The 112,760-nt window shown below is 59.0% G+C and carries 120 protein-coding genes, 5 tRNA genes, 1 pseudogene and 1 riboswitch (2 of these 127 only partly in view); of the genes and pseudogenes, 40 read left to right on the top strand and 86 right to left on the bottom strand.

Annotated elements, in window-relative coordinates:
- The 4 genes from ACP3TE_RS13355 to ACP3TE_RS13340 all read left to right on the top strand — a co-directional run.
- A protein-coding gene (locus tag ACP3TE_RS13355; RefSeq protein WP_332487194.1) for an MFS transporter crosses the window boundary here: on the top strand, positions 1–124 show its 3' end. It extends 1,175 nt beyond the left edge of the window; only the last 124 of its 1,299 coding nucleotides appear in the window; the start codon falls outside the window, past its left edge; it ends in the stop codon at positions 122–124.
- A 234-nt stretch (positions 125–358) separates the two neighbouring features.
- Positions 359–1,531, top strand: a complete 1,173-nt coding sequence (locus ACP3TE_RS13350; protein ID WP_133833643.1) for a metallophosphoesterase family protein — start codon at positions 359–361, stop codon at positions 1,529–1,531.
- A gap of 200 nt (positions 1,532–1,731) precedes the next feature.
- Entirely contained in the window at positions 1,732–2,136 is a 405-nt protein-coding gene (locus ACP3TE_RS13345) for a hypothetical protein (RefSeq protein ID WP_133833642.1), read from the top strand.
- A gap of 28 nt (positions 2,137–2,164) precedes the next feature.
- Positions 2,165–2,359 carry a hypothetical protein gene (locus ACP3TE_RS13340; protein ID WP_133833641.1) on the top strand — a complete coding sequence of 65 codons (195 nt, stop codon included), beginning with the start codon at positions 2,165–2,167 and terminating at the stop codon, positions 2,357–2,359.
- A gap of 397 nt (positions 2,360–2,756) precedes the next feature.
- On the opposite strand, the gene tsaD is transcribed toward ACP3TE_RS13340, so the two are convergent.
- From tsaD to coaA, 7 genes are all read right to left on the bottom strand, one after another.
- Positions 2,757–3,836: a tRNA (adenosine(37)-N6)-threonylcarbamoyltransferase complex transferase subunit TsaD gene (gene tsaD / locus ACP3TE_RS13335; RefSeq protein ID WP_133833640.1), complete on the bottom strand. Its 1,080-nt coding sequence runs from the start codon at positions 3,834–3,836 to the stop codon at positions 2,757–2,759.
- On the bottom strand, positions 3,833–4,324 hold the full coding sequence (gene rimI, locus ACP3TE_RS13330; protein ID WP_133833639.1) for a ribosomal protein S18-alanine N-acetyltransferase: 492 nt from the start codon (positions 4,322–4,324) through the stop codon (positions 3,833–3,835). The genes tsaD and rimI overlap by 4 nt, the downstream gene beginning before the upstream one ends.
- On the bottom strand, positions 4,321–4,998 hold the full coding sequence (tsaB, locus tag ACP3TE_RS13325) for a tRNA (adenosine(37)-N6)-threonylcarbamoyltransferase complex dimerization subunit type 1 TsaB (protein WP_133833638.1): 678 nt from the start codon (positions 4,996–4,998) through the stop codon (positions 4,321–4,323). The genes rimI and tsaB overlap by 4 nt, the downstream gene beginning before the upstream one ends.
- Positions 4,991–5,569, bottom strand: coding sequence for a tRNA (adenosine(37)-N6)-threonylcarbamoyltransferase complex ATPase subunit type 1 TsaE (gene tsaE / locus ACP3TE_RS13320; protein WP_105657687.1), 579 nt, complete (start codon positions 5,567–5,569; stop codon positions 4,991–4,993). Before tsaE ends, tsaB begins: the two co-directional genes overlap by 8 nt.
- Entirely contained in the window at positions 5,562–6,761 is a 1,200-nt protein-coding gene (gene alr, locus ACP3TE_RS13315) for an alanine racemase (protein ID WP_105657634.1), read from the bottom strand. Before alr ends, tsaE begins: the two co-directional genes overlap by 8 nt.
- Before the next feature lie 144 nt (positions 6,762–6,905).
- On the bottom strand, positions 6,906–7,304 hold the full coding sequence (gene mscL, locus ACP3TE_RS13310) for a large conductance mechanosensitive channel protein MscL (RefSeq protein ID WP_105657635.1): 399 nt from the start codon (positions 7,302–7,304) through the stop codon (positions 6,906–6,908).
- A gap of 110 nt (positions 7,305–7,414) precedes the next feature.
- Positions 7,415–8,374 (bottom strand): type I pantothenate kinase, encoded by a 960-nt coding sequence (gene coaA, locus ACP3TE_RS13305; protein WP_105657688.1) that lies wholly within the window; start codon positions 8,372–8,374, stop codon positions 7,415–7,417.
- Positions 8,375–8,541: 167 nt separating this feature from the next.
- On the opposite strand from coaA, the gene glmS reads away from it, so the two are divergent.
- The 3 genes from glmS to ACP3TE_RS13290 all read left to right on the top strand — a co-directional run bounded on the left by glmS (position 8,542) and on the right by ACP3TE_RS13290 (position 12,461).
- Positions 8,542–10,413: a glutamine--fructose-6-phosphate transaminase (isomerizing) gene (gene glmS / locus ACP3TE_RS13300; protein ID WP_332487181.1), complete on the top strand. Its 1,872-nt coding sequence runs from the start codon at positions 8,542–8,544 to the stop codon at positions 10,411–10,413.
- 87 nt (positions 10,414–10,500) lie between these two features.
- Positions 10,501–10,851: a holo-ACP synthase gene (locus ACP3TE_RS13295; protein WP_105657637.1), complete on the top strand. Its 351-nt coding sequence runs from the start codon at positions 10,501–10,503 to the stop codon at positions 10,849–10,851.
- Between the two features lie 161 nt (positions 10,852–11,012).
- Positions 11,013–12,461: an NAD(P)H-hydrate dehydratase gene (locus ACP3TE_RS13290; RefSeq protein WP_166650718.1), complete on the top strand. Its 1,449-nt coding sequence runs from the start codon at positions 11,013–11,015 to the stop codon at positions 12,459–12,461.
- Positions 12,462–12,474: 13 nt separating this feature from the next.
- Here the strand turns inward: ACP3TE_RS13290 and ACP3TE_RS13285 are convergent, their stop codons facing one another.
- The 6 genes from ACP3TE_RS13285 to truA form a co-directional block, all read right to left on the bottom strand.
- Positions 12,475–13,182 (bottom strand): SDR family NAD(P)-dependent oxidoreductase, encoded by a 708-nt coding sequence (locus tag ACP3TE_RS13285; RefSeq protein WP_426733855.1) that lies wholly within the window; start codon positions 13,180–13,182, stop codon positions 12,475–12,477.
- 58 nt (positions 13,183–13,240) lie between these two features.
- Entirely contained in the window at positions 13,241–14,614 is a 1,374-nt protein-coding gene (locus ACP3TE_RS13280; RefSeq protein ID WP_400342068.1) for a UDP-glucose dehydrogenase family protein, read from the bottom strand.
- A 148-nt stretch (positions 14,615–14,762) separates the two neighbouring features.
- Complete coding sequence (glmM, locus tag ACP3TE_RS13275) at positions 14,763–16,109, bottom strand: phosphoglucosamine mutase (RefSeq protein ID WP_105657641.1); 1,347 nt, start codon at positions 16,107–16,109, stop codon at positions 14,763–14,765.
- A gap of 169 nt (positions 16,110–16,278) precedes the next feature.
- Positions 16,279–16,779, bottom strand: coding sequence for a 30S ribosomal protein S9 (rpsI, locus tag ACP3TE_RS13270; protein WP_060702200.1), 501 nt, complete (start codon positions 16,777–16,779; stop codon positions 16,279–16,281).
- Positions 16,780–16,817: 38 nt separating this feature from the next.
- Positions 16,818–17,261 carry a 50S ribosomal protein L13 gene (rplM, locus tag ACP3TE_RS13265; protein ID WP_105657642.1) on the bottom strand — a complete coding sequence of 148 codons (444 nt, stop codon included), beginning with the start codon at positions 17,259–17,261 and terminating at the stop codon, positions 16,818–16,820.
- 325 nt (positions 17,262–17,586) lie between these two features.
- Positions 17,587–18,522, bottom strand: coding sequence for a tRNA pseudouridine(38-40) synthase TruA (truA, locus tag ACP3TE_RS13260; protein ID WP_426733851.1), 936 nt, complete (start codon positions 18,520–18,522; stop codon positions 17,587–17,589).
- Positions 18,523–18,690: 168 nt separating this feature from the next.
- On the opposite strand from truA, the gene ACP3TE_RS13255 reads away from it, so the two are divergent.
- The gene (locus ACP3TE_RS13255; RefSeq protein ID WP_388022714.1) at positions 18,691–19,143 is read left to right on the top strand and encodes a hypothetical protein; all 453 of its coding nucleotides are present in this window, start codon (positions 18,691–18,693) and stop codon (positions 19,141–19,143) included.
- Between the two features lie 127 nt (positions 19,144–19,270).
- Entirely contained in the window at positions 19,271–19,711 is a 441-nt protein-coding gene (locus ACP3TE_RS13250; protein WP_133833631.1) for a hypothetical protein, read from the top strand.
- A gap of 165 nt (positions 19,712–19,876) precedes the next feature.
- Here ACP3TE_RS13250 and rplQ read toward each other — a convergent pair.
- From rplQ to ACP3TE_RS13150, 20 genes and pseudogenes are all read right to left on the bottom strand, one after another.
- Positions 19,877–20,317, bottom strand: a pseudogene (gene rplQ / locus ACP3TE_RS13245) (50S ribosomal protein L17); the annotation flags it as partial.
- A gap of 82 nt (positions 20,318–20,399) precedes the next feature.
- Positions 20,400–21,401 carry a DNA-directed RNA polymerase subunit alpha gene (locus ACP3TE_RS13240; protein WP_105657647.1) on the bottom strand — a complete coding sequence of 334 codons (1,002 nt, stop codon included), beginning with the start codon at positions 21,399–21,401 and terminating at the stop codon, positions 20,400–20,402.
- Positions 21,402–21,571: 170 nt separating this feature from the next.
- Entirely contained in the window at positions 21,572–21,973 is a 402-nt protein-coding gene (rpsK, locus tag ACP3TE_RS13235) for a 30S ribosomal protein S11 (protein WP_038992179.1), read from the bottom strand.
- 43 nt (positions 21,974–22,016) lie between these two features.
- Positions 22,017–22,391: a 30S ribosomal protein S13 gene (gene rpsM, locus ACP3TE_RS13230; protein WP_105657648.1), complete on the bottom strand. Its 375-nt coding sequence runs from the start codon at positions 22,389–22,391 to the stop codon at positions 22,017–22,019.
- Positions 22,392–22,539: 148 nt separating this feature from the next.
- Positions 22,540–22,653 carry a 50S ribosomal protein L36 gene (gene rpmJ / locus ACP3TE_RS13225; protein ID WP_013349661.1) on the bottom strand — a complete coding sequence of 38 codons (114 nt, stop codon included), beginning with the start codon at positions 22,651–22,653 and terminating at the stop codon, positions 22,540–22,542.
- A gap of 125 nt (positions 22,654–22,778) precedes the next feature.
- Complete coding sequence (gene infA / locus ACP3TE_RS13220; RefSeq protein WP_013349662.1) at positions 22,779–23,000, bottom strand: translation initiation factor IF-1; 222 nt, start codon at positions 22,998–23,000, stop codon at positions 22,779–22,781.
- Between the two features lie 230 nt (positions 23,001–23,230).
- Positions 23,231–24,064 (bottom strand): type I methionyl aminopeptidase, encoded by an 834-nt coding sequence (map, locus tag ACP3TE_RS13215; protein WP_133833629.1) that lies wholly within the window; start codon positions 24,062–24,064, stop codon positions 23,231–23,233.
- A 145-nt stretch (positions 24,065–24,209) separates the two neighbouring features.
- Entirely contained in the window at positions 24,210–24,782 is a 573-nt protein-coding gene (locus tag ACP3TE_RS13210; RefSeq protein WP_105657650.1) for an adenylate kinase, read from the bottom strand.
- Positions 24,779–26,083 (bottom strand): preprotein translocase subunit SecY, encoded by a 1,305-nt coding sequence (gene secY, locus ACP3TE_RS13205; protein WP_105657651.1) that lies wholly within the window; start codon positions 26,081–26,083, stop codon positions 24,779–24,781. Before secY ends, ACP3TE_RS13210 begins: the two co-directional genes overlap by 4 nt.
- Positions 26,084–26,339: 256 nt before the next feature.
- Positions 26,340–26,792: a 50S ribosomal protein L15 gene (gene rplO / locus ACP3TE_RS13200; RefSeq protein WP_105657652.1), complete on the bottom strand. Its 453-nt coding sequence runs from the start codon at positions 26,790–26,792 to the stop codon at positions 26,340–26,342.
- 2 nt (positions 26,793–26,794) lie between these two features.
- Positions 26,795–27,001: a 50S ribosomal protein L30 gene (gene rpmD, locus ACP3TE_RS13195; RefSeq protein ID WP_073705901.1), complete on the bottom strand. Its 207-nt coding sequence runs from the start codon at positions 26,999–27,001 to the stop codon at positions 26,795–26,797.
- 3 nt (positions 27,002–27,004) lie between these two features.
- Positions 27,005–27,682, bottom strand: coding sequence for a 30S ribosomal protein S5 (gene rpsE, locus ACP3TE_RS13190; RefSeq protein ID WP_181148849.1), 678 nt, complete (start codon positions 27,680–27,682; stop codon positions 27,005–27,007).
- A gap of 29 nt (positions 27,683–27,711) precedes the next feature.
- A complete protein-coding gene (gene rplR / locus ACP3TE_RS13185; RefSeq protein ID WP_105657654.1) occupies positions 27,712–28,083 on the bottom strand; it encodes a 50S ribosomal protein L18 in 372 nt (123 codons plus the stop codon).
- A 2-nt stretch (positions 28,084–28,085) separates the two neighbouring features.
- On the bottom strand, positions 28,086–28,622 hold the full coding sequence (gene rplF / locus ACP3TE_RS13180; RefSeq protein WP_105657655.1) for a 50S ribosomal protein L6: 537 nt from the start codon (positions 28,620–28,622) through the stop codon (positions 28,086–28,088).
- A gap of 20 nt (positions 28,623–28,642) precedes the next feature.
- Positions 28,643–29,041: a 30S ribosomal protein S8 gene (gene rpsH / locus ACP3TE_RS13175; RefSeq protein ID WP_013349671.1), complete on the bottom strand. Its 399-nt coding sequence runs from the start codon at positions 29,039–29,041 to the stop codon at positions 28,643–28,645.
- A gap of 57 nt (positions 29,042–29,098) precedes the next feature.
- A complete protein-coding gene (gene rplE / locus ACP3TE_RS13170; protein ID WP_038992189.1) occupies positions 29,099–29,668 on the bottom strand; it encodes a 50S ribosomal protein L5 in 570 nt (189 codons plus the stop codon).
- Positions 29,668–30,012 (bottom strand): 50S ribosomal protein L24, encoded by a 345-nt coding sequence (rplX, locus tag ACP3TE_RS13165; protein WP_426733842.1) that lies wholly within the window; start codon positions 30,010–30,012, stop codon positions 29,668–29,670. Before rplX ends, rplE begins: the two co-directional genes overlap by 1 nt.
- A gap of 2 nt (positions 30,013–30,014) precedes the next feature.
- Positions 30,015–30,386: a 50S ribosomal protein L14 gene (gene rplN / locus ACP3TE_RS13160; RefSeq protein ID WP_013349674.1), complete on the bottom strand. Its 372-nt coding sequence runs from the start codon at positions 30,384–30,386 to the stop codon at positions 30,015–30,017.
- Positions 30,387–30,898: 512 nt separating this feature from the next.
- Positions 30,899–31,816 (bottom strand): endonuclease/exonuclease/phosphatase family protein, encoded by a 918-nt coding sequence (locus ACP3TE_RS13155; protein ID WP_166650717.1) that lies wholly within the window; start codon positions 31,814–31,816, stop codon positions 30,899–30,901.
- A 145-nt stretch (positions 31,817–31,961) separates the two neighbouring features.
- Complete coding sequence (locus tag ACP3TE_RS13150) at positions 31,962–32,465, bottom strand: VOC family protein (protein WP_133833627.1); 504 nt, start codon at positions 32,463–32,465, stop codon at positions 31,962–31,964.
- 72 nt (positions 32,466–32,537) lie between these two features.
- On the opposite strand from ACP3TE_RS13150, the gene ACP3TE_RS13145 reads away from it, so the two are divergent.
- Positions 32,538–33,326, top strand: coding sequence for a helix-turn-helix domain-containing protein (locus ACP3TE_RS13145; RefSeq protein WP_133833626.1), 789 nt, complete (start codon positions 32,538–32,540; stop codon positions 33,324–33,326).
- On the opposite strand, the gene ACP3TE_RS13140 is transcribed toward ACP3TE_RS13145, so the two are convergent.
- The 19 genes from ACP3TE_RS13140 to ACP3TE_RS13050 form a co-directional block, all read right to left on the bottom strand.
- Positions 33,323–33,742, bottom strand: a complete 420-nt coding sequence (locus ACP3TE_RS13140; protein ID WP_402695896.1) for a RidA family protein — start codon at positions 33,740–33,742, stop codon at positions 33,323–33,325. The genes ACP3TE_RS13145 and ACP3TE_RS13140 overlap by 4 nt on opposite strands.
- 99 nt (positions 33,743–33,841) lie before the next feature.
- Positions 33,842–34,129, bottom strand: coding sequence for a 30S ribosomal protein S17 (gene rpsQ / locus ACP3TE_RS13135; RefSeq protein WP_105657660.1), 288 nt, complete (start codon positions 34,127–34,129; stop codon positions 33,842–33,844).
- Entirely contained in the window at positions 34,129–34,392 is a 264-nt protein-coding gene (gene rpmC / locus ACP3TE_RS13130; RefSeq protein WP_105657661.1) for a 50S ribosomal protein L29, read from the bottom strand. Before rpmC ends, rpsQ begins: the two co-directional genes overlap by 1 nt.
- Positions 34,393–34,394: 2 nt before the next feature.
- Complete coding sequence (rplP, locus tag ACP3TE_RS13125) at positions 34,395–34,811, bottom strand: 50S ribosomal protein L16 (RefSeq protein WP_105657662.1); 417 nt, start codon at positions 34,809–34,811, stop codon at positions 34,395–34,397.
- Positions 34,812–35,594 carry a 30S ribosomal protein S3 gene (gene rpsC / locus ACP3TE_RS13120; protein WP_013349682.1) on the bottom strand — a complete coding sequence of 261 codons (783 nt, stop codon included), beginning with the start codon at positions 35,592–35,594 and terminating at the stop codon, positions 34,812–34,814.
- The gene (rplV, locus tag ACP3TE_RS13115) at positions 35,595–35,960 is read right to left on the bottom strand and encodes a 50S ribosomal protein L22 (protein WP_013349683.1); all 366 of its coding nucleotides are present in this window, start codon (positions 35,958–35,960) and stop codon (positions 35,595–35,597) included.
- A gap of 59 nt (positions 35,961–36,019) precedes the next feature.
- A complete protein-coding gene (rpsS, locus tag ACP3TE_RS13110) occupies positions 36,020–36,301 on the bottom strand; it encodes a 30S ribosomal protein S19 (RefSeq protein WP_013349684.1) in 282 nt (93 codons plus the stop codon).
- 12 nt (positions 36,302–36,313) lie between these two features.
- Positions 36,314–37,153, bottom strand: coding sequence for a 50S ribosomal protein L2 (gene rplB / locus ACP3TE_RS13105; protein WP_105657663.1), 840 nt, complete (start codon positions 37,151–37,153; stop codon positions 36,314–36,316).
- 31 nt (positions 37,154–37,184) lie between these two features.
- A complete protein-coding gene (gene rplW / locus ACP3TE_RS13100) occupies positions 37,185–37,487 on the bottom strand; it encodes a 50S ribosomal protein L23 (protein ID WP_013349686.1) in 303 nt (100 codons plus the stop codon).
- A complete protein-coding gene (gene rplD / locus ACP3TE_RS13095; RefSeq protein ID WP_105657664.1) occupies positions 37,484–38,086 on the bottom strand; it encodes a 50S ribosomal protein L4 in 603 nt (200 codons plus the stop codon). Before rplD ends, rplW begins: the two co-directional genes overlap by 4 nt.
- Positions 38,087–38,090: 4 nt before the next feature.
- A complete protein-coding gene (gene rplC, locus ACP3TE_RS13090) occupies positions 38,091–38,741 on the bottom strand; it encodes a 50S ribosomal protein L3 (protein ID WP_013349688.1) in 651 nt (216 codons plus the stop codon).
- Between the two features lie 20 nt (positions 38,742–38,761).
- Complete coding sequence (gene rpsJ / locus ACP3TE_RS13085; RefSeq protein WP_013349689.1) at positions 38,762–39,070, bottom strand: 30S ribosomal protein S10; 309 nt, start codon at positions 39,068–39,070, stop codon at positions 38,762–38,764.
- A gap of 398 nt (positions 39,071–39,468) precedes the next feature.
- The gene (locus ACP3TE_RS13080) at positions 39,469–43,215 is read right to left on the bottom strand and encodes a hypothetical protein (protein ID WP_133833625.1); all 3,747 of its coding nucleotides are present in this window, start codon (positions 43,213–43,215) and stop codon (positions 39,469–39,471) included.
- Positions 43,216–43,368: 153 nt separating this feature from the next.
- Complete coding sequence (gene tuf / locus ACP3TE_RS13075; RefSeq protein ID WP_105657666.1) at positions 43,369–44,559, bottom strand: elongation factor Tu; 1,191 nt, start codon at positions 44,557–44,559, stop codon at positions 43,369–43,371.
- A gap of 242 nt (positions 44,560–44,801) precedes the next feature.
- The gene (fusA, locus tag ACP3TE_RS13070; protein WP_133833624.1) at positions 44,802–46,916 is read right to left on the bottom strand and encodes an elongation factor G; all 2,115 of its coding nucleotides are present in this window, start codon (positions 46,914–46,916) and stop codon (positions 44,802–44,804) included.
- A gap of 69 nt (positions 46,917–46,985) precedes the next feature.
- Positions 46,986–47,456 (bottom strand): 30S ribosomal protein S7, encoded by a 471-nt coding sequence (rpsG, locus tag ACP3TE_RS13065; protein ID WP_096256908.1) that lies wholly within the window; start codon positions 47,454–47,456, stop codon positions 46,986–46,988.
- Complete coding sequence (gene rpsL / locus ACP3TE_RS13060) at positions 47,456–47,830, bottom strand: 30S ribosomal protein S12 (protein ID WP_013349694.1); 375 nt, start codon at positions 47,828–47,830, stop codon at positions 47,456–47,458. Before rpsL ends, rpsG begins: the two co-directional genes overlap by 1 nt.
- A 592-nt stretch (positions 47,831–48,422) precedes the next feature.
- Positions 48,423–52,313, bottom strand: a complete 3,891-nt coding sequence (locus ACP3TE_RS13055; protein WP_105657668.1) for a DNA-directed RNA polymerase subunit beta' — start codon at positions 52,311–52,313, stop codon at positions 48,423–48,425.
- Positions 52,314–52,410: 97 nt separating this feature from the next.
- The gene (locus tag ACP3TE_RS13050) at positions 52,411–55,917 is read right to left on the bottom strand and encodes a DNA-directed RNA polymerase subunit beta (protein WP_105657689.1); all 3,507 of its coding nucleotides are present in this window, start codon (positions 55,915–55,917) and stop codon (positions 52,411–52,413) included.
- Between the two features lie 614 nt (positions 55,918–56,531).
- Between ACP3TE_RS13050 and ACP3TE_RS13045 the strand changes: the two genes are divergently transcribed.
- Positions 56,532–57,029: an aminoacyl-tRNA deacylase gene (locus ACP3TE_RS13045; protein WP_105657669.1), complete on the top strand. Its 498-nt coding sequence runs from the start codon at positions 56,532–56,534 to the stop codon at positions 57,027–57,029.
- Here the strand turns inward: ACP3TE_RS13045 and ACP3TE_RS13040 are convergent.
- The 8 genes from ACP3TE_RS13040 to ACP3TE_RS13005 form a co-directional block, all read right to left on the bottom strand.
- The gene (locus tag ACP3TE_RS13040; protein ID WP_426733833.1) at positions 56,983–58,152 is read right to left on the bottom strand and encodes an acyltransferase family protein; all 1,170 of its coding nucleotides are present in this window, start codon (positions 58,150–58,152) and stop codon (positions 56,983–56,985) included. The two genes, ACP3TE_RS13045 and ACP3TE_RS13040, sit on opposite strands and share 47 nt — an antisense overlap.
- Positions 58,153–58,299: 147 nt before the next feature.
- The gene (gene rplL / locus ACP3TE_RS13035) at positions 58,300–58,674 is read right to left on the bottom strand and encodes a 50S ribosomal protein L7/L12 (RefSeq protein WP_133833621.1); all 375 of its coding nucleotides are present in this window, start codon (positions 58,672–58,674) and stop codon (positions 58,300–58,302) included.
- 73 nt (positions 58,675–58,747) lie between these two features.
- Positions 58,748–59,269 (bottom strand): 50S ribosomal protein L10, encoded by a 522-nt coding sequence (gene rplJ / locus ACP3TE_RS13030; RefSeq protein WP_105657672.1) that lies wholly within the window; start codon positions 59,267–59,269, stop codon positions 58,748–58,750.
- 557 nt (positions 59,270–59,826) lie between these two features.
- Complete coding sequence (gene rplA, locus ACP3TE_RS13025; protein ID WP_105661540.1) at positions 59,827–60,531, bottom strand: 50S ribosomal protein L1; 705 nt, start codon at positions 60,529–60,531, stop codon at positions 59,827–59,829.
- A gap of 135 nt (positions 60,532–60,666) precedes the next feature.
- Positions 60,667–61,098 carry a 50S ribosomal protein L11 gene (rplK, locus tag ACP3TE_RS13020; protein WP_105657674.1) on the bottom strand — a complete coding sequence of 144 codons (432 nt, stop codon included), beginning with the start codon at positions 61,096–61,098 and terminating at the stop codon, positions 60,667–60,669.
- Between the two features lie 130 nt (positions 61,099–61,228).
- A complete protein-coding gene (gene nusG / locus ACP3TE_RS13015; protein WP_181148851.1) occupies positions 61,229–62,056 on the bottom strand; it encodes a transcription termination/antitermination protein NusG in 828 nt (275 codons plus the stop codon).
- A 72-nt stretch (positions 62,057–62,128) separates the two neighbouring features.
- Positions 62,129–62,377 (bottom strand): preprotein translocase subunit SecE, encoded by a 249-nt coding sequence (secE, locus tag ACP3TE_RS13010; RefSeq protein ID WP_038992215.1) that lies wholly within the window; start codon positions 62,375–62,377, stop codon positions 62,129–62,131.
- 114 nt (positions 62,378–62,491) lie between these two features.
- A tRNA-Trp gene (locus ACP3TE_RS13005) sits at positions 62,492–62,564 on the bottom strand.
- Between the two features lie 268 nt (positions 62,565–62,832).
- Here ACP3TE_RS13005 and ACP3TE_RS13000 point away from each other — a divergent pair.
- The gene (locus tag ACP3TE_RS13000; RefSeq protein WP_105661541.1) at positions 62,833–64,032 is read left to right on the top strand and encodes a pyridoxal phosphate-dependent aminotransferase; all 1,200 of its coding nucleotides are present in this window, start codon (positions 62,833–62,835) and stop codon (positions 64,030–64,032) included.
- Between the two features lie 75 nt (positions 64,033–64,107).
- Here ACP3TE_RS13000 and ACP3TE_RS12995 read toward each other — a convergent pair whose 3' ends face one another.
- Positions 64,108–64,764 (bottom strand): LuxR C-terminal-related transcriptional regulator, encoded by a 657-nt coding sequence (locus ACP3TE_RS12995; protein WP_426733830.1) that lies wholly within the window; start codon positions 64,762–64,764, stop codon positions 64,108–64,110.
- Between the two features lie 4 nt (positions 64,765–64,768).
- A complete protein-coding gene (locus ACP3TE_RS12990; protein WP_332727209.1) occupies positions 64,769–66,022 on the bottom strand; it encodes an ATP-binding protein in 1,254 nt (417 codons plus the stop codon).
- 126 nt (positions 66,023–66,148) lie between these two features.
- On the opposite strand from ACP3TE_RS12990, the gene ACP3TE_RS12985 reads away from it, so the two are divergent.
- The 4 genes from ACP3TE_RS12985 (at position 66,149) to ACP3TE_RS12970 (ending at position 69,293) form a co-directional block, all read left to right on the top strand.
- Complete coding sequence (locus tag ACP3TE_RS12985; RefSeq protein ID WP_400342045.1) at positions 66,149–67,471, top strand: PspC domain-containing protein; 1,323 nt, start codon at positions 66,149–66,151, stop codon at positions 67,469–67,471.
- 12 nt (positions 67,472–67,483) lie between these two features.
- Positions 67,484–67,732, top strand: coding sequence for a hypothetical protein (locus ACP3TE_RS12980; RefSeq protein ID WP_400342044.1), 249 nt, complete (start codon positions 67,484–67,486; stop codon positions 67,730–67,732).
- Positions 67,733–67,767: 35 nt separating this feature from the next.
- A complete protein-coding gene (locus tag ACP3TE_RS12975) occupies positions 67,768–68,010 on the top strand; it encodes a PspC domain-containing protein (protein WP_105656871.1) in 243 nt (80 codons plus the stop codon).
- Positions 68,011–68,264: 254 nt separating this feature from the next.
- On the top strand, positions 68,265–69,293 hold the full coding sequence (locus tag ACP3TE_RS12970) for a 6-phosphofructokinase (RefSeq protein ID WP_105656872.1): 1,029 nt from the start codon (positions 68,265–68,267) through the stop codon (positions 69,291–69,293).
- A gap of 74 nt (positions 69,294–69,367) precedes the next feature.
- Here ACP3TE_RS12970 and ACP3TE_RS12965 read toward each other — a convergent pair whose 3' ends face one another.
- The 3 genes from ACP3TE_RS12965 to ACP3TE_RS12955 form a co-directional block, all read right to left on the bottom strand.
- Positions 69,368–70,450 (bottom strand): YgfZ/GcvT domain-containing protein, encoded by a 1,083-nt coding sequence (locus ACP3TE_RS12965; RefSeq protein ID WP_133833615.1) that lies wholly within the window; start codon positions 70,448–70,450, stop codon positions 69,368–69,370.
- Between the two features lie 2 nt (positions 70,451–70,452).
- A complete protein-coding gene (locus ACP3TE_RS12960) occupies positions 70,453–71,067 on the bottom strand; it encodes an FABP family protein (protein ID WP_133833614.1) in 615 nt (204 codons plus the stop codon).
- Positions 71,068–71,333: 266 nt separating this feature from the next.
- Positions 71,334–72,002 (bottom strand): hypothetical protein, encoded by a 669-nt coding sequence (locus ACP3TE_RS12955; protein WP_105661542.1) that lies wholly within the window; start codon positions 72,000–72,002, stop codon positions 71,334–71,336.
- Positions 72,003–72,200: 198 nt separating this feature from the next.
- Here ACP3TE_RS12955 and ACP3TE_RS12950 point away from each other — a divergent pair, with 198 nt between their 5' ends.
- The 9 genes from ACP3TE_RS12950 (at position 72,201) to asd (ending at position 80,612) form a co-directional block, all read left to right on the top strand.
- Positions 72,201–72,869 (top strand): winged helix-turn-helix domain-containing protein, encoded by a 669-nt coding sequence (locus tag ACP3TE_RS12950; RefSeq protein WP_105656876.1) that lies wholly within the window; start codon positions 72,201–72,203, stop codon positions 72,867–72,869.
- A gap of 52 nt (positions 72,870–72,921) precedes the next feature.
- The gene (mshD, locus tag ACP3TE_RS12945; protein WP_133833613.1) at positions 72,922–73,878 is read left to right on the top strand and encodes a mycothiol synthase; all 957 of its coding nucleotides are present in this window, start codon (positions 72,922–72,924) and stop codon (positions 73,876–73,878) included.
- A gap of 84 nt (positions 73,879–73,962) precedes the next feature.
- Positions 73,963–76,179, top strand: a complete 2,217-nt coding sequence (locus ACP3TE_RS12940; RefSeq protein WP_105656878.1) for an RNA degradosome polyphosphate kinase — start codon at positions 73,963–73,965, stop codon at positions 76,177–76,179.
- Positions 76,179–77,186 (top strand): NUDIX hydrolase, encoded by a 1,008-nt coding sequence (locus tag ACP3TE_RS12935; RefSeq protein WP_105656879.1) that lies wholly within the window; start codon positions 76,179–76,181, stop codon positions 77,184–77,186. The genes ACP3TE_RS12940 and ACP3TE_RS12935 overlap by 1 nt, the downstream gene beginning before the upstream one ends.
- Positions 77,187–77,325: 139 nt before the next feature.
- Complete coding sequence (locus ACP3TE_RS12930; RefSeq protein WP_105656880.1) at positions 77,326–77,655, top strand: GNAT family N-acetyltransferase; 330 nt, start codon at positions 77,326–77,328, stop codon at positions 77,653–77,655.
- Between the two features lie 109 nt (positions 77,656–77,764).
- Positions 77,765–78,574: a thymidylate synthase gene (locus ACP3TE_RS12925; protein WP_105657074.1), complete on the top strand. Its 810-nt coding sequence runs from the start codon at positions 77,765–77,767 to the stop codon at positions 78,572–78,574.
- Positions 78,571–79,146, top strand: a complete 576-nt coding sequence (locus ACP3TE_RS12920) for a dihydrofolate reductase (protein WP_332728392.1) — start codon at positions 78,571–78,573, stop codon at positions 79,144–79,146. Before ACP3TE_RS12925 ends, ACP3TE_RS12920 begins: the two co-directional genes overlap by 4 nt.
- A 7-nt stretch (positions 79,147–79,153) precedes the next feature.
- Positions 79,154–79,381 carry an NF038396 family protein gene (locus tag ACP3TE_RS12915; RefSeq protein ID WP_105656882.1) on the top strand — a complete coding sequence of 76 codons (228 nt, stop codon included), beginning with the start codon at positions 79,154–79,156 and terminating at the stop codon, positions 79,379–79,381.
- A 112-nt stretch (positions 79,382–79,493) separates the two neighbouring features.
- Complete coding sequence (gene asd, locus ACP3TE_RS12910) at positions 79,494–80,612, top strand: aspartate-semialdehyde dehydrogenase (protein WP_332487072.1); 1,119 nt, start codon at positions 79,494–79,496, stop codon at positions 80,610–80,612.
- An 80-nt stretch (positions 80,613–80,692) separates the two neighbouring features.
- Here asd and ACP3TE_RS12905 read toward each other — a convergent pair whose 3' ends face one another.
- The 7 genes from ACP3TE_RS12905 to ACP3TE_RS12875 all read right to left on the bottom strand — a co-directional run bounded on the left by ACP3TE_RS12905 (position 80,693) and on the right by ACP3TE_RS12875 (position 85,872).
- On the bottom strand, positions 80,693–81,208 hold the full coding sequence (locus tag ACP3TE_RS12905) for a GNAT family N-acetyltransferase (RefSeq protein ID WP_286172136.1): 516 nt from the start codon (positions 81,206–81,208) through the stop codon (positions 80,693–80,695).
- 52 nt (positions 81,209–81,260) lie between these two features.
- Positions 81,261–82,322, bottom strand: coding sequence for a UDP-N-acetylmuramate dehydrogenase (locus ACP3TE_RS12900; protein WP_426733825.1), 1,062 nt, complete (start codon positions 82,320–82,322; stop codon positions 81,261–81,263).
- 52 nt (positions 82,323–82,374) lie between these two features.
- Positions 82,375–83,574, bottom strand: coding sequence for an MFS transporter (locus ACP3TE_RS12895; protein WP_105656886.1), 1,200 nt, complete (start codon positions 83,572–83,574; stop codon positions 82,375–82,377).
- Between the two features lie 2 nt (positions 83,575–83,576).
- Positions 83,577–84,017 carry a MaoC family dehydratase gene (locus ACP3TE_RS12890; protein ID WP_133833607.1) on the bottom strand — a complete coding sequence of 147 codons (441 nt, stop codon included), beginning with the start codon at positions 84,015–84,017 and terminating at the stop codon, positions 83,577–83,579.
- Between the two features lie 2 nt (positions 84,018–84,019).
- Entirely contained in the window at positions 84,020–84,466 is a 447-nt protein-coding gene (locus tag ACP3TE_RS12885) for a MaoC family dehydratase N-terminal domain-containing protein (protein ID WP_105656888.1), read from the bottom strand.
- A 101-nt stretch (positions 84,467–84,567) separates the two neighbouring features.
- A complete protein-coding gene (locus tag ACP3TE_RS12880) occupies positions 84,568–84,843 on the bottom strand; it encodes a hypothetical protein (RefSeq protein ID WP_332487064.1) in 276 nt (91 codons plus the stop codon).
- Positions 84,844–84,930: 87 nt separating this feature from the next.
- Positions 84,931–85,872 (bottom strand): DUF2797 domain-containing protein, encoded by a 942-nt coding sequence (locus ACP3TE_RS12875; protein WP_426733821.1) that lies wholly within the window; start codon positions 85,870–85,872, stop codon positions 84,931–84,933.
- A 241-nt stretch (positions 85,873–86,113) separates the two neighbouring features.
- Here ACP3TE_RS12875 and ACP3TE_RS12870 point away from each other — a divergent pair, with 241 nt between their 5' ends.
- Positions 86,114–86,890: a GTP pyrophosphokinase gene (locus tag ACP3TE_RS12870; protein WP_286134123.1), complete on the top strand. Its 777-nt coding sequence runs from the start codon at positions 86,114–86,116 to the stop codon at positions 86,888–86,890.
- An 82-nt stretch (positions 86,891–86,972) separates the two neighbouring features.
- Here ACP3TE_RS12870 and ACP3TE_RS12865 read toward each other — a convergent pair.
- A tRNA-Met gene (locus tag ACP3TE_RS12865) sits at positions 86,973–87,049 on the bottom strand.
- Between the two features lie 47 nt (positions 87,050–87,096).
- A tRNA-Thr gene (locus tag ACP3TE_RS12860) sits at positions 87,097–87,168 on the bottom strand.
- A gap of 533 nt (positions 87,169–87,701) precedes the next feature.
- On the opposite strand from ACP3TE_RS12860, the gene ACP3TE_RS12855 reads away from it, so the two are divergent.
- Positions 87,702–87,773, top strand: a tRNA-Thr gene (locus ACP3TE_RS12855).
- A 273-nt stretch (positions 87,774–88,046) separates the two neighbouring features.
- A riboswitch (TPP riboswitch) is annotated at positions 88,047–88,154 on the top strand.
- Complete coding sequence (thiC, locus tag ACP3TE_RS12850) at positions 88,151–89,893, top strand: phosphomethylpyrimidine synthase ThiC (RefSeq protein WP_133833605.1); 1,743 nt, start codon at positions 88,151–88,153, stop codon at positions 89,891–89,893. (Overlaps the previous riboswitch by 4 nt.)
- A 92-nt stretch (positions 89,894–89,985) precedes the next feature.
- Here thiC and ACP3TE_RS12845 read toward each other — a convergent pair whose 3' ends face one another.
- The gene (locus ACP3TE_RS12845) at positions 89,986–91,905 is read right to left on the bottom strand and encodes a DEAD/DEAH box helicase (protein WP_105662540.1); all 1,920 of its coding nucleotides are present in this window, start codon (positions 91,903–91,905) and stop codon (positions 89,986–89,988) included.
- 308 nt (positions 91,906–92,213) lie between these two features.
- Between ACP3TE_RS12845 and ACP3TE_RS12840 the strand changes: the two genes are divergently transcribed.
- A complete protein-coding gene (locus tag ACP3TE_RS12840) occupies positions 92,214–92,630 on the top strand; it encodes a hypothetical protein (RefSeq protein WP_133833604.1) in 417 nt (138 codons plus the stop codon).
- Between the two features lie 88 nt (positions 92,631–92,718).
- On the opposite strand, the gene ACP3TE_RS12835 is transcribed toward ACP3TE_RS12840, so the two are convergent.
- Together ACP3TE_RS12835 and ACP3TE_RS12830 are read right to left on the bottom strand one after the other, a co-directional pair.
- Positions 92,719–93,876, bottom strand: coding sequence for a cystathionine gamma-synthase (locus ACP3TE_RS12835; RefSeq protein ID WP_426733817.1), 1,158 nt, complete (start codon positions 93,874–93,876; stop codon positions 92,719–92,721).
- A gap of 27 nt (positions 93,877–93,903) precedes the next feature.
- The gene (locus ACP3TE_RS12830; protein WP_426733815.1) at positions 93,904–95,268 is read right to left on the bottom strand and encodes a pyridoxal-phosphate dependent enzyme; all 1,365 of its coding nucleotides are present in this window, start codon (positions 95,266–95,268) and stop codon (positions 93,904–93,906) included.
- A gap of 139 nt (positions 95,269–95,407) precedes the next feature.
- On the opposite strand from ACP3TE_RS12830, the gene ACP3TE_RS12825 reads away from it, so the two are divergent.
- Positions 95,408–96,370, top strand: a complete 963-nt coding sequence (locus ACP3TE_RS12825; protein WP_426733812.1) for a DNA-3-methyladenine glycosylase family protein — start codon at positions 95,408–95,410, stop codon at positions 96,368–96,370.
- Between the two features lie 25 nt (positions 96,371–96,395).
- Here the strand turns inward: ACP3TE_RS12825 and trxA are convergent, their stop codons facing one another.
- Together trxA and ACP3TE_RS12815 are read right to left on the bottom strand one after the other, a co-directional pair.
- A complete protein-coding gene (gene trxA, locus ACP3TE_RS12820) occupies positions 96,396–96,770 on the bottom strand; it encodes a thioredoxin (protein WP_105656896.1) in 375 nt (124 codons plus the stop codon).
- Between the two features lie 141 nt (positions 96,771–96,911).
- A tRNA-Tyr gene (locus ACP3TE_RS12815) sits at positions 96,912–96,993 on the bottom strand.
- 182 nt (positions 96,994–97,175) lie between these two features.
- On the opposite strand from ACP3TE_RS12815, the gene ACP3TE_RS12810 reads away from it, so the two are divergent.
- The gene (locus ACP3TE_RS12810) at positions 97,176–97,664 is read left to right on the top strand and encodes a YajQ family cyclic di-GMP-binding protein (RefSeq protein WP_105656897.1); all 489 of its coding nucleotides are present in this window, start codon (positions 97,176–97,178) and stop codon (positions 97,662–97,664) included.
- A 115-nt stretch (positions 97,665–97,779) separates the two neighbouring features.
- Here ACP3TE_RS12810 and ACP3TE_RS12805 read toward each other — a convergent pair whose 3' ends face one another.
- Together ACP3TE_RS12805 and htpX are read right to left on the bottom strand one after the other, a co-directional pair.
- Complete coding sequence (locus tag ACP3TE_RS12805) at positions 97,780–98,376, bottom strand: hypothetical protein (protein ID WP_426733810.1); 597 nt, start codon at positions 98,374–98,376, stop codon at positions 97,780–97,782.
- A gap of 229 nt (positions 98,377–98,605) precedes the next feature.
- Complete coding sequence (gene htpX, locus ACP3TE_RS12800; protein WP_105656899.1) at positions 98,606–99,484, bottom strand: zinc metalloprotease HtpX; 879 nt, start codon at positions 99,482–99,484, stop codon at positions 98,606–98,608.
- Between the two features lie 238 nt (positions 99,485–99,722).
- Here htpX and rarD point away from each other — a divergent pair, with 238 nt between their 5' ends.
- Positions 99,723–100,661, top strand: coding sequence for an EamA family transporter RarD (rarD, locus tag ACP3TE_RS12795; RefSeq protein ID WP_426733808.1), 939 nt, complete (start codon positions 99,723–99,725; stop codon positions 100,659–100,661).
- A 94-nt stretch (positions 100,662–100,755) separates the two neighbouring features.
- Here rarD and gabT read toward each other — a convergent pair whose 3' ends face one another.
- The 3 genes from gabT to ACP3TE_RS12780 form a co-directional block, all read right to left on the bottom strand.
- Entirely contained in the window at positions 100,756–102,099 is a 1,344-nt protein-coding gene (gene gabT / locus ACP3TE_RS12790; protein ID WP_426733806.1) for a 4-aminobutyrate--2-oxoglutarate transaminase, read from the bottom strand.
- 203 nt (positions 102,100–102,302) lie between these two features.
- On the bottom strand, positions 102,303–102,446 hold the full coding sequence (locus tag ACP3TE_RS12785; protein ID WP_332487043.1) for a methionine/alanine import family NSS transporter small subunit: 144 nt from the start codon (positions 102,444–102,446) through the stop codon (positions 102,303–102,305).
- A gap of 2 nt (positions 102,447–102,448) precedes the next feature.
- The gene (locus tag ACP3TE_RS12780; RefSeq protein ID WP_426733804.1) at positions 102,449–104,056 is read right to left on the bottom strand and encodes a sodium-dependent transporter; all 1,608 of its coding nucleotides are present in this window, start codon (positions 104,054–104,056) and stop codon (positions 102,449–102,451) included.
- 114 nt (positions 104,057–104,170) lie between these two features.
- On the opposite strand from ACP3TE_RS12780, the gene ACP3TE_RS12775 reads away from it, so the two are divergent.
- The 4 genes from ACP3TE_RS12775 to ACP3TE_RS12760 all read left to right on the top strand — a co-directional run bounded on the left by ACP3TE_RS12775 (position 104,171) and on the right by ACP3TE_RS12760 (position 106,893).
- Positions 104,171–105,574, top strand: a complete 1,404-nt coding sequence (locus ACP3TE_RS12775; protein ID WP_426733802.1) for a PucR family transcriptional regulator — start codon at positions 104,171–104,173, stop codon at positions 105,572–105,574.
- Positions 105,575–105,592: 18 nt separating this feature from the next.
- Positions 105,593–106,027: a hypothetical protein gene (locus ACP3TE_RS12770; protein ID WP_105656905.1), complete on the top strand. Its 435-nt coding sequence runs from the start codon at positions 105,593–105,595 to the stop codon at positions 106,025–106,027.
- A complete protein-coding gene (locus tag ACP3TE_RS12765) occupies positions 106,027–106,539 on the top strand; it encodes an HIT family protein (protein WP_388022801.1) in 513 nt (170 codons plus the stop codon). The genes ACP3TE_RS12770 and ACP3TE_RS12765 overlap by 1 nt, the downstream gene beginning before the upstream one ends.
- 183 nt (positions 106,540–106,722) lie before the next feature.
- On the top strand, positions 106,723–106,893 hold the full coding sequence (locus tag ACP3TE_RS12760) for a hypothetical protein (protein ID WP_426733800.1): 171 nt from the start codon (positions 106,723–106,725) through the stop codon (positions 106,891–106,893).
- 83 nt (positions 106,894–106,976) lie between these two features.
- Here the strand turns inward: ACP3TE_RS12760 and ACP3TE_RS12755 are convergent, their stop codons facing one another.
- A complete protein-coding gene (locus ACP3TE_RS12755) occupies positions 106,977–108,074 on the bottom strand; it encodes a polyprenyl synthetase family protein (protein WP_332489060.1) in 1,098 nt (365 codons plus the stop codon).
- Between the two features lie 290 nt (positions 108,075–108,364).
- Here ACP3TE_RS12755 and ACP3TE_RS12750 point away from each other — a divergent pair, with 290 nt between their 5' ends.
- From ACP3TE_RS12750 to ACP3TE_RS12735, 4 genes are all read left to right on the top strand, one after another.
- Positions 108,365–109,702, top strand: coding sequence for an isochorismate synthase (locus ACP3TE_RS12750; RefSeq protein ID WP_426733798.1), 1,338 nt, complete (start codon positions 108,365–108,367; stop codon positions 109,700–109,702).
- A 166-nt stretch (positions 109,703–109,868) separates the two neighbouring features.
- Entirely contained in the window at positions 109,869–110,657 is a 789-nt protein-coding gene (locus ACP3TE_RS12745) for an ABC transporter substrate-binding protein (RefSeq protein WP_133833594.1), read from the top strand.
- 98 nt (positions 110,658–110,755) lie between these two features.
- The gene (locus ACP3TE_RS12740) at positions 110,756–111,547 is read left to right on the top strand and encodes an amino acid ABC transporter permease (RefSeq protein ID WP_105656910.1); all 792 of its coding nucleotides are present in this window, start codon (positions 110,756–110,758) and stop codon (positions 111,545–111,547) included.
- A 13-nt stretch (positions 111,548–111,560) separates the two neighbouring features.
- Complete coding sequence (locus ACP3TE_RS12735) at positions 111,561–112,343, top strand: amino acid ABC transporter ATP-binding protein (protein ID WP_133833593.1); 783 nt, start codon at positions 111,561–111,563, stop codon at positions 112,341–112,343.
- A gap of 70 nt (positions 112,344–112,413) precedes the next feature.
- Here ACP3TE_RS12735 and menD read toward each other — a convergent pair whose 3' ends face one another.
- On the bottom strand, positions 112,414–112,760 hold the end of the coding sequence (gene menD / locus ACP3TE_RS12730; protein ID WP_426736231.1) for a 2-succinyl-5-enolpyruvyl-6-hydroxy-3-cyclohexene-1-carboxylic-acid synthase. Its footprint extends 1,345 nt past the window's final position; only the last 347 of its 1,692 coding nucleotides appear in the window; its start codon lies off the right edge, out of view; its stop codon occupies positions 112,414–112,416.

Here is a 112,760-nt window from a genome sequence, read left to right as displayed (position 1 = left end):
CATCGTGATTTCTCTAGTTGTGCTATTAGCTGGGATCTACGGATTCTTCGCTCTCAAAAAAGATGATCAGCAGGTAGATGGTGACCCGTTCATGCGTCATTCAAAAGCTGCCATGAACTCATAGCTGACTATTAGGCGAAGCGGGGTGGGATGTTGTCGAATTCGACGACATCCCACCCCGCTCTCGTTTGAGTAAGGAATGTCAAAAATGCGCAACTTCTGCATTGGGTTTATTTATGTTGCACACCTATTGTCGATGACTTAATTTCATCATTTCGTCACTCTGGATTCCTACGATCTAAACATTGTCGCCACGATAATTACACGGCGAATCACAGAATCATTTTGAAAGGTCTCCATGAAAACATCGTCTTCTGTTCCACGTCGCGGGATATTGGTTGCCGGCACCGCAGCCGCTATCACCGGACTCTTCGCCGCCAACAGCGCCACTGCATCCCCAGCACCGGCTGAGAATCCGGGAACGGCTCCCAGGCCAAAACTGAAATTCGCGGCAGATGGCAAGTTCAAGATCGTTCAGTTCAATGACACCCAGGATGGACCGCGCACCGATCGTCGCACCATTGAGCTGATGGAGAAGGTTCTGGATGCCGAGAAGCCCGGCTTCGCCCTGATCAACGGCGATGTAATCAATGGCTCCTCTCAAACAGTTACCGAAGTCAAGCAGGCTATCAACAACGTCGTGCAGCCGATGGAGTCCCGCGGTATCCCTTGGGCACTTACCTTCGGCAATCACGATGAAGATTCAATGCCCAATGGCACAGGCATGGACGAGGCAAAGATCCTGAACTTCATCCGAGGCTATGAGTTCAATGCCAACTCGAAGAATGACAAGATTGTTGGCGAATCGAATTCCCAGTTGCTGATCGCTTCCTCGAAGAGCGCCAAACCTGTCTTTGGCATCTGGCTGCTTGATTCGAACCGCTACGCTCCAAAGACTGTTGGCGGCCAGGACTTCGAGGGCCTCATGTCCTACGACTGGATCCGTCCCGAGCAGATCGCTTGGTATCGCGAGGCTTCCATAGCCACCGAAAACCGCTACGGCAAGGTTCAGTCGCTAATGTTCTTCCACATACCACTGTGGGAGCACAACCACATGTGGTACGGCGCCCAGTTCACCTCGAACGACGCTGACCACGAGAAGGCCATCAAGAAGCACTCTATCGTCGGAGTGAAGAACGAGGGCGTCTACACCGGCGCATTCAATTCCGGCATGTTCGCCGCGCTGCAGGAACGCGGAGATGTCCGGGGCGTGTACTGCGGCCACGACCACATCAACACCTACATGGGTGACTACTACGGCATCGAGCTCGGCTACGGTCCAGGTACCGGTTTCGGCACCTACGGCCTCGGTGGGACCGAGAACCATCACCTACGCGGCGCCCGGGTCTTCGAACTCGACGAGAACAAGAACAGCGTTTACGCCGGAACCCGCACCGTGTTCGCCAAGGATCTGGGTATCGACATGGGTACTCAGGGACAACCGATCGAAGGGCCACTGCCGCTTCCATAGCCAAGACAAGTTCTGAGCAAGACGAAACCGACCGACGAATGAGCGATTTCGTCTTGCCCAGACTTTTTTACCGCAGCGAAACTGGTAACGGCAAATTATCGAACAGCTGGAAACCATGGCTGGCGTATTTGTAAAGCGTTCCAGACCTTCTACGAAGACGCCTCCATCCACGAGGAATCCAACCCGGCATCATCTTCGACATGATCATGAAACCGGACTCGATGGGGAGCTACAGCGACAAGGACGTGGACCAGGTCGCCATGAAGTGGGTAGCCCAACACAACCACAAGGGCTCGGACTCACACCTGCAACCTCCCATCGACGTATTCCACGACCGCCGCAGGAATGCCACGCAGGATAACAACACTCTGGAACCGGAACAACCAGTCGAATTCCGCAAAACCGCGGGCGCCTTCAACAAGTCCTACGACTTCTTCTCGCAGGTCATCGACTACGGCAGCACCCGAATCGAGAAATTCGCGATCTACCTGAAGCTACTGGCCAAGGCACTGCAGACCACAGCCACCGGCAACAGCTTGGACCTTTCCGATGCGGCGCTCACCCACTATGCCCTGAGGTGCAAGAAGCACAGGACCTGGAGCTAGTGGGTGGGCAAGGCAAGGGAATCGAGAGGTGACTGCAGCCGATTCGGGCGTTGTGCGGGAGACGACCCTACGCACTTTCGACGGACAGATTAAGCAGATCAACGAGCTATTCGAAGACACCGGAATCAGCGACGACGACCAAATCAATGCCGTCGAATCGATCATGTGCACGCCGAACCACACGAGCAGTTACAACGTGAAGCGATTGCAAATGGACCGATAGATTTCAGTTCATCGCCAAGTCTTCCCGAGACTATTGACAAGATCACCTACACCTCGGGAGAAGGACGCAAAAGGCAATCAATGCCTAGCTAGAGGTGGATGCCCCGGACGAGATAGTTCATTTTCTTCTTGCGACTGGTTTGCAAGATCGGGCTAGGAAGCCTTCGCAACGTGATGCTATGACGAATCATTACCCTGAGACACATAGACGTACATAGGTGCAAGAGGTCTTGCTGTTCGCTTTTCCACTCAGTGGCTCATGACCCCGTTAGGAGTTTTGTTTAGTCTTGGACCGACAGATCTTGACTACGAATGCCGATTAGGATGGACAACCCTAGAAATTAGTTTGGGGTCCACCGCCTGTACGTGGTGGCCTCAAACTGAGGTTGCCCAGGTGTCTAGCTTCGAGAATTCAAAACGATGTTCGTTACCGGCTGCGAAGAGTCGGTTGCGAATTCCAGCCCAGACGGAGAAACGCCATCAGCAACCAGCTGCGCGCCGAGAGCTGCAACCATTCCGCCGTTGTCCGTGCACAAGCTAAACGGAGGAACCACCAAGGCTATGCCCGCAGAAGCACATCGGGCCGCCAGAAGTTCACGCAGTCGAGTATTCGCCGCCACTCCCCCGCCCAGAAGCAGAGTCTTCAGTCCCTGTTCCTGCATCGCCCGGACTGCCTTCGACGTGATCACGTCAACGACTGCTTCCTGGAATGACGCAGCAATATCAGCGACAGGAATTTCTTCTCCGTTGGCCTCGAAGTGCTCGACGCAGCGGGCTACAGCAGTCTTCAGTCCTGAGAACGAGAAGTTGTTGCGGTGCTTGCCAGGATTCTCGGCACTGCCCACGAACTTCGGCAGCGACAAGCCGCGAGGGAATCGGAATGCCTTTCGGTCTCCATCCTTAGCCGCCTTGTCGATAGCCGGACCACCTGGATACCCGAGACCCAGCAAACGAGCAGTCTTGTCATAGGCTTCACCGGCTGCATCATCAATCGTGGAGCCCAACAGCTGCACGTCGTTAGTCAGCGAAGTGACCTTCAAGATTTCGGTGTGCCCCCCTGAGACCAGCAGTGCCCCGAAAGTTGGCGGCAATACGGTTCCTTCGAGAACGCCAACACCTACGTGAGCAACCAAGTGGTTGATCCCGTACAACGGCTTCCCTGTAGCCAACGCCAGAGCCTTGGCTGCCGAAACTCCAACCATCAGAGCACCGGCCAGGCCTGGACCGCTGGTCACGGCAATGGCGTCAATGTCATCAAGAGTCAGTTCCGCGGTGTCCAGAGCTGACTGCAGGGTGGGCACAAAGGCTTCCAGGTGTGCACGCGCTGCGATCTCTGGAATCACTCCTCCAAAGCGTACGTGCTCATCCATGGAACTGGAGACAGCGTTAGCAAGCAGCCTATTGCCGCGCACGATGCCCACGCCGGTTTCATCGCAGGAAGACTCGATGCCCAGTACTACGGGTTCTGTGTTGCTCATGCGTTGCGTTCTTCCTCTTGTCCTTGCTGGACATCCAGCGGCAGTCTCATAATAAGCGCGTCTACCCCGCCCTTGTAGTAGCCCTTGCGACGGTGAATGGTAGTGAATCCCATGGATTCATACAGACCAATGGCACCGGGGTTATCAAAGCGAACTTCGAGCATCACATCCAATGCATTCTTCTCGCCTGCGGTCTGGATGAGCAATGCCAAAAGCTTGCGTCCCAAGCCTCGCCCTTGGTAGTCCGGGTGCATGGCAATAGTTTGCACATCGGCAATCGGCAAGACCACGCAGAGGCCGGCATAGCCGACAACTCGACCAGCGTCCGCATAGACCCAGTAGGTGCGGGTATCACTCTGAGCTAGCTCGGATTCAAAACCTGCCAGCGGCCACGCGTCTTCTGGAAACAGCTGCTGTTCCAGCTCGTGGACAGCCGGCAGATCTTCTGCGGCCATGCGGCGCAAAGTGATCTGATTTGCTTCACTCATGATTTGGTCTGCTTCATGAATGCCGGAACCTGCGCGTCGGATTCACGCAGGTACTGTGGCGAAGTATCAGAAAGATCCTTGCCCGCTGCCAGTTCATTCATGCCACGGCGGGCAAGATGGCCGGCGTTTGCAATCCATTCAAAGGACTCAGGCATTGGCTGGGAGCCTGCCTCTTCAAGTTGTTCAGCGTAGATCCCGGCACCAACGCCGTAGACCGGCAATGCCGGAAGCGCTGAAGCTGCGGAAACGTGCGGGCCATCCACCATGGTGCCGTCTTGGTCATATCGAGCCCAGTACACTTCCTTGCGACGTGCATCGGAAGCCACAACGAATTCAGCCGGAACCTGACTTGAGTCAAGCGCCTGTTCGGCGAGCGCGTGCAATGACATCACACCGTACACGGGGATTTGCCATACGAAGCCGAAGGTTCGTGCGGCAACCAGTCCCACGCGCAGGCCAGTGAATGGGCCTGGGCCTACGCCGACAATAATGCCGGCGAGGTCTTGGCCTTTCTGTCCATGAGCGTCCAAGAGTTCCTTGACGTATGCCGACAGGGTTTCGGTCTGGTCGTTCCCCTTGGATGAAACCCGCTGGTCGACAACTGAACAGGTGGCTTTGTCAACCAGTGCCACCGATGCGTTGGCGGAGGTGTCGATAGCTAAGTAGTTAGGCATGCTTCTCTTCCGTGTGCTGCGCAGTTACTGCAGACAGCAAAGTGTCTTTCAACTGGGCAAAGGTGTCCTCGTCCCAGCGCGGGCCGATCCCCTTCAGGCTAAACAACCGCGGCTCGTCCAGCTCTTCCTCCGATTCTTCCCACGGGTTGGCACTCGGTGCGGCCAGGGCTTCGCGGTCCAGCTGGATTTCCAGACGCGAGTCCGTGAGATGTTCCACCTTGCCCAGCCCCCACTCCACAACGGTGACTGAATCAGCCAGCGTTGATTCGAGATCCAGGGTGTCCACGTCGTCGTGGCCCTTCAAGCGGTAGGCATCCACGTGGATCAGTCCGGGGCCATCGCCTAGCGCCGGGTGCTGGCGGGCCAAAACGAATGTAGGGGAGATGATTCCCTCGCGTACATTCAGTCCCACGCCCAGTGACTGAGTCAGGGTCGTCTTACCAGCGCCCAAGGCCCCGGTAAGAATCACCAAGTCTCCGGCTTTGAGCTGGGCACCAAGAGCTTCCCCCAGCGCTTCGGTAACAGTGAGGTCATCTAGTTGGCAGGAGAATTCCCGCACCGGGTTACTCACCGGCTTCACCCCAGCTGCCTTCGATGTAGTAGCGGGGCACGCGCGGAGAAATGCGGGTTACCACTTCGTAGTTGATGGTGTTCGCCGCATAGGCCCAAGTGTTCACCGACTGCCCGCCTTTACCGAAGATAATCGCCTCGGCGCCGAGGAAGTCCTCAGGCTTGATGTCCGCGCCCAGATCAATGACGCACTGGTCCATGGCGATGCGTCCGCGTACCGGGTAGGTGCGTCCGTTAACTGTTACCGGCGCACCTGTTGCGATGCGCGGCAAACCGTCTGCATAGCCCATGGGGATCAGCCCGAGGTAGGTCTCCGCTTCAGTCTTGTAATTCAGGCCGTAGGACACGCCCTGCCCCGGATGGACCTTCTTGACGTTAGCCACGCGGGTCTTCACTGTCATGGCTGGACGCAGGCCGAAACTTTCTGGCGAGTCGGTTTCAAAGGGGCTCAGGCCATACAAGCCCAACCCCAAGCGCACCATGTCGTGGTGCGAATCAGGTCGCGAAAGGATACCCGGCGTATTGGCGATATGGCGCACTTCAAGATCGAAGCCGGCTGCTTCTACCAGTTCTATGGCCTTGTTGAAGATTTCCAGCTGCTCGTCCGTTTCGGGCCGCTCTGGCTCATCTGCGACCGCGAGGTGGGAGAAGATGCCAACTACGCGCAGCAGTCCTTCTTCTTGGAAGTCGCTGGCGCGGTTCAACAGATCAGGCAGGGCATCCATAGTGGAGCCATTGCGGCCAAGTCCTGTGTCCACCTTGATGTGGATACGTGCCGGTGTCTGCACGGCACGTGCTGCGGCGGCAACGTATTCAAGTTCCCAGCCTGAGACTCCCAGATCAAGACCGGCATCAATGGCGGCCTCGAATGGGGTGTCCTCGGTGTGCAGCCAGGCCATCATGGGAGCATCGATGCCCGCTTCACGCAGGGCGAGAGCTTCCGTCGCATGGGCACACCCGATCCAGCGGGCGCCACCCTCCAAGGCGGCCTTGGCTACGGGGATAGCTCCATGGCCGTAGGCGTCTGCTTTGACGACGGCCATAACTGCAGCTGGGGCTACAACATCAGAAATCTGCTTGACGTTGTTGCGGATGGCCGACAAGTCAATGACTGCACGACGTTCAAATCCGATAGCCTGTGCACCGCTGGTGCTCTTTGTCAGGTTGCTTTCTTCAAGCGCTTCAGAGTTCACCTATTCATCTTCGCACTTTTCGGTTCCGCTTGCCTTGTTCACCCGTGCGCAGTTCGGCACATAGTGCGAGTTAAAGTCGGAAGGGGCGGACCCAAGCAACTGTGTTGCTGGGTCCGCCCCTTGGAGACGGATGTTTGTCAGGGCTTAGCGCAGAGTCTTCAGCTCGTCGCGGATCTGGGCGAGCAGCTCCAGCTGTGGATCTACTTCTTCCTCTGGCTCTTCTGCACCGGCAGCACGGCGTGCAGCCAGTCGCTCGTTGAGCTTGGTCATTGGCAGAACCAGCGCGAAGTAGACAGCTGCAGCAATCAGCAGGAAGTTGACCAGTGCAGTCAGGAAGACACCGAACTTGATGTCAACGCCGTCAATGGTTAGCAACAAGAAGCTGTCGAAGTTTGGAGATCCAACCAGGGCGGCGATCAATGGCATCAGCACATTATCGACCAAGGCGGTGACTACGGCGCCGAAGGCAGCGCCGATAACAACAGCAACGGCCAGATCGACAACGTTGCCCTTCATAATAAAATCGCGGAAACCTTTTAGCATGGTTAGAGCATACACAGGAAAATCACAGCACGACTACGAATTTGGGCTCCGATCTGTAATAGTTCGGCAAACTCACAGAAATCGTTTGCTTAAATATCAGCTGAAGAAGCCTAGATTTTCCTCAATAGCATCCTGCGCACCGAGTGATCCGCCGCCTTGCGCAGTACTAATTGCGCCCGCCCACGCGTAGGCAAGACGTTTTCCCTGAGGTTCGGCTCGTTAATGCGCTTCCAGATACCGTGAGCAGTTTCCCGTGCCTCGACATCAGTGAGCTGGGCATAGCGGTGGAAGTAGCTGGCAGGGTCGGAGAAGGCACCGGAGCGCAGACGCATGAACCGCTTGATGTACCACTCTTCGATATCCGCGGTACGCGCATCCACGTAGACGGAGAAGTCGAAGAAGTCGCTCAGGGCCAGGCCCACGGTCCCATCGGAACGGGTTCGAGCAGGCTGCAATACGTTCAGTCCCTCGACAATCAATACCTGCGGTGAGCGGATTACGTTGCGCTCCCCCGGGATGATGTCGTAGGTCAGGTGCGAGTAGACCGGAGCGCTTACTTCTGGGGCACCAGACTTTACCGCCGAGACAAAGCGCAGCAGCGCCCGCCGGTCATAGGATTCGGGGAACCCTTTGCGGTGCATGATCCCGCGGCGCTCAAGCTCGGCATTCGGGTACAAGAAGCCATCAGTGGTTATGAGCTGGACATCAGGCGTATGCGGCCAGCGGCGCAGCATTTCCTGCAGAACACGGGCAGTTGTGGACTTTCCCACGGCAACCGAGCCGGCGACGCCGATGACAAAAGGCGTGCGGCTGGTCTGCTCGCCCAAGAAGGTAGTGGTTGCCTGATGCGTCGCGCCGGCACCCTCGACATAAAGCGACAGCAGGCGGCTCAGTGGCAGGTAGACGTCCCGGACCTCTTGCAAGTCCAGCTGGTCGCCGAGGCCGCGTAGCCGCTCAATGTCCGAATAATTCAGCGGCTGTTCCATTTGATTGGACAGGCGCGCCCATGTCTCGCGCTCCAGTTCAACGAAAGGCGAGATAGGCGTTTCAAGTGTTCCGTGTGGTTCCACGAGGGTAAATTCTGCCAAGAATATGCTCCACATCCCAATTAACAACATCAACAAGGCGTTTGGATTAGTCAAAAAACGGCCGACTGGTGATCTAAGACATAGGTAATTTTGAGTGCTCCGACACGATTATTCCCATCGATGGGCATTGAACCGGTAGGATTTTTCCCATGTGCGGAATTGTTGGATATGCAGGAACCTCGAGCCAGGTCGCCGATCATGGCGCCCTCGACGTTCTAATTGAAGGTTTGCGTCGGTTGGAATACCGCGGCTACGACTCGGCTGGTGTCGCTGTTGTTGCCGATGGCGCCATTCATTCTCGTAAGAAGGCCGGCAAGCTGGTCAATCTGGAAAATGAAATTGCCGAGTCCCCATTGCCTAAGTCGATGACCGGCATTGGGCATACTCGTTGGGCAACCCACGGTGGTCCGAGCGATCAGAACGCTCACCCACACCTGGCCGATGGTGGCAAACTTGCCATGATCCACAACGGAATTATTGAAAACTTCGCCGGCATCAAGGCCGGCTTGGCAGCCGAGGGCGTTGAATTCCTTTCGGATACCGATACCGAGGTTGCCGCAGCTCTGCTGGGCAAGCTCTACAGCTCCGAGGCCGAAGGCGATTTGACCCGCGCCATGCAGCTTGCTGTTCAGCAGCTCGAAGGTGCTTTCACCCTCTTGGCAGTTCACCAGGACCACCCAGGTGTTGTCGTTGCGGCTCGCCGCAACTCCCCTCTGGTTCTCGGTCTGGGCGATGGCGAAAACTTCCTGGGTTCGGATGTCTCCGGCTTCATCGACTTCACCCGTCGCGCCGTAGAACTGGGCCAGGACCAGATCGTAACCATCACCCCGGATAACCATTCCATCACCGACTTCGACGGCAACCCGGCCGAAGGCAAGGAATTCACCGTTGACTGGGATGCAGCCAGCGCTGAAAAGGGCGGCTTCCCATCCTTCATGGAGAAGGAAATCTTCGACCAGCCTGCAGCTGTTGCCGACACCCTGCTGGGCCGCTCGGACGCTGATGGCCGACTGACCCTGGACGAACTGCGTATCGCTCCAGAGGAACTGGCCGAAATCTCCAAGATTGTTGTTCTTGCTTGCGGCACCTCGGCATATGCCGGCTCCGTGGCCAAGTACGCTATCGAGTCGTGGTGCCGTATCCCGGTAGAAGTTGAGCTCTCCCACGAGTTCCGCTACCGCGAGCCAATCGTGGACGAAAAGACCCTGATCGTTTCGATCTCCCAGTCCGGCGAAACCATGGACACCTTGATGGCTGTGCGTTACGCCAAGGAGCAGGGCGCCAAGACCATGTCGATCTGCAACACCAACGGATCGACCATCCCACGCGAATCGGATGCGGTGCTGTACACCCACGCTGGTCCGGAAATTGCTGTGGCTTCCACCAAGGCATTCCTGGCACAGATCACCGCAACCTACCTGCTGGGCCTGTACCTGGCGCAGCTGCGCGGCAACCTGTTCCAGGGCCAGATCAAGGACATCCTTGCCGACCTGGGCAAGATCCCTTCCAAGATCCAGGACGTCCTGGACCGCGCGGAAGAGATCAAGGATCTGGCACGCAACATGTCAGATGCCAACTCCGTGCTGTTCCTGGGCCGCCACGTAGGCTACCCGGTAGCAATGGAAGGCGCCTTGAAGCTCAAGGAAATCGCCTACATCCATGCTGAAGGCTTCGCCGCTGGCGAGCTGAAGCACGGCCCTATCGCCCTGATCGACGATGGCCAGCCAGTGTTCGTCGTAGTTCCTTCCCCTCGTGGTCGCGACTCGCTGCACTCCAAGGTTGTCTCCAATATCCAGGAAGTGCGCGCCCGTGGCGCTAAGACCCTGGTTATTGCCGAAGATGGCGATGCTGCGGTCAAGGACTTCTCCGAGTGGGTCTTCTACGTGCCAGAAACCCCAACCCTGCTGATGCCTCTGCTGGCCACCGTGCCACTGCAGATCTTCGCTTGCGAACTGGCATCCGCCAAGGGCTTCGATGTCGACCAGCCACGCAACTTGGCCAAGTCGGTGACCGTGGAGTAATCCACCGAGCACCAGAATTGCGGGCATTCCCTTTCCGGGAATGCCCGCAATTTTTATGCCCTGCAAGCACTGGATAAACTGATAGGCATGATTGCAGGAATTGGAGTGGACATCGTTGATGTGCCGCGTTTTGGCCGCCAGCTCGAGAAGACTCCACGCTTGCGTGAACGGCTCTTCACCGAAGAAGAGCGGGGCCTGCCCCTGCGATCCCTGGCGGCCCGCTTCGCGGCCAAGGAAGCCATCGCCAAGGCGCTGGGAGCTCCTGCGGGCATGAACTGGCAGGACTGCACTATCCGCAAAGATGAAGCCGGTGATCCCCAGGTTCACAACACTGGTTCAGTGGCCGCTGCCAGCGAGCTGCGTGGCATCAAATCATGGCATCTGACCATGTCCCACGATGGAGATATGGCTATCGCAATGGTGGTTGCAGAACGCTAGGCACCAACGCCACGACGAAAGAATAACGACACGCATCTCATTAAATAGGGCATCGCACAGGTGCCTTGAGTATTGTTTGTCTTATGATTCCTGTCTACAGTGTTGCGCAAATTCGTGCGGTTGAAGCCCAGGAGAACTCCAAGCGGGGCGAGACCAGCTTAATGAAGCAAGCAGCCGCCCATTTGGCTTCAACGGCAGTCGCCATGCTGACCGAAAATTCCAGCGCCGATCCGGCTTTCGTGGTGGCGCTTATCGGCCCGGGCAACAACGGTGGAGATGGCTTGTATGCACTGGCAGAGCTCCAACTGCAGAAGATTTCCACTCTGGCCCTGCAGTGCCACGAACAGATCCATGCCGAAGGTGCTGCAGCATATCAAGCTGCCGGCGGTACCGTGCTGGACCTCTCCGACGGTCAAGGCGAATTAGCTAATGCCTCGCTCATTATTGACGCCATCTACGGCCTTGGATACCGTGCCGGCTCTGATTTGCCGAAGCTTCCTGCTGGCGCACGGGTGTTGGCCTGCGATATTCCTTCAGGCCTGGATCCTGAAACGGGCGTTGCGCAGGACTCTGTTCTTCGCGCAGAACGCACGGTAACTTTCGGTGCCATGAAATCCGGTCTTCTGTCTGTAGACGGACCGCTGGTTACCGGTGACATTACCGTGGCAGATCTCGAATTCGACTTTTCTTCCGTCCAAGCTGGAACGCAGCTTGTGGACGAGGTGGCCACTCGCGAGCTGCTGGACCAGCACCGCTCTTGGCGGGATGCCGGACGGCACAAGTACCAGCGTGGAGTCCTGGGACTCATCGCCGGTTCCGGCCTTTATCCCGGAGCTGCTCAGCTGACCGCCAAGGCCGCTGTAGCCTGCGGCGTCGGATTGCTTCGCACCCACGTGCCAGAATCCATTCAGCCGCTCATGGCCGTCGCCGTGCCGGAGTCCGTGCCACTGGATGATGAGCAGATCAAGGAAGCGCTGTCTTCCTCCCGCCGTCAGATTCACGGCAAGGGCGCCAAGATCAAGGCTTGGGCCATTGGCCCGGGCTTGGATGGACGCACTCCCCCGACTGGCGCCATCGCTGATGTCTTTGCCAGCCCGCAGCCGGCCGTCATTGACGCGTCCGGATTGGAAGTCGTTCCTGCCGGCCCAAGCGAGCAGCCTCGCGTGCTGACGCCTCATGCCAAGGAACTGCGCATGCTGCTCAGCCGCGCTGGAGTGAAGATCACTCCCGATGAGATTTCCCAGGACCCGATTCGCTGGACCCGGTGGGCCGCCCTGGCATACAACGCCGTGGTCCTGCTCAAGGGACCAACCAGCTACATTGTGGCCCCCAATGGCGACAGCCTGATGGTGAGCCACTCGGCACCAGAATTGGCCACTGCAGGCAGCGGCGATGTCCTGACCGGCATCCTGGGCTACATGCTCTCCGACAGCTCGCTCACGGGCACCGAAGGCCTGCGAACCGTGCCTAACCGCCGCATGATGGAACTGACCGCGTGTGCCGCTTACATTCATGGCCACCTGGGCCGGGTGACCGCTTCAGAGGGAACTGTCAATGCTTCGCGCCTGATCGAGAACCTGCCTAAGGTCATGAAGCAGTTCGGCTTCTAGGCTCTGGGTCCCTCTAGAGGCCGCCAGAAACTTTGAGAACGCTGCCGGTGGTGTAGGCGGCTTCGCTAGACAATAGCCAAGCCACCGCACCGGCTACTTCTTTCGGCTTGCCTGCGCGCCCCATCGGGATCGTCTCGGCGATTTGCGCAGGGCGCTGTGGATCCTCATGGAATTCAGTCCAAAGCGTTCCCGGGCTAACCGCATTCACTCGGATGCCGTCCTTAGCCAGTTCCTTGGACAGTCCCACTGTCAAGGCTTCTACTCCGGCCTTGGCAGCAGCGTAATGCACGTACGTAAAGGGGCTTCCGGATTCAGCCGCCACCGATGAAATGTTCACGATTGCACCACCGCCATGTGACCGGAGCAGGGGCAGCGCATATTTAATGCAGGTAATTGGGCCCAGAAGGTTTACGTTCAGATCCGCGGCGATATCGGTCAACTCGTTGTCTGCCAGATTTCCGATGGCCGTCGCTGATCCCGCGTTGTTTACCAGTCCTTCAAGTTCACCAATGTCCTTCACTCGGGCGAAGAACCTTGCCACTGATTCTTCATTGGCGCAGTCGATCTGCAGGACATGGCAAATAGCGCCGAGCTCACGGACTTTATCTGCCACTGCCTGCGCCGATTTCTCATCCTGCCTGTAGCCGATGATCAAGTTGCGGTCGGTGGCTAGACGCACCGCAATCGCGGCTCCTAAGCCACGACCACCGCCGGTGACCACAGTGTATGCCATGCGGCTCCCCCTCTCTTGCAGTTGCGGTCGCGTACCGCAGCTAGCTTCAGGAAGCCTGTACCGGAATCGAGGTAGTTGCCGGAGCCATGTTGCCCAGCTCGAAGTATTCACCCGGACCGGTAACAGTCCAGCCCTGATTCCGCCATTCAGGGCGGTCCAGGACGTTGCGCCCGTCAATCAGCTGCTTGTTGGCCACTACGTCTTCCAGATCCGACGGATTCAGTTCGCGGAATTCATTCCATTCGGTCAGCACCAAGGTCAGGTCCGCATCCTTCGCCGCTTCCTTGAAGGAATCAACGTAGTTCAAGCGCGGGAAGCGGCCGGCAGCGTTGGCGTTGCCTTCTGGGTCGTAGACCGAGACTTCAGCGCCCTCGTTGTACAGGCGGACGGCGATATCCAGTGCTGGCGAGTCCCGCACATCATCGCTGTTCGGCTTGAAGGTCACGCCAAGTACGCAAACATGCTTGCCTGCCAGCTCATTGCCCAGCATGTGCGAGGCCAGCGAGACCACGCGGTCACGGCGGCGCAAATTGATCTGGTCGACTTCAGCCAAGAAGCCCATGGTCTGGCTCAGGCCAAGTTCGCTGACGCGTGCTTGGAGGGCTCGAATGTCCTTGGGCAGGCAACCGCCGCCGAAGCCCACTCCAGCGTTCAGGAAGCGGCGTCCAATGCGCTTATCGTGGCCAATGGCGTCGGCAAGGACCTTGATGTCGCCGCCTACGGTTTCAGTCACCTCGGCAAAGGCGTTGATGAAAGAAATCTTGGTAGCCAGGAAGGCGTTGGCTGCAACCTTGACCAGTTCTGCAGTCTCCAGGTCCGTGGCGATCTCCGGAGTATCCAAGGCAAGGATCGGTGCATAGACTTTGCGCAGCAGTTCCAGTCCGCGTTCATGCTCCAGGCCGTAGACCAGGCGATCGGGGCGCAGGGTATCCTGGACGGCGAAGCCTTCTCGAAGGAACTCCGGATTCCATGCCAGCGCGATGCTGCTTCCGTTCTTGGCGTCTTGGGCAATTTTCTCGCTCAGCCGGCGTGCGGTGCCTACCGGCACGGTGGACTTGCCGACAATCAGCGCTTCGCCGGTGATGTGCTCCAGCAGCGAATCCACGGCACCGTCTACGTAGGACATGTCTGCGGATTGCGAGTCGGCGCGCTGCGGGGTGCCCACGGTGATGAAGTGGATATCCGCGCCGGCAGCGACTTCTGCGTAGCTGTCGGTGAAGCGCAGGCGTCCGGAGGCCACATGCTTGCGCAGCAGTTCTGGCAGGCCTGGCTCGTGGAAGGGCAGAACGCCAGCGGCCAGTGCTTCCAGCTTGGCTTTGTCTACGTCCAGTCCAATGACTTCATAGCCCAGTTCAGCCATGCAGGCGGCATGGGTTGCACCGAGGTAGCCGGTGCCGATCACGCTGATGCGTAAAGTCACGAAAGTCCTTCTCTCCGAGAACGCGAACCGATATCAGTTTCTATTAGTTAGCATGCCACACCCCCGCAGCGTGTTCCGGCGTGGAACGCGCTGCGGGGGTGTGAGTTTTCTTGATATTTACGTGTTGGTTGCTGGGAAGCCACTGGGCCTAGAGGGCCAGATGCTCCTTGACCGATCCTGCCAGGGCTTCGGCTTCGGCCTGGGCCTGCTCGTGGGTAGCTGCCTCGACCATGACGCGAACTACTGGCTCGGTCCCCGATGGACGCAGCAGCACACGGCCGGTGGTGCCCAAGCGTGCCTCAGCAGCGGCAATTGCCCGCTGCAGCGGTTCGCATTCTGGAACGCTGGCCTTGTCTACGCCGCGTACGTTGATCAGGACCTGTGGCAGGACGGTCAGCACGGCAGCAAGTTCCTTCAGGGTCTTGCCGGTAGCCTTCACGCGGGCCGCAATCATCAGGCCGGTCAGCACGCCGTCGCCGGTGGTGGCGTGCTTGGAGAAGATCACGTGGCCGGATTGCTCGCCACCCAGGGAGTAATCGCCTTCGCGCATGCCTTCGAGCACGTAGCGGTCACCCACGCCGGTCTGCTTAACAGTGATGCCTGCTGCTTCCATGGCCAGGGTCAGGCCGAGGTTGCTCATCACGGTGGCAACCAGGGTGTTGTCCTTGAGTTCGCCGCGGTCCTTCATGTCCAGTGCCATGACGGCCATGATCTGGTCACCGTCGACGACGGTGCCTTCATGGTCTACTGCAAGACAGCGGTCAGCGTCGCCGTCGTGCGCGATGCCCAGGTCCGCGCCGTGCTCCAGCACAGCGGCCTGCAGCTTCTCCAGGTGGGTGGAGCCGTAGCCGTCATTGATGTTGATGCCGTCTGGATCTGCGCCAATCACGACGATCTCGGCGCCGGCAGCCTTGAACACCTCTGGGGAGCAGCCCGAAGCAGCGCCGTGGGCGCAGTCCAGAACTACCTTCATGCCATCCAGCCGGTTGGGCAGGGCCTGCAGCAGGTGCATGATGTAGCGGTCCTCAGCGTCGGCGAAACGCGAGACTCGACCTACCTCACCGCCGGTTGGGCGTGGCTTTGGCATCTTCAAGCAGGCTTCGATGGCATCTTCCAGCGCATCGTCCAGCTTCTTGCCGCCACGGGCTAAGAACTTAATACCGTTATCCGGAGCCGCGTTGTGCGAGGCGGAGATCATGACACCGAAATCGGCGTTCAGGTCCCCTACCAGGAATGCCGCCGCAGGAGTCGGCAGCGTGCCGGCATCCATGACGTCTACGCCGGAGGCGGCCAGGCCGGCCTCAATTGCGGCAGACAGGAAGTCACCACTGATGCGCGGGTCCTTGGCAACCACAGCGACCGGCTTGTAGCCGTCCTCTGGCTGGCTCAAGCCCAGCACCACCGATGCCGCCTGCGCCAGTTCCAGCGCGAGCTCGGGAGTTAACAGTTCGTTTGCTTTTCCTCGGACCCCATCGGTCCCAAATAACCTTGCCATCGCCTTCAATCATATGCCCTCTGCATTGATTTATACGGCTTAAAGTCCCGCATTGGCAGTGAGATGAGAAAAGATTACTGGGATCTTGCAGTCTTCGGCGTTAAAAGGCCAAAGGCCCCGGCGTCCTTTGCAGGATGCCAGGGCCTTTGGAAAGACCTTGAAGCAAGGTTTAGCGCTTCGAGAACTGCGAAGCCTTACGTGCCTTCTTCAGACCAGCCTTCTTGCGCTCGATGACGCGTGCGTCACGAGTCAAGTAGCCAGCCTTCTTCAGGGTGGCGCGGTTTGCATCGCGATCGATCTCGTTCAGCGAGCGAGCGATACCCAAACGCAGTGCACCGGCCTGGCCGGAAATGCCGCCACCGTTGATACGAGCGATAACGTCGTAAGCACCCTCAAGACCAAGGATCTTGAAAGGCTCGTTGACGTCCTGCTGGTGCAGCTTGTTAGGGAAGAAGTTCTCCAGGGTGCGACCGTTAACGGTCCACTTGCCGGTGCCTGGTACCAGGCGAACGCGGGCGATAGCCTGCTTGCGACGGCCAACTGCTGCACCTGGAACGGTAAGCGGAGCGCGCTCGGTTTCGGCAACTACAGCCGAAGCAGAGGTCTCGGTGGTGTAAGTCGAAGGGGTCTCGCCTTCGAATTCAGTGGTTTCTTCAGCGTTCTGAGCCACGATAATCTCCTATTAAGTATTTCTTCTCGGGGCCAGGACTACTGAGCGACCTGGGTGATTTCCAGTGCCTTTGGCGACTGAGCAGCGTGTGGGTGCTCGGCGCCGCGGTAGACCTTCAGCTTCGACAGCTGGGCATCGGAAAGCTTGTTCTTAGGCAGCATGCCCTTGATGGCCTTCTCAACAGCCAGTACTGGGTTCTTTTCCAGCAGGTCTGCGTAGTTGATGCTCTTCAGGCCACCTGGGAAACCGGAGTGGCGGTAAGCGCGCTTGTTCAGCAGCTTCTTACCGGTCAGTGCAACCTTGTCTGCATTGATGATGATGACATGGTCGCCCATGTCCATGTGTGCAGCATAGGTTGGCTTGTGCTTGCCGCGCAGCAGGGTTGCGGCCTGGACGGCGAGACGGCCGAGTACTACGTCGGTGGCGTCAATGACAAACCACTGACGAGTCTGGTCAGCCGGCTTTGGGGTGTACGTACGCACAGTAATTGCCTTACGTTGATTCGTTTCTGGTCAAACAGTCGCTTGGCTGAAGGCGGTGAGATCCCCCAGTGACAGGCACTGTCGTGTTGTTCTTGTGTTTAGACCAGTACGCCAGGTGAGGACTGATGATAACCGGCCGTCCATATATTGTTCGCACACCCAGCAGACCAGCGACTATGCAACTAAGCCGTCACGCTTGGGCGTGTAGTGTCGAACGTGGACATACACAACTCATAAAAGTTTAGCGGATTAAAGTGTTTCCGGCCAAAAAAGCATGTACGTCGTGAGCAACAACACCCTTAAGATCCCGGGGATTATCGGCTAATCAGCTTTCCATGCAGGCTTCGTCAACTTCGGCTTCGGTTCGCCGTGCGCGGGTCAGGAGTGCTCGTTCCGCCAGTTCTTCAACCTCTGGGTAGTAGACCTCTTCGAGGACCAGGGCCCGCGGGTGCGAAAGCTTGGTCTTGGAGTCGCGGACCATCTGTTCCAGCCGCTGGGCCAGGAACCCCGGTTGCTCACGCCCGTCCCCCACCATCATCGCGGCACCGATTAGCGCACGGACCATGTTGTGGCAGAAGGCATCGGCCTTCAAATGGGCCAGTACCAAGCCGTCGGCTCCACGGGTGAAGGTGAATTCCTGCAGGGTACGAATGGTCGTGGCATGCGGACGGGGCTTGCAGTAGGTCAAGAAGTCGTGGCGGCCCAGCACGCTTTGCGCCTCGCGATTCATCGCCTCGACATCCAGCTCTTCACGGTGCCACGTGGTCAGGTGCCGGGTCAGTGGATCCCAGCGCTGCTGCCCATCGGCAATCCGGTAGGAGTAGCGGCGGGCCAGCGCGGAGAAGCGGGCATCGAAGCCTTTTGGTGCGCGTTCGGCTTCATGCACCCAAACGGCACCATCTTGACGGCCAAGGATGCCGTTGATGCGGCGTACGAGCGCAGGACCGGGAGCCAAGGGCGCCTTGCGTGGCAGTCCCGCGTATTCTTCCTCGGTCAAATCGAAGTGCACCACCTGGTGGCGGGCATGCACACCTGCATCGGTGCGTCCGGCAACAACCACGCGCACGCGGCGCCGGATCATCATTTCCAGGGCCTCTTCAACCAGCTGCTGCACGCCCAAGACATTGGGCTGGCGAGCCCAACCGCTATAGGCGGCACCGTCGTATCCGAGCACCATGCGCATGCGGATCCATGCTGGTGCTGCAGTGGCCCCCAATGCGGTGGTGCCCATTGGATCGATGCTTTCTGGCTGAGTACTCATGTATTCAATTATGCGTAAGCAGACGTGCAACCGTCGAATCAAGTGCCCGCCTTCACGCCGTTATCCACAGGCGCCAAAACGAGAGCTGCTGCCGGGAGTAGCCTATGTGCATTCCACGGACCTGCCGCGCAGGCGGCTGGTTCACTAGCAACGTTCTAAGGTCTCGCCATGTTCAGGAATGCAGTTAGCTTTATCGCGATATCCGCTGCTGTCCCGCTCTGCTTAAGTGGTTGCAGTTCGGGACAGCTGAGCACAAAGCAATCATGCGCCCTCATTAATGAACTGGCCGTAGAGCATTTCATCGAGGAAAAGTGGGCGCTGGCATATATGGGAATTCTTGCGCAGAATTCACAACCTGCGATTGAGGCTTTGGAAACAGCCATCGGCATCTACCGGGAAGTCTCCGAGCAAACTGGCAATAGGCACTTGCGCACTGCATTGCGGTCCGAAATCGAAAACTACCAAGACTTCATTGACCTCATTGCCAATCGCTCCTTTGACGATCCAACGCTCGCGTCAGACGTTGAGGCAGCCGAGGGCGGACTGCAAGATCGATACACCGACTATGTGCGTGAAACGTGCCCAGCTTCCGCTTCTGAACCTGATCCGTCCGCTTCTTAGGAAACCGCTGCTTGCCGATCCGCTCATGTCATACACTGCCTGCAATAACTCCTGATTATAGAATAAACAGGTACTTATCGGTGCCTCACGTGCTGGGCCATCGGATCATCATCGTCTAAGGATCTCCATGTTGAAAAAGTTCGCGGCATCTGCCGCTGCGCTCACCCTTGCATCTGTCATGCTCACTGGTTGCAGTGCAGGCAAACTGTCCACCGAGGAAACCTGCGTTTACATCAACGACCAGGTGGCTGAACGCGGACTGCAGAAGAAGGCGGAGGACTCCAGCGCTGAGCTCTTGGCTGGCGATACATCGGCTTATGCCGAGATCATGAACGAGTTTGATTCCATCCTGGGCGAAGCCGCTGAGAACACGAAGGACAACAAGCTTGCCACGTCCTTGAATGCGGCATCGGAGCAGACCAAGAAAATGGCTGGCCTGATGGCTGAGGGCAACAGCAGCAACATGATGGAAATTTCGCAGAAGATCGCCGAACTGGATACGGCTGAGGCTTCCGAGGCTACCGAATACCTGAATACGGCTTGCCCGGACATGGATTCGTTCAGCTAGGCAATTCCAAGATGCGGATGCCCCTGCCCTCCAACTGACGGGCAAGATCACCCGCGTCTTCACGCAAACAGGCATAAAAAAAGATTCCCGTTGGTTCCTTGCGGATCCAACGGGAATCTTTTTCGCCTTTGCAGGCAGAGAGCATTAGCTCGAAGGGGCTTAGGCCTCTTCGGTCTCAGCAGCCTTCTCGGTAGCCTTGGTGGCTTCCTTGACGACAGCCTGCTTTGGCGAAACTGGCTCCATCACGAGCTCGATAACAGCCATAGGAGCGTTGTCGCCCTTGCGGTTACCGATCTTGGTGATGCGGGTGTAGCCACCCTCGCGGTTTGCCATTGCTGGTGCGATGTTCTCGAACAGTTCGTGAACGATCGACTTGTTGGTGCGCGAACGCGAAGCGATGACGGCCTGGACGCGGCGACGCGAAGCCAGGTCTCCGCGCTTAGCGAAGGTGATCAGGCGCTCTGCGTGTGGACGCAGACGCTTGGCACGGGTCAGGGTGGTGGTGATCTTCTTGTTCTCGAAGAGCTGTGCCGACATGTTAGCGAAAATCAATCGCTCATGTGCTGCACTGCCGCCGAGACGCGGACCCTTGGTAGGGGTAGGCATTGTGGTTCTCCTAGATGAATAACCCGTACTGGACGAATATTTCGTTCAGTCGGATGAAGTAGTGTGTCGCTAGACGCGGGTCTTACAGACCTTCGTCGTATTCGTCGCCATCGTCGATGGCGCTACGAGCGGCCAGATCGAAGCCTGGAGGGGAATCCTTCAGGGCCAGACCCAGTTCAACCAGCTTGGCCTTGACTTCGTCAATGGACTTCGCACCGAAGTTGCGGATGTCCATCAAGTCGGCCTCGGAGCGGGTTACGAGTTCACCCACAGAGTGGATGCCCTCACGCTTCAAGCAGTTGTACGAACGAACGGTGAGTTCCAGATCCTCGATCGGCAGCGCCATGTCAGCAGCCATAGCTGCATCGGTTGGCGATGGACCGATTTCGATACCTTCAGCCTGAGTGTTCAGTTCGCGGAACAAACCGAACAGCTCAACCAGGGTGGTACCTGCGGATGCAACTGCATCGCGCGGGGTGATCGATTCCTTGGTCTCCACGTCAACGATCAAACGATCGAAGTCGGTGCGCTGCTCGACACGGGTTGCTTCCACGCGGAAGGTCACCTTCAACACTGGGGAGTAGATCGAATCAACTGGGATTCGACCGATCTCGCCATCAATGTTCTTGTTCTGAGCGGCAGACACATAGCCACGGCCGCGCTCAATGGTCAGTTCCATGTCGAACTTGCCATTGGCGTTGAGGGTGGCGATGTGCAGATCAGGGTTGTGGAACTCCACACCTGCTGGAGGGGTGATGTCCGCTGCAGTAACGATGCCCGGGCCCTGCTTGCGCAGGTAGGCAACGACTGGCTCGTCGTGCTCGGAAGATACTGACAGGTTCTTGATGTTCAAGACCAGTTCGGTGACATCTTCCTTGACACCGGCTACGGTGGTGAACTCATGCAGTACACCGTCAATTCGAACACTGGTGACAGAAGCACCAGGAATCGAAGAGAGCAGGGTACGGCGGAGCGAGTTACCAAGGGTGTAGCCAAAGCCTGGCTCCAGTGGTTCGATAACGAACCGGGAGCGGTTTTCGGCAACTACTTCTTCGGTCAGGGTTGGGCGCTGCGTAATGAGCACTTACATTTCCTTTCAGCGAGCGTCCGCTATATGACGCCTCACGGGGGTGGAAACGACGGTAGCCTGAGGTGGCCGTTCGTCTTTTTGCAGGCTAATAAGTCCAAGACAGTCACCGGAGCACCCACGAGTGAATGCTTCGGTGACTTCTTAGGCTAAGCCTAGCGAATCAATTAGACGCGGCGACGCTTCGATGGGCGGCAACCGTTGTGAGCGCTTGGGGAAACATCCTGGATGGATCCAACCTCAAGGCCAGCAGCCTGCAGCGAACGGATCGCGGTTTCGCGTCCCGAGCCTGGGCCCTTGACGAAAACGTCAACCTTGCGCATGCCGTGCTCCTGAGCGCGCTTTGCAGCGGACTCAGCAGCCATCTGGGCAGCGTATGGGGTCGACTTGCGCGAACCCTTCATGCCTACCTCGCCGGCCGAAGCCCACGAGATAACAGCGCCAGTCGGATCGGTGATCGATACGATGGTGTTGTTGAAGGTGCTCTTGATATGCGCCTGTCCCTGCGCAATATTCTTTTTGTCCTTGCGACGCGGCTTACGTACCGCTCCACGAGTCTTTGGGGGCATTTCTTCTCCTACGAAAAAAGTATTTGAACTAGATCGCTAAGATTTAGCGAGTCTTCTTCTTACCTGCGACGGTACGCTTCGGGCCCTTACGGGTACGTGCGTTGGTCTTGGTGCGCTGACCGCGGACCGGCAGGCCCTTACGGTGACGAATACCTTCGTAGGATCCGATCTCAACCTTGCGGCGAATGTCAGCCTGAACCTCACGGCGCAGGTCACCTTCAACCTTGTAGGTGCCTTCGACGAAGTCGCGCAGCTGCACGAGCTGGTCATCGGTGAGATCCTTGACGCGAGTGTCCGGGCTGATGCCGGTCGCTGCGATGGTCTCTTCTGCACGGGTCTTGCCCACGCCGTAGATGTAAGTCAGCGCGATAATTACGCGCTTCTCGCGTGGAATGTCCACGCCTGCTAAACGAGCCAAGTGGCTACCTTTCAACGAACGGAGGTCTGGAGCAGTACCTTCCGTGATTGCTCACGGCCCCGGCCTCCGAATCCGGGGGTACACCAGGACTTTCGTCCTAGCTGATACTGCCTAATTGACTACGCGTGGGAATCCCGTAAAAACGGAATTAGCCCTGACGCTGCTTGTGGCGTGGGTTCTCGCAGATCACCATGACCACGCCGTTACGACGGATCACCTTGCACTTGTCGCAGATCGGCTTCACGCTAGGGTTAACCTTCAAGGCTTTGTCCTTTTGCGGTTGCAGTTAAATGTGGAGCAGTAAAAAGCTTTGCCCAAGAACATCATTCAGCGGCCGTAGCACAAGATTGCGCTGCGCACGCTGGGAAAGTCTTGGATTCTGCAGATTTACTTGTAGCGGTAAACGATGCGACCTCGGTTGAGGTCGTATGGGCTCATTTCAACCTGCACTCGGTCCTCTGGGAGGATTCGAATGTAGTGCTGACGCATCTTACCCGAGATAGTGGCGAGCACTACGTGTCCATTCGGCAGCTCCACGCGGAACATCGCGTTCGGCAGTGCTTCCGAGACGGTGCCCTCTACCTGGATGACGCCTTCCTTCTTGCCCATTTTCCCCGCTAACTTTTTTTGTTGGCAATTTCCACCAACAAGTAATTGGTTCTGGTCCTTGATCCCTGTACCGAAAACCCGAGGGTTTTAGGCGCAATTAAATCAGGAACCAACAAACAACGATACGGCATTAGTCCACACAGTGCCAATCGTTCATTGACATTTAAAATGTTAGATCCAGCACGCCACAGCCATGTGGCGTACTGGATCCGATGATTTCCAGGCTGGTGCTAGCCCTGGATCGGCGATGGGGTCACGCCGAATGGGGCCAGTCCGGCCGCTCCCCCATCGTGCGCGGTCAATACCCAGATGCCGCCCATGTGGAATGCCACGGTGTGCTCCCACTGCGAGGCGTTGGACTTGTCGTTGGTGACAACAGTCCAGTCGTCTTCCAGCACGGAGGTTTCGATGCCACCGCGAACCAGCATTGGCTCGATGGCCAAGCACATGCCCGGCTTGATGCGTGGGCCGCGGTGCCCCGAGTTGTAGTTCAGCACATCCGGTGCCATGTGCATCTGCGAACCGATGCCATGGCCGCAGTAATCCTCGAGGATGCCCAGCTCGTCGCCTGGCTGGCTGGTGACGAAGTCATCGATGGCCTGGCCGATCTGGCCGATGAAGCGTGCGTTGGCCGCCGCGGCGATGCCGGCCCACATGGCCTGCTCGGTGATGTCGCTCAGGCGCTGGTCAGCTGGGTCGATGTTCTCGCCCACCAGCACGGTGCGTGCCGAGTCGGAGTGCCAGCCGTCGATGATGGCGCCGCCATCGATCTTCAGCACGTCGCCGTCCCTCAGCTCGTAGTCCGATGGGAAGCCGTGGACTACCTCGTGATTGACCGAAGCGCAGATGTTCGCTGGGAAGCCATGGTAGCCAAGGAAGTTGCTGGTCGCGTTGTGGCGTTCGAGCACCTTGCCAAAGGCCTGGTTGATCTCTTCGGTCCGCACCCCGGGCCGAGCCATCGCAACGGCTTCGTCCAGCGCTTCAGCCAGCACCAATCCGGCCTGGCGCATCTTCAGGATCTCGGAGTTGGATTTGTACTCGATTTTCGGCTGTCCTAAAGCCAATGTGATTCCCCTGCCTCAAAGTGTGATGTCCTTGCCGTGTGCCGCTGCCGGCAACCGCAAGGTCCATCAATGCAAAAAGTGCGCAGGGACCGGGCTGCAACATCCATTGTTGCTGCACGGTCCCTGCGCGTTGTAACGCTTGTGTCTAGGCGTTGACGTTCAACGCTGCAAGAACACGCTCGGTGACTTCGTCGATAGCGCCCAGGCCGTCGACCTTGCGCACGATGCCGCGTTCCTCGTAGCGCTCCACAACGACGCGGGTCTCGTCGTTGTACAGGCCCAGGCGGTGGCGGATGACCTCTTCGGTGTCATCGGCGCGGCCTTCGATCTGCGCACGCTTCAGCAGACGGGCTACCAGCTCGTCGTCATCAGCGGTCAGCTGCAGCACTGCGTCCAGGGCGATGCCCTTGTTGGCCAGCATCGCATCCAGCGCGTCCACCTGCGCACTGGTGCGCGGGTAGCCATCGAGCAGGAAGCCCTTGGCGACGTCGTCCTGGTTCAGGCGGTCTTCAACCATGTTGTTGGTGACCGAATCAGGGACAAAGTCTCCGTTGTCAATGTACTTGCTGGCTTCGAGACCCAGCGGGGTTCCGCCCTTGACGTTGGCACGGAAGATGTCGCCGGTCGAGATGGCGACAATGTCCAAGCGCTCGGAGATCTTTACGGCCTGGGTGCCTTTGCCGGCACCGGGTGGTCCAATAATAAGCAGTCGACTCATCGCAGAAGCCCTTCATAGTTCCGTTGCTGCATTTGAGCATTGATTTGCTTGACGGTTTCCAAACCCACACCAACCATAATCAGGATCGATGTACCGCCAAATGGGAAGCTTTGGTCAGCGTTGAACAGCACGAAGGCAATCAGCGGGATCAACGCAACGAACGCAAGGTACAACGCGCCCGGGAAGGTAATACGGGAAATCACGTACTGCAGGTAATCGGCGGTCGGACGACCAGCACGAATGCCCGGAATGAATCCGCCGTACTTCTTCATGTTGTCGGCGACCTCTTCAGGGTTGAAGGTAATCGCAACATAGAAGTAGGTGAAGCCGATGATCATCAAGGTGTACACCAGCATGTACCACGGCGATGAAGTTGCCGAGTGCTCCTGCAGCCACATCGCCCACTGGGGCAAGGTGCCGTCATCGTTCTGGTTGAACTGAACGATCATCTGCGGCAAAGCCAGGATGGAGCTGGCGAAGATCACTGGGATCACGTTCGCCATATTCAGCTTCAATGGAATATAGGTGGAGGTGCCGCCCACGGTGCGGCGTCCCACGGTGCGCTTGGCGTACTGCACCGGAACACGTCGCTGGGACTGCTCGACGAAGACCACCAGGGCTACAATCAACAAGCCCACCAGCAGCACGCCAATGAAGGTCATGATGCCCTGCGCCTGGAAGATGGCGCCCATCGAGGATGGGAAGCCCGAAGCGATGGAGATGAAGATCAGGATGGACATGCCGTTGCCGATGCCGCGCTCGGTGATCAACTCGCCCATCCACATGATCAGGCCGGTGCCTGCGGTAAGGGTGATGATCATCAGCAGGATGACAATCAACGAGTCATCCGGGACCAGCGGAAGGGTGCAGCTTGGGAACAGGCTGCCGGTACGGGCCAGGGTGACCAAGGTGGTTCCCTGAAGCAGTGCCAAGGCGATGGTCAGGTAACGCGTGTATTGCGTCATCTTGGCCTGGCCGGCCTGGCCTTCCTTGTGCAGGGCCTCGAAGTGCGGGATCACCACACGCAGCAACTGGACGATAATTGCCGCAGTAATGTACGGCATGATTCCCATTGCGAAAACCGAGACCTGCAACAGGGCGCCGCCGCTGAACAGGTTCACGAATGAATAAAGTCCACCGGTGGTTTCACCCATTGCCAGACACTGCTGAACGTTGCTGTAATCAATGCCCGGAGCGGGAATGAATACACCGACACGATAGATCGCAATGATCCCAAGCGTGAACAGCAACTTGTTGCGCAGATCAGGCGTCCGAAAAACTCGGGCTATGGCGCTGAACAAGCGTCCTCCTGAAGTAAGTGCTTGAGCCTGAGGAAGAGATTCTTCCCAGACCTAACGATTCTAGCGGTCTGTTAGGCAATCCTGCCAAATGCGCCACACGAAATGCACACAAATGTTTGCAGGAATGATCCTAAACCGACTAATCAGCCAAGCAATTATAAGAAATCTTAGAATGTTTCGCCGAGAGAAAAAGAAAGTCCCGGTTCACGTTGATTGCTCAACGCGAACCGGGACCATTCAAAGGCTTGACCCTGTATTAGAGGGTGTTTGCCGAGCCGCCAGCAGCAGCGATCTTCTCGGAAGCGGAAGTCGAGAAGGCGTTAACCTTCACGTCAACCTTAACCGTGATGTCGCCGGTGCCCAGCACCTTGACAGGCTGGTTCTTGCGAACGGCGCCCTTGGCAACCAGTGCCTCGACGGTGACTTCGCCACCTTCTGGGAACAGTTCCGAGATCTTGTCCAGGTTTACAACCTGGAACTCGACGCGGAATGGGTTCTTGAAGCCGCGCAGCTTTGGCAGACGCATGTGCAGCGGAAGCTGACCACCTGCGAAGCCTGCCTTCACCTGGTAACGAGCCTTGGTACCCTTGGTACCGCGACCTGCGGTCTTACCCTTGGAGCCCTCACCGCGACCCACGCGGGTCTTAGCGGTCTTGGCACCCTCAGCTGGGCGCAGGTGGTGAACCTTAAGTGCTTTTTCTTCAGCCATCTCTACTTCGCCTCCTCGACCTTCAGCAGGTGTGGGACCTTGTTGACCATGCCAACAGTCACAGGATCGGCGGTGCGAACAACGGTGTGACCGATGCGCTTCAGACCCAGCGAGCGAACAACGTCGCGCTGGCTCTGGTTTCCACCAATGATGGACTTGACCTGGGTGATTGCCAGCTTGGCATCGCTTGGAACAATGTTCTTAGCCATTGATTAAGCACCTGCCTTCTGGGCCTGGATGTGACGCAGCATTGCTGCTGGTGCAACCTCGTCCAGCGGAAGACCGCGGCGAGCTGCAACAGCTTCAGGCTCTTCCAGAGCCTTCAGTGCAGCAATGGTGCCCTGAACGATGTTGATCTGGTTCTGCGAACCCATCGACTTCGACAGGATGTCGTGGATGCCTGCGCACTCCAACACGGCGCGCACTGGGCCACCGGCGATAACACCGGTACCAGGAGCTGCTGGACGGAGCAAGACAACGCCAGCGGCGGCCTCACCCTTGACCAGGTGTGGAATGGTGGTGCCAACGCGTGGAACGCGGAAGAAGGACTTCTTGGCCTCTTCTACGCCCTTTGCGATAGCAGCAGGAACTTCCTTGGCCTTACCGTAGCCAACGCCGACCATACCGTTGCCGTCGCCAACGACCACAAGTGCGGTGAAGCTGAAGCGACGACCACCCTTGACGACCTTGGAGACGCGGTTGATAGCTACAACGCGCTCAAGGAACTTGTCCTTGTCTTCGTTGCGGCTATCCTTCTGGTCACGACCACGACCGCGGCCTTCGCCACGTCCACGGCCTTCACCACGACCGCGGCCTTCGCCGCGACGGGATCCTGCGTTCTCGGTAGCGGGAGCCGATGCAGTCTCGACTGCTTCAGTAGCTTCAGACACCTGAGTTTCCTTCTTGTTAGTTGCTTCGCTCACAGTGCCAGCCCACCTTCACGTGCGCCGTCAGCAACAGCAGCCACGCGACCGTGGTACTTGTTGCCACCGCGGTCGAAGACAACTGCTTCGATGCCAGCAGCCTTGGCGCGCTCTGCAACGAGCTCACCAATGCGCTTGGACTTTGCGGTCTTGTCGGCATCGCTTGCGCGAAGATCTGCTTCCATGGTCGATGCGCTGGCCAGGGTGATACCCTGCGAGTCGTCTACGATCTGTACGAAGATGTGACGAGCCGAGCGGTTGACAACCAGGCGTGGACGAACGGAGGTACCAACGATGTGCTTGCGCAAACGCTGATGACGACGACCGCGCTGAGCGGACTTGCTCTTGCCCTTGATTCCGATAGCCATGATTACTTACCAGCCTTTCCGACCTTGCGGCGGATGATCTCGCCAGCGTAGCGAATGCCCTTGCCCTTGTAAGGCTCGGTCTTGCGCAGCTTGCGGATGTTAGCGGCAACTTCACCGACGTGCTGCTTGTCGATACCGGCAACGGTGATCTTGTTGTTGCCCTCGACCGAGAAGGTGATGCCTTCAACGGCAGCAACCTTCACTGGGTGCGAGTAGCCCAGAGCAAGCTCCAGCTCGGCACCCTTAGCCTGTACGCGGTAACCGGTACCGTGGATTTCGAGCTTCTTCTCGTAACCATCGGTTACACCAGTGATCATGTTGCTGATCAAGGTACGGGTCAGACCGTGCAGCGAACGAGCCTCGCGGGAGTCGTTCGGGCGGCTGACGGTAACAGTGTTCTCGTCCTTGGCAACGGTGATTGGAGCCTTAACGGTGATCGAAAGTTCACCCTTAGGACCCTTGACGGCGACCAGCTGGCCGTCGACGTTCAACTCAACGTTGGCAGGTACGGAAATCGGAAGACGTCCAATACGTGACATTGTATGTTTCCCCTTTCCCGTTACCAGACGTAGGCGAGGACTTCCCCACCCACGCCCTTCTTTGCAGCCTGACGGTCAGTAAGCAGACCGGAGGAGGTGGACAGGATAGCGATACCAAGACCACCGAGCACGTGAGGCAGGTTGGTGGACTTTGCGTAAACGCGAAGACCTGGCTTGGAGATACGGCGTACGCCAGCGATCGAACGCTCGCGCGATGGGCCGTACTTCAAAGTGATAGTCAGAGTCTTGCCGACTTCTGCTGCAACTTCCTCGAACGAGGCGATGTAGCCCTGTTCCTTGAGGATGTTAGCAATGCGCACTTTCAGCTTGCTCGACGGCATCGACACAGTGTCGTGGTAAGCCGAGTTGGCGTTGCGCAGACGAGTCAGCATATCTGCGACTGGATCTGTCATAGACATGTGGGCTTCAGCCCTTCCTCGTTACGGTTTCCTTAGCGGACCTGTAACGTAGTGAGATTAGTTGTTGGTCTTGAATGGGAAGCCCAGAGCCTTAAGCAAGGCACGGCCTTCGTCATCAGTCTTGGCGGTGGTAACGACAGTGATGTCCATACCACGTACGCGGTCAACCTTGTCCACATCGATTTCATGGAACATCGACTGTTCGGTCAGACCGAAAGTGTAGTTGCCATTGCCATCGAACTGGCGGTCGCTCAAGCCGCGGAAGTCGCGGATACGAGGCAGTGCCAGGGTGATCAGGCGGTCGACGAATTCCCACATGCGATCGTTACGCAGGGTGGTGTGGGTACCGATTGGCATGCCTTCGCGCAGCTTGAACTGTGCGATCGACTTGCGGGCCTTGGTAACCACTGGCTTCTGACCGGTAATTGCGGTCAGGTCGCGTACGGCGCCTTCAATGAGCTTCGAGTCCTTGGCTGCTTCGCCAACACCCATGTTCACGACAACCTTGGTCAGGGATGGTACCTGCATTGGGTTGGCGTAGTTGAACTGCTCCTGCAGGGCAGGGCGGATGTCAGCTGCGTACTTAGCCTTCAGACGTGGCTGGATCTTGGTGGCTGCTTCAGTCATTACAGATCCTTTCCGGAAGCCTTGGCGTAACGAACGCGTACAGTCTTGGACACGCCGTTCTTTTCTACGGTTTCCTCGCGGAAGCCGACGCGGGTTGGCTTCTTGGTCTCTGGGTCAACCACTGCAACGTTGGAAACGTGCACTGGAGCCTCGACAAGCTCGATGCCGCCGGTGGTCGAACCGGATTCGGTCTGACCTGCCTTGGTGTGCTTGGTGACGCGGTTAACGCCTTCGACCAGCACGCGGTTGGACTCGGTAATGACCTTCAGGACCTTGCCCTGCAAGCCACGTTCCTTGCCAGCGATGACCTGAACCAGGTCACCCTTCTTGATCTTTGCGCCCATGGTTACAGCACCTCCGGAGCCAGCGAAACGATCTTCATGAACTTCTTGTCACGAAGCTCGCGGCCCACTGGGCCGAAAATACGAGTACCACGAGGATCGGCAGCGTCACCCTTGAGGATAACTGCAGCGTTCTCGTCGAACTTGATGTAGGAACCGTCTGCACGACGGATTTCCTTCTTGGTGCGAACGACGACTGCCTTTACGACGTCGCCCTTCTTTACGTTGCCGCCAGGAATTGCATCCTTGACGGTAGCGACAATGGTGTCGCCAATGCTTGCGTAGCGACGCTTCGAGCCACCAAGAACACGAATGGTAAGGATTTCCTTAGCACCAGTGTTATCGGCAACCTTAAGTCGCGACTCCTGCTGAATCACTTCTTACTCCTGTCGTCTCGCTGGTTCTCATGAATGAGCCTTGCGGAACGGATATGGTCTCCACGATACGTATCGCTTACCCCCACTGGCGCGGGCGCACCGAATGCTGATCCCAAATGCCGGCAGGGCCGAGGCGTAAAATATCGAGGCTGCACTTGCGCGGCCAAACGGATTTGGACCGCACTGCATTATGTCGAAGGTGGATAGTCCCCGGGCATGATGCGCACAGATTCTTAAGTCTAGCCTAGAGTGGCGCGAATCCGAAATGGTGTGGTAAGAGAAAAGCGAGCGTCGTTCGTCACACCTTGGACACCGCAGATTCGCTGAATTTCGGGGTTTTGGTGCTGCCATCCAGTTGGGCAACTGGTCGCTTGCGGCGGCATCAGGGTGCCATTCGAGGTCGCCCATGCGCCGCCGTGGATGAAAAGCGGCTGAATCGCCAAAAGTGAAATTATTTTTCGGTCAGCCCTGGGCAGCTCCAGCATCCGGCCGTCACCGGCAGGAATCATTGCTCAGCGACGGAATTCGACCGTGGCGCTCACCGCAAGATGATCCGAGCCGTCGATGATGTGAGAAGAAGAGCCCGTGATGGACAGGCCCTTCGCCACGATATGGTCAATGCCGATCAATGGCGGGAAGCTTCGGCCGGCTGGCCAGGTCGCGCGGGGCCAGACTCCATCAGCCTGCGCATACCCGTCCCCCAGGGCACGGAATCCTGGATGGGAGCGAACGGAGTTGAAGTCGCCAGCAAGGATAACGGGATGATCCCGCTGCTGATTCGACCAGTCGATGACTGCTTCCAAGCCCTGGCTCCATCGTTGCGCATCGCCAACCGGCGGATAGACATGGATGCCGGCCACTCGCACGACCCCACCGGGTGCCTGCACATCGGCAACCGGCAAGGAGTACCAACCGGTGTCCGCTGAATCCAGATCGGTGGAGCGTTCCTGCAATGGGTACTTTGAGAAAATCACGGTATCCCGTTCTCCCCCGGCGGGTGCCTCTTGGCTCCGATAGCCAAATCCATCCAGCGCGTCCAGCGCTGCGAGCTGCTGGTGCATTGGTTCGCTGGTTTCAACAAGGACGAGAATCTGCGGATCCGTGTCCCTGATCAGTTCAGCTAGCTGCGCCGGGTTCGCTCCTGCCTTCAAGGCATTGAACGATAGGAGAACCAGCTCGGAGCTGCCGTTTCCGGTCTGGCCAGCGGGAGAGCTCCATTGCACGTTGGGCAGTGCACCGCAGAGCAGGAACACCAGCACGAACCCGCTGATGAGCCATTGCTTGCGCAGTAGCCCGATAACCAGAACCACTGCCGGGAAGAACAACAGATATGGTTGGAATGCCTGAACCTTGGGAATCAATCCTGCACCGGGGAAACCCAGATACGGGAGAATGCCAATAGCTAGGGAAGCAACAAGAAGCGTACCCATAGGCCATCCCAGGGATGGTTTTCGGGCACGCGTCATCGTCATCATCATCCGAGCCTATTCGAAGCAGACGACAATTCCGGCAAGGACACTTCCGCCTAGGTACGATAGCGGCTCGATGCGATTGCGACTGCCCTTGGCTTCTTCATCACTGCTGCGAGGCCCACTGCGCGACGCGCTGGGCGCTCTCTTCCAGCGACAGGTCTTCCACCCTGGACATGATGGACCAGCGCACACCGAAGGGATCCAGAATCGAAGCGAAGCGGTCACCCGAGACGAAGTTGCCCAGTGGTTCTCGGATACTGGAACCGGCAGCCTCGGCCCTGGCCACCACCTCATCTGCGTTTTCGCAGTAGAAACCCAAGGAATAGCAGGCATTCGGCGCAGCTGGCGGGCTGACTAGTCCGTAGGCCGGCGAAGGTTCCCCGATCTGCAAACGGCCATTGCCGAATGCAATTTCTGCATGCACGACAACGCCTCCCATTTCGGTGGAATCTACCACTGTCGCACCGAATACTTCTTCATAGAATCCCAGCGCTGCCCTTGTGTTGGGCACAGTCAAGAATGGCGTCAGACTGGTGAATCCATGAGGGACACCGGCAGTTGTATGCATTCCCGTCACACCTTGCGTGACTTCATCTTGATTTTCCATGTCCCTAGGCTAAGCCTGTGTGGCACGCTGGTTCTTGTAGATATGCGACAACCCGCACGGGTGGTAGAGGCCATGGAATCAGCACCGGATCCGCGAGGCGTTCTCTATCCTGCCCGGCTATCGGCAATCGAGCGATTCTCCCCCGGTCCAGGACTGCAGGAATTGGTCTCCTGGTTTTGGCTGGTGGATTGGAACATCGCGCCCGGACGTACCTCACGGCAACAACTCCTGCCCTTTCCGCAAATGAATCTGGTCATTGAGCCAGAAGGCATTACGCTATCCGGCCCGGCCAGCGGCGCTTCGCACCGCGACCTGTCCGGGAGCAGTTGGGCAGTCTCCGCCTTGTTGCGCCCAGCGGCTGCGCAGGCTCTCAATGTGTCCCCCGCAGAGTTGCTGGACCAGGAAATCCAGTTCAGCGCACCTGGGCTGCTGGCCTCGATAACAAGGATGAAGACTCAACCAGGCCACGGGAACTCCGGTTCGGCCTGTGCCGAGCTCTTCGATTCGTGGCTCACCGCTCACCTTCCAGCAGCCACAAGTTCTGGCCTCCAAGCTAATAAGCTGCTCGACACCGTCGCAGCGGAGCGCGGAATCGTAAGGGTCTCCCAACTGGCCCATCGCTTGTCGCTCAGTACACGCAGTCTGCAACGGATTTCGGAAAGGTATTTGGGACTGGCTCCGCTGGCGGTGATTCGGCGGTACCGTTTGCAAGAGGCTGCTCATCGGCTGCGCGCAGACACTGCAGTTTCTATCGCTGGCATCGCAGCGGAAATGGGGTATGCGGATCAAGCCCATCTAGCGGCAGACTTCCGCAAAGTCTTGGGCTACTCCCCTGTTACCTATCGAAAGGGCAGAGCCTAGTCTGGCAGTACTGCCGCCACGGCACTGATTTCAACCAGCGCACCTGGCACACCGAGCTTCGCGACGAAGGCTGCAGACACCAGGGGTGGTTCAGTGGCTGCCAACTGTTCACCTATGGCTCCATAGACGCTGTTGACGTCGGTTCCTTCCACCAGCAGCACGTTCCACTGCACTACATCCTGGAATCCCGCGCTGGCCGCCGCCAGTGCGAGCTTGGAGTTTCCCAGTGCCTTGGTCGCCTGCGTTGCGGCATCCCCGGCTCCGATCAGCTGCCCTGTGCCGTCTACGGCGTTCTGCCCGCCAACATAGATAGTCGTGGCACCCGGCGGGACGATGGCTACGTGGCTGAAAGCTGGAGAGTTGACAAGGCCAGCGGGACGCAGTTTCCTGATCTGTTCCATAGTCCAGTGTGGCATTTTATTCACTGCTTTTTAAGACAGAAATGCCCCGAACTCTTCTTGCGAAGTGTTCGGGGCATTCTCCAATCACGAGATCCGTGAAATCGGAGCGAAAGCTTACTTAGCCTTCTCCACGATCTCAACGAGACGCCAGCGCTTGTCAGCAGACAGCGGGCGGGTCTCAGCGATGACAACCAAGTCGCCGATGCCGGCGTCGTTGTTCTCGTCGTGAGCCTTCACGTTCTTGTTGCGACGCATGACCTTGCCGTAAAGGGCGTGCTTAACACGGTCCTCAACGTCTACGACGATGGTCTTCTGCATCTTGTCAGATACCACGTAACCACGGAGGGTCTTGCGGTCGTTACGCTCGGTAGCGTTATCCACACCGTTCTCCTTCTCGCTCATTACTTGGAATCCTTCTTGGTTTCTTCAACCGGAACAACGACATCCTGACGAATGCCCAGCTCGCGCTCGCGCAGCACAGTGTAAATGCGTGCAATATCGCGCTTGATGGTCTTCAGGTTCCCGTGGGAATCCAGCTGGCCGGTAGCCGACTGGAAACGCAGGTTGAACAGTTCTGCCTTGGCCTTCTTCAATTCCTCGTTCAAACGAGCGGTATCGAAGCCGTCCAGGGACTCAATGCTAAGGTCTTTCGAGCCGATAGACATCCCTATTCACCACCTTCACGACGCACGATGCGTGCCTTCATTGGCAGCTTGTGGATTGCAAGACGCAATGCCTCTTTAGCTACCTCTTCACTGACGCCACCGAGTTCAAACATGACTCGTCCTGGCTTTACGTTGGCGACCCACCACTCCGGCGAACCCTTACCGGAACCCATGCGGGTTTCGGCAGGCTTCTTGGTAAGCGGACGGTCTGGGTAGATGTTGATCCAGACCTTACCGCCACGCTTGATGTAACGGGTCATGGCGATACGAGCGGCTTCGATCTGACGGTTAGTCACGTAAGCCGGGGTCAACGCCTGGATGCCGTACTCACCGAAAGCAACGGTGGTACCGCCCTTGGCAGCACCCGAACGCTTTGGGTGGTGCTGCTTGCGGAACTTCACACGACGTGGGATAAGCATTTAAGCCTGTCCTCCTTCCGCAGCCGGAGCTGCAGCGCCCTTGCGATCGTTACGACGACGGCGTTCGCCGCCACGTGGACGGTCGTTGCCGCCACCGCGGCCGCCACGAGCTGGAGCAGCAGCTTGCTGTGCAGCCAGTTCCTTGGCGGTTACGTCACCCTTGTAGATCCAGACCTTCACGCCGATACGGCCGAAGGTGGTCTTGGCTTCGAACTTGCCGAAGTCGATGTTCGCGCGCAGGGTGTGCAGTGGCACACGGCCTTCGCGGTAGAACTCCTTGCGGGACATTTCTGCGCCGCCAAGTCGACCGGAGCACTGAACGCGGATGCCCTTGGCACCAGCGCGCATTGCCGACTGCATTGCCTTCTTCATCGCACGGCGGAAAGCCACGCGGGAAGCAAGCTGCTCGGCGATGCCCTGGGCGACCAGCATGGCCTCCATGTCAGGGTTCTTGACCTCGAGGATGTTCAGCTGAACCTGCTTCTTGGTGAGCTTTTCCAGCTCGCCACGAATACGGTCAGCTTCTGCACCGCGACGACCAATGACGATACCTGGACGTGCAGTGTGGATATCCACACGTACGCGGTCACGGGTACGCTCGATCTCGACGCGGGCGATGCCAGCGCGATCCATGCCGTTAGACAGCAGGGCGCGGATCTGGACATCTTCCTTCACGTAGTCAGCGTAACGCTGGCCTGGCTTGCTGGAATCAGCGAACCAGTGGGAAACGTGATCGGTGGTGATGCCGAGACGGAAACCGTTCGGGTTAATCTTCTGTCCCATTTAGTTCTCCCCACCCTTCTGCGTGGTTGAAACAACCACAGTCACGTGGCTGGTGCGCTTCTTGATCTGGAATGCGCGACCCTGTGCACGCGGCTGGAACCGCTTCATGGTCGGACCTTCGTCAACAAACGCTTCGCTGATAAACAGCTCGTCCTCATTGAATGCTTCACCTGCGCGGTCCGCGGCGGCACGGGCGTTAGCCACTGCCGATGCGACAACCTTGTATACCGGCTCCGAAGCTGCCTGTGGGGCAAACTTCAAGATGGCCAGTGCTTCGTTGGTCTGCAGACCACGAACAAGGTTGACGACGCGCCGGGCCTTCATAGGCGTTACGCGGATGTGACGCGCAATTGCCTTGGCTTCCATTGCTATCCTTCTCTCGTCTATCGAAGAAGTGCTAAGCGATACTAGTACCCTTGCGGGGCCTAGCGGCGCTTGCCCTTCTTGTCGTCCTTCACGTGGCCACGGAACGTACGGGTTGGGGCAAACTCTCCGAGCTTGTGTCCAACCATCGATTCGGTTACGAACACAGGAATGTGCTTGCGACCGTCGTGTACGGCGATGGTGTGTCCCAGCATGTCCGGGATGATCATCGAACGGCGGGACCACGTCTTGATGACGTTCTTGGTGCCCTTATCGTTTTCAGCAACGACCTTTAGGAACAGGTGCTGATCGACGAAGGGGCCTTTCTTCAGGCTGCGTGGCATGTTTCCAGGCTCCTATCGCTTGTTCTTGCCGGTCTTGCGGCGACGCACAATGAGCTTGTCGCTTTCCTTGTTTGGACGACGGGTGCGTCCCTCACGCTTACCGTTAGGGTTGACCGGGTGACGACCACCGGAGGTCTTGCCCTCACCGCCACCATGTGGGTGGTCAACTGGGTTCATGACAACACCGCGAACGGTTGGGCGTACGCCCTTCCAGCGCATACGGCCGGCCTTGCCCCAGTTGATGTTGATCTGCTCAGCGTTGCCAACTTCGCCGATGGTTGCGCGGCAGCGCACATCAACGTTGCGGATTTCACCCGAAGGCAAACGCAGCTGGGCGTAGCGGCCCTCACGGGCTACCAGCTGGATCGATGCACCAGCGGAACGAGCCATCTTAGCGCCGCCGCCTGGGCGAAGCTCAACAGCGTGAATCACGGTACCAACCGGGATGTTACGCAGTGGCAGGTTGTTGCCTGGCTTGATGTCGGCGCTTGCGCCGGCCTCAATTGGGTCACCCTGCTTGAGGTTGTTCGGTGCGATGATGTAGCGCTTGGTGCCGTCCACGTAGTGGAGCAGTGCGATACGAGCGGTACGGTTCGGGTCGTACTCGATGTGAGCGACCTTTGCCGGAACGCCGTCCTTGTCGTGACGACGGAAGTCGATAACACGGTAGGCGCGCTTGTGTCCGCCACCCTTGTGACGGGTGGTGATCTTACCGGTGTTGTTACGGCCGCCTGACTTGGTCAGGGGACGAACCAACGACTTTTCCGGAGTCGATCGGGTGATTTCTGCGAAGTCGGCTACCGACGAGCCGCGAAGGCCCGGGGTAGTCGGCTTGTACTTACGAATTCCCATTATTAATATTCCTCGTTAAAGTGGTCTCCGCTTAGGAAAGCGGACCGCCGAAGATGTCAATCGAGCCGTCCTTCAAGGTGATGATGGCGCGCTTGGTGCTCTTGCGCGATCCCCACCCGAAGCGGGTGCGCTTGCGCTTACCAGCTCGGTTGATGGTGTTTACGGAGTCAACCTTGACGTTGAAGATCGCTTCAACGGCGTACTTGATTTCCGACTTGTTGGAGCTTGGTGCCACCTCGAAGGTGTACTGACCTTGATCGATCAGACCGTAGCTCTTTTCCGATACGACAGGTGCGATGACCACGTCGTGTGGAGCCTTTGAGAACGCGCTCACTTGGCTTCCTCCTTCTGGACCAGGGCATCGAAGGCAGCCTTGGTGAAGACTACGTCATCCGAAACCAGAACATCGTAGGTGTTCAGCTGGTCGACGTACAGAACGTGCACATTGACGAGGTTGCGAACCGAAAGGGCTGCAACATCGTTGGCGCGATCGATGACGACAAGCAGGTTCTTGCGCTCGGTGAGCGAACGCAAGGTAGCCAGAGCATCCTTGGTCGAAGGCGTTTCGCCAGCAACCAAGTTCTCAATCACGTGAACGCGATCGAAGCGTGCGCGATCAGACAGGGCGCCGCGCAGTGCAGCAGCCTTCATCTTCTTCGGGGTACGCTGCGAGTAATCACGTGGGGTTGGACCGTGGACAATGCCACCGCCGGTCATGTGCGGAGCACGGATCGAACCCTGACGGGCGCGGCCGGTACCCTTCTGCTTGAACGGCTTGCGACCTGCACCCGAAACCTCGGAGCGGTCCTTGGTCTTGTGGGTACCCTGGCGGGCAGCAGCAAGCTGTGCAACGACAACCTGGTGCAGCAGCGGGACGTTGGTCTGTACGTCGAAGATCTCTGCAGGCAGTTCGACGTTAAGTGCCTTAGTCATTTACTTATGCTCCCTTCACGGCGTTGCGTACGAGAACGACGCGGCCGCGGGCGCCTGGAACGGCACCCTTGATCAGCAGGAGGTTCTTCTCAGCGTCGATAGCGTGAATGGTCAGGTTCTGAGTGGTAACACGCTCAGCACCCATGCGACCAGCCATCTTCTGTCCACGGAAAACGCGACCTGGGGTCGATGCGCCGCCGATGGAACCTGGCTTACGGTGGTTCTTGTGAGCACCGTGCGATGCGCCAACACCGTGGAAGTTGTGACGCTTCATAACGCCGGCGAAGCCCTTACCCTTCGAGGTGCCTACGACGTCGACCTTCTGGCCGGCTTCGAAGACCTCTACGGAAAGTTCCTGGCCTGCGGTGTACTCGGCAGCGTCTGCAGTGCGCAGTTCTACCAAGTGGCGACGTGGGGTGACGCCAGCAGCCTCGAAGTGACCAGCCAGTGGCTTGGTGACCTTGCGAGGATCGATCTGGCCGTAGCCGATCTGAACTGCGGTGTAGCCATCGCGCTCTTCGTTGATGAGCTTGGTGACAACGTTGCTATCAGCCTGCACGACGGTGACAGGGATCAGGTTGTTGTTCGAATCCCAAACCTGGGTCATGCCGAGCTTCGTGCCCAGCAGGCCCTTGAAATTACGGGTTGCGGTCATAGTTTTCTCGCCACCTCCCCTTAAAGCTTGATTTCGATGTTGACATCCGCTGGCAGGTCGAGACGCATCAGCGAATCAACAGCCTTCGGGGTCGGATCAACGATGTCGATCAGACGCTTGTGCGTGCGCATTTCGAAGTGCTCACGGCTGTCCTTGTACTTGTGTGGCGAACGGATAACGCAGTACACGTTCTTCTCCGTTGGCAGCGGCACTGGGCCGACTACGGTTGCGCCTGCGCGCGTGACCGTCTCAACGATCTTCCGGGCCGAAACGTCAATGACCTCGTGGTCATACGACTTCAGCCGGATGCGGATTTTCTGTCCCGCCATGGCGTCATGCCTCTTTCTGTTAGCACTATCTAAAGTTTCTGTGCCTATATACGGGTCCTTGCAGACCGGCACGCCTTGCTCTGCGGCTGAATCCGGATCAGATCCGGGTTCCTCACCCGCAGGAGGCTCCGACCCCCGCGTTCGGGCGTGTCGTGAAATTTTCAGTCACAACACTCCCACAAAGTTTTCACTTTATCGAAGGGCCTTATAGTTTGAAGCAGTCGTATCGATCCCGAACCCCAGGCATTATCCTGCGTGAGAGTCGATCCCGGTCGTTCAAACCAGACCGGTTACCCCATAAATGGGGACCGGGTTGCATTGAAGCAACTTATCTAGTCTGACAGGTCGGCAACGATCGCGCAAATCTTTTATGCCTATCCGCGCCCGTGATCTTGCCCTCACACCTGGCGCGGCCCGTCCTGCCCGGACGGCTCCTGCCCCGCGGGGATCGGTGGATCAACAGGGTTTTGCGGCCTCACCGGCAGCGAATTCTGCTTGTCGACCTTCACCAGCTTGAAGACCGCGGCCGCAATCAGCCCCAAGCCAATGACCACCAGCCAGAGGAATGCCAAATCGCGCAGGAACCACAAGACTGCCAAGGTGATAGCCGCCGCACCCCACCAAATGAACAGCCGCTCCCCCAGCTTCAAGCCCCAGGCCACCAATCCACCGAAGAAGACCAGGCCGATCGCCTGCGCAACACCATTGGATTGGACCAGTGCGGCGAGCAAGGCCAGGCTGCCGGCCACCGAGGCGGCCAGCAGGTATGTCCTCTCCAATCGCGCGTTGGCCCTGATGTTGCGCCACGCGACCAGCACTACTGCAACAATGCAGGCGTAGGCCGCCAGGTTGCTGGCCCGCGGTGTGCCAAGGATCTGGGCATAGCTGCCCAGCGCCAGCAGCGCTCCCACGAGGATGAAGCCGTCCACCGCGTAGGGCACCAGCCGCCGCGGAAGTTCAAAGAGCCGCACCAGCACCGTAACGCCGAAGACCAGCAGCGCTCCGCCGGCCACCTGCCAAATCGCACCGCCATCCAGATGGGCGATGCCACCGGCCAGCAACAGGGCCAGGAGCATTGCCGCGAAGTACAAGCGCGAGGCGCTGCCGGGCGGATCGGCATGGAGGTAGCCGAATTCCGGATAGCCGGGATTTGGGTCCTTCATTCGCCCGTGGAAGATTGCGAGCAGGTACAGCGCGAGGCCCGCGCCAACCAGCGCCCATGCGGCATCCATCGGTGCTAGCACCACTGCCCCACCGGCTTGCCGCACCTCGAAGACTGCACGCAGGATAGCGACGCACAGCATGATGGCGGCTCCGGCCGCGTACCAGGCGCTCTTTCGCGTGTGCACCAGCAGGATGAAGCCGAGGGCCAGCAGCAGGTGCGCACCCACTGCCCACCACGACCCCGCCTGCCACGCGGCGGCCCACGCCGCCGGAAGGAAGATGGCCAGGCCCAGGGCTATCGAGTACGACTTGTTGGCGCGCAACCGCCATTCAAGCACGAGTGCCGCCAGGCTCAGGGCCAGCAGCATGGCGCAAGCAACCTGGGAACTCCACCACGTAGAGCGGACCCATCCGGTCGCATCTTCCATGGCCAGTGCCGGAATGCTGATCAGCAGGATCAGTGCCAGGATCGGGGCAAATAGATAGAGCTGTCGCTTGGCCACCGTCAAGCTGGTCTCGGCCTTGAACGCGGCCAGCCCGTGCAGCCCGAAAAATAAGCAGGCCAAGAGGATCGTTCCCCGATCCATGCCGCCCGCGAACTGCCCGTAGGCCAGCGTCGCCAGTGGAATGCCAGCCAGCAGTCCCACTGCCATCCAGCGCAATTCCCGGCGCAGTGCTTTGCCGTCGCGGATGCTAGCCAGCAAGCGGAGCAGCTGCGGGACGGCTATCGAAACCAGCAGCAGGCAGAACCGGCCGTGGATGTCGAATTCCATGCTGTAGGCAATCCACCACACCATGGAACTGAAGAGCACTTGGGCCAACGCTGCATAGAGGATCTTCCACCGCGTATTTGTGCTGCGGCGCAAGCTCCAGATGAAATAGCCCAAGGTTGCCGCCCCGATGAGGATTGCCAGCGGCCAGATCTCCTTGCCGAAGCTGAGCGCATAAAGCCCCATCAGCAGGCAGGCCGCAACGACATTGATCGGCTGTTCCAGCTCGGGGCGCTGTGCAGGAATATCGCGAAGCCGCCAACCCGAGGCAATGACCAGGCCAACTGCGAGCACAAGGCCAGTGATGAACCACGCCAGCCCGCCGATACCCAGGAACACCACGGTGCTTTCGCTGGCGTAGGAATAGTCGCCAGCGGTTGTCAGCAGGCGCAGGCTGAAGAGCAGCACCACGCCAAGCAAAGCCGAAGCGCCCACCCGTCCCAGCCGGTGCCCCTGCGCCATGCCGGAATCCAGCACGGCACGGCTCGCCAGATTCGCCGCCCACAAGATGAACAGCACGAAGAGCACCGCAATCAACGGGGCTGAGCCGTCAGGATTTCCATAGTCCCCAGCCGTGAGCTCATCAAGCGCAGCACCAAGCACGCCTGCGCCAACCAGGGTAAGGAGCCAGTGCGAATGGAGCGTCATTTCCCTGCGCAGGTTCCGGGCGTTGCGCTGAGCCAGCGAAAGCCCGAGCAGGGCCAGGGCGAATACCACCAGCGGGCGCCAACTGTGGTTCTGCATATCTACCAGCGTCACCAGGGGAAGAACCGCGATGACTCCAACTTCCAGCTTGGCGCTGCGCAGCAAGCCGGGAATGCCCAGCGCCATGAAGATCGGAACCGCGATGTAGCTGAGCACGAAGGCCTCGAAGCCCTGCGCGTAGAGAAACGCGCCGATCACCGAAGCCACCGCTAAGCACCACAGCACCGCACGTTCACTTTGCAGGTGCCTGCGCGCCAATCCCAGCCTCTGCTGGTAGCCGGTGGAGCAGAGCAATACCGCTACGGCTTGGAGCCCGAAGGCGAAGGCGAGCACCAGCCAGCTGCTCGTTGCGGAGAAACCGAGGTAGTTGCAGCCGGCCACGAGCATCGCCATGAAAGCAGCGCGGGCAGCGTAGGTGCGCAGCAGCCGCAGGTTGGGCAACAGCCTGACGCTGAGCAGCAACTGGACGGTGAGCAACGCGAAGATCCAGAACAAATCCCGGCTGGCGAGCATCTCCAAGAGGATCACCGACAACGCAAAGACAAACGCAGGCAGCAGCTGCGCGGTGCCGTGCAGGGCCCGGAAGAAGATTGAGTGGCGGATCCTTTCGCTGCGTACCGCCAAGAGCATCAGCGCAATAGAGAGCACCAGCAGGATCAGCATGTAGTACAGGACGCCACGCTGCATCGCGGCCGCGCCGGCCATGGCGGTGCTGACCAGAATCAGCACGGCAACCCACGCCAGAACACGGGACTTGAACGTCAGTGTTGCGTAGCCCACGGCTAATGTGCCGATGGCTGAGAAAACCAGCCAGGTCGCCGGGCCGGATATGTTCACCGTGCTGTAGGTAGCGATGGCGCACAGCGGCAACAAAGCCAGCCCGGTGCCGGCAAAGGCGGCTCCTGCCGGACGCAAGGACGGTTTCACTGCGAAGGTGACCAGGCCTCCGCCGTAGAAAGCGGCAGACAGCAGGAATAAGGCGATGAGCTTTGACAGTGGCGGAAGCGCGAAGCTCAGGAAGAGTGCGCCGGCGGCAACGATCATCAGGGCCGCGACGTACAGCGTGATGTTGATGTTGCGCAGTTCGCGCTCGCGTTTGGTGAGCACCTTGATTGGCTTAACCGGTGCAGCAGGCTGGAGGGTGGCCGTGGGGAGCGGCGCGCGGTACGCGGGGGCAGCACCGGCCGCCGCTGGCTGGAGGTATGGCTGGCTGGAAGGTGCCATCGATGCGGCCGGCGCTGCATCTTTGCGGCTTGCAGGCTGCGCTTCGAGCGGCTGTGCGGGGACCCCCGGCGCTTGGGCAGCAGCCGGTGCCGAGGCACCCGGCGGCCCGGGTTGCCCCAGGTACTTCACTGCCTCGTCGTAGCCTTGCTGCCACGCTTCGCCCAGCGCATCAAGCTGCTGCTGGCTTTGCGATTTATCCCGACTCCCCTGGCGCCGGCCGAGGCCGAAAGCCAACAGAACCAAGATGATAGAAACGATGATCCAGCCCATCATTGATGCCACTCCCCCACTTAGCGAATTGTCGCGCCCTCCAATTAGACCACCTTCTAGATATATTCACTAGCTGGGGCTCGTATTTAACGAAAAAATCCCCCAGCACAAAAGTGCTGGGGGATTCTTTTCAGTTCACTAGGGAACTACCTCATCAAGTAGAGACTACTTGGTGATGGTGGTTACCTTGCCCGAACCAACGGTGCGGCCGCCTTCGCGAATTGCGAAGCCGAGGCCCTCTTCCATGGCGATTGGCTGGATCAGCTCAACCGACATTTCGGTGTTGTCGCCAGGCATAACCATTTCGGTGCCCTCTGGGAGGGTGATAACGCCGGTTACGTCGGTGGTGCGGAAGTAGAACTGCGGACGGTAGTTCGAGTAGAACGGGTTGTGACGTCCGCCTTCGTCCTTCGACAGGATGTAGACGTTAGCTTCGAAGTTGGTGTGTGGGGTGATCGAGCCTGGGGCTACGATAACCTGGCCACGCTCAACATCGTCGCGCTTCAGACCGCGAAGCAGCAGACCACAGTTCTCGCCAGCCCATGCTTCGTCGAGCTGCTTGTGGAACATCTCGATACCGGTAACGGTAGTCTTCTGGATTGGGCGGATGCCAACAATCTCAACTTCCGAGTTGATAGCCAGGGTGCCACGCTCGGCGCGACCGGTAACAACGGTACCGCGGCCGGTGATGGTGAAGACGTCTTCAATTGGCATCAGGAATGGCTTGTCGCGGTCGCGAACTGGGTCTGGAATGAAGCTGTCAGCTGCATCCATCAGTTCCTCGATAGCTGCAACCCACTTTGCGTCGCCTTCCAGAGCCTTCAGGCCCGAAACGCGGATCACTGGAGCGTCATCGCCATCGAAGCCCTGCGAGGACAGAAGTTCGCGAACTTCCATCTCCACGAGCTCGAGCAGCTCTTCGTCATCAACCATGTCCGACTTGTTCAGTGCAACCATCAGGGTTGGAACACCAACCTGGCGGGCCAGCAGAACGTGCTCGCGGGTCTGAGCCATCGGGCCATCGGTAGCGGCAACAACGAGGATTGCGCCGTCCATCTGAGCAGCACCGGTGATCATGTTCTTGACATAGTCAGCGTGACCTGGAGCGTCTACGTGTGCGTAGTGGCGCTTCTCGGTCTGGTACTCGATGTGCGAGATGTTGATGGTAATACCGCGCTGGCGCTCTTCCGGTGCCGAGTCGATGTTAGCGAAGTCGCGCTGTTCGTTCAGGTCTGGGTACTTGTCAGCCAGAACCTTGGAGATTGCCGCGGTCAGAGTGGTCTTACCGTGGTCAACGTGACCGATGGTACCAATGTTGACGTGCGGCTTGTTGCGCTCGAACTTTGCCTTTGCCACAAGTTCCTCCTAGAAACATTTACAGAAGACATTCTTCGTCTGCGCGGTTCGCAAACGAACTAGAAATAGTCTACTGGGGGCTTGGATAATTTAGGAAATTCCGGTCCTCTGCGGGGCCTGCATTGTGATGCAAATCCCTCGTTGGCCGTTTGCGGTGCCGGCTCCGTTTTTCAACGGAACCGGCCCGCGATCGGCCACTTCCCCGCTAAGGGGGTCACGGCCAGGTTTTTATACCGAGACGATTACTCGCCGCGGGACTTCTGGATGATCTCGTCGGCAACTGCCTTCGGGACCTCAGAGTAGCTGTCGAAGGTCATCGAGTAAACTGCGCGACCCTGGGTCTTCGAACGCAGGTCACCAATGTAACCGAACATTTCCGACAGTGGCACACCAGCGCGGATGACCTTGACGCCAGCAGCGTCGGACATCTCGCTGATCGAACCACGACGGGAGTTCAGGTCGCCGATAACGTCGCCCATGTACTCTTCCGGGGTACGGACTTCAACAGCCATCAGCGGTTCAAGCAAAACAGGGTTAGCGCGGCGTGCGCCTTCCTTGAATACCTGCGAACCAGCGATCTTGAAGGCCATTTCCGAGGAGTCGACATCGTGGTAAGCACCATCGATGAGGGTAGCCTTGACACCGACCAGTGGGTAGCCTGCGAGGATACCGTACTGCATTGCGTCCTGGATACCAGCGTCAACGGATGGGATGTACTCACGAGGAACACGACCACCGGTCACGGCGTTCTTGAACTCGTAGGTGACGCCGTCAACAACTTCCAGAGGCTCGAACGAGACCTGGACCTTTGCGAACTGACCCGAACCACCGGTCTGCTTCTTGTGGGTGAAGTCAACCTTCTCCACAGCCTTCTTGATGGTTTCGCGGTATGCAACCTGTGGCTTGCCAACGTTTGCTTCCACACGGAATTCGCGCTTCATGCGGTCAACCAGAATGTCCAGGTGAAGCTCACCCATACCGCCAATGACGGTCTGGCCGGTGTCTTCATTCAGGGACACGGTGAAGGTTGGATCTTCCGCCGACAGCTTCTGGATAGCGGTCGACAGCTTTTCCTGGTCACCCTTGGTCTTTGGTTCGATGGCCACAGAGATCACTGGATCCGGGAAGCTCATCGATTCGAGAACGATTGGGTGGGCTGGATCACATAGGGTGTCACCGGTGGTGGTGGCCTTCAGGCCGATCACAGCGTAGATGTGACCTGCGTGGATCTCGTCTACCGGATTCTCCTTGTTGGAGTGCATCTGGAAGAGCTTGCCTACGCGTTCCTTCTTGCCCTTGGTGGAGTTCAGCAGCTGTGCGCCGGACTCTGCCTTGCCGGAGTAAACGCGGATGAAGTTCAACTGGCCGAAGAACGGGTGAGCGGCGATCTTGAACGCAAGTGCCGAGAACGGTGCGTCCTCCGAAGGCTCGCGGGTCAGCTCAACTTCTTCGTCCTTCGGATCGTGACCGATGGTGGCGCCAACGTCCAGTGGGTTCGGCAGGAAGTCGATGACTGCATCCAGCATTGGCTGAACGCCGCGGTTCTTGAAGGCCGAACCACAGAATACTGGGTAAGCTTCCGAGTTCACGGTCAGCTTGCGGATGCCAGCCTTGAGTTCCTCAAGGGAGATTTCTTCACCTTCGAGGTACTTCTCCATGAGCTCTTCGGATGCCTCAGCGACATCTTCAACCAGCTTGGCGCGGTACTCTTCAGCACGCTCAACCAAGTCGGCAGGGATTTCGCGGGTTTCGTAAGCAGCGCCCATGGTGACGTCACCCTTGGAGTCGCCTTCCCAAACGAATGCCTTCATGGACAGCAGGTCAACGACACCGGTGAACTCGGACTCGGAGCCGATTGGCAGCTGCATAACCAGCGGCTTGGCACCAAGGCGCTGGATGATGGTATCTACGGTGAAGTAGAAGTCAGCGCCCAGCTTGTCCATCTTGTTGACGAAGCAGATACGTGGAACGTCGTACTTGTCAGCCTGGCGCCAAACGGTCTCGGACTGAGGCTCAACGCCTTCCTTGCCATCGAAGACGGCAACGGCGCCATCGAGCACGCGCAGCGAGCGCTCCACCTCAACGGTGAAGTCAACGTGGCCCGGGGTGTCGATGATGTTGATCTGGTTCTTGTTCCAGAAGCAGGTAACAGCAGCGGAGGTAATGGTGATACCGCGCTCTTTTTCCTGTTCCATCCAGTCGGTGGTCGAAGCACCGTCGTGGGTTTCACCGAGCTTGTGGTTCACACCCGTGTAGAAAAGGATGCGCTCAGTAGTAGTGGTCTTACCGGCATCGATGTGAGCCATGATGCCGATATTGCGGACCTTGTTAAGGTCAGTAAGCACGTCCTGTGCCACGTTGTCTCCCTATAAGGTGAGGCCGGAATTGCTGGGCATCGGTTGATGCCCAGCTTTTCCGAGCGGTTCTTACCAGCGGTAGTGTGCGAAGGCCTTGTTGGACTCGGCCATCTTGTGAGTGTCTTCGCGACGCTTCACAGCGGCACCCAGACCGTTCGATGCGTCCAGGATCTCGTTCATCAAACGCTCGATCATGGTCTTCTCGCGGCGAGCCTTCGAGTAGCCAACCAGCCAGCGCAGAGCCAGTGCGGTTGCACGGCCTGGCTTGACCTCAACAGGAACCTGGTAGGTAGCGCCACCGACGCGGCGGGAACGAACCTCGAGGGCTGGACGGATGTTGTCCATAGCCTTCTTGAGGGTCGAAACAGCGTCGGCGCCGGACTTTGCTGCGGCACCTTCGAGTGCACCGTAAACAATGCGCTCTGCAGTGGACTTCTTGCCGTCTACGAGAACCTTGTTGATCAGCTGGGTGACCAATGGGGATTCGAAGACTGGATCAGAAACTAGTGGGCGCTTTGGCGCCGGACCCTTACGAGGCATTACTTACCATCCTTCTTTGCACCGTAGCGGGAACGAGCCTGCTTACGATCCTTCACACCCTGGGTATCCAGAGCACCACGAACAATCTTGTAGCGAACACCTGGAAGGTCCTTTACACGACCACCGCGAACGAGCACGATGGAGTGTTCCTGCAGGTTGTGTCCGACACCTGGAATGTAAGCGGTCACTTCGACGCCACCGGCAAGGCGCACACGTGCGACCTTACGCAGAGCCGAGTTTGGCTTCTTCGGGGTGGTGGTGTACACACGGGTGCACACGCCACGGCGCATTGGGTTGCCCTTAAGGGCAGGGGCCTTGGTCTTGACGACCTTAGGCGAGCGGCCCTTGCGGACCAGCTGCTGAATAGTAGGCACTTTCGTGTCCTTCCATTGTCTAAGTTCTTCGGCAACACGACGAAAACGCCTAAGCCTAGAAAAGTTTTAGCGCTTCGCAATGTAGCTAGCTGCTTGCTTTACCGCGCACTCAGAATCAAAAGTCCCTAGGCGTGCGAAAGTGTGGCATTCGTTGCGCAACCTACCCGCAACCCGGACGGAGTCCATTTTGCCACACATAAAACAATTGACCTCAGTCTAGCATTAATCCACCGAGCCACCATGTACAGTAAGCTATCTCACCGACCAGGCCACTCTTGGCCCCCGCCGCCATCGAGACGGTTTGGGTAGTGACTACGATATCGACCCCAGCTGAACGCCACGGGACCGCCAGATGAAAACCACCCGAATCCGCGGATGTCCGCTGCCGGCTTGCCAGCGGATCCGCATCAAGGCGAATACTAGTTCCTAAATCTCCCAGTGGATTCATCGACTACTATTTCCACCCCGTGTTGCGCGCAGGCCCCGGAACGCAGACCACTGGGAACTGTGGCGGTTAAACGCCCAATGCCTGCCCGCACAGTGTGCGGGCAGGCATTGGGTCAAACTACCTTACGGTGACAGTGCTCCCGGTTTAGCGGAAGTCCGAGCCGTGGTCGTAGTCGTCCATCGAGATGGCACGGAATTCAGGCGACAGCCCGCCTTCCAGCGCATCGTCGTACAGGCCCGAAGAGAAGGCCGAGGTGCCGGTGAACAAAGTTGCCTTTGCTTCATCGGTTGGCTCGACGTTGACCTGGGTGTAGCGATCCAGACCGGTACCGGCCGGGATCAGCTTACCGATGATCACGTTTTCCTTCAGACCGCGCAGTGGATCTTCCTTGCCTTCCATCGCAGCCTGGGTCAGGACGCGAGTGGTTTCCTGGAAGGAAGCAGCCGACAGCCACGAATCGGTGGCCAGCGATGCCTTGGTGATGCCCATCAGCTCGTCACGGCCGGCAGCTGGACGCTGGCCTTCCGAAACGGCCTTGCGGTTCGCCGCGGTGAAGCGCGAACGATCGGCCAACTCGCCTGGCAGCAAGTCGGTCTCGCCGGACTCGATGACGGTGACGCGGCGCAGCATCTGGCGGACGATGACTTCCACGTGCTTATCGTGGATGCCTACACCCTGGGACTGGTACACATCCTGGACCTCGCGGACCAGGAACTTCTGTGCCTCACGTGGGCCGAGGACTCGAAGAACCTGCTTCGGATCCAAGGTACCGCTGGTGAGCTGGGTGCCGGCAACGATGCTTTCGCCCTCTTCAACCAACAGGCGAGCACGGCGCAGAACCGGGTAGGCCTGCTTCTCGTCGCCGTTGTCTGGAGTAACTACAACACGCAGCTGCTTCTCGTCGTCTTCAATCGACACGCGACCGGCAACCTCGGACATCGGAGCCACACCCTTAGGGGTACGGGCTTCGAACAGTTCCTGGATACGAGGCAGACCCTGGGTGATATCGTCAGCAGACGCTACACCACCGGTGTGGAAGGTACGCATGGTCAGCTGGGTACCAGGCTCGCCGATGGACTGCGCGGCGATAATGCCAACAGCCTCGCCGATGTCCACGGTCTTGCCGCTGGCCAGCGAACGCCCGTAGCACAGAGCACAGGTTCCAACAGCCGAGTCGCAGGTCAGCACGGAGCGAACGCGGATTTCATCCACGCCTGCAGCGTACAGCTCGTCGATCAGCACGTCGCCGACATCCGAACCGGCGGTAGCCAGCACGGTGCCTTCAGCGTTCTTGACGTCGGTAGCCAGCGTACGGGTGTATGCCGAGTTCTCCACGGTCTCGTGCTTGACGCGGATGCCGGCAGAGTTATCTGCAATGGCAACGGTCAAGCCGCGCTTGGTGCCGCAGTCCTCTTCGCGAACGATAACATCCTGCGAAACGTCCACCAGACGACGGGTCAGGTAACCCGAGTTAGCGGTCTTCAGCGCGGTATCCGCCAGGCCCTTACGGGCACCGTGGGTCGCGATGAAGTACTCCAGAACCGACAGGCCTTCACGGTAGGAAGACTTGATCGGGCGAGGAATAATTTCACCCTTAGGGTTGGACACCAGACCACGGATACCCGCGATCTGACGCAATTGCAGGTAGTTACCACGAGCCTTGGAAGTCACCATTCGGTTAATGGTGTTCAGCTCTTCCATGCCGTTCTTCATCGCCTCGGCAACCTCGTCGGTAGCCTTGGTCCAGATGTCGATCAGGTCCTGGCGGCGCTCGGTATCTGCAATCAGGCCCTTGTCGTAGGAAGCCTGGACCTTGGCGGCCTTCACCTCGTAAGGAGCCAAGATGGCTGCCTTATCCATGTTCGAGGTAATGTCCGAGATCGCCACGGTGACACCCGAGCGGGTCGACCAGTAGAAACCGGCGTCCTTCAGGTTATCCAGGGTAGCTGCGGCAATGATCTTCGGGTAGCGCTCTGCCAGATCGTTGACGATCTCCGAGAGCGCATCCTTGCCCGCTACGGTGGCTACCCATGGGTAGTCCGCAGGCAGGGTGTCGTTGAACAGCACCTGGCCAAGCGAGGTATCCAGCAATGCCGGGGTACCTGGCTCCCAGCCCTCAGGGGCTGGCTGGTCTGCGGAAGGAACGAAGTTCTCCACGCGGACCTTGATCGGTGCGTTCAGGTGCAGTTCGCCCAGATCCTTGGCCATGATGGCCTCGGATACGGTAGCGAACACGCGGCCGGCGCCCTTTTCGGTTGCACGCTTGGTGGTCAAGTGGTGCAAGCCGATGATCATATCCTGCGAAGGCTGTGCCACTGGGCGGCCATCGGAAGGCTTCAAGATGTTGTGCGAGGACAGCATCAAGATACGGGCTTCAGCCTGTGCTTCTGGGCTCAGCGGCAGGTGGACTGCCATCTGGTCACCGTCGAAGTCAGCGTTGAACGCGCCGCAAACCAATGGGTGCAGCTGCAGGGCCTTGCCTTCGATCAGCTGTGGTTCGAAGGCCTGGATACCCAAGCGGTGCAGGGTAGGTGCACGGTTGAGCAGTACCGGGTGCTCGGTGATGATCTCTTCGAGAACATCCCAAACCTGCGGGCGGTAACGCTCGACCATGCGCTTAGCCGACTTGATGTTCTGTGCGTGGTTGAGGTCAACCAGGCGCTTCATCACGAAAGGCTTGAACAGCTCCAGGGCCATCTGCTTTGGCAGACCGCACTGGTGCAGCTTCAGCTGCGGGCCGACAACGATGACCGAACGGCCCGAGTAGTCAACGCGCTTGCCCAGCAGGTTCTGGCGGAAACGACCCTGCTTGCCCTTGAGCATGTCGCTCAGGGACTTCAGCGGGCGGTTGCCTGGACCGGTCACCGGACGGCCACGACGGCCGTTATCGAACAGCGAGTCAACAGCTTCCTGCATCATGCGCTTTTCGTTGTTCACGATGATCTCTGGCGCACCGAGATCAAGCAGGCGCTTGAGGCGGTTGTTGCGGTTGATCACGCGGCGGTACAGGTCGTTCAGATCCGAGGTAGCGAAACGGCCACCGTCGAGCTGGACCATCGGGCGCAGTTCTGGCGGGATCACCGGAACGGCGTCAAGGACCATGCCCTTAGGCGAGTTGCCGTTGACAAGGAACGCGTTGACGACCTTCAGGCGCTTGAGCGCACGAGCCTTCTTCTGGCCCTTGCCGTTTTCGATGATGGTCTTCAGCTCTTCAGCTTCAGCCGCCAGATCGAAGTTCTCAAGGCGCTTCTGGATAGCTTCTGCACCCATGGAGCCTTCGAAGAACAGTCCGTACTTCTCACGCATGGTGCGGTACAGGCCTTCGTCGCCTTCGAGGTCGGCGACCTTCAGGTTCTTGAAGCGCTCCCAGACCGCACGCAGGCGCTCGGCTTCGGCCTTGGCGCGCTTGTCGATCTGCAGAACAGTCTTCTCGGCCAAGGTGCGGGCCTTGTTCAGCTCGGCATTCTTGGCGCCGTCAGCTTCCATGCGCTCCAGCTCGGCTTCCAGGTCGGCTGCAACAGCCTTCTTGTCAGCTTCCGAGTTGTTCGCAAGGTTTCGCAGTTCCAGGTCGTGCTGGGCCTGCAGGTTAGGCATTTCGGCGTGGCGGCGTGCTTCGTCGACACCGGTGATCATGTAGGCAGCGAAGTAGATGACCTTTTCGAGGTCCTTCGGAGCCAGATCGAGCAGGTAGCCCAAGCGCGATGGAACGCCCTTGAAGTACCAGATGTGGGTCACAGGAGCTGCCAGCTCGATGTGGCCCATGCGCTCACGGCGTACGTTCGCGCGGGTCACCTCGACGCCGCAACGCTCGCAGATGATGCCCTTGAAGCGCACGCGCTTGTACTTGCCGCAGTAGCATTCCCAGTCGCGGGAAGGGCCGAAGATCTTTTCGCAGAAAAGACCGTCCTTCTCCGGCTTCAGGGTGCGGTAGTTAATGGTTTCCGGCTTCTTGACCTCGCCGTAGCTCCATCCACGGATTTCATCCGCGGTGGCAAGGTTGATTCGCATGAGGCCGAATGAGGAATCGCTGGACATATGGTCCTTTTCTCTCTTCTGTGGTGTCTGAAGTCGATACGAATGAGGGTGGGAATTTGCCGCCGCTGCCTGCAGGTCCTGCAGGCAGGGCGCCAGATTACACTTCCTCTACGGAGTTCGGCTCCGACCGTGAAAGGTCGATGCCCAGCTCTTCAGCGGCGCGGAACGATTCCTCGTCCGACTCACGCATTTCGATAGTGTTGCCGTCGGTACCGAGTACCTCGACGTTCAAGCACAGCGACTGCATTTCCTTGATGAGCACCTTGAACGATTCTGGAACACCAGGCTCTGGAACGTTCTCGCCCTTGACGATAGCTTCGTAGACCTTCACGCGGCCGTGGATATCATCCGACTTGATGGTCAGGATTTCCTGCAGGGTGTAAGCGGCACCGTATGCTTCCAGTGCCCAAACTTCCATCTCGCCGAAGCGCTGGCCACCGAACTGGGCCTTACCGCCCAGTGGCTGCTGGGTGATCATGGAGTATGGACCGGTGGAACGGGCGTGGATCTTGTCGTCCACCAGGTGGTGGAGCTTCAAGATGTACATGTAGCCCACGGAAACCGGATCCGGCAGCGGGTCGCCGGAGCGGCCGTCGAACAGCTTCGCCTTGCCGGAGTTGCCAATCAGGCGCACACCGTCACGGGTCTTGCTGGTCGAATCCAGGATGCCGCGGATTTCCTCTTCGGAAGCGCCATCGAAGACCGGGGTTGCCACGGTGGTGGAACCGGACTCGCGTGGCAGGTTCGGCAGATCGCGGACCCATTCAGGCTCGCCTTCGATCTTCCAGCCCTGCTTGGCAGCCCAACCCAGGTGGATTTCCATAACCTGGCCGACGTTCATACGACCTGGCACACCTAGCGGGTTCAGGATGACATCCAGCGGGGTGCCGTCTTCCAGGAATGGCATGTCTTCCAGCGGCATGATGCGCGAGATGACACCCTTGTTACCGTGGCGACCTGCGAGCTTGTCGCCGATCGAGATCTTGCGCTTCTGGGCAACGTAGACGCGGACCAGCTGATTGACACCAGGGGAAAGGTCATCGTCGTTGTCGCGGTCGAAGATGCGAACACCAATGACGGTGCCGGACTCGCCGTGCGGAACCTTCAGCGAGGTGTCGCGCACTTCGCGCGACTTCTCACCGAAGATGGCACGCAGCAGGCGCTCTTCCGGGGTCAGTTCGGTCTCGCCCTTAGGGGTGACACGGCCTACCAGCACGTCGCCGGCCTCGACCTCGGCACCGATGTAGACGATGCCGCGGTCATCGAGCTGGGAGAGGATGTCTTCCGAGACATTCGGGATGTCGCGGGTGATTTCCTCGGCACCGAGCTTGGTGTCGCGGGCATCGACTTCGTGCTCTTCGATGTGAATCGAGGTGAGTACGTCGTCGAAGATCATGCGCTGGGAGAGGATGATCGCATCCTCGTAGTTGTAGCCTTCCCAGGACATGAATGCCACGAGCAGGTTCTTGCCCAGCGAGAGCTCGCCGGAGTCGGTCGAAGGACCGTCAGCGATGATCGACTGGTATTCCAGGCGGTCGCCTTCGGACACGCGAACGCGCTGGTTGTAGGCGTTGCCCTGGTTCGAGCGGGCGAACTTCATGATCGGGTACATCGACTCGGTGCCGTCATCGTTCATGACGACAACCAGGTCAGCAGATACCTCGGTGACCACGCCTGGCTTGGCGGCGACAACGGAGTCGCCGGCGTCAACCGCGGCGAACTTCTCCATGCCGGTACCCACCAGCGGACGCTCGGACTTCAGCAGCGGCACAGCCTGGCGCTGCATGTTGGCGCCCATCAGTGCGCGGTTGGCATCGTCGTGCTCGAGGAATGGAATCAGCGCGGTTGCCACCGAAACCATCTGGCGCGGCGAAACGTCCATGAAGGTCACTTCAGCGGAATCGACGATGACAGGCTCGCCGCCACCGCCCTTTTCGCGAACCAGAACGGTCTCTTCAACGAAGCGGCCGTTCTCATCCAGAGGCGCGTTGGCCTGTGCGATGTAGTGCTGCAGCTCGTCATCGGCGGTCAGGTAGTCGACCTCGTTGGACACGACGCCATTGGCGACGCGGCGGTACGGGGTTTCGATGAAGCCGAAGGAGTTGATGCGTCCGTAGGTAGCCAACGAACCGATCAGGCCGATGTTCGGGCCTTCCGGGGTTTCAATTGGGCACATGCGTCCGTAGTGGGACGGGTGGACGTCTCGTACTTCCATGCCTGCGCGGTCACGGGACAGGCCGCCCGGGCCCAGAGCCGACAAGCGGCGCTTGTGGGTCAGGCCGGCCAGCGGGTTGTTCTGGTCCATGAACTGCGAAAGCTGCGAGGTTCCGAAGAACTCCTTGATGGCAGCCACAACAGGGCGGATGTTGATCAGGGTCTGCGGGGTGATCGCCTCGACGTCCTGGGTGGTCATGCGCTCGCGCACAACACGCTCCATGCGGGACAGGCCGGTGCGGACCTGGTTCTCGATCAGTTCGCCCACGGCGCGGATGCGGCGGTTGCCGAAGTGGTCGATGTCGTCGACGTTGACAGGAACGTCAACGATCTCGCCCTTGCGGGTGCCCTGAACAGTCTTCTCGCCTGCGTGCAGCGCAACGAGGTAGCGGATCATCGCTACCAGGTCGTCCAGCGAGAGCACCGAAGCGTTCTCGGCGTTGACCGGAGTCTCCACGCCCAGCTTGCGGTTGATCTTGTAGCGGCCAACCTTTGCCAGGTCGTAGCGCTTAGGCTCGAAGTACATGTTCTTCAGCAGTGCCTGGGCGGCCTCAACCGTAGGAGGCTCGCCTGGACGCAGCTTGCGGTAGATGTCCAGCAAGGCTTCGTTCTGATCCTTGATGCTGTCCTTTTCCAAGGTTGCGCGCATCGAATCGTACTGGCCGAACTCGGACAGGATCTGCTCTTCGCTCCAGCCAAGGGCCTTGAGCAAGACGGTGACCGACTGCTTGCGCTTGCGATCAAGGCGTACGCCGATCTGGTCGCGCTTGTCGATTTCCAGCTCGAACCATGCACCACGCGATGGGATGATACGTGCCGAGAAGATCGTCTTGTCACTGGTCTTGTCCGGCGTGGACTCGAAGTACGCACCTGGGGAGCGAACCAGCTGGGACACAACGACACGCTCGGTGCCGTTGATGATGAAGGTGCCCTTTTCGCTCATCAGCGGGAAATCGCCCATGAACACGGTCTGCTGCTTGATTTCGCCGGTTTCATTATTCATGAATTCGGCCTTGACATACAGCGGTGCCGCGTAGGTGGCGTCGCGGTCCTTGCACTCTGCGATCGAGTACTTAGGATCAGCGAACTCCGGATCCGAGAAGCTCAAGGACATGGTGTCCTGGAAGTCCTCGATTGGGGAGATTTCCTCGAAGATTTCTGCCAGGCCCGAGGTGTTGGGCACGCTGAAGTCACCAGCGGCTTCTGCCTTGGCCAGGCGCTCTACCCAGTTCTGGTTGCCGACGAGGCGGTCAAAGCTCTCGGTCTGCAATGCCAGCAGGTTAGGCACTTCAAGGGGTTCGTGAATCTTTGCAAAAGAAAGTCGGCCAGCGTATGCAGCATCGCGAGCCGAACTAGCGGTTTGGTTGTTAGGGTTGCTCGAGGCGACCAAGATGGATCCTTCCAAAGACCGTCAGGTTTCCGAACGCTTACCGTGCTAAGGTTCCTGCCATAGGACAGTTCCTCTTTTTTCGTCCGCACGAACCCACCGCTATATGAAGGCCGCGCGCGCAAACAGCAAGGCGCAAATTTCTACTCTACCGGAGGAAAATCCGGTTGTCGATACTCGGTGCAGAAATTCGTGCTATAGTTTTCGCCCCCACTTTCGCGCGGGCTGCCACTCAGGTTTCCAAGCACCGCGCCAGCGCGCAACCCGGTCGTACCGCGCACCGAAAAGTGCATGCATTTTCCCAACTGATACCCTTGTTTTCGCGGATTCTTGCGAATTGCCAAAGGTCTTGGCCCGCTGAACGCAGTCTCCGGATTCCGGGCATCAGGCAACGTTATGCTTTCTGTCACATTCTCCTCAGCAGGCATCAGAAACCCCAATTTTTCTCCGCTTCAGCCGCATGGCGAACGTTCTTGGAGATTTTTTTCCGGGTATCCGGGAGGCTTGAAGCTACACGCTCCCCCAGCAGATATAAGCCTTTGCGACCTCGTGTGTCCGGTGGCTTCTTCTTTCGCCACTAGCTATGATCGAGCAAACATCCACGGTTAGGAGACGAAGTGAATAAGCTGCAGTCAGATGAAGCACTGACCCGAGTTACCCTGGACGCCTCGCGCCGGAACATCCCAATCGAGATTGTGCCGCGCGACAAGGTCCGCTCGCTGGAAGAGGCTGCGGACGCCTTGGGAATCTCGGCCTCGGCCTTGCTCAAGACGCTGGTTATCAAACGCACAGACGGCACCTTTGTCTTCGCGCTGATCCCCGGCGGGCGGAAACTGGACTGGGCGAAGCTGCGCGGAGTCATGGGCGTCAATAAGCTCTCCCTGCCATCTTCAGATATCGCTTGGGATGTCACGCACTACGAGAGCGGAACCATTACGCCTTTTGGCTCGCACACGGTACTGCCTGTCTACATCGATGCCAGCGTCTTCGAAGAGCCCGTATCGGAACAGATAGGACTGGGCAGCGGGGACCGAGCCCATGGACTGCTGGTTCGCGCCAAGGATTTGGTTAGCGGATTTGATGCCACGATTGCTGATATTTCGACTCCGGAATAACCAGCCCTGGCTTAGCCAATGCCTTCTTGGCCCAGGCCTGCGACTCGGTCAATCCCTTGATCGTCGCGTTGCGCAGCGGCAGACCAAGCGGCTGCTCGACGAAGCGTGCCACCAGGTAGGCAATTCCTAGCATCAGCACCAGCAAACCGGCCAGCAGCACGTACTTGTTCACGAAACCGTGCAGCTGGTTGATTAGCCACCAACCCCACAACTGGTGCACGAGGTACAGCGGGTAAGTCAATGAACCGGCCACAGCCAGCCATTTGCCCTGGACGTTCTTGAGCGGAGTCAGGGTGCACACCGCCAGCAGAGCTACGCACAGGACGGTCAGCAGCTGGAAATGCCAGGCCGGGATATCCATCCCGGAGAGCAAGTCCGCGTCACTGCGCCCCTTGATGCCGGTGAAAAATGCGGCGATGGCAGTATTGCCTGCGACCATGGACCACCGCAGAATGCTGTGGCCGCTTTGATAGATCAAGAAGAGCACCATGCCGGCTGCGAACAGGGCCGCATACTGCCCGGCAATCCATTCCTGCAGCTTGTCCAAGCTTGTGAAATGCAGATACAGGCCCAGAGCGGGCCAAATGGCAGAGAGCAAGAGGATGTGCTTGTTCTTCACGAAGCCCATGGACAAGAGCACTGCGAGCAACACGTAGAAACGCAACTCGACCCAAAGTGTCCAATAGACACCGTCCATATCGGTGACGCCGAATCCAGCCTGCATCATGCTCAGGTTGGGCAGAATATCACTGGCCGAGCGTCCCTCGTTGCCGGAAGGCCAGATCCCAAGCGAGAGTACTGTTGCTGCGAGTACCGCGAGCCAGTAGGCCGGGTAGAGGCGGCCCACACGCGAGCCGATGAAACCAATGACGTTCTTTCCCTGGAGGGACATCAGGATAACGAAGCCCGAGATGAGGAAGAATAGCTGTACACCCAGCTGTCCGTAACGGGTGAATTCGGAGAGTACTGGCCAGAACTCTGCGGCCTGCCTCCCCCAGTGATCATGTCCCCATGCGGTGTAGTGGTACAGGACGACAATTAGCGCAGCTGTAATCCTCAATGCGTCTAGGAGCCCTAGCCGCGGTGCTGGTTTCTGGTTCTGGGTAGCTACGGTTTTTGACACATTTTCACTGTAAACAATGAACTTGAATAAACGCTGTTAATAGAAACGTTATAAAACAATTGCTATGGACTTCCCAGCTTAACGACCAAAGGCCCACAGACTTTCGTCTGTGGACCTTTGGCAATAAGTTGCGAGTGACCGCTGTACTTACTTAACGGTGACGGTAGCGCCGGCAGCTTCCAGAGCTTCCTTAGCCTTCTCGGCAGCGTCCTTTGCAACACCCTCAAGCAGAGCCTTTGGAGCAGCGTCAACGAGCTCCTTAGCTTCCTTCAGGCCCAGGGAAGTCAGTGCGCGAACTTCCTTGATAACTGCGATCTTCTTGTCGCCAGCCGACTCGAGGACTACGTCGAATTCGGTCTTCTCTTCAGCAGCAGCTTCGCCGCCTGCAGCTGGACCAGCAACTGCAACAGCAGCAGCGGTTACGTCGAAGGTCTCTTCGAATTCCTTAACGAACTCGGACAGTTCGATGATGGTCATTTCCTTGAATGCGGAAAGCAGCTCTTCGTTGCTGAGCTTCGCCATGGTGGGCGTCCTTTCGGTTTTTGGCCTTGAGGGCCGATGAATTTGGGTTTACGTTGCGAGAGAACTCGAAAGCTTAGGCTTCTGCCGGAGCTTCCTCGGCAGCTTCGCCACCGTTCTCGTCGAGCTTTGCACGCAGAGCTTCGACAGCGCGGGCAGCAGCGGAAGCTGGAGCCAGCAGCACTGCTGCAACGCGGGCGAGCTGAGTTTCGCGGGATTCCAGCGCAGCCAAAGCAGCGATGCCGCTCTGATCCAGTGCCTTACCTTCGAACCAACCGGTCTTGATGACCAGCTTTTCGTTAGTCTTGGCGAATTCCGTGAGGCTCTTAGCGGCAGCAACTGCATCGCCCTTAATGAAGGCGATTGCGGTTGGACCAGAAAGCTGTTCATCGAAAGCATCGATGCCAGCGTTCTTCGCTGCGATTGCGGTCAAGGTGTTCTTTACGACTGCGTACTTGGTCTCCTGACCAAGCGAGCGGCGCAGATCCTTGAGCTGTGCAACGGTAAGCCCACGGTATTCGGTCAAGACAGCCGCCGACGAATCATTGAATTCCGCGGTGATTTCTTCAATCGCTGCAGTCTTGCTTGGGGTTGCCATAACACTCCTTCCGGGGATTTGTTCGGTACCGTTTCAAAACCGGCGAGGCCATAAAAATAGCCCCGCGCAGGAGCACAGGGCGTTTCAACTTATTCAAAGTCAAAAAATCTATGTAACCTGCGTTGGTCATCCTTGCGGATCTTTAGGAGCAGTTGGAAACCAAATGCTCGACCGACGGTCTTCGGTATTTCTAGTTTATATGAGCACTCCAGCCCACAGCAAATCGAAGCCGGAGCCAATCTCATGATCCTGGTCACTAGGGGAATTAAATTAGAATGGCGGGACTCATATACCAACGCTTGGGGAACGCTAGTAGTAAGTCCCGCCGATACAAAAGTTTTGGGGAAACTTTCGTATCTCATCCGCGTAGGGCCTTGGGGGATCCATACGCGGATGACCGAGATACTCGGTAGTCAAAGCTTATCATCGGCTACCGGCTGGTACGAAACATGAATACGCTTGCCAGCAGCCATGGCCATCGCGCAGATTCCTCGTTTAAAAAGGAAGGGAGCATGCCGATTATCGGCATGCTCCCCCAAGCTAGTTAGCTACTAGACTTAGGCCTCAACGCGGGTTACGTTCGCGTCAACAGGAATACCTGGACCGAAGGTGGTAGCGATGGTTGCCTTCGAGATGTAGCGACCCTTCGAAGCCGAAGGCTTCAGGCGCATAACCTCTTCCAGAGCTGCTGCGTAGTTCTCGGTCAGCTGCTTTGCGTCGAACGAAACCTTGCCAATGATGAAGTGCAGGTTCGAGTGCTTGTCGACGCGGAAGTCGATCTTGCCGCCCTTGATGTCGGTTACAGCCTTGGCCACATCCATGGTCACGGTGCCGGTCTTAGGGTTTGGCATCAGGTTACGAGGACCCAGTACCTTACCCAAGCGGCCAACCTTGCCCATCAGGTCAGGGGTTGCAACTGCTGCGTCGAAGTCGGTCCAGCCGCCCTGGATCTTTTCGATCAGGTCGTCCGAGCCAACGAAGTCGGCGCCAGCTTCGCGAGCTGCTTCTGCCTTGTCACCGTTAGCGAAAACAACCACGCGGGCGGTCTTGCCGGTGCCGTGTGGAAGGTTTACGGTACCGCGAACCATCTGGTCAGCCTTACGTGGGTCAACACCCAGGCGGAAAGCAACCTCAACGGTCGAGTTGGTCTTATCGCCTGCGGTCTCCTTAGCCAGGGCAATTGCCTCGGCTGGAGCGTAGACGTTGTTGTCGGCATCGATCTTAGCCGCGGCGGCTACGTATGCTTTGCTGCGCTTTGCCATCTGCGTTTTCTCCTTATGCAGTCGTGGTCATATGGACCGCGCGGGGTCCTGCCACGGGCGAACCGATCAGATGACCGTTTCGCCTTAGATTGAATTCTTGAGTGCTATCCAGCGTGTGAACAGCGGAAGGCGGGATTAGCCTTCTACGGTCACGCCCATGGAGCGGGCGGTGCCGGCGATGATCTTGGCTGCAGCAGCCAGGTCATTTGCGTTCAGGTCAGCCATCTTGGTGGTGGCGATTTCCTCAACCTGAGCCTGGGTCAGGTTAGCAACCTTGTCGGTGTGCGGAACACCCGAACCCTTTGCAATGCCAGCTGCCTTCTTGATCAGCTCAGCTGCAGGAGGAGTCTTGGTGATGAAAGTGAACGAACGGTCTTCGTATACGGTGATCTCAACTGGAACAACGTTACCGCGCTGCGACTCGGTCGCTGCGTTGTAAGCCTTGCAGAATTCCATGATGTTGACGCCGTGCTGACCAAGGGCTGGACCGATTGGAGGAGCTGGGTTAGCAGCACCTGCCTGGATCTGCAGCTTGATGAGTCCGGTGACCTTTTTCTTTGGGGCCATGTCGGGTCCTTCTTACTCTTGCGTTTCCCGTGGCACAGGAGCGTGGCACGGGGATCTGGCTATCGTGGCGCGACAGCCAAGCGTACCCTCGCATCGATAAGCGACCGATGCGGGGCACGAAGACTTAATACTACTGGATCTTGGTGACCTGGTTGAAGTTCAGGGTCACTGGGGTTTCACGTTCGAAGATCGAAACCAGTACAACCAGCTGTGCGGCATCCAGCTTGATCTCCGAGATGGTTGCCGGCATCGTTTCGAACGGTCCGTCATTGACGATAACCGATTCGCCGACTTCGAAGTCCACGGTGACCTCAGTAATTGGAGCACGGCCTGGCTTGGACGCCGATGGCTGCTCTACTGGATCAACGATGGTGTGCTCCAGCATGGAGAACACTTCGTCAAGGCTCAGTGGGTTTGGATCGTGGGCGTTGCCAACGAATCCAGTGACACCTGGAGTGTGTCGAACAACACCCCACGACGCGTCAGTCAGCTCCATGCGGACCAGGACATAGCCCGGGATGCGCACGCGGCGAACGATCTTGCGCTGAGTGTTCTTGACCTCGACGACCTCTTCCATTGGAACCTGGATATCGAAGATGAACTCATCCATGTCCTGGGTCTGGATACGGGTCTCAAGATTGACCTTCACGCGGTTTTCGTAACCAGCGTAGGTGTGAATGACAAACCAGTCACCTGGAAGACGACGGAGCTTAGCGCGGAATTCTTCCTTGAGCTTGGCTACGTTGTCTTCGCCCTCGGCTTCTTCAGCTTCGTTGTCTTCGCCTTCAGCTTCTTCAGCTGCGCCTTCGATTACCTGAGCGTCTTCAGCGTCCTGTGCTGGTGCTTCGGTTGGGTCGACGTCAGCTTCTACAGCTGGCTCAACCTGATCGCCGGCGGCTTCAACGAACTCGTTTTCGACCTCGTCATTAATCTGCGGTTCGAGTTCCTTGTCGGACACTGCAGCTCCTGCTTTCTTTGACTGAATGACACTAAATTGCCTCGGGGTAATCATACCTCCGAGGCAACAAAATTACTGTTCGACCTTGTTGGTGAACAGGAGGATCGAACCCTGCCCAAAGACGAAGTCCAGGGCCGTCACGATCAGCATCACCACGACCACGAAACCGACAACAACCAGGAAATAATTCACTAGTTCACTGCGGGTCGGGGTGACGACCTTCTTAAGTTCTGCGATTACCTGGCGGAAAAACAAGAAGATCCGGGCAAAGAAACCCAACTTCTGTCCACCCTTACCGGAGCTGAGAGCAGATTCGGTCATGTTCTTCCTCGTTTCAAAAATTTGGCCAGTTGAAACAATCACGGTGTGCCATAGTCTATTCGACTGCAACACACCGTGATGAGATAATTCGCTAAGCGATAAATCGCTATTGCGCAGGGCAGACAGGACTCGAACCTGCAACCTGCGGTTTTGGAGACCGCTGCGCTACCAATTGCGCCACTACCCTTCGGAGCTTTTTACCGCTCCCACCTAGAACATCTTAGCGGATAAAACATTCAGCTTCGTCCGTTGCGATGTCTCGGCAACGAGAAATAACTTTACGCAACGAAATCGGAAATGTCGAACTGACAACCTCCGGTGTGGCGCAGAACGCATTCCCGCGCCCCGTTGCGCACCTTATTGTGTCATTTTCAAAATTGTGATGCTGAAGTGCAAGGTTGCGAACTAAACTGAGGTGTAACAGCTGTCCCCATAGACTTCAGGACGAATCCCCAATGTCTCGCATTTCTCGCCGCATCGGCGCAATTTCCGAATCCGCGACTCTCGCAGTAGATGCCAAGGCGAAGGCTCTTAAAGCAGCAGGTCGACCAGTAATCGGTTTCGGTGCCGGTGAACCCGACTTCCCAACCCCTGGCTACATTGTCGAAGCAGCAGTCAAGGCGGCCCAGGATCCAAAGAACCACCGCTACTCCCCTGCAGCCGGCCTTCCCGAGCTGCGCGAAGCAATCGCCGCCAAAACCATGCGCGATTCGGGCTACGAGCTCAAGGCCAATCAGGTTCTGGTCACCAATGGCGGCAAGCAGGCGGTGTACAACACCTTCGCAACCCTGCTTGATCCAGGTGACGAGGTCATCGTTCCGGCTCCGTACTGGACCACCTATCCCGAAGCCATCCAGCTCGCCGGAGGCAAGGCCGTATCGGTCTTTGCCGGCCCGGAGCAGGGCTACAAGGTTACCGTCGAACAGCTCGAATCCGTACTGACCGAACGCACCAAGGTGCTGCTGTTCGTTTCTCCTTCGAACCCCACCGGTGCCGTATACACCCCGGAGCAGGTCCGCGAGATCGGCCAGTGGGCTGCTTCCAAGGGGCTGTGGGTTGTTACCGATGAGATCTACGAGCACTTGACCTACGGCGATGCAACTTTCAGCTCCATCGCGACCTTGGTCCCAGAGCTCGAAGACCGAGTTGTCATCCTCAACGGCGTGGCAAAGACCTACGCAATGACCGGCTGGCGCGTGGGTTGGATGGCAGGTCCGCTGGATGTCATCAAGGCCGCCACCAACCTGCAGTCCCACGCCACCTCGAACGTTTCCAACGTATCGCAGCGAGCCGCCCTGGCTGCTGTTGCCGGGCCGCTGGATGCCGTGAACGACATGAAGGTTGCCTTCAACCGTCGCCGCTTGGCCATCGTCGAATCACTGAACGCGATTGACGGCCTGCACTGCCCTACTCCGGAAGGCGCGTTCTACGCGTATTCGGATGTTCGAGGCCTGCTGGGTCGCGAAATCCGCGGCGTTGTGAACAACACCAGTGCAGAACTTGCTGCTTTCATCCTGGAACAGGCAGAAGTTGCCGTCGTTCCAGGTGAAGCATTCGGCCCTTCCGGCTATATCCGCATGTCATATGCACTGGGTGATGCTGACCTCGAAGAAGGCGTCGCACGGATGGCCAAGCTGCTGGGCGAAGCCAAGTAGAAAAACCGCGCCGCCAAAGAAGCCGGGCAGTCCATGATGGACTGCCCAGCTTCTGTGCTTTTGCCGCAGTGCCGTTTAGAGGATCTTGCGGTCCACAGCCCAACGGGTAAGTTCGTGGCGGTTGGATAGCTGGAGCTTGCGCAGCACATTGGACACATGCGATTCCACGGTCTTTACCGAGATGAACAGTTCCTTGGCTACTTCCTTATAGCTATATCCCCGGGCAATCAAACGCATGACTTGCAATTCGCGGTCAGAGAGCAAATCCAGCTCCTCATCGATTTCTGCCACCGGACCGCTGCTGCCAAAGGCGTCCAGGACGAACCCGGCCAAGCGTGGCGAGAACACGGCATCTCCCCCGGCCACGCGACGTACTGCATCGGAAATTTCGGCCCCGGAAATGCTCTTGGTGACATACCCGCGAGCACCGGAACGGATGACCGTCACTACGTCCTGTGCTGCGTCGGAAACGCTCAATGCCAGGAAACGCGTGGATCCCAGCAGCCCGGTGCACCCCTTGAGCACTTCGGCCCCGCCCCCGCCGCGGCCACCGGGCAGGTGCACATCCAGGAGCACCACATCCGGTTGCTGTTCGGTGATCACCTCGATGGCTCCTTCCACGGTGCCAGCTTCCCCGACAATCTGGATGTCCTGGGCCAAATCGGCACGTAAACCGGAACGGAAGATGGCGTGGTCATCCACCAGCACTACACGGTAGTTCTCAGCGTTCATGTTTCTATTCTTCCTCCATGTTCAGTGGCATGCTCAGCTGCACCTCGGTTCCGGATTCACCGCTCCGGATATGCGCCATGCCGCCTGCGCGTTGCATGCGGCCAATGATTGATTCCCTGACGCCGTGCCGGTCCGCCGGTATTCCATCTACTTCAAAACCGGTGCCGCGGTCACGCACATACACTTCTACTTGTTCGGCCGAGCATTCGATGAATACCGAAATCTTGCCCTCGGCATGCTTCGCTGCGTTCATCATCGCCTCGCGGCTAGCGGCCACCAGTGCCTGCTGCCCGGCAAAGCCCTGAGCATTGCCTACGGATATGACTTCTACATCACGCAGTAGCAGCTGTTCGATGTGGCTTGCCTCGTGCTGGATCTCAACGATTACATCTTCATCATCAAGGTCATGGTTGCCGTACAGCCATTGGCGCAGTTCACGCTCTTGGACGCGTGCCAAGGTTCTCACCGCCGCTGGGTCTTCACTGCGTTTTTGAATCACTGCCAAGGTCTGCAAGACCGAGTCGTGCAGGTGGGCCGCGAACTCTGCACGTTGGGCCGCCGCCTGGCGCGAGCTCCGTTCAGCGATGAAATCGCGCCAAAGCCGAGTGCCCCAGGGAAGCAACACCACGACTGCGCCGACAATGATCGCCAAGGCCGCCCACAAACCGCCGAGCAGGTCTGCGGCTCCGACAGTATTGCCCAGCAGGGCCAGCAGACCGCCGATGACCAGGACCAGGCCAAAAGCCAGGCGCAGCAAGAAAGGCAATGACGGGCGCTTCTTGTGCTCGGTGATACCTTCATCGAACTGGATCCAAGCCAGCACAATACCGGCAATCACGCCCAAGGTAGGCCAGATCAGATCCCAGCGGATATTCCAGCCGGTCCACTGTCCATAAGCCAGGACGGCGAGCGCCAGCAGGCCCGCACCGATCAGCGTGTCACGCCAGGTGGAGTTCCTTTCCCAACCTTCGCGTGGACGGAAGATGCCTTGCTGCACCCGGTTCATTTCTTCAGCAAGGCTGCGTGATCTGGTGCCCCAGGAGCGAAGCTCGTCAGCGTGCGCCTCTTCGGCGCTCGGGACGAATACCCAAAGCCACGCGTAGAGCAGAATGCCGATGCCGCCCAGTGCGGACAATCCCAGGAACCCAATACGCACGTACCCCAGCGGGATGCCCAAGTGCTCCGCGAGGCCGCCGCAGACGCCGGCGATTAGCCGGTTCTCGCTGCGCACCATCAAACGCCGTTCAGGACTTTCCATAGTTCTAAGTCAAGCACGTTCTTGTCGTTTCTTCCCGGTTGATCACCGGATCTAGGGGCACCCCTAGGGGAAGTTCAGGGTATCCCCTCATAGCGCGGGACCCCTGCCACACGAGAACATTGGACTATGAACAACGAAGGCTCTCAACGTCGTCGCGGCTTTTACGACCAGCTGCGCAAATCACCGATCACTCGCCAGGACTCGCAGTGGCTCGGTGGCGTTGCAACTGGTGTCGCCGATTATTTCAAGGTCGATGTAGTGCTGATCCGCGGCATCTTCGTGGTGCTCGGTGTCCTAGGCGGCTTGGGCATGGTGCTCTATGGACTGGCTTGGGCGTTGCTTCCTGATGCGGGAGGCAAAATGCATCTGGAAAGTGCCGTGAACCGGAACTGGACCAGCGGCATGACTGGCGCGGTGATCATCTTTGCGCTGGGCATCTTCCCTGCTCCCTGGTTCTTGGATTCGCTGGCACCGGTCCTGTGGCCCCTGGCTATTGTTGCGGCTATCGCATTCATTATCTTCAGCAGGAAGAACACCCGGTTTGCGCGTCCGGACCAAGCCCGCAATCCGGCAGCGACCGGTGACAGCTCTGCTGCCTCGCCAAGGGCTGCCGAGAAGAGCACTGCGTTGGAGCATCCTTGGCGTGAGGGCGGCACCCAGAGTTTCAATGCGAGCGTAGCTAGCGGGTTCGGGACGAACTACCCGGATGCGCCGATGAAGGAGCACCCCATGAATTCAGGTGATTCTGGCCCAGCGGGCCAGTACGAAAATAGCTATTCGCCGGATCCCGCATACACGAAGGCCTACAGTGCCAAGGCGAATCGCAAGCCGATCAGCCGCCCGATTCCGGGTTGGCTTGGCACCACCGTCTTCGGCGTTACCGTGCTGGTGGTCGCCGTGGTCATGCTGGCCGACTACCTGGATATCGTGGCCTTGCCTGGTTCGGGCTGGACCGTGGCCTTGGCTTGCGGCCTGTTGCTTGTTGGCATCACCATTGTCCTAGCGGCCCTCTCCGGGCGAACCAGTGGAGGCCTGTTGGGTTTGGCCATTCCATTGCTGGTCCTGACGGTGATCTTCTCTGCTACGTCTTTCGAGGAATCTGCCCGCGGGTTCGTTCGATCGGCTACCGGCAGCGACAGCCAATACAGCGCTGTTTTCAGCAGCTCAACGGTTGACCTGACCCATCTGGGCAGTATGACCAAACCCACCACGGTGGAGATCGATTCGGTCTTCTCCAGAATGGATCTGCTGCTGCCGGAGAATGTTCCGGTGAAGATCGAGACCGACGGCGCATTCCTTTCCGGAATGGATATGGAACTGCCGCAGGACCGGCGGTCCTTGCCGGGAAATGCACCAATGCTGACCATTGAAGTAGACGGAGTTTTTTCCTCGTTCTCCACGACCGTGGATGATCCCAGCATCCTGAACCCCAGCAACACGGATTTCTAAGGACTGAGCCCCATGAATACTTCTTCTACTCCCGCTAGGAAATTCCCTACCGGAACCTTGATCTTCGGCCTGATTCTGATCGTTGTCGCCCTGGCATCGCTCAGCCGTCTGGTCTTGCAGTGGAGCTTTGACATGCCGCTGTTCTTCATCGCTATCGTCGCCTTGGCCGGCGTAGCCATGATCTTCTCCGGATTGGCATCGGCCGGCAAGGCCCGCAAATCCGAAGCCGAACCACCGGTTCCCACCGACCCCAATCTCTAAGCCTCCAAGCTTTTCCAACAATTAGGAGTTCTCTGATGGACGCATTCTTCAACTCGCTTCGTTCCATGCCGCTTCGTCGCGGGCCAGGCCGATTGGCCGGTGGCGTCGCCGGGGGCATCGCCGACAAGTTCGGGTGGGATGTCACCTTGGTGCGTATCGCCCTACTGCTTTCGTTCTTGCTTCCGGTAATGGGTGTTGCCGCATATATCCTGGCGTGGATCCTGATCCCAGCCCAGGACAACACCATCATCTTGCAGAACTGGCTTCGCAAATTCTAAATACCGTTCCCGGCTGGCCTGCTCGGGAACGATGCTTGGCATCGCTATCCGGCTAGGGCGAGGCTCGTGCACTTCCGTGACATGAGACTCGCCCTAGTGGCTTTAAGCACGTACAATGGCACGCAGAGTAGATGCTCAATGGCGCGCGGATATTGACTGAAATCCGAATGGAACTCTTTGCTGTTACAGCGTTATCACGGGGCCTGCACGCTCCAGCTGTCGCACAAGGCTTTCCCATTACTAAGCGAGGGCCAATGCGCATTGGAATCATGACCTCAGGCGGCGACTGCCCCGGTCTGAACGCCGTCATCCGCGGTGCGGTACTGAATGGCATCAAAAGCTACGACGACGAATTCGTCGGTTTCCGCGACGGCTGGCGCGGCGTCAAGGAAGGCGACTTCTTCGACCTTCCGCGAACCGCTGTGCGTGGCATCGCCAAGCAAGGCGGCACCATTTTGGGCACCTCACGCACCAATGCGTTTGAAGGGGAACTTGGTGGCGCGGAGAACATTTCCAAGGTTCTCAAATCCAATAGCATCGATGCGCTGATTGCCATCGGCGGGGAAGGCACCTTAGCTGGCGCCCAGCGCCTATGCGAAGCCGGCCTTCCTATCGTTGGCGTTCCCAAGACCATCGATAATGACTTGGACGCCACGGATTACACCTTCGGTTTCGATACCGCTAACCAGATTGCGGTCGAAGCCATTGACCGCCTGCGCACCACCGGCGATTCCCACCACCGCTGCATGGTGGCCGAGGTAATGGGCCGCCACGTAGGCTGGATTGCACTGCACGCGGGGATGGCATCCGGTGCGCACGCGGTGCTCATCCCGGAGGTTTCCACCACCATGGAGCAGATCTGCCAGTGGGTGAACGAAGCCCATGAGCGCGGACGCGCCCCGTTGGTGGTTGTGGCCGAAGGCTTTGTGCCAGAAGGCATGGAAGAAGCGTTCTCGGTACGTGGTCTCGATTCCTTCGGACGCGCCCGCCTTGGCGGCATCGGGGAGATGCTCGCCCCGGTCATTGAGGAACGTACCGGCATCGAAACGCGTGCAACCGTGCTGGGACATATTCAGCGCGGCGGCGTCCCCACCGCTTTTGACCGTGTCCTGGCCACCCGTTTGGGAATGGCTGCGGTGGATTCCATCCATGCCGAGGCGTGGGGCACCATGGTGGCGTTGCACGGCACCAAGGTGCTGCGCGTACCGCTGCGTGCCGCACTGAACAACCTCAAGCGTGTCCCCATGGAACGCTACGAAGAGGCCGCCGTGCTCTTCGGCTAGGCCTGGAGATACACCAAGGGCGTGGGTTGGAATGCTGTTCACAGCATTCCAACCCACGCCCTTCTCTTTGGCCTTTAGCCTTGCGGCGGGGTTCTCAGGAACCCGGTAAAGCGCCCAGCGACCTGGCCGGCGTCGGTCGCCACAATGACTTCCTGCGTTGCCGGGTAGCTCGTTTCGCCGTCCACCACGGACAGAACCGCTTCCGGGTCAACGTTGCGCTTGACCACGGCCAAGGCGATTGGCCCGGCTTCATAGTGCAAAGTCGCGGAAGTGATCCGGCCAACCGTGCGCTCCCCCAGCTTCACTTCGGCGCCGGTGGCCGGCAGCGTGTGCATGGAACCGTCGAGGTCCAAGAAAACCATGCGACGAGGCGGGTGGCCGATGTTGTGCACCCGGGCAATTGTTTCCTGGCCTTTATAGCAGCCCTTGTCCATGTGCACCGCGGTACGCAGCCAATCCAACTCGTGGGGAATGGTCTTGTCGTCTATCTCGGCACCGAAGCGCGGCTCCCACGCGGCGATACGCAAGGCCTCGACAGCCATCATGCCTGACAGCTCTTCGTCAGCTACTGCGACGGCAAGCTGCTCCAACTCCACGATATGCAAGAACCACGGACGTTCCTTGCCCGGGTGATCCTCACGGGAATAGGCCCAACCACCGTCGGTGATTCCGGGCCATGGGTTCTCCCAGACCAGGCTCCCGGCAGTGCCAATCTTGCGGGTAGCCGCCAATACGCCGTAGCTCTCGGAAAGATCATTGACCTCAACGCGCAGCATGAAGCGCATTGAGTTCAGGAACTGCGCCAACGCTGCTCCGGCACCAGGTTCAACGATCAGCAGCAAGCGATCTGCGGTGGCCAGCACCTTCATTTCGTGCTCAATGCGTCCTTGAACCGAAAGCAGCAGCGTCTGGGTGCTGTCTCCTGGCTTCAGGCTGGAAATGCGCTGGCTGCTGAGCGTATCGAGCCAACTCTGGCGGTCTTCGCCGCGGATCTCCACGACATCGAAGTGGCTCAGATCGGCAATTGCCTGGCCCTCAGCGAGTTTGCGAGCTTCGCGGGTAGGAGCGCCGTAGTGGGCTGCGACGCCGGCATCTACGCCGCCAGCTTCCACTGCAGCAGCACGGTCCAGCAGGACCGAACGGTATTCAGTGGCCATGATTAGTGCACCGTGCCTTCCGAGGTGACACGCTTGAGCGCCGCCGAGGCGTGCGCTTGAAGATCCATATTGCCCTTGGAAACATCCCAGCGCCAGAACAGCTCGCCATTGACCAGACCGTAGATCCGGGTTGAGGACGCGTAAGCTTGGGCGTTCTTGCTGCGCAGCAAGCTCTCGGTGGCCAGCTGAATGCGTGGTCCATTAATCAGGCCGTAATACAGCTCTGAGATGCCGTCTGGTCGGACAATTTGCGCCTGGATCTTGAAGCCGTCTTCGGTATGCAGCTTCTGCACATCGTCGGCCGAACGCAGTACCGGGAAGATGTCACCGGGTTCCATGCCAGGACCGGCATCGGCTTCCTGCTGTTCACGGTCCAAGGACCAGAAGCCGGTTTCAACGGCTAGGATCCGCAGCTTCGTGCCATCGGCTTCGGTCAGCCAGGCTTCACTGCGGTATTCAAGGTACGGCCCGCCAACGTCACGGAAGGTGACTTGCTGCCAGAAAAACTCGTCCTCGGCTTCGCCTTCGCCAAGACGGCCAGCACCTTCCCAGGTGCCGATGAGCCATGCGAAAGGTACAAGTTCCGGGGTGAGGTCCGTAGGTAGGTCAAAAGCCATGGACTACTCGCTCCTAAGTCAGTTAGTGATGAAATGAAAACAGCGCACACGTTGTTGTGTGCGCTGTTTCTACTTCTGGCCCTGGAAGAGGCGCTTCACTACCAAGCCTGCGAACCCAGCCATTCCGAGACCGGCGATCACTACAAGTGCCTGGAAGAAAATTTCGATTGCAAGGTAATTTTCATTCATGGCTTCATCTTAGCGCGGGAGGCAGGAGAACTTCGACACGCGTGACGCAGCTAGCATCATATTTGAACCGCTCACCGCTAAATGAAAGCCAGCACTTCCATCGCGTACCAGCTGACCGCACCGCTCATCAGCAAGATGGCGCAGGCAAGGCCAAGGATTCCACTCATGTTTCGTACGCTGCGGCTGACCAAGGCCAATGCCCGTAATGAACCCACCAGCAAGCCGGTCAGCAGTCCCAGGGTCGCCCCTTGGTACCAGAGCATATCGATTGGCAGCGCGCTGGAGGCCGCGCCCAATGCGGCAGCGACCACAGGCGCCAGAATCATGGTCATCCGGTTTGGCAGGCGGGTAACGGCAACCGCACCAGCCCCAAGCAGAGCGACCACGGTTGTGACGGCCAGCCCAAAGCCGTAGGGCACATAAGCACTAGCGGCCCAGGCGGAACCCAGCACGCCCAGGACTATGCCGGTCACGCCAGAAACCACACCGGCCAGCCGGCCTTCGGCTTCTGCCCCGCGCAATACCTGGCTGATAAATACCAGAAGCACGCCAACGGCGATTGCTTCGACACTATGTGACATCACCGACCCGCCTGGCATGAACATGGTCGAAGCCGTAGCCGCCAAAGAGCACAACGCCAAGATGATGGTGATCGGCCATGGCGCATCAGAGCGGACCATTCGTGGCCAGGTATAGGCGAAAATCAGCTGCAAGACCGCGGTGAGCACACCCATCAGCCAGCTCATCGAATCCAGACTTGCAACAACGACAAGCAGTGCCGCTGCAACGAGTCCACTGAATAAAACCTTGATTCTCAAATTCTGATTCCTGACGGTAATGTGTCCGCACTTGCGTGTTCACATGCGTGCTTCAACTGATTCATTCCTTATACTGTGACACGTAAAAGTGATTTTTTCGCAACTATCTGGCAGGAGGAAGACCGATTGGCTCACCTACTGCTATTAAGTAATCATGCCGAAAATGCCGCTGAAGTTCTTCCGGCACTCGAACTGTTATTGCACGAGATTTCTTTCTTCCCTGCAACAACGGAGTCGCTGAGCCAAATCCCTGAGTGCGACGCGGTCATCCTCGATGCCCGTACAGATCTCATTCCGGCGCGCTCCCTGGCGCAGTTATTGCACGCCAATTTGAATCTGCCCTTGCTGCTGGTTGTCAGCGAAGGCGCACTGGGCATTTTGAACTCGGATTGGTTTGCGACTGATTTCCTGTTGCCTTCCGCCATCCCTGCCGAGCTTGATGCACGCATCCGCCTGATGCTCTCCGGAGCCACGGTTCCCGCCCCCGCACCGGTGGCCGCTGAAAGCACTTCGGGCCTGCGCATCGATGAGTTGAGCTACACCGCCCGTATCGATAACCGCATGCTGGACCTGACATACAAAGAGTTCGAACTGCTCAAGTACCTGGCACAGTTCCCCGGCCGAGTCTTCACCCGCGAACAGCTGCTGCATGAAGTGTGGGGATACGACTACTACGGAGGCACCCGTACCGTAGACGTGCATGTGCGACGTTTGCGCGCGAAACTCGGCACCGATCATGAACAGCTCATCGGAACGGTGCGCAACGTCGGCTACCGCTTCCACACCGAATCATAACTTTCAGATAACTCCTACCCACTTCGCACATTTTACGACTATCGTGAAATGCATGAGCGAACTGCCACAGAACACTGTTTCCATCCAGCACGTCCCCGGTGAGCTTGATGAACGGGCGCTATCCGACGTGCGCCAGCTAGCCCTCGATGCGCAGAAAGCCGATGGCAACCCGCCGTTGAGCGACCAGACCCTGGTGGCATTGGCAGCCGATGAGCCTAGCCAGAATCTGCTTGCCCTGCTGGCTGAAGCCGGCGAAGGCGCGGAGTCGACGTTGGCCGGCGTTGCCATCGCGGTTCGGGAATCCCCGGATCAGCCTTGGGTCCTGGAACTGGTAGTCCACCCCGAGCATCGCCGCGCTGGCATTGGCCGGGCCCTGCTGGGCAAGCTCGGTGAGCTGCTGGATCTCTCGAAGATCCAGGCGTGGGCGCACGGCGACCACGATGCAGCCAAGAAGCTGGCCGCAGGTGTGGGCCTGGACCGCGTACGCGAGCTGTTCCGGATGCGCCGCGAAGGCACCGATTACCTTGAAGAGCCTGCGATTGATCGCCGGATTACGGTCCGCACCTTCCGTGTTGGCGAGGACGAGCCGCAATGGCTGGAAGCTAACGCCAAGTCCTTCGTGCATCATCCCGAGCAAGGTTCGCTGACCCTCAATGACCTCGAAGCGCGCATGTCCGAGGACTGGTTCGACCCATCCGGCTTCTTCTTGGCCTTTGACGCGGAGGAGAATCTGCTCGCCTACCACTGGACCAAAATCCATCCTGCTACCGCAGACGCGGTCCGCCCCACCGGCGAGGTTTACGTTGTCGGCGTCGTTCCCGAAGCGCAAGGACTAGGCCTGGGCCGGTCCTTGACCACCACCGGCATCAACTACCTGCTGGAACTGGGCGTCGATGCGGTGATCTTGTACGTGGATGCCGATAATGAAGCTGCAGTTAAGCTCTACCGCTCGCTGGGCTTCACACTTTGGGATGCGGACATTATGTACGGTCCGCAGAAGATAGACTAGGGGTACCGGCAGTCCCTGATTTATCGCGACTGCCGCCAGCGGTGTCTTTAGCGTCCACTTGCAGGAAAGAAGTGAGTTCAGCCGATGAATAGCTACCCCAAGGAAACTGGTACTCAACTACGTGATGTTCCTTCCTCGAAGGTCAATGAAGATCGTATAGAGCCAGCAGATTCGCTACCGGATCTGCATCCTGATGGCGGATTCAAAAATGAGCGTTTCCTTGACCGTGAGCTCAGCTGGCTGCATTTCAACGCCCGCGTTCTGGAGCTGGCCGAAGACACCGATCTGCCCTTGCTTGAACGGGTGAACTTCCTGTCCATCTTCGCCTCGAACCTTGATGAGTTCTTCATGGTTCGCGTTGCCGGGCTGAAGCGCCGCATCCACGCTGGACTGGCGGTGCCGGCGGCTAACGGAATGAACCCGGTAGACCAGTTGGAGTTGCTGCTATCCTCGGCCCACGCGCTGCAGACCCGCCATGCCAAAGTCTTCGCCGACTCGGTATACCCCGATTTGGCCGAGCAGGGTATCCGCATCACCACCTGGGAAGACCTCTCGGCATCCGAGCGTGACCTGCTTTCCAAGTGGTTCGTTTCCCAGGTATTCCCGGTACTCACTCCGCTGGCGGTTGACCCTGCTCACCCATTCCCGTACATCTCCGGGCTGTCGCTGAATCTGGCTGTGGTGGTCCGCAACCCGCTGACCGGCAAGGAACTATTTGCCCGCTTGAAGGTGCCAGACACCATCGCCCGCCTGATCAGCATCGACGGCACCCGCGCGGCGCACTCTTCGTTGCGTACGGCCCGGTTCATCCCGCTCGAAGCACTTATTGCGGTGCACTTGGAGCTGTTGTTCCCGGGGATGGAAATCGTCGAGCACCACTTCTTCCGTGTCACCCGCAACGAGGACCTGGAAGTTGAAGAGGACGATGCAGAGAACCTGCTGCAGGCGCTGGAGAAGGAATTGCTGCGCCGCCGCTTCGGTCCTCCCGTTCGCCTGGAAGTCGCCAATGACATCAACCCTGAAATCATGGAGCTGCTCACCCGCGAGCTCGGTGTTGAAGAGGACGAGGTTTTCAAGCTTCCCACCCCATTGGACCTGCGCGGTTTGGGCGTTATCGCGTCGCTGGACCGTTCAGAGCTTCACTACACCAAGCATGTTGGCCATACCTCGAACTACCTGAACGAGTCAGAAACTGCCAAAGCCGCCAATGTGTTCGCGGCCGTTCGGCGCCGCGACATCCTGCTTCACCATCCCTATGATTCCTTCTCCACCAGCGTGCAGGCCTTCCTGGAACAGGCCGCAGCTGATCCGAAGGTCATGGCCATCAAGCAGACCCTGTACCGCACCAGCGGCGACTCGCCCATCGTCGATGCGCTGATTGATGCGGCCGAAGCTGGCAAGCAGGTTCTGGCCCTGGTAGAAATCAAGGCCCGCTTCGACGAGCAGGCCAACATCTCTTGGGCGCGCAAGCTGGAACAGGCGGGCGTGCACGTGGTCTACGGCATCGTGGGCCTGAAAACCCACTCCAAGCTCTCCTTGGTGGTTCGCCGCGAAGGCGACAAGCTGCGCCGCTATTGCCACATCGGCACCGGCAACTACCACCCGCGCACCGCGCGGTATTACGAAGACTTCGGCCTGCTCACCTGCGACGACGAAGTTGGCGAGGATATCTCCAAGCTGTTCAACCAGCTTTCGGGCTACGCCCCGCGCTCGACCTACAACCGCCTGCTGGTTGCTCCGCGCTCGGTACGCACCGGCTTGCTGGCGCATATCGAGAAGGAGATAGTCAACGCCGCGGCCGGCAAGCCGGCAAAGGTCGTCATCAAGGTCAATTCCATCGTGGATGAAGCCATCATCGATGCGCTGTACCGGGCCAGCCAGGCAAGGGTCAAGGTGGAAGTCATCGTTCGCGGCATCTGCGCCCTGCGCCCGGGAGTGCCGGGACTGAGCGAGAACATCGAAGTACGTTCCATCTTGGGCCGGTTCCTTGAGCACAGCCGCGTGTTCATGTTTGAAAACGGCGGAGATCCACTGGTGTACATCGGCTCCGCCGACATGATGCACCGCAACCTGGATCGTCGCGTGGAAGCCCTGGTCTCGCTGCGCAACCAGGAGGACATTGATCGCATGATCACCCTGCTGGCCCGCTACATGGACGACAAAACCGCTTCGTGGCACCTGAACTCCGATGGCGACTGGATTCGCCATTACCAGGACGAGGATGGCAAGGCGCTCTCGGACGTCCAATTCTGGTTAGTTGAAGAACATGCCCGCCGACGAAACAGTGGACGTAATAGCTAGTGACCGAACCAGAGCTGCGCGATACCCGCACCAGGGCTCGTGACATCATCCGTTCTGCAGATGCCGAGGAAATCCGCCTTGGCGAATACGACATCGTGGCCGCCGGGGCAATCCCCTGGCGCGTGAAGGACGGCAAACTCCAAGTTCTCCTGATCCACCGCCCAAAGTACGATGACTGGTCCTGGCCCAAGGGCAAACTGGATCAGGGTGAATCCATCGCCGAGTGTGCGCTGCGCGAGGTCCGCGAGGAAATCGGGTTGCGCATCACCTTGGGCATCCCGCTTTCAGCCACCGCCTACTCCGTGGGCCAGAAAACCAAGGTTGTCTACTATTGGGCAGCCAAGACCGATGCGCAGACGGTAATTGAGCCTGATGGCGCGGAATGCGACGAGGCTCTTTGGACCAGTCCCAAGAAGGCTGCCAAAATGCTGTCCATTGCCACGGACAACCAGCCGCTGTCCGATCTGGTCCTGGCCTATGAAGCCGGCGTGCTCGATACGCACCCGGTGCTCATTGTCCGCCATGCCAAGGCCAAGCCTCGTGGCAACTGGACTCGTGCCGAAGGAGACCGCCCGCTGGCGGCGACGGGGCGACGCCAGGCGCAGGCAGTTTCCCGGATGCTCGAAGCATGGAAGCCGATGCACGTGGCCTCTTCCCCGTGGATGCGGTGCGTCCAGACGATCACTCCCTATGCCGCCTTGCACGCCTTGAAGCTCAAGAGCATTAAAGCCCTGACCGAACATGCGGCGACACGCAATCCGGAGCGGGCACGCAAGGCCGTGCAAAAACTCTTCGACAAGTACCGTTCCCAGGTGATTTGCACCCATCGCCCGGTGCTGCCCTTCGTGTTGGAGGTTCTTGCCCAGAACTCCACTGACGAACTGGCCATGGCCCTGCCGGACCAGGATCCCTATTTGGAACCGGGGTCCCTGATCGTTGCGCAGCAGGTCCAATCCGGCAGCCCGCGAATTGTCTCCTTTGAGATTCATACGCCGTACCACGATTAGCCTGATGCGGCTGAAGCCCGGCATTGCATGCCGGGCTTCAGTGTTCTCTCAGGGCGTGGCACCAGCCGTTGCATCTGCCTCCGATTAGGGATAAGACTATGAATAGGAGACACGTCACAGCCAAGAATGAGGTAATGCCATGACTGCCCAGCAACCGAACCAGCCAGTCGAGAAGATTGTGCACCATGGACTGCGTTTGGATCACGATGCCAGCCGCGGCCGCTATTCGCTGTGGCACGGTTCCACTTTTGTCGGTTTCCTCGGCTACTACGAAGAAGATGGCATCGCCACCATCCAGCACACCATAGTCAATGAGGAATTCGGCCGTCGCGGATACGCTCGCGCGCTGGTGACCTTGGTTCTGGACAAGTTCCGCGACAAGGGGCTGAAGATCATTCCGGAGTGCAGCTACGTCCAGGACTACCTGCGCCGCTACCCGGAGTATAACGACATGGTGGCTGCGAGCTAGGCACGAGTTCGAGCAGCATCATCAATGCGCTTAGTTCCAGGAGCTTTCCGTTTGATCTAAACTGGGACGTGTGAATATGCCAGCGCCGACCACCAGCACGACAGGTAAGATGACGACTCCAATCGCAACCCCTTATGAAGATCTGCTTCGAGACGTGCTGGAGAACGGCGCCTCCAAGGAAGACCGCACCGGAACTGGAACGCTGTCGGTATTCGGCCGCCAGATCCGCTTCGATCTGAAGGATTCTTTCCCGCTGGTCACCACCAAACGCGTGCACTTCAAATCCGTGGCAGCAGAACTCTTGTGGTTCCTGCGCGGCGAATCCAATGTGAAGTGGCTGCAGGACCAGGGCGTGCGCATCTGGAATGAATGGGCTGACGAAGCCGGCGAACTCGGACCGGTCTATGGTGTCCAGTGGCGCAGCTGGCCAACTCCCGATGGCGGCCACATTGACCAGATCTCCCAGCTGGTCGACTCGCTGCGGAACAATCCGGACTCCCGCCGCCACATCGTCTCGGCGTGGAATGTCGCAGAGATCCAGAATATGGCGTTGCCTCCATGCCACGTGTTCTTCCAGTTCTACGTGGCCGAGGGCAAGCTCTCCTGCCAGCTCTACCAGCGCAGTGCAGACATGTTCCTGGGCGTGCCGTTCAACATCGCTTCCTACGCCCTGCTCACGCGCATGCTTGCCCACCAGCTCGATCTGGAGCCAGGCGAGTTCATCTGGACTGGTGGCGACGTGCATATCTACACCAACCACTTGGAACAGGTCAAGGAGCAGCTCTCCCGCGATCCTTACCCATACCCGACGCTCAGTTTCAATTCCAAGCCCGAGTCGATCTTCGACTACACGCTGGAAGATTTCAGCATCAACGACTACCAGCACCACCCGACGATCAAGGGAGCCGTAGCCGTATGACTCCCAAGCCTCGCCACGCACACGACGTTGAACCGCTGATTGGCGCCATTTGGGCCCAAGCCGAGAACGGCATTATTGGCGCTGACGGCGCCATGCCATGGCACGTTCCCGAGGACCTGGCCCATTTCAAGCGCACGACCGCTGGCCATCCAGTGATCATGGGTCGTGCCACATGGAATTCCTTCCCGGCAAAGTTCCGCCCTTTGCCAGGACGCACCAACATCGTGCTGACCACGCAGGCTGATGCCCACGCGCAGCTGCGCAAGGATGGCGCACTCCCCGTCTCCAGCTTGGAAGAAGCCATCGCGTTGGCACAGCGCAGCGCCGGCGGCGAAGAAGTATGGATCATTGGCGGCGGAAAGGTCTATGCCCAGGCACTGGCGCTGCTGGATGTCGCGGTGATTACCAAGCTCGATGCCTCCCCTGCTGGAGATACCTCCGCACCGAAGCTCACCGCTGGCTTCGCTCTGGGCGCATCCGATCCGTCCCTAGATTCGGAAGCTGCCCACTGGCACACTTCCTCCACCGGTACCCGCTACCGCTTTGAAACCTGGCTTCGCCAAAAGGATTAGAACGACCATGAAAAAATACATCGGAGAGCTCAAGCAGCACCCCGAAGCACTCTTCATTCTCGGATACATGCTCTTCCCGCTGCTGGCCTTGGTGGTGGCCGTACTCGGCTTCTTCATGGTTCTCGGCGGCCACAAGGTATTCGGCCTGATCATGCTGCTGGTCCCGACGCAGATCTTTATCTTCTCCGCCATGTGGGCGATCAAGAACCGCAAGCTGCTGCTTGAGGAAAAGTAAATCTTTCGCTGCACCGAATCACGCCTGAACCCTGCTGGGGCTTGGATGTGATTCTGCTTTAACTGGTGTAACGAACCGGGCTCTGCCGGATAAACGCCCCTACCATGGAGACATGACTTCATCTGTTGGTTTTGTAGGTTACCGAGGCATGGTTGGTTCCGTGCTGATGCAGCGCATGCTCGACGAGGGCGATTTCGCCCAGATTGACCCGGTATTTTTCTCGACTTCCAATGCCGGCGGCAACGCCCCGGCATTCGCTGACGGTGCTGGGCCGCTGCAGGACGCGTTCGATATTGAAACGCTGTCCAAGTTGCCGATTATCGTCACTGCCCAGGGCGGGGACTACACGACCAAGGTCCACACCGAGCTTCGCAAGTCCGGCTGGGACGGCCTGTGGATCGATGCGGCGTCCTCGCTGCGCATGAATGATGATTCGGTCATCGTCCTGGACCCGGTCAACCGAGCCGTGATCGATGAATCCCTGGCCTCTGGCGTCAAGGACTACATCGGCGGCAACTGCACCGTCTCGTGCATGCTCATGGGCTTGGGCGGGCTGTTCAAGAACAACTTGGTCGAGTGGGGCACCGCGATGACCTACCAGGCCGCTTCCGGTGGCGGCGCACGCCATATGCGCGAACTGCTCACCCAGTTCGGCGACATCAATGCGTCGGTGGGCAGCGAGTTGGCTGATCCAGCCAGCGCCATCCTGGAAATCGACCGCAAGGTCCTGGAAACCCAGCGCGGAAACCTGGATGCCGCGCAATTCGGCGTTCCACTGGGCGGTTCGCTGATCCCATGGATCGACGCAGATTTGGGCAACGGCCAGTCCCGCGAAGAGTGGAAGGCAGGTGTCGAGACCAACAAGATCCTGCAGACCCCCGGCGACAAGCAGATCATCATGGACGGCCTGTGCGTCCGCATTGGTGCCATGCGCTCGCACTCGCAGGCACTGACGCTGAAGCTGAAGGAAGACCTGCCGGTCTCCGAAATCGAGTCGCTGCTCTCAGCTGACAACCAGTGGGCCAAGGTCGTTCCCAACGAAAAGGAAGCCACCATGGACCAGCTGACTCCGGTCGCGGCTTCCGGTACCTTGGATATCCCGGTCGGCCGTATCCGCAAGCTGGAAATGGGTCCGGAGTACATCTCGGCCTTCACCGTTGGAGACCAGCTTCTGTGGGGCGCTGCCGAGCCGCTGCGCCGCATGCTCGCTATCGCCCAGGGTCGTCTCTAGCACCTCATAGGCAAAGCCATGGCCAAGCCCAGAACAGAAATTTCTGTTCTGGGCTTGGCCATTTCCCTTGCGGATGAGCTCTAGTGGGCCCATTCATCCCGGAGTACCGAATAGATCAGTTGGTCATGCCACGCACCGGCGCGCCACTGCGCTTGGCGGATGACCCCCTCGCGGGTGAACCCCAGCTTCTCCAGGCACTTCTGCTCAGCCGCATTTTCTGCGGCTGTCGTAGCCTGGATCCGATGACGGGGGTAGTGGGTGAACAAGTAGTCGACGAGCATCTTCTGCGCCTGCGTGCCATGGCCCTGGCCGCGGTACTGGGCAAAGATGCCGATGGCGACTTCCCAGCAGGCCGAGGTGTTGGCCCGGCCCCACGACGAAACGGTGAACCAATCGACTTTGCCGATTACCTGCTCCCCCAAGCAGACCGCCAGCGCGCCGTCGGCGTTGCCGATCAACTGGTCCTGGCCGACACGGGCGCGCAGCTTGTTCGTATCCCAGAAGCCGAACCACTGGGCTTCACCGGCGCCCTGCACGGATTGGAAGTTCGCTTCCAGCAGGTCGATATCCTCCAGCGCGAGCTTTCGCAATGACAAGTGCACCCTTGTTTTCCTCCCGTGTTCCGGCGATGGCTGGCATGCTGCTCGCTTAGAGAGCTACGCCGATCAGCAGCGGCTCATTGACCAGTTCAATGCCAAAACGCTGCTGCACGCCGGCACGAACTGCCCGGGCAATGGCCACAATGTCCTGGGCGGTGGCTTCCCCGCGGTTGGTGATGGCCAGTGTGTGCTTGGTGGACAGGGAAGCTCGGCCGCCAGCGAGCGCGAACCCCTCGGTCCCCTCCAAGCCGTAGCCCTTGCCGAAACCGGCCTGGTCGATGAGCCACGCGGCGGACAGCTTGAGGAAGCCAGCTTGTTCCGCCGGGTAGCTCGGAGCGTTCTCGGGAAGCTTGCCCATGACGCTGGATTCAACGATGGGGTTGGTGAAGAAGGAACCGGTGGAGTGCGAGTCGGCGTCCCTGGCATCGAAGACCATGCCCTTGGAACGACGCAAGTCCAGAACGGTCTGGCGCACTTCGAGCGCGTCGGCGCGTTCGCCAGCTTCAACTCCGAGCCGGCGGGCCAGCTCTGCATAGCGGATAGGAGCCGATTCATTTTCACGGGTCAGCAGGAAGGCCACTTCCAGGACCACGTAGCGTGGGGATCCGTTGGTGCTCGTGCGCTTGATGACCGAATCGCGGTAGGCGAAACCAAGCTCGGAGTTATCCAGCTTGAGTACCTGGTTGCTCTGGCGGTCGTAGGCACGCACCCACGCCAGGGTCTGGGAAATGTCTGCCCCGTAGGCCCCGACGTTCTGCACCGGAGTGGCACCGGTGCACCCGGGGATGCCCGAGAGAGCTTCCAGTCCGCTCAGGCCCTCAGCCAGGCTGAATTCAACGGTCGTGTCCCAGTTCTCGCCGGCGGCAGCGCGCAGCAGCACCTTGCCATTAGGCTGCTCGTCCAGGTGCAGTCCGCGGGTGGCGATCTGCACTGCGACGCCCGGGTACCCCTCGTCGGAGATCACCAGGTTGGAACCCCCGCCAATGAGCAGAACGTCGTGCCCTGCGGTGTCTGCTGCCGCAACGGCTTGAGCCAGTTCAGCTTCGCTGGTAGCGGTCACCAATTGCTGGGCTGGCCCACCAACGTGGGTCGTGGTCAGATTCTTCAGCATTGCTTCAGTTTACTTTCCGTATGGGAACGAATAGGTGCGGCCGGCCGGCGTTCTACGCTTTGCCTGCGCCGCCGGTACGGTTTCCGGCGGCATTAGAGGACAAGCAGAAGGCCACGACCACCAGGATGGAAATGGAACCCAAAGCAGGGAGCAGGCCGATGACTTCAGCCAGCAGTCCCAAAAGCGGCGGGCCACCGAGGAAGGCGCCGTAGCCGATGGTGGACACTACCGAGACGCGGGTCGCGGCATGAACAGGATCATCCGATGCCGCGCTCATGGCCAGCGGGAAGGTCAGGGCCACGCCCATGCCCCAGATTGCCAAGGCCACGAAGGCCAGCGGCAGGTTGTTGCCAAAGGCGAAGAGCAGTACCCCGACCAAGGCGCTGATGGCGCTGGCCCGGATCATGACGACACGGCCCAGGCGCAAGATCAGATCGCCGGACAGCAGCCGGGTCAGGGTCATGGCGGTAACGAAGACGCCGTAGCCGATAGCTCCCACGCCTTCCTTCGTGTGGTATCCATCCACCAGTGCCATGGCCACCCAGTCGCCGGCTGCGCCTTCAGCCAGGGCCATGCCCAGAACCAGAACGCCCAAGAGGACGGTCTGCGGTTCGGTCCATGCCTTCTTCAGCGAGGTCCCGCTGCTGGTGCGCGGGGTCCGGCTGTAGTCTTCTCCGTAGAATCGGGCACTGTAGAGCACGGTGAAGACGATAACCAGGCCCATGAAGCCGTAGTGGTACTGCAACGGGATCTGCAGTCGGGCACCTAGCGCACCAGCGCCGGCACCGATCACGGTGCCGATGGAGAAGAAACCGTGCAGGGCGGGCATGATGCTCTTGCCCAAGGCGCGTTCCATGGCCGCGCCTTGGACATTGGAGGCGACATTCCATGATGCGGTCCCCAGGCCCTGGGCGAAGAGGAAGATGCCGCAGATCAGGGCGCTGCCAAAGATTCCTGCGCCCACGCCTACAAGAATGAGTGAACAGCCGGCTATTGTCGCGGCGATGCGCATGACGCGGGTGGCCCCAAGGCGCAGAACCAGTTGTCCTGAGACCGAGACGGACAGGAAGGATCCTGCACTCATGCACAGCAGCAGCAGTCCAACGCTGGCGTGGTCCAGCTGCAGGGCATCACGCACTGCGGGCAAGCGCGAAACCAGGGCCGAGATCAGCAGGCCGCTGGCCAGGTAGGCGGCCATCAGCGCGTTGCGCCACTGGGTTACAGGCCTCTGCGCTTCACCGGGAAGTTGCATGCCTAGAGCTGCACCACGGCTTGGCACTTGAGCAGTACCTTGCTGTCATGGGCCGAGACTGCCAAATCGATGCGGGCGGTGCGGGCTTCGGAGTCCAAGGCGCCGACCTTGCCCTCCACCGAAATGGTGGTACCTTCGTGATTCGCCGGGTTGGTTCCTTCGGGATCTTCGACGACTACCGGCTTGGTGAAGCGGGTCTGGTAGTCGATGATGGCTCCCGGGTTGCCGACCCACTGGGAGACCAGGTCGATGACCGATCCCATGGTGAACATGCCGTGGGCGATCACCGATGGCAGTTCCACTTCCTTGGCGAAGCGCTCATTCCAGTGAATCGGGTTGAAGTCGCCCGAGGCACCCGCATAGCGGACGAGGTCCGCGCGGTTGACCTGCACCGTGTGCGAGCCAATGACCTGGCCCTTTTCGAGGCTTTCGAATTCAATCATGCTTAGTCCTCAGCTCGTACCAGTAGCGATGAAACGGTGGTTGCGATCTTCTCGCCAGCCACGGTGGTTATTTCCGCGCGGGTGGTGATCATGGCACCGGCACCCATTTCACGGACCTGGTCCACGTAGAGCTCGGCAAGCAGTTCATCGCCGGCAACGATCGGACGGTGATGGGTGAAGCGCTGGTCGGCGTGCACCACGCGGGAGAAGTCGATGCCGCTGGCAGGGTCGGCAATCAGCTGCGCGTCAGCGCGCTGGGCGATGATGATCGCGAAGGTCGGAGGGGCAACGACATCGCTATAGCCCAGCTCGCGAGCGGCCTGCACATCGTAGTGCGCCTGGTTGGCGGCCTTGGTGGCCTTGGCGAATTCGCGGATCTTTTCGCGGCCTACCTGGTAGGACTCGCCGGCAGGGTAGATGCGCCCTACCAGGTCGGGGTTGATGCCCATGGATTCTCCTGAACGTTGTTGGAAGTGGCCAGGCGAGGCTGCCGCCGGATACGGGACCCGGGCGCAGCCAAGCGGTCACACGGTGGAATTCTTGCGGAGCCCTAGTCCTGCCCGTCCGCCGGGCGCTTCTTGGCTCGAGGGGCCGCCAGGCCATTGGCAATTCGCCACTGGCGCGCATCCCTGGCGCGGACAACCAGGCCGGCGATGTGGCAGAGCATGCCGATGACCATGATGCCGATTGCTGTGTAGACCGTTGGCAGCGATGGAATGTTGGCGCCGATGATGGCCAAGATGATGCCTGCGCCCATGATGCCCATGGCAGCGAAGACGAGCTTCTTATAGCGTGATGAGGCCGATTCCCAAGGAGTGTTGGTCATGGTTCAAGTCTAGTTCAGCTCCGGCTGTGTCCGCTCATTGAGGCCGGGGCATTTCCCCGTGACTCCCCCGACAACGCTGGGCCTGCATCAGAACAGGGCGGATTGCTCTTCCCTGAAATCTCCGAAGTTCTCCACGATGGCGACCTCGCGGGTCTTCAACTCGGCGGCATCCAGCAGGCGCACGGTGGTGCCTTCGCCGCTGTCTGCGAGGATGCTTTGCCCCAGCACGCCGCGGATGCGCAGATTCACGGTGTTCCCGCCCAGTGCCGTATTCCAGGCATGCAGCGCATGGGTATCCCAGGCGTCAACGACCGGGCGGGCGAAGGCCGGTTGTTCCCACAGCTCGTCGCGCAGCTGCACGCCGTAGGTTTCCAAGCCCCGCTGGGCGCCAAGGAAAGCCCGGGCCCGGCTTGCCGCTTCGGAGTTGATCAGGTCCAGCTGGGCGTAGTCCAGTTCCCAGCTGGCCAGCCCCTTGATCTTGGACTTCTGCCGGACTTGCTGGCTCAGGCCCACGTGTTCAGTGACCAGGTCTTCGAGCACTCGAATAGCGGCGCCATCAGCGGCGCGGGCAACATAGCGGGCAATGACCGCTCCCTGCTGCGCCAAGCGAGTCCATTTGCTCTGGGTCGAGGTGGTACCGACCTTGGTCGCCCCATGGGCGAAGCTTGCGACATACAAGAAGTGCGGCTGCTCCAGGTACTTGCGCATGCCCTCCGGGGCTTCGCCGGTCTTGTGGAAATGATGCATGAACTTTGAATGATCCAGCCGGCGGCAGCGTTCGCACTGGGTTCCGGTACGCAGCGCTTTGTTCTTCTGGCAAGGCAAGGTGTTGCGAGAGCCATCGCTGTTCATCGTGATGTAGCCCAGGCAGAATTTCAGTTCGCCGATGCGCAAGCTTAGGGAACGGTTGGCTTCCAGGTATTCGGTGCTCCATTTTTCCGCTTGCCTAAGCCGGAGCATGGGGGCGCGTTCATGCTCTGAGAAGCTGATGCCGTGGCAGAGCTGCCGGTGGTCGCTGGCGAATTCCATCGATGCCTTCCTCGAAGTTACCTCTTCAACGATAGTTCACCGGACATGGCTAGCTCCTGCAAGGCAGGTTGGCCGGCGCCTGCAGCCCGAAAGTTTGCTGGACGAATTCCCGATTCGTTCTGGCCTAATTCCTAGGAGAAGCCCTTAGGCTGGAACTGCACCGGAACCGTACCGCGGGCCGGGCCATAATCTGCTGAGGTGATCCAGGATTTCTGTCCCATTTGATGACAAGACTCGTGCAGTGGCCATCGCAGCTGCCGAGACCGCCCCTTCGCCGGCCGAGCTGCAGCGATTGACGCAGGCTTTCCGCCATGATTTCCAGCGTTTCATGATGGAGTACCAGTTTGCGGTGGACGAGGTGCTGACCAAGGTCTCGATCTTGCGTGAAGAGTTCTTGTATTTGCACAATTACAATCCAATTGAGCACGTCACTTCTCGGGTGAAAACTCCGGAGAGCATCATGCGCAAGGTCTCCCGCCGGAACATCTCCCCGTCCCTGCCTGCCATTCGCGAGAACATCAGCGACATTGCCGGCGTGCGCATTACCTGCAGTTTCGTCAAGGACATCTACAAGGTTCTGAACACGCTAACCTCGCAGAATGACCTGAAGGTCCTCCAAATCAAGGACTACATCAAGAACCCGAAGCCCAACGGCTATAAAAGTGTCCATGCGATCGTGCAGATCCCGGTCTACTTATCCGATGGCCCGGTCGATGTCGTGGTGGAGCTGCAGATCCGTACCATTGCCCAGGATTTCTGGGCAAGCCTGGAACATAAGATCTTCTACAAGTACGAGGGCGAAGTTCCAGAACATCTAGTGCAAGAGCTTGCCGACGCGGCGGCCATGGCGACGAAACTCGACATGCAGATGCAGCGCTTGCATACCGAAGTCCACGGCCATGATGCCAATCAGGCACCGAGCCAAGAGGCGGATTTCGATACGACAGCGATCCAGGGGCTGCTGTCGCTGGCTCAGCAAGCCAAGGACGGGAACCAGGAGAAGGACTTGGATCACTAGCCGTTCATGCCCTCGAAGGACAATGCTGCTTCGGGGCCGGAAACCAAAAAAGATCCTCGGCCGAGGCCGAGGATCTTTGATTTGGTAGCGGCGCCGGGACTCGATCCCGGGACCTCACGATTATGAGTCGTGCGCTCTAACCAGCTGAGCTACGCCGCCACAAGTGAGAAGCAATCCAGTAGAAGCCAAGAATGCTTCTCACTCAGAGCCCCCTGCCGGAATCGATCCGGCGACCTCGTTCTTACCAAGAACGCGCTCTACCACTGAGCTAAGGGGGCAACGAGTAAATACTCTACACGGATTTCCCGGCAAAGAAAAATCGGCGGATCACCCCGGAAAAGACCCGGAGAATTCTGTAAAACCACTAGTCAATGACTATTTATCCTCTTACTCGCTACCCCGGGGACGAAGGGTGGGACAAAAAGTGCCCTGGTGACGATGCTCACGAGAGTGCTCCTCGCGGTCAATCGCGGATTTGCCATGACGCGCAGGATAGAATCCCGCGGATCATCCCCGGTGGCCAAGCATCGAATTACCCCGCTTGGAACTTCGGAACGCTGACACCTTTTCCCACTCCAGAACCCCTGACCGAGCGGCACTTGGGCAACACCCGATCCACCTAGGCGCCCAGGCACGGCTCCGGTGCCCGGCAGCTGGATCCCGGGCCGTGAACCGGGGTGCTGGAAACCGCCAGGAAGGCAACAGCTCCTTGCCGCCCATTCCGGTCTTGAGTAGGAATATTGTGACCTCAGCAACAAATTCCCGACGGATTTTGCAAACCTCAAAAACCTGTGTAAAGTATTTACCTGTTGCCCCCTTAGCTCAGTGGTAGAGCGCGTTCTTGGTAAGAACGAGGTCGCCGGATCGATTCCGGCAGGGGGCTCGAAATAAGAGAGGCAATCTGGTTCCAGATTGCCTCTCTTTTCGTTTATCCCGCAGATGCCGTGTAGCCACTGCGAGCATGGCCCAAGGCGCACCCCAAGCTGCAGCACCGGCTATCGGCCGCGTCTTGCGCCCCGGATTCCAGGTGCCCCCGGCAAGAGTCTCCGGCCAATGAAAAGCATCCTGGCCCGCCACAGCCGGCCCTTCCCACTTCCTTGATGTCAGGCCCTGACCACTGGGTTTGCGTTTTCTCCTCGCAAGCGTGCTAAGTTGTTCGCGACCACACGGGTGCCCTGGCAAGGGCTGAGATCGGGCTATCGCCGTCCGCGACCGTTGAACCTGTCCGGGTAATGCCGGCGAAGGAAGTGAGTTTCCCCAGTGGAACAAATTGAACAGCACCCTGCCCACACCCTTGCCTACCGTGAATCTGCGGGAATTTCTGTTCCCGTCACGCAGATCCAATTGGCAGACTCCCCCAATGGACAGCCCAACGAGCCGCTGGCGGTATATCGCACCAGCGGACCGGGAAGCGAGCCCACCCAAGGCCTGCAACCCTTCCGCGAGCGGTGGATCCTGGAACGCGGGGACGTGGAAACCTATGCAGGCCGCGAACGCAACCTGCACGACGACGGACGCTCAGCGGTCCGCCGCGGCACGGCCAGCGCGGAATGGGCCGGACGCTCAGCCCCGCCACTGCGGGCCGTTGGCGGAGCCCGCGTGACGCAGATGCACTATGCGCGTGCCGGGATCATCACCCCGGAAATGTGCTATGTGGCCCTGCGCGAGGAATGCGATGTCGAGCTGGTGCGCAGCGAGCTCGCGGCCGGGCGAGCCATCATCCCGGCGAACATCAACCACCCGGAATCCGAGCCGATGATCATCGGCAAGGCGTTCCTGGTCAAGATCAATGCGAATATCGGCAACTCGGCGGTGACCAGCTCCATCGCAGAAGAAGTCTCCAAGCTCCAGTGGGCGGCCAAATGGGGCGCGGACACGGTAATGGACCTGTCCACCGGAGATGACATCCACACCACCCGCGAGTGGATCATCCGCAACTCCCCGGTCCCCATCGGCACCGTGCCGATCTACCAGGCGTTGGAGAAGGTCAACGGCGAAGCCAACGAACTGACCTGGGAGATCTTCCGCGACACCGTCATTGAGCAGTGCGAGCAGGGCGTGGACTACATGACCATCCACGCCGGGGTGCTGCTGCGCTACATCCCGCTGACTGCCAACCGGGTCACCGGCATGGTCTCGCGTGGCGGGTCCATCATGGCCGGCTGGTGCTTGGCGCACCACCAGGAGAATTTCCTCTACACCCACTTCGATCAGTTGTGCGAGATCTTCGCGCAGTACGACGTGGCCTTCTCGCTGGGCGACGGGCTGCGCCCGGGCTCCATCGCAGATGCGAACGACGCCGCCCAGTTCGCCGAGCTGGACACCCTGGCCGAGCTGACCAAGCGCGCCTGGAAGTACGATGTGCAGGTGATGGTCGAAGGCCCGGGGCATATCCCGTTCCATCTGGTGCGCGAAAATGTGGAACGCCAGCAGCAGCTGTGCGACGGGGCGCCGTTCTATACCCTGGGCCCGCTGGTCACCGACATCGCCCCGGGCTACGACCACATCACCAGCGCCATTGGCGCCACGGAGATCGCACGGTACGGGACCGCGATGCTCTGCTACGTCACTCCCAAGGAGCATCTGGGACTGCCCAACCGGGATGATGTGAAGACCGGGGTGATCACCTACAAGATCGCTGCGCACGCCGCCGATCTGGCCAAGGGCCACCCGGGCGCCACAGCGCGGGATGATGCGCTGAGCAAGGCGCGCTTCGAATTCCGCTGGAATGACCAGTTCGCGTTGTCCCTTGACCCGGTCACCGCACAGGAATTCCATGATGAGACCTTGCCGGCCGAGCCGGCCAAGACCGCCCACTTCTGCTCCATGTGCGGGCCGAAGTTCTGCTCCATGCGCATCTCCCAGGATATCCGCGACGAGTACGGCTCGGCCGAGGCGCAAGCCGCCCTGGCCGGGATGGCGCAGAAAAGCAGGCAGTTCCTGGAAAGCGGCGGCACGGTCTATCTCGGGGACGGGATCCCGGTGGGAACTCCTGCTCCGTAAATAGCCTGCGGCGCACGAAAAACGCCCTTGGGGCAAGCTTTCGGCTTGCCCCAAGGGCGTTATTCAATGCTGTTCAGCTGCGTGCGACAGGCTTAGTAGTCGCGACGTCCACCGCTGCGGCCCGAGTCGCTGAAGCGATCCTTGCCGCCGCGTCCGCCGCCGCCGAAGCCGCCACGTCCGCCGCCGCGTCCGCCACCGAAACCGCCACGGCCGCCACTGCGTCCGCCGCCGAAGCCACCACCACGGCCGCCACGGAAGCCACCGCGGTCGCCTTCGTCGTCACGGCGCGGGCTGCGGCCATTGTCGAGCTCGAGCTCGATGGCTTCGCCGCCGATGCGGGTCTTGGACAGTGCACGCCACTGGTCCTTGCTCAGCTCTGCCGGCAACTCGACCAGGGTGTGGTCCGAACGGATCTCGATGCCGCCGATTTCCGAAGAATCGAAGCCGCCCTCGTTGGCCAGTGCGCCAACGATCGAGCCCGGCTGCACGCGGTTGCGTCGGCCTACGGCCAGACGGTACATGGCGTTGCCTTCGGCAGCGGTCTTGCGGGCACGTGGACCGCGATCGCCACGGTCACCGCGTTCGCTACGCTCGCCGCGCTCTGGGCGATCCATGCGTGCCTTCTTCGAAGGGGACATGACTGGTTCGGTCATCAGCAGCGGGCGGCCGCCCTGGGCCATCAGAGCCAGTGCAGCTGCAATTTCCAGCTGGTCCAGGTCTTCGTGCTCGGAAGCGAACTTCTCCACGATTTCGCGGAAGGTGGTCAGGTCCTGACCGCTGATGGTCTTGTCGATGCGATCGGTGAACTTCTGGATACGACGGTCGTTGACCGAATCCAGCGAAGGCAGCTGCATCTGGGTCACCGGCTGGCGGGTAGCCTTCTCGATGGCACGCAGCAAGTACTTCTCGCGCGGGGTCATGAACAGGATCGCGTCGCCCGAGCGGCCGGCACGGCCGGTACGGCCAATGCGGTGCACGTAGGACTCGGTGTCATGCGGGATGTCGAAGTTGATAACGTGCGAAATACGCTCAACGTCCAAGCCACGAGCTGCCACGTCGGTAGCAACCAGGATGTCGATCTTGCCCGAGCGCAGGTTCTCAACGGTGCGCTCACGCTGCTGCTGAGGGATGTCGCCGTTGATGGCAGCCGCGGTGAAGCCGCGGGCCTTCAGCTTGTCGGCCAGGTCCTCGGTAGCCATCTTGGTGCGGACGAAGGTGATAACGCCTTCGAACGACTCGGATTCCAGGATGCGGGTCATGGCGTCCAGCTTGTGGGCGCCCATGACCTGCAGGTAGCGCTGGGTGATGTTGGTGCCGGTGGACTGCTTGGACTTCACGGCAACTTCCTGCGGGTTGCGCAGGTATTCCGAAGCGATGCGGCGGATGGTGCGTGGCATGGTTGCCGAGAACAGGGCAACCTGCTTGTCCTCCGGGGTAGCTTCCAAGATCTTGTCGACCTCTTCGGCGAAGCCCATGCGCAGCATTTCGTCGGCCTCATCAAGGACAACGTACTGCAGGTTCGACAGGTCCAAGGAACCCTTGTTGATGTGGTCGATAACGCGACCTGGGGTACCAACGACTACCTGGGCGCCACGGCGCAAGCCGTTGAGCTGCGGGCCGTATGGCGAGCCGCCGTACACTGGCAGAACGGTGAAGTTCGGCAGGTACTTGGCGTAGGAAGTGAAGGCTTCGGCGACCTGGAGGGCCAGCTCGCGGGTTGGAGCCAGAACCAGGATCTGCGGGGTCTTGGCTGGACCATTGGTGTCAGCCAGCTCTGCCATGCGGGACAGGGCAGGAAGCGCGAAAGCAGCGGTCTTGCCGGTACCGGTCTGGGCCAGGCCGACAACGTCGCGGCCTTCGAGAAGCAGTGGAATGGTCGCTGCCTGGATTGGCGATGGCTTTTCGTAGCCAAGGTCGGCAAGCGATGCAAGCACGCGGGCATCCAGGCCAAGTTCGGAGAAGAGCACGGTTGGCTCTTCCGGGGTCTGGTTGTCGTCGGTGTTTACGGGCATGTCAGAAGACACGAAGAATTACCTCATTCGTTAGGGGATAGGCCTTGGCCGTCCCCAAAGAAACGACGTATAGGCTGCACAGTCAGATACAAGTCACGCTCATCAAGCGCTCCCCTATGACATAAAGACCCGCACACACTTTGCGGAAAATACAACACGAGAAGGCTCCGGCCTCAAAAATTGGGCTGGATGCGAGAGGGATACCCTGATGTTCGCGAACACTTAATGCTAGCTTGAACAGGCCACTATTGTCAGTGTCGAGAGCGTGTGAGATCGGGCACCGCACCAAAGCACGTAGGGTTGAGAACGTGAAGAAACCACTTTTTCCGCGACGTCCAGATGAGCCCACCCCAGGCGGATTGTTCATCGCCCAAATGCTATGGCTCCTAGCCGGAGTGCTTTTTCTCGGCTTCGGAGGCTTCCTGGCTTACGAGCATATCCAGGATTCCGCGCTGGATTTCGGAGCCATTGCGCTGATGATCTTTTTCGCCGCTGCCGGCCTTGCCTGCTGTGTGCTGGGTTACCGCTTATTCACCGGGGACCGGGCCGCGCGCGCCCAACTGTCCTGGTTGGGCCTGATTACCGCGCTGCCGCTGTTGCTGCGATTCGGCCGCTATTCGCTGCTGGCGGCCATCATCATGTTCAGCGTGGCCTTGATGTGGATGCCAGCGAGCAACAGGTATTTCAAGATCGTGGATCCCAAACCGGCCAAGCGCCGCCGGTAGCCGATCCGGAACTTCGTTCAAAGCACCAAGGACCTGGGTTCCGTTGCCCTTTGCGGGCAGCGGAACCCAGGTCCTTTGCGCTTGGTTCTTACAGGTTGGCGAAGGCCTTATCCAGGTCTTCAATCAAATCTGCCGGGTCTTCGATGCCAACGGACAGGCGCAACAGGTTCACCGGAACCGCCAGCTCGGTACCCTTCACCGAAGCGTGGGTCATCTCCGACGGGTAGTTCATCAGCGATTCGATGCCGCCCAGGGATTCTGCCAAGGTGAATAGCTTGGTGCTCTCGGCAATCTTGCGGGCCGCTGATTCTCCGCCGGTGAACTGGACGGACACCATGCCGCCGAAGCCGGACATCTGCTTCTTGGCAATCTCGTGGCCCGGGTGGTCTTCGAAGCCCGGGTAGAGCACGCGCTCGACTTCGCTGCGCTCACGCAGCCACCCGGCAACCTGTGCGGCGTTCTCCGAGTGGGCGCGCATGCGAACGCCCAGGGTCTTCAGGCCGCGGGTGGTCAAGAAGGCGTCCATCGGGCCCGAGACGGCACCCACAGCGAACTGGATGAAGCCGATCTTTTCTGCCAGCTGCGCATCCTTGACGATCACCGCACCGCCCACCACATCGGAGTGGCCGCCAATGTACTTGGTGGTCGAGTGGACCACGATGTCAGCACCCAGGGTCAGCGGCTGCTGCAGGAATGGGCTGGCGAAGGTGTTGTCCACGACCAGCAATGCTCCGGCGGCGTGGGCAATCTGCGCGACCTTGGCGATGTCGGTGATGGTCATCATCGGGTTCGAAGGGGTCTCAACCCACACCAGCTTGGCCTTGTTCTTTTCGATAGCGGCAGCCAGCGCTGCTTCATCAGCCATGTTCACCGGGGTGTTGCCGATGCCCCAGTCGCCCAGCACGCGGTCAATCAGGCGGAAGGTTCCACCGTAGGCGTCGTTGCCCAGCACAATGTGATCGCCCGGACGCAGGATCGCACGGATCAGCGAATCCTCGGCGGCCAGGCCGGAGCTGAAGGAGAAGGCGTGGGTGCCGAATTCTGCGCCGGCCAGCTGCGCCTGCAGCGCGTCGCGGGTCGGGTTGGTGCCGCGGCCGTACTCGTATCCGTTGCGCAGGCCGCCAATGCCGTCCTGCGCGTAGGTCGAGGAGAAGTGCAGCGGCGGAACTACCGCGCCGGTGACCGGTTCGAATTCCTGGCCCGCATGGACAAAGCGGGTGTTTGCTCCCTGGTGGTTTTCAGTCATCGATATCAATCCTTTGAGGTGTTGTCTCTAGCGGGTGGAGTAGGCCAAGAGATCGGCTGCGGTAGCCGCGGCGATCACTTCGCCGCCCTTGGTCAGCAGTACGGCCGGGTGGCTCTTGAGCAGTTCCTGTGCATGTTCCGGGGTGTCTGCGGTGCCGATGAATGGCTTGGCCAAGTCGCCCAGGTCTGCCAGCGTACTGGTTGGTTCTGCGCCAGCCAGCAGTGCGTCGGTGATGTCCCCCGCGCCAATGACACCGCGGATCTCGCCGATACGCGCTGGCAGCGGCGAGGTCGACACGACCAATGCGTCATCGCCCTGCTCGCGCAGTGCCTTGGCCGCTTCGGCCAGGGTGGTATCCAAAGCCACCGTGGTGGTGCCCTGCTTGGCAAGTGCCGCGCCGATGAAGTCCAAGGCGGAGTATTCATCGGTGGTGAAGCCCTGGTCCAGCATCCACTGGTCGTTGAAGATCTTGGCCAGGTAGCCGCGGCCGCCATCCGGGGCGATCACGACAACTATGTCGTCTTCGCCCAGGTCCTTGGCTGCACGCAGCGCGGCGACCACTGCCATGCCCGAAGAACCGCCCAGCAGCAGGCCTTCTTCCTTGGCCAACCGGCGGGTCATTTCAAAAGCCTCAGCGTCGGTGACTGGTTCCACGGCATCCGGCACGGATGGGTCGTAGTTCCCTGGCCACATATCTTCACCGACGCCCTCGACGAAGTATGGGCGTCCGGTGCCACCGGAGTAGACCGAGCCATCCGGGTCAGCGGCAATGATCTTGACCGGGCCCGAGGCGCGGCCGGCGGAAACCTGCTTGAGGTAGCGTCCGGTGCCGGTGATGGTGCCGCCGGTTCCTGCGCTGATGACCGCATGGGTCAGCTTGCCGTCGGTGTCGTTCCAGAGTTCCGGTCCGGTGGTTTCGAAGTGGCTGTCGGGTGCTGCCGGGTTGGAGAACTGGTCGGGCTTGTAGGCGCCGTCGATCTCGGTAACCAGGCGGTCCGATACGCCGTAGTAGGACTGAGGGGAATCCGGGGCCACCGCGGTTGGGGTGACTACTACCTTGGCACCGTAGGCGCGCAGTACGTCGCGCTTTTCCTCGCCGACCTTATCCGGGGTGACGAAGATGGTGTTGTAGCCCTTGAGCTGGCCCACCATGGCCAAGCCGACACCGGTGTTGCCGCTGGTTGGTTCCACGATGGTTCCGCCGGGCTTGAGCTGGCCGGATTCTTCGGCGCGCTCGACCATCTTCAATGCGATGCGGTCCTTGATGGAACCACCCGGATTCAAGTATTCAAGCTTCACCAATACAGTGGCTTTGATCCCCTCGGTGACTCGATTGAGCTTCACCAAAGGGGTATTGCCGATCAGATCTAGGACTGTGGACGCATACTTCATGTCAAGAACTTTACCGGCGGTTGTCATACATGTCGTTCCGGCACGTAGCGAAACGTCACGCAGTGGACGGGCACTTTTCATCAGTGCTAGGCAAGCCTGCCGCCAGCTACTGCAGGCACGAGGCTATAGGATGCGATTCATGGAGAAGCCGTTGAGCGCCGATTACGATCCGCACCGCCCCGTGTCCTTGCTCAAGACTTTGGCAATCCTGCGCCGGGGACTGGGAGATCCGACCATCCGCCTGTCCCGGAGCGAAGCATGGCTGGCCTTTGGAACACCGTTCGGAGATGCCACGCTGCAAATCAGCAAGCCCGCACCCACCGCCCCGGCAACGTTTCGAGCATGGGGTCCCGGAGCCCACTGGGCCATCGGCTCAGCTCCGAACCTTCTAGGGGCGCTCGATGACTGGAGCGATTTCGACGCGAGGATCAAAGAAGGGCAGTTCCCCGAAATTATCGCGCGCACCCGCTCGTTGCATCCGGACTTCGTTCTGCCCAGCACCGGCAGGATCTTTGAGCACGCCGCCGGGGCGATCTTGGAACAGCGGGTGACCGGTATTGAAGCGAATTATGCCTGGCGCTGGCTGATCCGCCACCTGGGACAGCGGGCTCCGGGTCCGGCTCCCGAGGGCCTGATGATTTTCCCCGGACCGCAAAAGGTAGCCTCGATGAGGCGCTGGGACTGGCAAAAGGCGCGCGTTGAAGGACAGCGGGCTAACACCATGGCACGCCTGCTGCAGGTTGCCGGCAGTTTGCAGTGGTGGGCAGAGAAGCCAATGGACCATGCACGGCCCACCGCCAAGGCTCCGGGCACCTTGGAAGCCGCCTTGGGTTCGGTGCCGGGCATTGGTCCCTGGACAATTGCCGAAACCCTGCAGCGCTCCCACGGATCCAGTGACCATATTTCGGTGGGAGATTTCCATCTGGCTGATTTCGTGGGCCAGGTGCTTACCGGTTCCCGAATCAGCGATGGGCAGATGCTGGAGCTATTGGCGCCATACGCCCCGCACCGTCAACGCGTAGTGCGCTTGCTGGTGCTTTCGGGGCAGAAAAAACAAAGCTTCGGGCCCCGTTACGCACCGCTGGATCACCGGCGGAGGTAAAGGAGCCCGAAGCCTCTAATGGTTCTTAGGAATCAGCCTGCGCGGCTTCCTCGGCGATCTGCTTGTGCACTTCGCTCATGTCAATGCCCTTGACCGCGGTGACGAGATCTTCGAGCTGGGTCTGGTTCAACGCACCAGCCTGCGAGAACACGAGGACCTGTTCGCGGAACGCCATGATGGTAGGAATCGAGGTCACGTTAGCTGCACGGGCCAGGCCCTGCTCAGCTTCGGTATCCACCTTGGCAAAAACGACGTCGCTGAACTTGTCCGAGGTCTGGTCGTAAACCGGTGCAAACTGCTTGCACGGCCCGCACCAGTCGGCCCAGAAGTCCACGAGGACGATGTCGTTGTCTTCAATCAACTTCGCGAAGTCGTCTTCGCTCACATTTTTCGTTGCCATGGTTATACGGTAGCCGATCCTTATTTGAAATACGTAGAAAGGTGATCTTGTTCGGAACCGGGAATAGGAAAGATCCGGGTTGCCATGCATTCCTTCCGCATGCAAAAAACTCCCGGATCCTGGGATCCGGGAGTTATTTTGTGGCAGATACTGGATTCGAACCAGTGAAGGCGTTGCCAGCTGATTTACAGTCAGCCCCCTTTGGCCACTCGGGTAATCTGCCGAGTACGTTCGCTTCAAGAACATTTGCTCTTGTCGGAACGAGAAATAACTCTACAGGAGTTTTTCGATGTTGTGAAATCGAGAGGGGCATTTTTGCTGTAAGCCTGATCACACCCCAAATCCAGGGGGTAAAACCGGTAGGCTATGAAGCGAATCAGACCCGTTTCAACTAGGAGTATTCACATGGCTAGTGATTCCACATTCGACGTCGTAAGCAAGGTTGATAGCCAGGAAGTCGCCAACGCGATGAACCAGGCCCAGAAGGAAATTGCCCAGCGCTACGACTTCAAGGGCGTCGGCGCTGAAGTTGATTTCAGCGGCGAGAAAATCCTGATGAAGGCCAACTCGGAAGAGCGCGTCAACGCAGTACTGGATGTTTTCCAGTCCAAGCTGGTCAAGCGCGGCATTTCCCTGAAGTCATTGGATGCCGGCGAGCCATTTGCATCCGGCAAGGAATACCGCATCGAGGCAAGCATCAAGGAGGGCATTGCCCAGGATGTCGCCAAGAAGATCAACAAGCTGATTCGCGATGAGGCGCCTAAGGGCATCAAGTCAACCATTCAGGGTGACGAGCTGCGCGTCTCTTCCAAGTCCCGCGATGACCTGCAGGCCACCATGGCTCTGCTGCGCGACTTCGAAGAAGCGGATCTGCAGTTCGTGAACTTCCGCTAGGACTGACCCAGCGTTAGAAATCACGTGATACACAGCGAGGGCTGTTTCCCATTCACCATGGGAAACAGCCCTCGCTGCCATTCTGCGCACCACTGGAGCATGGACCCGGAAAGGATCAGCGCTGATCCTCGTCGCGCTTCTGCTTCTTCAGCCTCTTTGCTTCTTCGCGGGCCTTCTTCGCGTAGTACTGTTCACGAGTCCTTTCCCTGGCCCGCCGCTTGATATCAGCAACATCATCAGCGAAGTGGTCCTGGGTCATGGCTTTGAATTCATTGAACTTCGCGGCCATCTCTTCCGGCGAAGGTCCCGGCACCCATGGTTTGATCCAGAGGATCTCAGCGGCGTTGCATGCGGCAACGAGCACTGTCACAAAACTGCTGTCACGCAATGAGCTGGTAACTGCATAGGCCGCAGCAAAGCTGACCACGATGGACACCACGAATGGAAGGACGACGTACAGCACTCCCCCGGGGTTGGGACGGCATTCTTTCAGGACAATCGGTCGAGCGATGATGGCGCCGAGGATTTTCGAGAGGAGATACGAGATCGCCAGCGCGATAGCGAATGTGCCGAAAGCAGTGTCGAGGGCAATCCATGATGAGCAAATCCAGGCCACAAGCAGGCAAGCCAATCCTTTGACCGTTCCGGTGGCCAGTTGACCGGCTATGGCATCCCCAAGCCTGGGCAGAAGTGCCGCGTCGTCGTCTCGCATCCTTGCTCCTTGCTCCTTGCTCCTTGCTCCTTCATCAGACGGCAGGGAGTCTTCTCCCCGGTGCCGCTACGATCAGCCTATTTTTGCCTAACTAGGGCAGACAAAGATCTTCACCTCATCCTTTAGTAGGAGGGTAGATAACTAACTGTTCAACGGGAAAGGCCCAAAACAAGCTAAAGGCCGCATCTCCATATGAGATGCGGCCTTAAGCCCAGGAGCTGCTTTGCACTTAGTACCCGCGTCCGCCAGCCATCGCTTCAAGCCGTGCGATGCGATCCTCCATAGGCGGGTGGGTGGAGAACATGCGCTTGAGGCGCGAGCCGAATGGATTGGCGATCATCAGGTGCGAGCTGTTGACCAGCTTCTGGTCATTGGAAGCCAGCGGAGCCTGCGTAATCCCCGATTCCAGTTTCCGAAGCGCGCTCGCCAACGCCAGCGGATCATTGGTCAGCTTGGCTCCGTCCTCGTCTGCATCATATTCGCGGGTGCGGCTCACGGCCATCTGGATGATCGACGCTGCCAGTGGCGCCAGCAGGGAAAGGGCAATCAAGGCGATCGGATTCACCCCGCGGTTGTCATTGCTGTTGCCGCCGCCGAAGAACATCAGGAACTGGGCAACGGAGGTGATAACGCCCGCAACCGCGGCGGCGACCGAAGAAGTGAGGATGTCCCGGTTGTAGACATGCATCAGCTCGTGACCCAGCACCCCGCGCAATTCGCGTTCGTTCAGCAATTGCAGGATGCCTTCGGTGCAGCACACCGCCGAATTCTGCGGGTTGCGGCCGGTGGCAAAGGCGTTCGGCGAAGTGGTTGGCGAAACGTACAGTCGCGGCATCGGTTGCTGCGCGTTCATCGACAGCTCACGCACGATTCGGTACATTCCCGGCTGTTCCGCTTCGCTGACCGGGTAGGCGTGCATCGAGCGCAGAGCCAGCTTGTCGCTATTCCAATAGCTGTAGGCAGTAGTTCCGAGGCCGATCAAGGCAAATATCCAAATGAACATCGAACGGCCGGTGCCCGCAGATATCAGCGAGCCAATGGCCAGCAGCAGGGCAAACATTCCGCCCATCAAAAAGGCGGTTTTGAGTCCGTTGTTATGTCCATGCACGGCGATGCACTCCCTCAATGAAGCAAACCAAGTTGGTGTTCTCTAGTCTAGTCAACGACTGGAATTCCATTTATGTTCCGGTGAAAATATCACAGTGCCGTGTGGAATGGCAGGCACCGCCGGCCTCGGGGAATATCCAGACGGCGGGAACGTTGTAGTTTTAAGATGCGGTTCCACAACTTATTTCCCGGTGGGCCGCTCCCTTGATCCATTTTGTTTCTGAAAGTGTGCGTCCTGCATGTCCGTAAGTACCGCTAAACCGATCCGTTCAGAACATAGCTACGGACTGATCCAAGGCACCGCCGCGTACCTGATTTGGGGCATGCTCCCGGCTTACTTCCTATTGCTGCCTGACATCTCGGCCTTCGAATTCGTTGGCGTTCGCGTGATCTTCTCGCTGGTTTTCTGCCTGCTGCTGCTGGCGTTCACACGCCAGGTCAAGCAGTTCCTTGCGATGTTCAAGGATTCCAAGACCATCTGGCAGTTGGGACTGGCTAGTGTTCTGATTGCAGCTAACTGGACTCTCTATGCACTGGCGGTCTTGACCGGACATGTGCTGGAAGCCTCGCTGGGCTACTTCATCAACCCAATTGTGGCAATCCTTCTGGGTGTCGTCGTCCTGAAAGAAAAATTGCGTCGGCTGCAATGGATCGCTGTTGCCATAGCCACCGTTGCTGTACTTGTCTTGACGATCGGCTTGGGACAGGTCCCTTGGATTTCCCTCGGCTTGGCTTTCTCCTTTGGCTTCTATGGCCTGGTGAAGAACAAAGTGGGCCAAAGCGGAACTGCGCTGGGGTCCTTGACCATTGAAACCGTCTGGCTGACCCCGTTGGCCATCGGCTATCTGGTTTGGCTGGCCGTTGACGGGAAGTCTGCGCTGTTCTCGGCTGATGTTCTTGGCCTCTCGCTTTTGGCAGCGAGCGGCATCATCACCGCAGTACCGCTCCTGCTCTTCGGGGGTGCAGCTCGTCGCCTGCCTTTGAGCACCCTGGGCTCATTGCAATTCCTCGCCCCGCTCTTGCAGTTCATCCTGGGCCTGCTGGTCTTTGGCGAGCACATGCCATTCGAACGCTGGGTTGGTTTCGCCTTGGTATGGGTTGCGGTGCTCTTCGTGCTCGTGGACATGATGCGAATTCCACGCATTGGCTCCATGCCGGAACCGAAAAAGTTGGTCTGAACGCCCGGTTGCACTCACCGCCGATACAGCGAATGCCTCGAATCTCCCGTGGGAGGTTCGAGGCATTCGCCGTCTAGGACCAGTTTTGAGCTACTTAGGCGATAGCCTTGCGGATCGCATCTTCCAATACGTTGAATGCATCTTCGAGCAGCTCGTCGCCGATCACCAGCGGAGGCAAGAGGCGAACCACGTTGCCATAGGTGCCGCAGGTGAGGATCAAGACGCCCTGGGCCAGGCATTCGGCTGCGATGGCCTTGGTCAGCTCGGCGTCCGGCTCCTTGCCACCAGCCTTGACGAATTCCATTGCGACCATGCCGCCACGGCCACGGATGTCGCCCAGTTCCTTGATGTCCTTCTGCAGCGCACCGAAGCGGGTGAAGAACTTCTCTTCGATCTCGCGGGCGCGGCCCGCCAAGTCCTGCTCTTCCATGAACTTGATGGATTCCAGAGCCGCGGCCACAGCAACCGGGTTGCCGCCGTAGGTGCCGCCCAGGCCGCCACCGTGCACCGAGTCCAGCAGTTCGGCACGGCCGATAATGCCAGACAGCGGCATGCCGCCGGCGATGCCCTTGGCCAGGGTGATGATGTCAGGCTCAATGCCTTCGATGTCCGAGGCGAACCAGGCACCGGAGCGTGCGAAGCCTGCCTGGACTTCGTCGGCAACGAAGACAATGCCGTTTTCCTTGGCCCATTCGGCGATGCGCGGCAGGAAGCCGGTGGCCGGAACGATGAAGCCGCCCTCGCCCTGGATCGGCTCGATGATGATCGCAGCGATCTGGTCGCCGCCGATCTGCTTCTCCATTGCCAGGATCGCGCGCTCGGCTGCTTCCTTGCCGGAGATGTTCGGGTTCTCTTCGCGGTATGGGTAGCTCATTGGCATGCGGTAGATCTCCGGTGCCAGTGGGCCGAAACCGCGCTTGTATGGGGCGGCCTTGGCGGTCAAGCCCATGGTGAGGTTGGTGCGGCCGTGGTAGGCGTGGTCGAAGGCGACTACTGCCTGGCGGCCGGTGGCAATGCGGGCTACCTTGATGGCGTTCTCTACCGCTTCGGCACCGGAGTTGAAGAAGACTGCACGCTTCTCGAAGTTGCCCGGAGTGATGGCAGCCAGCTTCTCGGCCAGCTCGATGTAGTTCTCGTACGGAGCGACCATGAAGCAGGTGTGGGTGAAGCGCGCTGCCTGTTCGGCGACGGCTTTGGCTACTGCCTGATTCGAGGCGCCAATGGTCGTTACGGCGATGCCGGAGCCCAGGTCAATCAGCTGGTTGCCATCGACATCGACAATGATGCCGCCATCAACCTCTGCCGCATACACCGGCAGGCTGGAAGCTACGCCGGCAGCAACTGCCTTGGCTCGGCGTGCGGTCAGTTCCTGCGACTTCGGGCCGGGGAACGGACCATTGATCTTGCGCTTCTGGTCAATGCGGTAGGTAACGTCCATGTGATTGTCCTTCCAGAAATTATTCGTGAGCTCACTGGCCCTATTGTCTCTATAACTAGAGAGTATTCTCCCGGCTGCCCGGCCACTACGCGGATCGGCACAACACGTTTCGTGTCGCATAGTGCATCTGCACAGGAAAAGGCCTCTTCATTCCAAGCCGGGGCTTGAAACGAAGAGGCCTTCGATCCAGATGCTTGCAGGTTCTAGTTGCCTGCCGAGCCAGCAGGCTCGATCACATCGTCATCGTGCTTTTCAGGATGACGATTCAGGCTGATCAAGGCGATGGCCAGGCCTCCCCAAATGGTCAGCATGGAGATAATCATGAAGACAATCGCTATAGGACTCATGGCTAGTATTCCTTCCTGGACACTTCAGGGACTTCTTCTGCCTCGACGTTCGCACGATGCTGATCGAACTCGGGGTCGTTTTTCTTGGAGTTCTTGCTCCAAGGGACCAGGGACAGCAGGACCGCGCCGACAATCAATGCCCCGGCCATGCCCCAACCGAAGATCCCGAGGAACCAAACAGGGTAGTCCTCATAGGGAGTTGCAAGCTTGGTCTGGATTTCATTGATCAGCATGTAGCCCAAGACAGCTGGGCCCACGCCGCCGACCAGGACCATCCAGCCGGTACCCAGCTTGATGGAGCTGTGGCGGTTCAAGTGCTTGGCCAGCTTAGGCAGCATGCCCAGGCCTGCACCGAAGACGATCACGATCACCAGTGCGCAAGCGAGGATGCCGAACTGGTTCACGAACGCATCCATGGTGTCCAGCAAATACAATCCAGTGGTGGTTGGGAACAAGATCATGGAGATCAATGCCACTGGAACGACAACAACCAGGGTGGCCGACTGGCGCTTCCAGCCCAGCTTGTCCTGGAAAGCCGCAACAATCACCTCGAGGATCGAGATCAACGAGGTAATGCCGGCAAAGACCAGCGAACCGAAGAACAGCACGCCGATGACGCCGCCCAAGGGAGCCTGCGAAACGATGGTCGGGAAGGCGATGAAGGCCAGGCCGATTCCGCTGGTTGCCACATCGTCGACGGAGCTGCCGGCGTTGTACGCCATGAATCCCAGGGCCGCGAAGACGCCGATGCCGGCGAGCAGCTCGAAGCTGGAGTTGGCGAAGGCTACAACGTAGCCCGAACCGGTGAGGTCGCTCTTGCGCTTCATGTAGGACGAGTAGGTCACCATGATGCCGAAGGCCACCGACAGCGAGAAGAAGATATGGCCGAATGCCGCTGCCCACACCGAAGGATTCGACAGCGCCTCGAAGTTCGGCGTGAAGAAGGTATTCAAGCCGTCCACAGCACCTGGCAGGAAGACCGACTGGATAACGAGAATCAGGAACATCACGATCAGCAAAGGCATGAAGATCGCGTTGGCCCGCGAAATGCCCTTGTTCACGCCAGCAACCATGATCACGATGGCGATCAGCCAAACGCACAGCATCGGGAAGAAGACGCTGCCGACGAAGTCGAACCCGACAGTGACATCGTCCGCGACCTGCAGGAAGTCGCCCATGAAGAATCCGGCAGCCCCGTCCGGGTTCTTATCCCACGCCTTGGTGACCGAGAACCAGCAGTACATCGCGGCCCACGCAATGATGGCCGCGTAGTAGATGGCGATGATGAAGCAGACCAGCACCTGCCACCAGCCCAGGGCCTCGGCCTTGCGGTTGGCCCGGCGGTATGCCAGCGGAGCAGAGCCGCGGTAGCGGTGACCGATGGAGTAGTCGAGGAACAGCAACGGAATGCCGGCGCAGAGAATTGCGACCAGATATGGGATCAAGAATGCGCCGCCGCCGTTTTCGTAGGCGACGTAAGGGAAACGCCAGATGTTTCCCAGACCAACGGCCGAACCAATCGCTGAAAGGATGAACAACTTTCGGGAGCTGAAAGTTTCACGCTTCTCGGTTGCGAGTGGAGCGCCCTGTGATGAAGATGGAGTGCTCATGTGTCTAAGCTACTGCAAAATTTTCACATTGTGGTCATTTTTCGAGGTCGCGTGTCCATATTTTGAGCAATTTGCTGAATCGGGAACTTTTCGCCAGCCCTCTAGAATGGCTACATGGCAATTAGTTTACGCGGTCTTCTGGAACATGACGAGCTCGACCTTCGACCGCTGACTGAACACACTCATCGCGATGGCATGGTCATCACCTGGGGTGCGGTGACCGAGCTGCTTGACCCGTCGCAGTTCCTCACCGGGCGAGAAATCGTGTTGACCACCGGGGTGCGCCAGAAGACCAAGGCCGCACAGCGGCAGTTCGTCAAAGTCCTTGCGGCCAACGATGCCGTAGCTCTGGGTTTCGGCACAGGCCTGGAACACGCCTCAGTCCCGCAAGCGACCGTTGAAGCCGCCCGCGAAGTAGGGCTTCCGGTCTTCGAGGTGCCCTATCAGATACCCTTTGCCGCAATTACCCGGCTGATCGCCGAAGCACTGAATTCCGACCACCTCAAGCGTGTTGAAAGCCTGCTGAAATCCCACCAGAAGCTGGCCCAGACACTGCTCTCCTCGGATCTGGACAGCATGCTCGAGGAACTCGAGCGAATGCTCGGCACCCAGGTAGCGCTGACTCTGCACGGCGAAGTGATCAGCGGGGACTATGATCCTGCACGTTCCTGGAATGAACGACCGGTGGCGACGGGCCTTCGTGATAAGTGCACCCTGCATATTGCAGAACCGTATGTCCACCATCCAGTGGTCGATTACGCGCAGTCGCTGATCGGGCTGGAACTGGCCAATAAATCCCGTCTGCGCGCCTCGCAGCGCCATGCCAACGGCCAGGTGCTCGAGGACCTCGCCACTGGCGCCCTGGTTGGCGCCGATGCCGCTGGCCGCCTTGGGGCACTTGGCTTGAATACCCAGCGTGAGCACTCGGTCATCCTGGTGCAGGCTCCTGCACAGGTCGAGCGCTTGCAAACCCTGCCACTGCCCGCCGATCTGTCCTCGCAGGTCTCAGCCATCATAGATGGCCGCTTGGCGATCATTGTCGCGCACAGCAAGCTGCAGCTGTCCATCAAGCACCTCGACGAGTATCTGCTCGCGGCCGGCCTTCCGGCTCGGGTGGGCTACGGCGGGCGCTACCCGAATACCACCGGCATCCGCTGGAGCTACTTCGAGGCCCTGGAGTCCCTGCGCCACGGAGAGCGGGTCAACGAACCCACCAAGCTTTCTCTCACCTCGCTCCTGCTCGCCGCCCACGAGGTTCCGCTGCAGGATTTGGCCATCGAAGCCCTGGGCCCGCTGCAGGAATTCGACGCCTCCCACGATTCCGACCTATTGCTGACCTTGCGTGAATACCTCAACCGCGATGGCTCGGTGGGGGCCGTGGCCGAGTCCTTGGGCCTGCATCGCAACACAGTGCGCTACCGGATCCAGCAAATTTCAGATCTCTCGGGCTACGACCCGAATGTGACTAGCGACCGAGTCCAGCTCTGGATCGCGTTGAGTGCCCTTGAGCTGGGCTAATCTCGATAGGATAAGGACATGGCAGACATGTTTCTAGAGAAGTTCTGTTCCCTGGTTCCCAAGTACTTGGAAGACCAGTGGAACGAAGCCGATGGCTTGAGCGCCGAAGAATTGCGCGAAGGGCTGGCGCAGTCCGAGGTTTCAATTCCATTTGTCCTTGAAGAGTTCTATCGTGCTCTGGGCAACAATGAGGATTTCATGGAGGCCTACCACTACTTCTTCGACCCTGAAGAACTGGAAATCGAAGACGGCTACCTCCTGTTCCTGGAAGATGAGGAAGAGAAGTTCGTGTGGGGCTTCAAGGCATCCCAGCTCGATGTTCCGGATCCAATCGTCTACCGCCGCAGCAATGCCAAGGGAAAATGGACCAGCGAGGAAGGCACCTTCAGCGAGTTCACCCTGGACATGTACACCTGGGTGTTTGAAGAGCTGGCCGCCGAATTGGAGGACTAGTGCTCCACCGTTCCCATGAACCAGCCAACTACCAGTGTCCCTTCTGCGAGCTGGTCAACGACCAGCCTTTCAGCCAGGACAACTTGTGCGCGCCCACGGATCTGATCTACCAGACAGATCTGGTGGCAGCAATCATGGCTTGTGATGGGTTCGGCAATTACGGAGGGCACGTGATGATCATTCCGACCGCGCATCTGGAAGCGCTCTACGATCTGGATGAGCAGACCGGCGCCGCGATCATGCGGGAGACCAAGCGCGTTGCCTTGGCGATGAAGCTCGCCTGGAATCCCGAGGGCACGAGCACTCGGCAGCACAATGAGCCTGCGGGCAATCAGCATGTTTGGCATTACCATCAGCACGTTTTCCCGCGCTACGCCGATGACGAGCTCTATCGGCAGCTGCGCCACCGGGTATCGATCCAGGATCGGGCCAGCAAAGCGCAGCAGCTGCGCCAAGCGCTCTTTTCCCCCGAGCATCCGCAGCCGCTGGTCCCGGAGAACATCGTCCGATAAGCACGAGGGCATGACGCTGGCGCGCGCGGGCCCCGGGAACGAGAATTCGTTGCCGGGGCCTGCTTGCCACTTATGGGAGACCTCAGGCATTTTCCGCTCAGCACTAGGGCCATGCTCCCGGTTTACAGGAATATCATCATTAAGGTGGTACTGCATCTGTCAGGACCTTCATAAGATGTAAACATGAATCCCCTGGTCCCGAATACCTACGAACTGATTATTTTCTACATCATCCCGGCGCTTGTGGCCATTGGCCTGGTCATTCTCGCCGTCAGATTCTTTACCGCCAGCAAGAATCGTCCTGCGAGTAAAGCGTCAACCGACGACGGGCAGAACTGCAACGACCAGCTCTAGCAGGGATCTGGCAGCAGCCGTGGGCAAAACAGAACCCCGGAAGACCTATGCAGTCTTCCGGGGTTTTGCTTGTTCGAGCTTGCCTAGGCTTCGCGGGTAACAACCGCATCCGCGAAGGAAATCAGCGCCTGCTTCACGGTGCCCTCGGGCAGTGGAGCCAAGACGGCAATCGCGTCATCGGCCCACTGGCGTGCGGCCTTCCATGCATCATGGATTGCCTGGTGCGAGGTGACAGCTTCCACAGCGGCCGCCAGTGCTTCATCGGTGGCCAGGTCCGCATCAACCAGTTCGACAGCCTGCTGCGCTTGCGCGTCGCCCTCGGCTGCTGCCTGGCGCAGCAGCAGAATTGGCAAGGTCGGCACGCCTTCACGCAAATCGGTGCCCGGAGTCTTGCCCGAGTCGGCTTCCGTGGATGCCAAGTCGATCACGTCATCGGCGACCTGGAAGGCAACGCCAACCTTTTCGCCATACTCGCGCAGTACCTCAATGTACTGCGGGGCGCCACCGAAACGGGCGCCGAAGGCTCCGGAGGTGGAGAGCAACGACGCGGTCTTGTCGCTGATTACCTGGATGTGGTGCTCGATGGCATCGTCGCCCTCGCGCGGGCCGATGGATTCATGCAGCTGTCCGAGGCACAAGCGCTCGAAGGTGCGCGACTGCCACATGACTGCTTCTGGGCCCAGCTCGGATCCGAAGACCGATGCACGGGCGAAGATCAGGTCGCCAGCGAGAATCGCCACCGAGTTGCCCCACACCTCGTGAGCAGTTGGTGCACCGCGGCGCATTGGAGCAGAGTCCATGACGTCATCGTGGTACAGGGTTGCCAGGTGGGTGAGTTCCACTACGGCAGCGGCCTTGATGACATCGTCATTCACGCCGTCGCCCAGCAGGGAAGTCAGCAGCACCAGCAGGGGACGCACTCGCTTGCCTCCGGCCTCAACGAGGTGGCGGCTGGATGCGTCGATCAAGGGGTCGGAGTTGGCCAGCGCGTCGCGCAGCAGCTTCTCCACCTTCGCCATGCCGATGGAAATAGCCGGACCGAAGTCCGGGTCCTCGGCCAGCAAAGCGAAGCCCGAGGGAAGATTGATGGCCGCAGCTAATGCAGCGGTTTCAGGATTCAGCTCAATCGAGTCGGACACGTCGTGTCCGGCTGCGGTCCAGTTGCTCTTCGAATCAGTCACTGTTCTACGGCTTACTTATCTTTCATCGGGTTGGCCATCGCGGTATGCGAAGGCAATCTGCCTGCAAGATGCACGCAAACATCTCTTCACTCTAGCCGATGCTTTCCACTGCACATTGCCGGCATGGCCAGACCGGGCATACCGGTCTGGTACCAGCGACCTAGGAGGTCGATTTAGAGTTTACCGGGTTCCCCCAGCACTTCTCACCAGACCCGGCCGATCTCACAGGGGTGACCACGGACACCCGCAAGCCTTTTCCCCCGGCATTGCGCGGTAGGCTTAGCGTTATCATGTCTGCAGATTCGCCCGTTCTCAGCGCCAGCGCTCATCAGCCGTCGGCTCCTGTTCTCACCAGCATCACCTTTGAATACCTTGATGCCCCCGAAACACTAATTGCCGACTCATTGCGTCACCGAAGCTTGGTCTGGACCCGCAATGGCCACGGGCTGGTTGGATTTGGCACTGCGGCCCGCTTGCACACCCACGGCGAAGAGCGCTTTGCGCGTGCCCGTGCCTGGCTTGCACAGGTAATAGAACAGGCACAGATCATTGACCCGATCGCCCGCCCCGGCAGCGGCCTGGTGTCCTTCGGTTCTTTTGCGTTCTCCTTCACCAGCGTCTTTGAATCGCGCATGGTGATCCCGCAGCTGGTGATCGGACGCGATGAGGAAAAGTCCTGGATTACCATCACCGGCAGCGCAGAGGAACTCGACGGGCTGACCTACCAGCAGGCTTTGGCACGCGCCGAAGCCGCGATGGCCGATGCGTCGTTGCCAGCGAGCGAACCGGGCAGCATTGAACTGACCAGCGGGCAGCTGACCGCCGGTTCCTACCTTGATGCCGTGGATCAGGCGCTGGGCCGTTTCGAGGAACGCGGAATTTCCAAGCTGGTGCTGGCCCGCGATGTGTTGGCGCATAGTTCCACCCCGATCAATCTTGCCCGCGTGGTCGATGCGCTGACCGAGCACTATGGCAATTGCTGGACCTATTCAGTGGACGGCCTGGTAGGCGCTACCCCGGAGATGCTGGTGCGCGTTACCGACGGCTTGGCCGAGGCCCGCGTATTAGCTGGCACGCTGGACCGCGCGGCCACTGGCGCCGAGGACCCCGGTTTCGCGCACCGCAACCTCTTTGAAGATCCGAAGCAGCGCAACGAGCACCAGCTGGCCATAGATTCGCTCACGGCTTCCCTGAATCCCATTTCGCACGGCATGAGCGCGCCGGAAGAACCTTTTATTCTGCAGCTTCCCAATGTTTGGCATTTGGCCAGCGACGTACGCGCCCAGTTGCGCGCCGATGCCGCCGGCGTTCTGCCTACCGCACTGGATGTTGCCGAGATTTTCCATCCGACCGCTGCCGTGTGCGGCACGCCGACCAAGAAGGCTGGCGTGCTCTTGCGCGAGCTGGAAGGCATGGACCGCGGACCGTATGCCGGCCCCGTGGGCTGGGTTGACAGCCGTGGCGATGGCGAATTCGGCATCGCGCTGCGTGGCGGAATCCTGGAAGACGAAAAGCTGATGCGCCTGTACGCGGGTTGCGGCATTGTTCCGGGCTCGGTGCCCGAGGATGAACTAGCCGAATCATGGGCGAAGATGCGCCCCATGCGCCAAGCCCTCGGAGCCGAGTAGGCGCAGGCTGCACAGCGGATCAAGGCCGCTAGGATCGCACTGAGCATAAATAATACTTAGCCTCGACGCGACATGTGTGAGGTGAATCTCAGCCTAGTGTTGCCCCGGTTATGATTGTGGCTACGCACTGATCCACTCGCATAACCCGAAAGTAGGTTCTGATCCTATGCGTAGTCTCAAGAAGAAGTTCGCCTCCGCAGTTGCCGTCACGTCCGTTGCACTGCTGGCTCTCACCGCCTGCGGTTCCGGCTCCAGTTCCGAAGGTGAAGCCGAAGCTGGTTCCTTCCCGCTCAACGAAGGCAAACTCACCATTTGCTCAGACATTCCTTACGAACCATTCGAATTCGTCAAGGACGGCAAGAACGTCGGCTTCGATATGGATATCGCTGCCGAGATTGCCAAGGATGCAGAACTGGATCTGAACGTCATCGACGCCAGCTTCGACTCCATTGAATCCGGCCTGTTCAGCACCCAGTGCGATATCGCGATCTCCTCGGTATCGATCACCGAAGAGCGTTCGGCCAAGATGGACTTCTCCACCCCTTATATGGATGACGATCTGGTGCTGATTTCGGCTGACGGTTCTGAAATCAAGGATCTTGAATCCGCCAAGGACAAGAAGGTCGGCGTCCAGCAGGCCACCACCGGCGAGAAGTACGCCAAGGAACAGGGCTTGAGCAACATTGTTGGCTTCGAGGATGCCGGTTTGCAAACCCAGGCACTTCTGGCTGGCCAAGTGGATGCATTGCTGGGCAACCAGTCGGTATTGGGCTACGCGATCAAGGATAAGGACGGCTTCAGCGTCGTGGCCGACTTCAAGACCGGCGAGCAGCTGGGCATTGCAGTTCCGCAGGACCAGCCCAAGACCCTGGAACTGGTCAATGGCACCCTCAAGCGGCTGGCCGATGCAGGAACCATGGAAGAACTGACTGTGAAGTGGTTCGGCGAGAAGTAATTCTCGAGCATCAACTGATTCCAAGGCAAGCGGGGGCATGGACTGCACCCACAGGTTGGCAGTCCAGCTTCCGCTTCCTTTATGAGAGGTAATCAAGCATGGCAATGACTACACGTCAGCGCGCCCGCATGAGCAAGACCATTCAAATCGCCATCTTCATCATCGCGATCATCGCACTGGTCTTGGCCGTTGATTGGAACAAGGCCATTTATGCCTTCTTCTCCTTCGACAAATTGGGACCGATGTTCCCTGGCATGATCTTGGTCGGTCTGAAGAACACGATCTTCTACACGATCATCTCCTTCGCCTTCGGCCTCATCCTGGGTCTGCTTCTGGCCCTGATGAAAATGGCGTCCTTCGCGCCATATCGCTGGTTCGCCACTGCATTTATCGAATTCTTCCGCGGTATTCCAGCCATCCTGGTCCTATTGGCCTTCGGCTTCGGCTTGCCTCAGGCGTTCGGAACCCAGTGGCCGCAGCCGGTCAATGTCATGTGCGCCTTGGGCCTGGTCTCGGCCGCCTACATCGCTGAGACCCTGCGTGCAGGCCTGCAGGCGGTGCCCAAGGGGCAGACCGAAGCTGCCCGTTCGTTGGGCATGCCAGCGTGGCGTGCCATGGTCACCATCGTGATTCCGCAGGCGTTCAAGATCGTCTTGCCGCCCATGACCAACGAAATCATCTTGCTGACCAAGGACACCTCGTTGGCATTCATCCTCGGTGCGTCGATGGCCCAGTACGAAATGACCAAGTTTGGCCGTGACGGCATCTCGCAAATCGATGCCGGCATCACCCCGCTGGTCGTCGCCGGCCTGTTCTACTTGGTGATCACCATCCCGCTGAGCTTGGTGGCCCGCAAGTTTGAATCCCGCGCCGCCAAGACCAAGCGATAGATAGGACTTGAAAATGTCGACTGACACCAATGAACTTTCAGTCCATGCTTCGGGCGTGGAAATCACCGGACTGCGCAAGTCCTACGGTAGCAACGAAGTGCTCAAGGGCATTGACCTGAATGTTGCTCCGGGCGAGGTTGTCTGCCTGATCGGCCCATCCGGTTCAGGCAAGTCCACTCTGCTGCGTTGCGTGAATTTGCTGGAGCAGCCAAACGGAGGAACCATTATGGTCGGTGGCTTCAATGTCACCGATCCCGATGTGAACCTGGACAAGATGCGCCAGCAAGTAGGCATGGTCTTCCAGCAGTTCAACCTCTTCCCGCACCTGACCGTGCTGGAGAACTGCACGATATCCCCTATCAAGGTGCTCAAGCGCAAGAAGGCCGACGCCCAGAAGGTCGCGTTGCGCAATCTGGAACGTGTAGGCCTGGGCGACTTCGGCGATCGCTACCCCGACCAGCTTTCCGGCGGCCAGCAGCAGCGCGTGGCCATTGCCCGAGCGCTATCCATGGAACCAACGCTGATGCTCTTCGATGAGCCAACCAGTGCATTGGATCCGGAGACCGTGGGCGAGGTCCTGTCCATTATGAAGAATCTGGCCCAAGCGGGCATGACCATGCTGGTGGTCACCCACGAGATGGCTTTCGCCAAGGAAGTTGCTGACCGCGTGTTCTTCATGGACGGTGGCGTCGTGGTGGAAGAAGGCAAGGCCGTGGATGTCATTGGCAATCCGCAGCAGCCACGTACCCAGGACTTCCTGCGTCGCGTGCTCGATCCCACGCACGTGGATATCTGAGTTCAACTGCAAAAATTCCCCTGCGTTGCCCGTCTTTGCCGACGGGCAAGGCAGGGGAATTTCTTTTGCCCTAGGTCGTTGGCCAGGAAAGCTGCCCGATCTTCCGGTTCAACTCAAGATTCTCCGCGCGCAGGCTGCTCCGTGATGCCGGCACTTCAATCAGGCGCAGGTTCGCCGGCTGCCTTGCAGCCAAGATGGCGCTAAGCTCTTCCTTGCTTGCCGCCATGGCGTACTGCCAACCATAGGCTTCGGCGAGCGCAGGCAGGCTCAGCTGCTGCGGCGTGGCAAAGAGGCGTTCCACCGCATTGGCGTAGCGGCCCGAGGCATCCACGGCTCCGTGCTCCAGTGTGGAGAAGATTGCTCCTCCCCCGTCGTTGTAGACCACGATATCCACCATTGGCTGCTCCTCGCCGGGGG

The sequence above is a fragment of the Glutamicibacter sp. 2E12 genome (assembly GCF_050030965.1).
In the GTDB taxonomy this organism is placed as follows: domain Bacteria; phylum Actinomycetota; class Actinomycetes; order Actinomycetales; family Micrococcaceae; genus Glutamicibacter.
The sequence above is the reverse complement of the archived record's forward strand: the minus strand, read 5'-3'. Positions and strand labels throughout refer to the sequence as shown.

Coding starts and splice junctions, on each gene's coding strand:
- ACP3TE_RS13350 (WP_133833643.1), top strand. CDS start 359: ATGAAAACATCGTCTTCTGTTCCACGTCGCGGGATATTGGTTGCCGGC.
- ACP3TE_RS13345 (WP_133833642.1), top strand. CDS start 1,732: ATGATCATGAAACCGGACTCGATGGGGAGCTACAGCGACAAGGACGTG.
- tsaD (WP_133833640.1), bottom strand. CDS start 3,836: ATGAGCAACACAGAACCCGTAGTACTGGGCATCGAGTCTTCCTGCGAT.
- rimI (WP_133833639.1), bottom strand. CDS start 4,324: ATGAGTGAAGCAAATCAGATCACTTTGCGCCGCATGGCCGCAGAAGAT.
- tsaB (WP_133833638.1), bottom strand. CDS start 4,998: ATGCCTAACTACTTAGCTATCGACACCTCCGCCAACGCATCGGTGGCA.
- mscL (WP_105657635.1), bottom strand. CDS start 7,304: ATGCTAAAAGGTTTCCGCGATTTTATTATGAAGGGCAACGTTGTCGAT.
- glmS (WP_332487181.1), top strand. CDS start 8,542: ATGTGCGGAATTGTTGGATATGCAGGAACCTCGAGCCAGGTCGCCGAT.
- ACP3TE_RS13295 (WP_105657637.1), top strand. CDS start 10,501: ATGATTGCAGGAATTGGAGTGGACATCGTTGATGTGCCGCGTTTTGGC.
- ACP3TE_RS13290 (WP_166650718.1), top strand. CDS start 11,013: ATGAAGCAAGCAGCCGCCCATTTGGCTTCAACGGCAGTCGCCATGCTG.
- glmM (WP_105657641.1), bottom strand. CDS start 16,109: ATGGCAAGGTTATTTGGGACCGATGGGGTCCGAGGAAAAGCAAACGAA.
- truA (WP_426733851.1), bottom strand. CDS start 18,522: ATGAGTACTCAGCCAGAAAGCATCGATCCAATGGGCACCACCGCATTG.
- ACP3TE_RS13255 (WP_388022714.1), top strand. CDS start 18,691: ATGTTCAGGAATGCAGTTAGCTTTATCGCGATATCCGCTGCTGTCCCG.
- ACP3TE_RS13250 (WP_133833631.1), top strand. CDS start 19,271: ATGTTGAAAAAGTTCGCGGCATCTGCCGCTGCGCTCACCCTTGCATCT.
- rpsK (WP_038992179.1), bottom strand. CDS start 21,973: ATGCCCCCAAAGACTCGTGGAGCGGTACGTAAGCCGCGTCGCAAGGAC.
- infA (WP_013349662.1), bottom strand. CDS start 23,000: ATGGGCAAGAAGGAAGGCGTCATCCAGGTAGAGGGCACCGTCTCGGAA.
- ACP3TE_RS13210 (WP_105657650.1), bottom strand. CDS start 24,782: ATGAGTCGACTGCTTATTATTGGACCACCCGGTGCCGGCAAAGGCACC.
- rplO (WP_105657652.1), bottom strand. CDS start 26,792: ATGGCTGAAGAAAAAGCACTTAAGGTTCACCACCTGCGCCCAGCTGAG.
- rpmD (WP_073705901.1), bottom strand. CDS start 27,001: ATGGCTAAGAACATTGTTCCAAGCGATGCCAAGCTGGCAATCACCCAG.
- rplR (WP_105657654.1), bottom strand. CDS start 28,083: ATGGCTATCGGAATCAAGGGCAAGAGCAAGTCCGCTCAGCGCGGTCGT.
- rplF (WP_105657655.1), bottom strand. CDS start 28,622: ATGTCACGTATTGGACGTCTTCCGATTTCCGTACCTGCCAACGTTGAG.
- rpsH (WP_013349671.1), bottom strand. CDS start 29,041: ATGTCTATGACAGATCCAGTCGCAGATATGCTGACTCGTCTGCGCAAC.
- rplE (WP_038992189.1), bottom strand. CDS start 29,668: ATGACTGAAGCAGCCACCAAGATCCAGCCACGTCTGAAGGCTAAGTAC.
- rplX (WP_426733842.1), bottom strand. CDS start 30,012: ATGGGCGCAAAGATCAAGAAGGGTGACCTGGTTCAGGTCATCGCTGGC.
- ACP3TE_RS13155 (WP_166650717.1), bottom strand. CDS start 31,816: ATGGGTACGCTTCTTGTTGCTTCCCTAGCTATTGGCATTCTCCCGTAT.
- ACP3TE_RS13150 (WP_133833627.1), bottom strand. CDS start 32,465: ATGGAAAATCAAGATGAAGTCACGCAAGGTGTGACGGGAATGCATACA.
- ACP3TE_RS13145 (WP_133833626.1), top strand. CDS start 32,538: ATGGAATCAGCACCGGATCCGCGAGGCGTTCTCTATCCTGCCCGGCTA.
- ACP3TE_RS13140 (WP_402695896.1), bottom strand. CDS start 33,742: ATGCCACACTGGACTATGGAACAGATCAGGAAACTGCGTCCCGCTGGC.
- rpsQ (WP_105657660.1), bottom strand. CDS start 34,129: ATGAGCGAGAAGGAGAACGGTGTGGATAACGCTACCGAGCGTAACGAC.
- rpmC (WP_105657661.1), bottom strand. CDS start 34,392: ATGTCTATCGGCTCGAAAGACCTTAGCATTGAGTCCCTGGACGGCTTC.
- rplP (WP_105657662.1), bottom strand. CDS start 34,811: ATGCTTATCCCACGTCGTGTGAAGTTCCGCAAGCAGCACCACCCAAAG.
- rpsC (WP_013349682.1), bottom strand. CDS start 35,594: ATGGGACAGAAGATTAACCCGAACGGTTTCCGTCTCGGCATCACCACC.
- rplV (WP_013349683.1), bottom strand. CDS start 35,960: ATGGAAGCCAAGGCAATTGCGCGTCACATCCGCGTAACGCCTATGAAG.
- rpsS (WP_013349684.1), bottom strand. CDS start 36,301: ATGCCACGCAGCCTGAAGAAAGGCCCCTTCGTCGATCAGCACCTGTTC.
- rplB (WP_105657663.1), bottom strand. CDS start 37,153: ATGGGAATTCGTAAGTACAAGCCGACTACCCCGGGCCTTCGCGGCTCG.
- rplD (WP_105657664.1), bottom strand. CDS start 38,086: ATGACTAAGGCACTTAACGTCGAACTGCCTGCAGAGATCTTCGACGTA.
- rplC (WP_013349688.1), bottom strand. CDS start 38,741: ATGACCGCAACCCGTAATTTCAAGGGCCTGCTGGGCACGAAGCTCGGC.
- rpsJ (WP_013349689.1), bottom strand. CDS start 39,070: ATGGCGGGACAGAAAATCCGCATCCGGCTGAAGTCGTATGACCACGAG.
- rpsG (WP_096256908.1), bottom strand. CDS start 47,456: ATGCCTCGTAAGGGTCCGGCGCCAAAGCGCCCACTAGTTTCTGATCCA.
- ACP3TE_RS13055 (WP_105657668.1), bottom strand. CDS start 52,313: ATGTCCAGCGATTCCTCATTCGGCCTCATGCGAATCAACCTTGCCACC.
- rplL (WP_133833621.1), bottom strand. CDS start 58,674: ATGGCGAAGCTCAGCAACGAAGAGCTGCTTTCCGCATTCAAGGAAATG.
- rplJ (WP_105657672.1), bottom strand. CDS start 59,269: ATGGCAACCCCAAGCAAGACTGCAGCGATTGAAGAAATCACCGCGGAA.
- rplA (WP_105661540.1), bottom strand. CDS start 60,531: ATGGCAAAGCGCAGCAAAGCATACGTAGCCGCCGCGGCTAAGATCGAT.
- rplK (WP_105657674.1), bottom strand. CDS start 61,098: ATGGCCCCAAAGAAAAAGGTCACCGGACTCATCAAGCTGCAGATCCAG.
- secE (WP_038992215.1), bottom strand. CDS start 62,377: ATGACCGAATCTGCTCTCAGCTCCGGTAAGGGTGGACAGAAGTTGGGT.
- ACP3TE_RS13000 (WP_105661541.1), top strand. CDS start 62,833: ATGTCTCGCATTTCTCGCCGCATCGGCGCAATTTCCGAATCCGCGACT.
- ACP3TE_RS12995 (WP_426733830.1), bottom strand. CDS start 64,764: ATGAACGCTGAGAACTACCGTGTAGTGCTGGTGGATGACCACGCCATC.
- ACP3TE_RS12990 (WP_332727209.1), bottom strand. CDS start 66,022: ATGGAAAGTCCTGAACGGCGTTTGATGGTGCGCAGCGAGAACCGGCTA.
- ACP3TE_RS12985 (WP_400342045.1), top strand. CDS start 66,149: ATGAACAACGAAGGCTCTCAACGTCGTCGCGGCTTTTACGACCAGCTG.
- ACP3TE_RS12980 (WP_400342044.1), top strand. CDS start 67,484: ATGAATACTTCTTCTACTCCCGCTAGGAAATTCCCTACCGGAACCTTG.
- ACP3TE_RS12975 (WP_105656871.1), top strand. CDS start 67,768: ATGGACGCATTCTTCAACTCGCTTCGTTCCATGCCGCTTCGTCGCGGG.
- ACP3TE_RS12970 (WP_105656872.1), top strand. CDS start 68,265: ATGCGCATTGGAATCATGACCTCAGGCGGCGACTGCCCCGGTCTGAAC.
- ACP3TE_RS12965 (WP_133833615.1), bottom strand. CDS start 70,450: ATGGCCACTGAATACCGTTCGGTCCTGCTGGACCGTGCTGCTGCAGTG.
- ACP3TE_RS12960 (WP_133833614.1), bottom strand. CDS start 71,067: ATGGCTTTTGACCTACCTACGGACCTCACCCCGGAACTTGTACCTTTC.
- ACP3TE_RS12955 (WP_105661542.1), bottom strand. CDS start 72,002: ATGAGCTGGCTGATGGGTGTGCTCACCGCGGTCTTGCAGCTGATTTTC.
- mshD (WP_133833613.1), top strand. CDS start 72,922: ATGAGCGAACTGCCACAGAACACTGTTTCCATCCAGCACGTCCCCGGT.
- ACP3TE_RS12940 (WP_105656878.1), top strand. CDS start 73,963: ATGAATAGCTACCCCAAGGAAACTGGTACTCAACTACGTGATGTTCCT.
- ACP3TE_RS12930 (WP_105656880.1), top strand. CDS start 77,326: ATGACTGCCCAGCAACCGAACCAGCCAGTCGAGAAGATTGTGCACCAT.
- ACP3TE_RS12925 (WP_105657074.1), top strand. CDS start 77,765: ATGACGACTCCAATCGCAACCCCTTATGAAGATCTGCTTCGAGACGTG.
- ACP3TE_RS12920 (WP_332728392.1), top strand. CDS start 78,571: ATGACTCCCAAGCCTCGCCACGCACACGACGTTGAACCGCTGATTGGC.
- ACP3TE_RS12915 (WP_105656882.1), top strand. CDS start 79,154: ATGAAAAAATACATCGGAGAGCTCAAGCAGCACCCCGAAGCACTCTTC.
- asd (WP_332487072.1), top strand. CDS start 79,494: ATGACTTCATCTGTTGGTTTTGTAGGTTACCGAGGCATGGTTGGTTCC.
- ACP3TE_RS12900 (WP_426733825.1), bottom strand. CDS start 82,322: ATGCTGAAGAATCTGACCACGACCCACGTTGGTGGGCCAGCCCAGCAA.
- ACP3TE_RS12895 (WP_105656886.1), bottom strand. CDS start 83,574: ATGCAACTTCCCGGTGAAGCGCAGAGGCCTGTAACCCAGTGGCGCAAC.
- ACP3TE_RS12890 (WP_133833607.1), bottom strand. CDS start 84,017: ATGATTGAATTCGAAAGCCTCGAAAAGGGCCAGGTCATTGGCTCGCAC.
- ACP3TE_RS12885 (WP_105656888.1), bottom strand. CDS start 84,466: ATGGGCATCAACCCCGACCTGGTAGGGCGCATCTACCCTGCCGGCGAG.
- ACP3TE_RS12880 (WP_332487064.1), bottom strand. CDS start 84,843: ATGACCAACACTCCTTGGGAATCGGCCTCATCACGCTATAAGAAGCTC.
- ACP3TE_RS12875 (WP_426733821.1), bottom strand. CDS start 85,872: ATGGAATTCGCCAGCGACCACCGGCAGCTCTGCCACGGCATCAGCTTC.
- ACP3TE_RS12845 (WP_105662540.1), bottom strand. CDS start 91,905: ATGCCCGTAAACACCGACGACAACCAGACCCCGGAAGAGCCAACCGTG.
- ACP3TE_RS12835 (WP_426733817.1), bottom strand. CDS start 93,876: ATGACTGAAAACCACCAGGGAGCAAACACCCGCTTTGTCCATGCGGGC.
- ACP3TE_RS12830 (WP_426733815.1), bottom strand. CDS start 95,268: ATGAAGTATGCGTCCACAGTCCTAGATCTGATCGGCAATACCCCTTTG.
- ACP3TE_RS12825 (WP_426733812.1), top strand. CDS start 95,408: ATGGAGAAGCCGTTGAGCGCCGATTACGATCCGCACCGCCCCGTGTCC.
- trxA (WP_105656896.1), bottom strand. CDS start 96,770: ATGGCAACGAAAAATGTGAGCGAAGACGACTTCGCGAAGTTGATTGAA.
- ACP3TE_RS12810 (WP_105656897.1), top strand. CDS start 97,176: ATGGCTAGTGATTCCACATTCGACGTCGTAAGCAAGGTTGATAGCCAG.
- ACP3TE_RS12805 (WP_426733810.1), bottom strand. CDS start 98,376: ATGCGAGACGACGACGCGGCACTTCTGCCCAGGCTTGGGGATGCCATA.
- rarD (WP_426733808.1), top strand. CDS start 99,723: ATGTCCGTAAGTACCGCTAAACCGATCCGTTCAGAACATAGCTACGGA.
- gabT (WP_426733806.1), bottom strand. CDS start 102,099: ATGGACGTTACCTACCGCATTGACCAGAAGCGCAAGATCAATGGTCCG.
- ACP3TE_RS12785 (WP_332487043.1), bottom strand. CDS start 102,446: ATGAGTCCTATAGCGATTGTCTTCATGATTATCTCCATGCTGACCATT.
- ACP3TE_RS12780 (WP_426733804.1), bottom strand. CDS start 104,056: ATGAGCACTCCATCTTCATCACAGGGCGCTCCACTCGCAACCGAGAAG.
- ACP3TE_RS12775 (WP_426733802.1), top strand. CDS start 104,171: ATGGCAATTAGTTTACGCGGTCTTCTGGAACATGACGAGCTCGACCTT.
- ACP3TE_RS12770 (WP_105656905.1), top strand. CDS start 105,593: ATGGCAGACATGTTTCTAGAGAAGTTCTGTTCCCTGGTTCCCAAGTAC.
- ACP3TE_RS12760 (WP_426733800.1), top strand. CDS start 106,723: ATGAATCCCCTGGTCCCGAATACCTACGAACTGATTATTTTCTACATC.
- ACP3TE_RS12750 (WP_426733798.1), top strand. CDS start 108,365: ATGTCTGCAGATTCGCCCGTTCTCAGCGCCAGCGCTCATCAGCCGTCG.
- ACP3TE_RS12745 (WP_133833594.1), top strand. CDS start 109,869: ATGCGTAGTCTCAAGAAGAAGTTCGCCTCCGCAGTTGCCGTCACGTCC.
- ACP3TE_RS12740 (WP_105656910.1), top strand. CDS start 110,756: ATGGCAATGACTACACGTCAGCGCGCCCGCATGAGCAAGACCATTCAA.
- ACP3TE_RS12735 (WP_133833593.1), top strand. CDS start 111,561: ATGTCGACTGACACCAATGAACTTTCAGTCCATGCTTCGGGCGTGGAA.